This window comes from Bradyrhizobium sp. LM2.9, assembly GCF_054056555.1.
This window is the reverse complement of the sequence record NZ_JBSRYJ010000002.1, coordinates 3,120,019-3,235,361: the sequence shown is the minus strand read 5'-3', so window position 1 is coordinate 3,235,361 and position 115,343 is coordinate 3,120,019. Positions and strand designations below refer to the sequence as shown.

The 115,343-nt window shown below is 65.0% G+C and carries 79 protein-coding genes and 17 pseudogenes (2 of these 96 only partly in view); 62 read left to right on the top strand and 34 right to left on the bottom strand.

The window, feature by feature from the left end; all coding sequences use genetic code 11:
• Positions 1-126, top strand: the 3' end of a protein-coding gene (locus tag ACVWW3_RS17325; protein WP_456649246.1) for a glycosyltransferase family 4 protein. The gene continues 912 nt to the left of window position 1, outside the view; the window shows 126 of its 1,038 coding nt (coding positions 913-1,038); the start codon falls outside the window, past its left edge; its stop codon occupies positions 124-126.
• A gap of 173 nt (positions 127-299) precedes the next feature.
• Here ACVWW3_RS17325 and waaF read toward each other — a convergent pair whose 3' ends face one another.
• On the bottom strand, positions 300-1,370 hold the full coding sequence (gene waaF, locus ACVWW3_RS17320) for a lipopolysaccharide heptosyltransferase II (protein ID WP_456672031.1): 1,071 nt from the start codon (positions 1,368-1,370) through the stop codon (positions 300-302).
• Positions 1,371-1,546: 176 nt separating this feature from the next.
• On the opposite strand from waaF, the pseudogene rfaD reads away from it, so the two are divergent.
• The 6 genes and pseudogenes from rfaD (at position 1,547) to ACVWW3_RS17290 (ending at position 9,507) form a co-directional block, all read left to right on the top strand.
• Positions 1,547-2,528 (top strand): annotated as a pseudogene (gene rfaD, locus ACVWW3_RS17315) (ADP-glyceromanno-heptose 6-epimerase).
• A gap of 11 nt (positions 2,529-2,539) precedes the next feature.
• Positions 2,540-4,024 carry a D-glycero-beta-D-manno-heptose-7-phosphate kinase gene (rfaE1, locus tag ACVWW3_RS17310; protein ID WP_456649248.1) on the top strand — a complete coding sequence of 495 codons (1,485 nt, stop codon included), beginning with the start codon at positions 2,540-2,542 and terminating at the stop codon, positions 4,022-4,024.
• Positions 4,021-5,311: pseudogene (locus ACVWW3_RS17305) on the top strand (O-antigen ligase family protein). Before rfaE1 ends, ACVWW3_RS17305 begins: the two are co-directional and overlap by 4 nt.
• A 115-nt stretch (positions 5,312-5,426) precedes the next feature.
• A complete protein-coding gene (locus ACVWW3_RS17300; protein WP_456649250.1) occupies positions 5,427-7,340 on the top strand; it encodes an SDR family NAD(P)-dependent oxidoreductase in 1,914 nt (637 codons plus the stop codon).
• A 2-nt stretch (positions 7,341-7,342) separates the two neighbouring features.
• Entirely contained in the window at positions 7,343-8,563 is a 1,221-nt protein-coding gene (locus tag ACVWW3_RS17295) for a glycosyltransferase family 4 protein (protein ID WP_456649251.1), read from the top strand.
• Entirely contained in the window at positions 8,560-9,507 is a 948-nt protein-coding gene (locus ACVWW3_RS17290; protein ID WP_456649252.1) for an NAD-dependent epimerase/dehydratase family protein, read from the top strand. The genes ACVWW3_RS17295 and ACVWW3_RS17290 overlap by 4 nt, the downstream gene beginning before the upstream one ends.
• Here the strand turns inward: ACVWW3_RS17290 and ACVWW3_RS17285 are convergent.
• Entirely contained in the window at positions 9,495-10,514 is a 1,020-nt protein-coding gene (locus ACVWW3_RS17285; protein ID WP_456672030.1) for a glycosyl transferase, read from the bottom strand. The two genes, ACVWW3_RS17290 and ACVWW3_RS17285, sit on opposite strands and share 13 nt — an antisense overlap.
• A complete protein-coding gene (locus ACVWW3_RS17280; RefSeq protein WP_456649253.1) occupies positions 10,511-11,470 on the bottom strand; it encodes a lysylphosphatidylglycerol synthase transmembrane domain-containing protein in 960 nt (319 codons plus the stop codon). Before ACVWW3_RS17280 ends, ACVWW3_RS17285 begins: the two co-directional genes overlap by 4 nt.
• Before the next feature lie 193 nt (positions 11,471-11,663).
• On the opposite strand from ACVWW3_RS17280, the gene ACVWW3_RS17275 reads away from it, so the two are divergent.
• The 9 genes and pseudogenes from ACVWW3_RS17275 to ACVWW3_RS17235 all read left to right on the top strand — a co-directional run bounded on the left by ACVWW3_RS17275 (position 11,664) and on the right by ACVWW3_RS17235 (position 23,602).
• Entirely contained in the window at positions 11,664-12,653 is a 990-nt protein-coding gene (locus ACVWW3_RS17275) for an SDR family NAD(P)-dependent oxidoreductase (RefSeq protein WP_456672029.1), read from the top strand.
• Between the two features lie 7 nt (positions 12,654-12,660).
• The gene (locus tag ACVWW3_RS17270) at positions 12,661-14,073 is read left to right on the top strand and encodes a mannose-1-phosphate guanylyltransferase/mannose-6-phosphate isomerase (protein ID WP_456649254.1); all 1,413 of its coding nucleotides are present in this window, start codon (positions 12,661-12,663) and stop codon (positions 14,071-14,073) included.
• A 185-nt stretch (positions 14,074-14,258) separates the two neighbouring features.
• Positions 14,259-15,263, top strand: coding sequence for a Gfo/Idh/MocA family oxidoreductase (locus ACVWW3_RS17265; RefSeq protein ID WP_354106651.1), 1,005 nt, complete (start codon positions 14,259-14,261; stop codon positions 15,261-15,263).
• 45 nt (positions 15,264-15,308) lie between these two features.
• A pseudogene (locus ACVWW3_RS17260) lies at positions 15,309-16,461 on the top strand (DegT/DnrJ/EryC1/StrS family aminotransferase).
• Positions 16,462-16,657: 196 nt separating this feature from the next.
• On the top strand, positions 16,658-18,184 hold the full coding sequence (murJ, locus tag ACVWW3_RS17255) for a murein biosynthesis integral membrane protein MurJ (protein WP_456649256.1): 1,527 nt from the start codon (positions 16,658-16,660) through the stop codon (positions 18,182-18,184).
• Between the two features lie 162 nt (positions 18,185-18,346).
• Positions 18,347-18,763 (top strand): annotated as a pseudogene (locus ACVWW3_RS17250) (SRPBCC family protein).
• A 382-nt stretch (positions 18,764-19,145) separates the two neighbouring features.
• Positions 19,146-21,456 (top strand): annotated as a pseudogene (locus ACVWW3_RS17245) (xanthine dehydrogenase family protein molybdopterin-binding subunit).
• A 91-nt stretch (positions 21,457-21,547) separates the two neighbouring features.
• On the top strand, positions 21,548-21,997 hold the full coding sequence (locus ACVWW3_RS17240; protein ID WP_354106646.1) for a cytochrome c: 450 nt from the start codon (positions 21,548-21,550) through the stop codon (positions 21,995-21,997).
• 309 nt (positions 21,998-22,306) lie between these two features.
• Complete coding sequence (locus ACVWW3_RS17235; RefSeq protein ID WP_247445524.1) at positions 22,307-23,602, top strand: cystathionine gamma-synthase family protein; 1,296 nt, start codon at positions 22,307-22,309, stop codon at positions 23,600-23,602.
• Positions 23,603-23,682: 80 nt separating this feature from the next.
• On the opposite strand, the gene ACVWW3_RS17230 is transcribed toward ACVWW3_RS17235, so the two are convergent.
• Positions 23,683-24,099, bottom strand: a complete 417-nt coding sequence (locus ACVWW3_RS17230) for a CHRD domain-containing protein (protein WP_247445525.1) — start codon at positions 24,097-24,099, stop codon at positions 23,683-23,685.
• 139 nt (positions 24,100-24,238) lie between these two features.
• Here ACVWW3_RS17230 and ACVWW3_RS17225 point away from each other — a divergent pair, with 139 nt between their 5' ends.
• The gene (locus tag ACVWW3_RS17225; RefSeq protein WP_456672028.1) at positions 24,239-25,183 is read left to right on the top strand and encodes a c-type cytochrome; all 945 of its coding nucleotides are present in this window, start codon (positions 24,239-24,241) and stop codon (positions 25,181-25,183) included.
• Here the strand turns inward: ACVWW3_RS17225 and ACVWW3_RS17220 are convergent.
• Complete coding sequence (locus ACVWW3_RS17220; protein ID WP_247352077.1) at positions 25,180-25,425, bottom strand: Lrp/AsnC ligand binding domain-containing protein; 246 nt, start codon at positions 25,423-25,425, stop codon at positions 25,180-25,182. The two genes, ACVWW3_RS17225 and ACVWW3_RS17220, sit on opposite strands and share 4 nt — an antisense overlap.
• Positions 25,426-25,555: 130 nt before the next feature.
• Here ACVWW3_RS17220 and thiD point away from each other — a divergent pair, with 130 nt between their 5' ends.
• The 4 genes from thiD (at position 25,556) to ACVWW3_RS17200 (ending at position 29,477) form a co-directional block, all read left to right on the top strand.
• On the top strand, positions 25,556-26,356 hold the full coding sequence (thiD, locus tag ACVWW3_RS17215) for a bifunctional hydroxymethylpyrimidine kinase/phosphomethylpyrimidine kinase (protein ID WP_456649259.1): 801 nt from the start codon (positions 25,556-25,558) through the stop codon (positions 26,354-26,356).
• 204 nt (positions 26,357-26,560) lie between these two features.
• Entirely contained in the window at positions 26,561-27,373 is an 813-nt protein-coding gene (locus ACVWW3_RS17210) for a UDP-2,3-diacylglucosamine diphosphatase (RefSeq protein WP_456649260.1), read from the top strand.
• Between the two features lie 13 nt (positions 27,374-27,386).
• The gene (locus ACVWW3_RS17205) at positions 27,387-28,430 is read left to right on the top strand and encodes a glycosyltransferase family 4 protein (RefSeq protein WP_354106642.1); all 1,044 of its coding nucleotides are present in this window, start codon (positions 27,387-27,389) and stop codon (positions 28,428-28,430) included.
• A 63-nt stretch (positions 28,431-28,493) separates the two neighbouring features.
• Positions 28,494-29,477 carry a threonine/serine dehydratase gene (locus ACVWW3_RS17200; RefSeq protein WP_247352069.1) on the top strand — a complete coding sequence of 328 codons (984 nt, stop codon included), beginning with the start codon at positions 28,494-28,496 and terminating at the stop codon, positions 29,475-29,477.
• A gap of 157 nt (positions 29,478-29,634) precedes the next feature.
• Here the strand turns inward: ACVWW3_RS17200 and ACVWW3_RS17195 are convergent, their stop codons facing one another.
• On the bottom strand, positions 29,635-31,254 hold the full coding sequence (locus ACVWW3_RS17195; RefSeq protein ID WP_456649261.1) for a caspase family protein: 1,620 nt from the start codon (positions 31,252-31,254) through the stop codon (positions 29,635-29,637).
• Between the two features lie 204 nt (positions 31,255-31,458).
• Here ACVWW3_RS17195 and ACVWW3_RS17190 point away from each other — a divergent pair, with 204 nt between their 5' ends.
• Positions 31,459-31,902, top strand: a complete 444-nt coding sequence (locus ACVWW3_RS17190) for an RbsD/FucU family protein (protein ID WP_456649262.1) — start codon at positions 31,459-31,461, stop codon at positions 31,900-31,902.
• 99 nt (positions 31,903-32,001) lie between these two features.
• Positions 32,002-32,361 (top strand): hypothetical protein, encoded by a 360-nt coding sequence (locus ACVWW3_RS17185; RefSeq protein ID WP_456649814.1) that lies wholly within the window; start codon positions 32,002-32,004, stop codon positions 32,359-32,361.
• A gap of 283 nt (positions 32,362-32,644) precedes the next feature.
• Here the strand turns inward: ACVWW3_RS17185 and ACVWW3_RS17180 are convergent, their stop codons facing one another.
• Entirely contained in the window at positions 32,645-33,970 is a 1,326-nt protein-coding gene (locus tag ACVWW3_RS17180) for a hypothetical protein (protein WP_456649263.1), read from the bottom strand.
• A gap of 75 nt (positions 33,971-34,045) precedes the next feature.
• Between ACVWW3_RS17180 and ACVWW3_RS17175 the strand changes: the two genes are divergently transcribed.
• On the top strand, positions 34,046-35,242 hold the full coding sequence (locus ACVWW3_RS17175) for an MFS transporter (RefSeq protein WP_456649264.1): 1,197 nt from the start codon (positions 34,046-34,048) through the stop codon (positions 35,240-35,242).
• Here ACVWW3_RS17175 and dgcA read toward each other — a convergent pair.
• On the bottom strand, positions 35,212-36,207 hold the full coding sequence (gene dgcA / locus ACVWW3_RS17170) for an N-acetyl-D-Glu racemase DgcA (RefSeq protein WP_456649265.1): 996 nt from the start codon (positions 36,205-36,207) through the stop codon (positions 35,212-35,214). The genes ACVWW3_RS17175 and dgcA overlap by 31 nt on opposite strands.
• Before the next feature lie 145 nt (positions 36,208-36,352).
• Between dgcA and ACVWW3_RS17165 the strand changes: the two genes are divergently transcribed.
• The 3 genes from ACVWW3_RS17165 to ACVWW3_RS17155 are packed head-to-tail and all read left to right on the top strand — an operon-like array spanning position 36,353 to position 39,166.
• Positions 36,353-37,486, top strand: a complete 1,134-nt coding sequence (locus ACVWW3_RS17165) for an MlaE family ABC transporter permease (RefSeq protein WP_456649266.1) — start codon at positions 36,353-36,355, stop codon at positions 37,484-37,486.
• A 2-nt stretch (positions 37,487-37,488) separates the two neighbouring features.
• Complete coding sequence (locus tag ACVWW3_RS17160) at positions 37,489-38,271, top strand: ABC transporter ATP-binding protein (protein WP_456649267.1); 783 nt, start codon at positions 37,489-37,491, stop codon at positions 38,269-38,271.
• Between the two features lie 16 nt (positions 38,272-38,287).
• Positions 38,288-39,166 carry an MlaD family protein gene (locus ACVWW3_RS17155; RefSeq protein WP_354052832.1) on the top strand — a complete coding sequence of 293 codons (879 nt, stop codon included), beginning with the start codon at positions 38,288-38,290 and terminating at the stop codon, positions 39,164-39,166.
• Positions 39,167-39,448: 282 nt separating this feature from the next.
• Here the strand turns inward: ACVWW3_RS17155 and ACVWW3_RS17150 are convergent.
• Positions 39,449-45,158: pseudogene (locus ACVWW3_RS17150) on the bottom strand (apolipoprotein A-IV repeat region-like domain-containing protein).
• Between the two features lie 143 nt (positions 45,159-45,301).
• Positions 45,302-45,556, bottom strand: coding sequence for a hypothetical protein (locus ACVWW3_RS17145; RefSeq protein WP_354106633.1), 255 nt, complete (start codon positions 45,554-45,556; stop codon positions 45,302-45,304).
• Between ACVWW3_RS17145 and ACVWW3_RS17140 the strand changes: the two genes are divergently transcribed.
• Both ACVWW3_RS17140 and ACVWW3_RS17135 read left to right on the top strand, forming a co-directional pair.
• Entirely contained in the window at positions 45,555-45,929 is a 375-nt protein-coding gene (locus ACVWW3_RS17140) for an Hpt domain-containing protein (RefSeq protein WP_247446372.1), read from the top strand. The genes ACVWW3_RS17145 and ACVWW3_RS17140 overlap by 2 nt on opposite strands.
• Positions 45,930-46,093: 164 nt before the next feature.
• Positions 46,094-46,414: a 2Fe-2S iron-sulfur cluster-binding protein gene (locus tag ACVWW3_RS17135; RefSeq protein ID WP_045008721.1), complete on the top strand. Its 321-nt coding sequence runs from the start codon at positions 46,094-46,096 to the stop codon at positions 46,412-46,414.
• A gap of 13 nt (positions 46,415-46,427) precedes the next feature.
• Here the strand turns inward: ACVWW3_RS17135 and ACVWW3_RS17130 are convergent, their stop codons facing one another.
• Positions 46,428-46,895 carry an acyl-CoA thioesterase gene (locus ACVWW3_RS17130; RefSeq protein ID WP_247446373.1) on the bottom strand — a complete coding sequence of 156 codons (468 nt, stop codon included), beginning with the start codon at positions 46,893-46,895 and terminating at the stop codon, positions 46,428-46,430.
• Between the two features lie 182 nt (positions 46,896-47,077).
• Between ACVWW3_RS17130 and ACVWW3_RS17125 the strand changes: the two genes are divergently transcribed.
• Together ACVWW3_RS17125 and ACVWW3_RS17120 are read left to right on the top strand one after the other, a co-directional pair.
• Positions 47,078-48,106 (top strand): NAD(P)/FAD-dependent oxidoreductase, encoded by a 1,029-nt coding sequence (locus ACVWW3_RS17125; RefSeq protein WP_247446374.1) that lies wholly within the window; start codon positions 47,078-47,080, stop codon positions 48,104-48,106.
• A 122-nt stretch (positions 48,107-48,228) separates the two neighbouring features.
• Positions 48,229-48,831, top strand: a complete 603-nt coding sequence (locus ACVWW3_RS17120) for a DUF2147 domain-containing protein (protein ID WP_456649269.1) — start codon at positions 48,229-48,231, stop codon at positions 48,829-48,831.
• A gap of 68 nt (positions 48,832-48,899) precedes the next feature.
• Here ACVWW3_RS17120 and ACVWW3_RS17115 read toward each other — a convergent pair whose 3' ends face one another.
• The 9 genes and pseudogenes from ACVWW3_RS17115 to ACVWW3_RS17075 form a co-directional block, all read right to left on the bottom strand.
• Entirely contained in the window at positions 48,900-50,105 is a 1,206-nt protein-coding gene (locus tag ACVWW3_RS17115; protein ID WP_456649270.1) for a mandelate racemase/muconate lactonizing enzyme family protein, read from the bottom strand.
• A gap of 43 nt (positions 50,106-50,148) precedes the next feature.
• Entirely contained in the window at positions 50,149-51,690 is a 1,542-nt protein-coding gene (gene garD / locus ACVWW3_RS17110; RefSeq protein ID WP_354052841.1) for a galactarate dehydratase, read from the bottom strand.
• 16 nt (positions 51,691-51,706) lie between these two features.
• Positions 51,707-53,155 (bottom strand): aldehyde dehydrogenase family protein, encoded by a 1,449-nt coding sequence (locus ACVWW3_RS17105; RefSeq protein ID WP_247352039.1) that lies wholly within the window; start codon positions 53,153-53,155, stop codon positions 51,707-51,709.
• Between the two features lie 76 nt (positions 53,156-53,231).
• Positions 53,232-54,576 (bottom strand): annotated as a pseudogene (gudD, locus tag ACVWW3_RS17100) (glucarate dehydratase).
• Between the two features lie 29 nt (positions 54,577-54,605).
• A complete protein-coding gene (gene kdgD, locus ACVWW3_RS17095; RefSeq protein WP_247352035.1) occupies positions 54,606-55,550 on the bottom strand; it encodes a 5-dehydro-4-deoxyglucarate dehydratase in 945 nt (314 codons plus the stop codon).
• Between the two features lie 123 nt (positions 55,551-55,673).
• Positions 55,674-56,579, bottom strand: a complete 906-nt coding sequence (locus ACVWW3_RS17090) for a LysR substrate-binding domain-containing protein (protein ID WP_354106630.1) — start codon at positions 56,577-56,579, stop codon at positions 55,674-55,676.
• A gap of 122 nt (positions 56,580-56,701) precedes the next feature.
• Entirely contained in the window at positions 56,702-58,054 is a 1,353-nt protein-coding gene (locus ACVWW3_RS17085) for an MFS transporter (RefSeq protein WP_247352031.1), read from the bottom strand.
• A 319-nt stretch (positions 58,055-58,373) separates the two neighbouring features.
• Positions 58,374-60,326: a hypothetical protein gene (locus tag ACVWW3_RS17080; RefSeq protein WP_456649272.1), complete on the bottom strand. Its 1,953-nt coding sequence runs from the start codon at positions 60,324-60,326 to the stop codon at positions 58,374-58,376.
• A 94-nt stretch (positions 60,327-60,420) separates the two neighbouring features.
• Positions 60,421-61,503 carry a lysylphosphatidylglycerol synthase transmembrane domain-containing protein gene (locus ACVWW3_RS17075; RefSeq protein WP_456649273.1) on the bottom strand — a complete coding sequence of 361 codons (1,083 nt, stop codon included), beginning with the start codon at positions 61,501-61,503 and terminating at the stop codon, positions 60,421-60,423.
• Between the two features lie 437 nt (positions 61,504-61,940).
• Here ACVWW3_RS17075 and ACVWW3_RS17070 point away from each other — a divergent pair, with 437 nt between their 5' ends.
• From ACVWW3_RS17070 to ACVWW3_RS17060, 3 genes and pseudogenes are all read left to right on the top strand, one after another.
• Entirely contained in the window at positions 61,941-62,447 is a 507-nt protein-coding gene (locus ACVWW3_RS17070) for a YciE/YciF ferroxidase family protein (RefSeq protein WP_456649274.1), read from the top strand.
• Positions 62,448-62,590: 143 nt separating this feature from the next.
• Positions 62,591-63,994 (top strand): MFS transporter, encoded by a 1,404-nt coding sequence (locus ACVWW3_RS17065; RefSeq protein ID WP_456649275.1) that lies wholly within the window; start codon positions 62,591-62,593, stop codon positions 63,992-63,994.
• Positions 63,995-64,106: 112 nt separating this feature from the next.
• Positions 64,107-66,507 (top strand): annotated as a pseudogene (locus ACVWW3_RS17060) (bifunctional diguanylate cyclase/phosphodiesterase).
• Between the two features lie 61 nt (positions 66,508-66,568).
• Here ACVWW3_RS17060 and ACVWW3_RS17055 read toward each other — a convergent pair.
• The gene (locus ACVWW3_RS17055) at positions 66,569-67,003 is read right to left on the bottom strand and encodes a hypothetical protein (RefSeq protein ID WP_247352020.1); all 435 of its coding nucleotides are present in this window, start codon (positions 67,001-67,003) and stop codon (positions 66,569-66,571) included.
• Positions 67,004-67,081: 78 nt separating this feature from the next.
• On the opposite strand from ACVWW3_RS17055, the gene ACVWW3_RS17050 reads away from it, so the two are divergent.
• Both ACVWW3_RS17050 and ACVWW3_RS17045 read left to right on the top strand, forming a co-directional pair.
• Complete coding sequence (locus tag ACVWW3_RS17050; protein WP_456649277.1) at positions 67,082-67,669, top strand: hypothetical protein; 588 nt, start codon at positions 67,082-67,084, stop codon at positions 67,667-67,669.
• A gap of 100 nt (positions 67,670-67,769) precedes the next feature.
• Positions 67,770-68,369, top strand: coding sequence for a YdcF family protein (locus tag ACVWW3_RS17045; RefSeq protein WP_456649278.1), 600 nt, complete (start codon positions 67,770-67,772; stop codon positions 68,367-68,369).
• 26 nt (positions 68,370-68,395) lie between these two features.
• Here ACVWW3_RS17045 and ACVWW3_RS17040 read toward each other — a convergent pair whose 3' ends face one another.
• Complete coding sequence (locus ACVWW3_RS17040) at positions 68,396-69,739, bottom strand: aminotransferase-like domain-containing protein (protein ID WP_247352014.1); 1,344 nt, start codon at positions 69,737-69,739, stop codon at positions 68,396-68,398.
• A gap of 184 nt (positions 69,740-69,923) precedes the next feature.
• Between ACVWW3_RS17040 and ACVWW3_RS17035 the strand changes: the two genes are divergently transcribed.
• The gene (locus tag ACVWW3_RS17035) at positions 69,924-70,160 is read left to right on the top strand and encodes a DUF1127 domain-containing protein (RefSeq protein ID WP_247352012.1); all 237 of its coding nucleotides are present in this window, start codon (positions 69,924-69,926) and stop codon (positions 70,158-70,160) included.
• 885 nt (positions 70,161-71,045) lie between these two features.
• On the opposite strand, the gene ACVWW3_RS17030 is transcribed toward ACVWW3_RS17035, so the two are convergent.
• Positions 71,046-71,471, bottom strand: a complete 426-nt coding sequence (locus tag ACVWW3_RS17030) for a universal stress protein (protein ID WP_247352010.1) — start codon at positions 71,469-71,471, stop codon at positions 71,046-71,048.
• A 101-nt stretch (positions 71,472-71,572) separates the two neighbouring features.
• The gene (locus ACVWW3_RS17025) at positions 71,573-72,103 is read right to left on the bottom strand and encodes a SixA phosphatase family protein (RefSeq protein ID WP_456649279.1); all 531 of its coding nucleotides are present in this window, start codon (positions 72,101-72,103) and stop codon (positions 71,573-71,575) included.
• Positions 72,104-72,298: 195 nt separating this feature from the next.
• Between ACVWW3_RS17025 and ACVWW3_RS17020 the strand changes: the two genes are divergently transcribed.
• From ACVWW3_RS17020 to ACVWW3_RS16980, 9 genes and pseudogenes are all read left to right on the top strand, one after another.
• Positions 72,299-73,756, top strand: coding sequence for an NAD(P)/FAD-dependent oxidoreductase (locus ACVWW3_RS17020; protein WP_456649280.1), 1,458 nt, complete (start codon positions 72,299-72,301; stop codon positions 73,754-73,756).
• Between the two features lie 86 nt (positions 73,757-73,842).
• A complete protein-coding gene (gene msrB, locus ACVWW3_RS17015; RefSeq protein ID WP_456649281.1) occupies positions 73,843-74,355 on the top strand; it encodes a peptide-methionine (R)-S-oxide reductase MsrB in 513 nt (170 codons plus the stop codon).
• A 239-nt stretch (positions 74,356-74,594) separates the two neighbouring features.
• Positions 74,595-76,847 (top strand): flagellar hook-basal body complex protein, encoded by a 2,253-nt coding sequence (locus tag ACVWW3_RS17010; RefSeq protein ID WP_247446393.1) that lies wholly within the window; start codon positions 74,595-74,597, stop codon positions 76,845-76,847.
• A gap of 35 nt (positions 76,848-76,882) precedes the next feature.
• Positions 76,883-78,766: a flagellar hook-associated protein FlgK gene (gene flgK, locus ACVWW3_RS17005; protein WP_456649282.1), complete on the top strand. Its 1,884-nt coding sequence runs from the start codon at positions 76,883-76,885 to the stop codon at positions 78,764-78,766.
• A 21-nt stretch (positions 78,767-78,787) separates the two neighbouring features.
• Positions 78,788-80,669, top strand: a pseudogene (locus ACVWW3_RS17000) (flagellar protein).
• A gap of 71 nt (positions 80,670-80,740) precedes the next feature.
• On the top strand, positions 80,741-81,526 hold the full coding sequence (locus tag ACVWW3_RS16995; RefSeq protein ID WP_456649283.1) for a hypothetical protein: 786 nt from the start codon (positions 80,741-80,743) through the stop codon (positions 81,524-81,526).
• Positions 81,527-81,593: 67 nt separating this feature from the next.
• Positions 81,594-82,000 (top strand): annotated as a pseudogene (locus ACVWW3_RS16990) (hypothetical protein); the annotation flags it as partial.
• An 85-nt stretch (positions 82,001-82,085) separates the two neighbouring features.
• Positions 82,086-83,341, top strand: a pseudogene (locus ACVWW3_RS16985) (hypothetical protein).
• Positions 83,338-84,839: pseudogene (locus ACVWW3_RS16980) on the top strand (pyridoxal phosphate-dependent decarboxylase family protein). Before ACVWW3_RS16985 ends, ACVWW3_RS16980 begins: the two co-directional pseudogenes overlap by 4 nt.
• A gap of 105 nt (positions 84,840-84,944) precedes the next feature.
• On the opposite strand, the pseudogene flbT reads toward ACVWW3_RS16980, so the two are convergent.
• Positions 84,945-85,387: pseudogene (flbT, locus tag ACVWW3_RS16975) on the bottom strand (flagellar biosynthesis repressor FlbT).
• Between the two features lie 321 nt (positions 85,388-85,708).
• Between flbT and ACVWW3_RS16970 the strand changes: the two are divergent.
• The 5 genes and pseudogenes from ACVWW3_RS16970 to flaF all read left to right on the top strand — a co-directional run bounded on the left by ACVWW3_RS16970 (position 85,709) and on the right by flaF (position 96,397).
• Positions 85,709-87,988, top strand: coding sequence for a DUF1522 domain-containing protein (locus tag ACVWW3_RS16970; RefSeq protein WP_456649287.1), 2,280 nt, complete (start codon positions 85,709-85,711; stop codon positions 87,986-87,988).
• A gap of 358 nt (positions 87,989-88,346) precedes the next feature.
• Positions 88,347-90,627, top strand: a pseudogene (locus ACVWW3_RS16965) (DUF1522 domain-containing protein).
• 326 nt (positions 90,628-90,953) lie between these two features.
• Positions 90,954-93,233: a DUF1522 domain-containing protein gene (locus ACVWW3_RS16960; protein WP_247446401.1), complete on the top strand. Its 2,280-nt coding sequence runs from the start codon at positions 90,954-90,956 to the stop codon at positions 93,231-93,233.
• A gap of 216 nt (positions 93,234-93,449) precedes the next feature.
• A complete protein-coding gene (locus ACVWW3_RS16955; protein ID WP_354103875.1) occupies positions 93,450-95,741 on the top strand; it encodes a DUF1522 domain-containing protein in 2,292 nt (763 codons plus the stop codon).
• 287 nt (positions 95,742-96,028) lie between these two features.
• Complete coding sequence (gene flaF / locus ACVWW3_RS16950) at positions 96,029-96,397, top strand: flagellar biosynthesis regulator FlaF (RefSeq protein WP_247351981.1); 369 nt, start codon at positions 96,029-96,031, stop codon at positions 96,395-96,397.
• 144 nt (positions 96,398-96,541) lie between these two features.
• Here the strand turns inward: flaF and ACVWW3_RS16945 are convergent, their stop codons facing one another.
• From ACVWW3_RS16945 to ACVWW3_RS16930, 4 genes and pseudogenes are all read right to left on the bottom strand, one after another.
• Positions 96,542-96,901, bottom strand: coding sequence for a hypothetical protein (locus ACVWW3_RS16945; protein WP_247351977.1), 360 nt, complete (start codon positions 96,899-96,901; stop codon positions 96,542-96,544).
• A gap of 159 nt (positions 96,902-97,060) precedes the next feature.
• Positions 97,061-97,558: a hypothetical protein gene (locus ACVWW3_RS16940; RefSeq protein WP_456649289.1), complete on the bottom strand. Its 498-nt coding sequence runs from the start codon at positions 97,556-97,558 to the stop codon at positions 97,061-97,063.
• 11 nt (positions 97,559-97,569) lie between these two features.
• On the bottom strand, positions 97,570-97,935 hold the full coding sequence (gene flgJ, locus ACVWW3_RS16935; protein ID WP_247351973.1) for a flagellar assembly peptidoglycan hydrolase FlgJ: 366 nt from the start codon (positions 97,933-97,935) through the stop codon (positions 97,570-97,572).
• Positions 97,935-99,061 (bottom strand): annotated as a pseudogene (locus ACVWW3_RS16930) (flagellar basal body P-ring protein FlgI). The gene flgJ and the pseudogene ACVWW3_RS16930 overlap by 1 nt, the downstream one beginning before the upstream one ends.
• Before the next feature lie 269 nt (positions 99,062-99,330).
• On the opposite strand from ACVWW3_RS16930, the gene ACVWW3_RS16925 reads away from it, so the two are divergent.
• Complete coding sequence (locus tag ACVWW3_RS16925) at positions 99,331-99,744, top strand: flagellar assembly protein FliX (RefSeq protein WP_247351970.1); 414 nt, start codon at positions 99,331-99,333, stop codon at positions 99,742-99,744.
• Positions 99,745-99,748: 4 nt separating this feature from the next.
• Here ACVWW3_RS16925 and ACVWW3_RS16920 read toward each other — a convergent pair whose 3' ends face one another.
• A complete protein-coding gene (locus ACVWW3_RS16920) occupies positions 99,749-100,117 on the bottom strand; it encodes a winged helix-turn-helix transcriptional regulator (RefSeq protein WP_456649815.1) in 369 nt (122 codons plus the stop codon).
• 149 nt (positions 100,118-100,266) lie between these two features.
• Between ACVWW3_RS16920 and ACVWW3_RS16915 the strand changes: the two genes are divergently transcribed.
• The 5 genes from ACVWW3_RS16915 to ACVWW3_RS16895 all read left to right on the top strand — a co-directional run bounded on the left by ACVWW3_RS16915 (position 100,267) and on the right by ACVWW3_RS16895 (position 104,233).
• Entirely contained in the window at positions 100,267-100,878 is a 612-nt protein-coding gene (locus tag ACVWW3_RS16915; RefSeq protein WP_456649290.1) for an NAD(P)-dependent oxidoreductase, read from the top strand.
• 233 nt (positions 100,879-101,111) lie between these two features.
• Complete coding sequence (gene dksA / locus ACVWW3_RS16910; RefSeq protein ID WP_008554760.1) at positions 101,112-101,477, top strand: RNA polymerase-binding protein DksA; 366 nt, start codon at positions 101,112-101,114, stop codon at positions 101,475-101,477.
• A gap of 512 nt (positions 101,478-101,989) precedes the next feature.
• Positions 101,990-102,769, top strand: coding sequence for a 2-keto-4-pentenoate hydratase (locus tag ACVWW3_RS16905; protein WP_456649291.1), 780 nt, complete (start codon positions 101,990-101,992; stop codon positions 102,767-102,769).
• 947 nt (positions 102,770-103,716) lie between these two features.
• Positions 103,717-103,902, top strand: a complete 186-nt coding sequence (locus tag ACVWW3_RS16900) for a hypothetical protein (RefSeq protein WP_456672411.1) — start codon at positions 103,717-103,719, stop codon at positions 103,900-103,902.
• Positions 103,903-103,906: 4 nt separating this feature from the next.
• Positions 103,907-104,233: a helix-turn-helix domain-containing transcriptional regulator gene (locus ACVWW3_RS16895; RefSeq protein WP_456649292.1), complete on the top strand. Its 327-nt coding sequence runs from the start codon at positions 103,907-103,909 to the stop codon at positions 104,231-104,233.
• Positions 104,234-104,508: 275 nt separating this feature from the next.
• Here ACVWW3_RS16895 and flgH read toward each other — a convergent pair whose 3' ends face one another.
• The 4 genes from flgH to flgF are packed head-to-tail and all read right to left on the bottom strand — an operon-like array spanning position 104,509 to position 107,996.
• Complete coding sequence (flgH, locus tag ACVWW3_RS16890; protein WP_247351962.1) at positions 104,509-105,273, bottom strand: flagellar basal body L-ring protein FlgH; 765 nt, start codon at positions 105,271-105,273, stop codon at positions 104,509-104,511.
• A 3-nt stretch (positions 105,274-105,276) separates the two neighbouring features.
• Positions 105,277-106,419, bottom strand: a complete 1,143-nt coding sequence (gene flgA / locus ACVWW3_RS16885; protein WP_456672027.1) for a flagellar basal body P-ring formation chaperone FlgA — start codon at positions 106,417-106,419, stop codon at positions 105,277-105,279.
• A 10-nt stretch (positions 106,420-106,429) separates the two neighbouring features.
• Positions 106,430-107,218 carry a flagellar basal-body rod protein FlgG gene (gene flgG / locus ACVWW3_RS16880; RefSeq protein ID WP_211397591.1) on the bottom strand — a complete coding sequence of 263 codons (789 nt, stop codon included), beginning with the start codon at positions 107,216-107,218 and terminating at the stop codon, positions 106,430-106,432.
• A 16-nt stretch (positions 107,219-107,234) separates the two neighbouring features.
• A complete protein-coding gene (gene flgF / locus ACVWW3_RS16875; RefSeq protein ID WP_247351958.1) occupies positions 107,235-107,996 on the bottom strand; it encodes a flagellar basal-body rod protein FlgF in 762 nt (253 codons plus the stop codon).
• 380 nt (positions 107,997-108,376) lie between these two features.
• Here flgF and fliL point away from each other — a divergent pair, with 380 nt between their 5' ends.
• The 5 genes and pseudogenes from fliL to ACVWW3_RS16850 form a co-directional block, all read left to right on the top strand.
• On the top strand, positions 108,377-108,868 hold the full coding sequence (gene fliL / locus ACVWW3_RS16870; RefSeq protein WP_247351957.1) for a flagellar basal body-associated protein FliL: 492 nt from the start codon (positions 108,377-108,379) through the stop codon (positions 108,866-108,868).
• Between the two features lie 19 nt (positions 108,869-108,887).
• Positions 108,888-110,092 (top strand): annotated as a pseudogene (gene fliM / locus ACVWW3_RS16865) (flagellar motor switch protein FliM).
• On the top strand, positions 110,089-110,535 hold the full coding sequence (locus tag ACVWW3_RS16860; protein ID WP_456649293.1) for a DUF6468 domain-containing protein: 447 nt from the start codon (positions 110,089-110,091) through the stop codon (positions 110,533-110,535). The pseudogene fliM and the gene ACVWW3_RS16860 overlap by 4 nt, the downstream one beginning before the upstream one ends.
• 9 nt (positions 110,536-110,544) lie before the next feature.
• The gene (locus ACVWW3_RS16855; protein ID WP_247351952.1) at positions 110,545-111,294 is read left to right on the top strand and encodes a MotE family protein; all 750 of its coding nucleotides are present in this window, start codon (positions 110,545-110,547) and stop codon (positions 111,292-111,294) included.
• Between the two features lie 1,119 nt (positions 111,295-112,413).
• Positions 112,414-115,343 (top strand): annotated as a pseudogene (locus ACVWW3_RS16850) (tetratricopeptide repeat protein) (it continues 761 nt past the right edge of the window).

Genomic DNA, 115,343 nt, shown 5'->3' with positions numbered 1-115,343 from the left:
CCGCTGATGCGCGACGTGACCGCCGCAACGGCAATGGGCGAGCGCGGGCGGGCACGGGTGCTCGAACGATTCAGCCTCGATGCGGAAGCGGCGCGGATCGGCGAGGTCTATCGGCCGCTGCTTTGAACTGGCGCTTAGAGGGCCACAACCAAAAACGCGAAAACAACCCCATGCACAGTAGCCGGCGATAGTGAAATCAATGGCTTGGCGGTGCGGCGATGTGTTGCTGATTTTACGAAATGGATTTGACCCGTCGGGCAAAACACTGGCAGGATGTCATCATCGGCAGCCCAATGGCCTCAGCTCTCAGCCCGTCCCCCAGCCTCACCCAGCACCCGCTCCGCAATCCCCACCACCTCGCTCGCCGCGATATCCCGCATGCAGCGGTGGTCGTTCATCTTGCAGATCGTGCTCTGGCAGGGCTGGCACGACAGCACGCTCTTGTCCTGGACCACGGTCGCGGCGAGGCCGTTGAGGGGGGCCCAGAGGTAGGGGCTGGTCGGGCCGAAGATGCCCATGGTCGGCGTGCCCAGGGCGGCGGCGATGTGCATCAGCCCGGAATCGTTGGAGATTGCGACGCCGGCCGCCGCCATGGCCAGCACGCCGTTGCGCAAATCGTTGCCGGTGAGGTCCCGGACCCCCGGGCCGCCGGCCGCGACAATCTCCTGGGCCAGGCCCTTTTCCCCGGGGCCGCCGACCACCCAGACCTCAAAGCCGCGCGCGGCCAGCAAGCGGGCGGCCTCGGGATAGTAGGTCCAGCGCTTTGACACCCCGACCGAGCCGGGGGCCAGCGCTACGGCCGCCCCAGCACTCAGGCCGTTGATCTGCCGCCAGCGGACGATGTCCTCGGCCGGAACCCGCAATTGCGGCACCGGCCATTCAGCAGGCAAGGGCGCGCCGTCGGGCTGGGCCAGCGCGGCGTTCTTGTCGATGAAGCGGGGCAGTTTCTTTTCGCCCCAGCGCCAGCGGTTGAGCAGGCCGAACCGGAATTCGCCGACGAAGCCGACCCTTTCCGGAATTCCGGCCAAAGCGGGCGCGATGGCGGCCTTCCAGGTCCGGGGCAGCACCAGGGCGGTGCCGTAGTTCCGCTCGCGCAGGAGCTTCGCCAGGCCGAGCTGGCGGCCCACGGCGAGTTGGCTGCGCGGCAGGTCCCAGACGACGCCCTCGCGCACGCCGGGCATGTAGTCGACCAGAGGAGCGCACAGGGATGTCGTCAGGAGATCGATCGGCCGGTTCGGCCAGCGCTCCTTCAGGACCCGCACCACGGTGTGATTCCGGACGAAATCGCCGATCCACATGTACGGGACGATCAGGATCGGGCGGGTGTCGCTCCGATCTGTATCTCCGCCAAATTGCGAATCTTTGTTCATTCGTTATATTGGACCGTGGGTTCGCTGATGTGGCGGTTCGGTTAGCCGCTCCTGGCCGGCAGGTAAAGCCGGCAGGAGCGGCAATCCCAAAACCGCTTACACTTTGGCGGATCATGCGCTAGGGCAGGACCGGGCCGCAAAACTTCGGGCAGGCGAAATCTGGCGGGGAAGTTGGAATGTTGCTGGTGACCGGCGGAGCCGGTTTTATCGGATCGAATGTCGTCGCCGCGCTGAACGAGGCCGGCCGTAGCGACGTCGTGGTTTGTGATTTCCTCGGCAACGACGGCAAATGGCGCAATCTCGCCAAGCGGCAGCTTGTGGATATCGTGCCGCCGGCTGAGCTGCCGGACTGGCTGAAGGGCCGCAAGCTCGATGCCGTGATCCATCTCGGGGCGATTTCCGCGACCACCGCGACCGACGGCGACCTCGTATTCGAGACCAACTTCCGCCTGTCGATGCGCCTCCTGGACTGGTGCACGGCGAATGCGGTGCCGTTGATCTACGCCTCCTCGGCGGCGACCTATGGCGACGGCGAGGCAGGATTTGACGACGACAGCTCTGTGCCTGCGCTGAAAAAACTGCGGCCGATGAATCTCTACGGCTGGAGCAAGCACCTGTTCGATCTCGCCGTCGCCGAGCGCGCGGCGAACGGCGAGAAGCTGCCGCCGCAATGGGCCGGCCTGAAATTCTTCAACGTGTTCGGCCCCAACGAATACCACAAGGGCTCGATGATGAGCGTGCTGGCGCGCCGCTTCGACGACGTCAAAGCGGGCCGCGTCGTGCAATTGTTCAAGTCGCATCGCGAGGGCATCGCCGACGGCGATCAGCGCCGCGATTTCATCTATGTCGACGACGTCGTGCGCGTCGTCATGTGGCTGCTGGCGACGCCGTCGGTGGTCCGGCATCTTCAACGTCGGCACCGGCAAGGCACGCAGCTTCAGGGATCTGATGCTCGCGGCCTATTCCGCGCTCGGCGCGAGGCCCAACATCGAATATATCGACATGCCCGAGCAGATCCGCGGCAGCTACCAGTATTTCACCCAGAGCGAGGTCGATCGCCTCCATTGCGCCGGCTATAATAGTGGTTTCACGACGCTCGAGGACGCGGTGAAGGCCTATGTCGGGGATTACCTCGACCGGCCCGATCGCTTCCGCTGAGGCCCATCACCATGCCGACGCCCATTCTCGATTTCGATGCCCTCGCGCAAGCCATCTCAGGCCGCACGGTGCTGTGCATCGGCGACATCATGCTGGACGAGTTCGTCTATGGCGAGGTGTCGCGGATCTCGCCGGAAGCGCCGGCGCCCGTCCTCGCGGCGCAACGCAGCGAGATCCATATCGGCGGTGCCGGCAATGTCGCGCGCAACGTCGCTTCCCTCGGCGCGCGCTGCATCTTCGTCGGCCTCGTCGGCGAGGACGATGCGGGCAGGCAGCTCGCCTCGGCGCTTGCGGAGCAGGGTGCAATCGAAAGCGTGCTGGTGTGCGATCCCTCGCGCCCGACCACGCGAAAGGTCCGCTTCGTCTCCGAGCATTTTTCCACGCACATGCTGCGTGCGGATTGGGAGCAGGCACAGCCTGCCTCCGATACGATCGAGACCAGGCTGATCGAAGCGATCCTGCCGCAGATCGCGCGCGCCGACATCGTGCTGCTCTCCGACTATGCCAAGGGCGTGCTGACCGCCCGCGTGATCCGCCACACCATCGACGCCGCGCGAAAGCTCGGCAAGCCCGTGATCGTCGATCCGAAGAATGTCAATTGGGCGATCTATCGCGGCGCGACGCTCCTCACGCCCAATCGCAAGGAATTTTCGGAGGCGACCAGAAGCCGCGCCGACACTTCACAAAGCATCGTCGATGCAAGCGAGGACGTGATGCGGCTCGCCGATTGCGAGGCGATCCTGGTCACGCAAGGCCAGCACGGCATGACGCTGGTGCCGCGCAACGGCGAGGCCGTTCACGTTCCGGCGGTCGCGGTGAAAGTGCGTGACGTCTCCGGCGCCGGTGACACCGTCGCCGCCGCGCTCGCGGTGTCGCTCGCCACGGGCGCGGACTGGGATACGGCCCTGCGCATGGCCAGTGCCGCCGCCGCCGTCGCCGTCGGCAAGCAGGGCACCGCCACCGTGAGCACGGCCGAGCTGAAGCGAAAGATATTGCCGCATGCCTATCTCGCGGCCGAGGAGAAGATCGTGCTCGAGCCTGGTACGCTCGACACGCAGCTCGCGGAATGGAAGCAGCAAGGCCAGCGCATCGGCTTCACCAATGGCTGCTTCGACATCCTGCATCCCGGTCACGTCAAGGTGCTGACGGCGGCGCGCGCCGCCTGCGACCGCCTGATCGTGGGCCTCAACAGCGACGCATCGGTGCGGCGGCTGAAGGGCGCGGATCGCCCCGTTCAGGACGAGCGGGCGCGTGCGGAAGTGCTGGCGGCGCTCGAAGCCGTCGATCTCGTCGTCATCTTCGAGGAGGATACGCCGATCGACCTCATCACCCGCATCAAGCCGAGCGCGCTGGTGAAGGGCGGCGACTACACCCGCGAGCAGGTGGTTGGCCATGAGGTTGTCGAAGCCGCGGGCGGGACGGTCGTGCTGGTCGACATCCTCCGGGGCTTCAGCACGACGGCGCTGGTTCATCGCGCGCGCGGAGAGGGCAAGTGACGACGCTCGCGGGGGAGACGACCGGCCAGGTGCTGTGGCGGCGTCTGCGCAGTCCGGCGGCCTGGTCCGAGACGGTTGATCTGTTCGCGATCCTGACTGCGGCCTCGCTGCCATGGTCGACGTCGCTTGCGGCGATCTTCAATGTTTTGATGCTGCTCTGCATGGCGCCGTTTCTCGACATCCGCGAGTTCCTGCAATCGCTCAAGCGTCCGATCTGCGCGGCGCCGATTGCGCTGGTCCTGCTCGCACTGGTGGGGACGCTGTGGTCGGACGCGGCCTGGGGTGCGCGCTTCTACGCGGTCAATCCGACCGTCAAGCTGCTGGTGCTGCCGGTCCTGCTCTATCACTTTGCGCGCTCGCCGCGCGGACATCGGGTGTTCGTCGCGTTCCTGGTGTCCTGCGCGCTGCTGTCGGTGATGTCCTGGCTCGTCGCCTTCTACCCCGACCTCGCGCTCAAGTCGGACCGCGTCGAACGCGGCATCTTTGTCAAGAACTACATCGACCAGAGTCAGGAGTTCGCGCTCTGCGCGGTCGCGCTCGCCTATCCGATCGTGCAGTTGCTGCGCCAGAAGCGCTACTGGATCGCCGGGCTGCTCACGACGCTTGCGCTCAGCTTCTTCGTCAACATGGCCTTCGTAGTGGTGTCGCGCACTGCGCTCGTCACTGTTCCGATCATGTTCGGTGTGTTCGCGTTGCTTCATCTGAAATGGCGCAGCATCGCGATCATCTCCGCCGCCCTGCTCGTGGGCGCGGTTCTCGCCTGGCAGGCCTCGCCGCAATTGCGCAAGACCGCCGACAGCTTTGCCAGCGACTACACGCGCTATGTGGAAAACGGCGCGCCGACCTCGGCCGGCTTGCGGCTCGAATTCTGGCGGAAATCCCTTGGCTTCTTCGCGGAGGCGCCGATCAAGGGGCACGGCACGGGCTCGACGCGCGGATTGTTCGAGCGGGCCGCGACGCCGGGCGTCGACCTGTACCAGGCATCATCCGAGGTGATCGGCAACCCGCATAACCAGACGCTGAACGTTGCCGTGCAATGGGGCATCATCGGAATTGTCGTTCTCTACGCCATCTGGATTCTGCATCTGCTGTTGTTTCGCGGCGACGGGCTGGCAAACTGGGTCGGCCTCCTGGTCGTGGTCCAGAACGTCTTCACCTCGCTGTTCAACTCCCATCTGTTCGACTTCCACGAGGGCTGGATGTACGTCATCGGTGTCGGCGTTGCCGGCGGCATGGTGATTCCGGGCCCAGCAGGCCGAGACGAAGGCGGCGGAAGCCGGTTCCTGAACGGCCGCGTGTTGAGCAGCAAGCCTTGACTGGCAAGCCTTGACTGGCATGTCTTGCCGAGATGGGTTATCAGCGCGGTCAGGTTGCACCTAACTGGATTTTCATCGGTCAGCGGATGACGCGTCTTTCGCATCTCACCTTGCGCAATTTCTTCATCGCGCTCCACGACCTGCTGGCGACCACGGCCGCGCTGTTCGCTGCCTTCTATCTGCGCTTCGAGGGCGGCGAAGGTTTCTTCGACCGCCTGCCGCTGCTGATCCAGATCCTGCCCTATTTCCTCGCCTTCAGCGTGGTCGTGTTCTTCGTCTTCAACCTGACCACGACGAAATGGCGCTTCATCTCACTGCCCGACGCGCTGAACATCATCCGCGTCGCGACCGTGCTGACGGTTGCGCTCCTGGTGCTCGACTACATCTTCGTCGCCCCCAATGTCCGCGGCGCCTTCTTTCTCGGCAAGGTGACGATCGTCCTCTATTGGTTCATCGAGATCTCCTTCCTCAGCGCGTTGCGCATGGCCTACCGTTATTTCCGCTATACGCGGGTGCGGCGTCAGGCCCGCATCGGGGATGCCGCGCCGACGCTGCTGATCGGCCGCGCCGCGGATGCCGAGGTGCTGTTGCGCGGAATCGAGAGCGGGGCGATCAAGCGCATCTGGCCGGTCGGCGTGCTGTCGCCGTCGAGTTCCGATCGCGGCCAGTCCATCCGCAACGTCCCGGTTCTGGGCGGCGTCGATGACATCGAGGATGTCGTCGCCGACTTCGCCAAGCGCGGCAAGCCGATCGCGCGCGTGGTGATGACGCCGACGGCATTCGAGCCGGAGGCCCATCCCGAATCGATCCTGATGCGGGCGCGCAAGCTCGGCGTGATCGTGAGCCGCATGCCCTCGCTCGAGAGCGGCGACACGCCGCGGCTCACCGCCGTCGCCGTCGAGGACTTGCTGCTGCGGCCGAGCGAGACGATCGACTATGCGCGGCTCGAGGCCCTGATCGAGGGCAAGGCCGTGATCGTCACCGGCGGGGGCGGCTCGATCGGTTCCGAGATCTGCGAGCGTGTCGTCGCGTTCGGCGCCACGCGCCTCCTGATCGTGGAAAATTCCGAGCCCGCGCTCTACGCGATCACGGAAGCGCTCGCGGCGCGCGGCACAGCTGCTTCGATCGAAGGGCGGATCGCCGATATTCGCGACCGTGAGCGCATCATGCGTCTGATGGCCGACTTCAAGCCGGACATCGTGTTCCACGCCGCCGCGCTCAAGCACGTGCCGATCCTCGAGCGCGACTGGAGCGAGGGCGTCAAGACCAACATCTTCGGCTCGATCAACGTTGCCGATGCCGCGCACAGTGCCGGCGCCGAAGCCATGGTGATGATCTCGACCGACAAGGCGATCGAGCCGGTGTCGATGCTCGGCCTCACCAAGCGCTTCGCCGAGATGTATTGCCAGGCGCTCGACCATGATCTCGCGGCAGGCCACGGCGGCGCGAGCCGGTCGATGCGGCTGATCTCGGTCCGGTTCGGCAATGTGCTGGCGTCGAACGGCTCGGTGGTGCCGAAGTTCAAGGCCCAGATCGATGCCGGCGGCCCCGTGACGGTCACGCATCCCGACATGGTCCGTTACTTCATGACCATTCGCGAGGCCTGCGATCTCGTCATCACGGCGGCAACGCATGCGCTCGGAACACAGCGTTCCGACGTGTCGGTGTACGTGCTCAACATGGGCCAGCCTGTAAAGATCGTAGATCTCGCCGAGCGCATGATCCGCCTCTCTGGCTTGCAGCCGGGCTACGACATCGAAATCGTGTTCACGGGCATGCGGGCCGGCGAACGCCTGCACGAAATCCTGTTTGCCTCCGAGGAGCCGACCCGCGAGATCGGCGTCGCCGGCATCATGGCCGCGCAGCCGAACGAGCCGCCGATGCAGACGCTGCGCAAATGGATTGCAGCGCTGGAGCAGGCGATCGCGCGCGACGATCGCGCCACCATCAGGACCATCCTGAAGGACGCGGTTCCGGAATTCGGGTCGACCGCGGCCTGACCATGCAGCCTCGAGGCAAGATCGTCGTCGCGAGCCAGCATTACCCGCCTGATCCCAGCACGACGGCGGCGATCATGGCCGAGATCGCCTGCCGCATCGCCGGGGATCACGAGGTCGTGGTGCTGTCGGGCTCATCAGGCGCGCTGCCGGCGTCGCTGACCGGGCCCGGCAAGCCGCGCGTCGTCGCCGTCAAGAACCGTATCGCGGGCAAGGCGGCGCTGGTGCGGCGCGGCGCCTCCGAGCTGCTGTTCGCGGCGCGCACGTTCCTGGCGTTGACACGGGAGCTGAGGCGAGGTGACGTCGTGCTCACCGTCACCGCGCCGTTCATGCTGCCTTATGCGGTCGCGGCGGCGGCAAGGCTGAAGGGCGCGCGCTCTGCGCTGATCATGCACGATCTCTTCCCCGACGTGCTGGTGATGGCGGGCCTGCTCAAGCCCGGTTCGATCGTGACCATGACGATGCGCGCCGCCAACAGCCTGATGTTCCGCGCGCTCAATGCCGTCATCACCATCGGCCGCGATGCGGAGCGGCCGCTGCTGAGCTACTCCGGCATGACGCGGAACAAGATCCGCTTCATCCCGAACTGGGCGACGCTCGCGCCCGCACCCCGCCCGGTGACGGCGGACAATCCGTTCCGCAAGGCGCATCGCGCGCGTTTCATTGTCGGCCTGTCGGGAAATCTCGGCTTCACCCACGATCCGGAGATCGTGTTCGAGGCGGCGCGCCTTTTGAAAGACGATTCGAACATCCACTTCCTGCTCTCTGGCTGGGGCATCGGCTTCGAGCGGCTGACGCAGTTGCAGGCCGAAGCGAACTTGCCCAATGTCTCCTTCGTGGCGCGGGTCGAGAATGCCGAGCTCGAGGCATTCCTGGCGGCGGCCAATCTCTGGATCATTCCGTACCGGAAGGATGTTGCGGGGGTGTCGGTGCCGAGCCGGTTCTACAATCTGCTGGCGGTTGGCCGTCCCGTGGTGCTGGTCTCCGAGCCGGAGGCCGAGGCCGCGTTGACGGTGGTGGAGAACGGTCTGGGCTGGGTCGTGACGCCGGGCCGTGCCGATCAACTGGCCGAGGCGATCCGGGCGGCGTCTCGCTCCGACGATGTCACTATTGCGGAGCGCGCGGTGAAGGCGGCAGCGAAGTTCGATCGCGTCACCGCGATGAACGCCTATGCCGCCGTGGTCGACGAATTGCTGCGCAACCCCGAACTGGCGGAGCAACGATGAACGAGCTCAAGCCAGTCGTACTCGTGACGGGGGCGAGCGGTTTCGTCGGCCGTCATGTCGTGCCCGCGCTGGCGCGCGAGGGATGGTCGGTCCGCCGCGCAGTGCGCAGCCCGGAAGGCATGGACGACGAGGTCGTGATCGAGACGATCGGCCCCGAGACCGACTGGCAGGCCGCGCTTCAAGGCATCGACGCGGTGGTCCATCTCGCCGCGCGCGTGCATCACAAGCACGAGGAGCATGCGGTCCAGCTCTACCGCAACGTCAACATTGCCGGCACGCTGCACCTGGCGCGCAGCGCGGCGACGGCTGGCGTGCGTCAGTTCATCTTCGTCAGCACAGTTCTCGTGCACGGCCGCAGCAACGAGGGCCGCGCGCCGTTCAGCGAGGACGATATCCTGACGCCGCGCGGCCTCTACGGCATGTCCAAGGCCGCGGCCGAGGCGGGCTTGAAGACGCTGGCGCGCGACAGCGCCATGAAGATTTCGGTGATCAGGCCGCCGCTGGTCTATGGTGCGGGCGCCAAGGGCAATTTCGCGCTGTTGACTCGTGCCGTGAACCTCGGGCTGCCGCTGCCCTTTGCCGCGATCCACAATCACCGCGCCTTCCTTGCCGTGCAGAACCTGTCGTCGTTCATCCTGCGCCGGCTCTCCCATCCCGATCCCACGAGCAACTACGAGATCTTCCTGGTGGCCGACAAGGAGCAAGTCTCCACGCCCGAATTCATCGAGCGGCTGGCGAAAGCTGCCGGCAAGAACTCGCGGCTGTTCGGCATGCCGCCGGACCTGCTCTCAACGCTGCTGAGCGTGATGGGCCGGCAGGATACGCATGACAGCCTGATCGGCTCGCTCGAGCTCAACCTCGCCAAGGTGACCGCAACCGGCTGGCAGCCGCAGGTCTCTCTCGACGAGGGCTTGCGGCTGGCGCTGTCGGCTCAGGACGCCTGACGGCGGGAGAAGCGCCGCAGCACAAATCCGATCGCGATCGCGCCGGCGAGCAGGGAGAGAAGCGTGATCGCGATCGCGCCGGCACGCGCGGTGACGATGGCAAGCAATGCCAGCACGAGGTTGAGCACGAACACTTCGCGAATCACTTGCGGGACCGTGAAGGCGTTGTCGGTGGCGCGCTGGTAGAAGTGCGAGCGATGCGCCGACCAGAATTGTTCGCGGCGCGCGATGCGGCGAAACAGCGTGATGGTGGCATCCGCGAGGTAATAGGCCGGCAGCAGCAGCGCTGCGGCTGCTTGTCCGTGCCAGGCGAGCTCGAGCAGGCACCATCCGAGCAAAAGGCCGATCGGCAGGCTGCCGACATCGCCCAGGAAGACCTTTGCGAGCGGCTTGTTGAACGGCGCAAAGCCGAGCACGGCGCCGCACAGCGCCGCGGCGATCAGCGCGGCCGGCCACGACAAATCGCTGAGCAGTCCCAGCAGCAGCAGCGCCGCGGTGACGGGCACGACTTCCGCCACCGTCATCAGGTCAAGCCCGTCCATGAAGTTGACGAGGTTCACGAACCACACGCCCGCCAGCAGGATGAGGCCGCGCTCCAGCGCCAGCGGCAGCGCCGGCGCGATGCGCGCCGTCTCGGGCGCGGTGAACACGACGGCGCCGACCGCGGCGGCCTGCAGCACGAGGCGCACGAGCACCGGCAGCGACACGATGTCGTCGGCAAATCCGACCAGGGCGATCAGGATCGTCGCAGCGATCAGCGCGGGTGGAATGGCGACGTTCGCCCAGGCTGCCCAGGCTGATGCGACCAGCAGCGTCGCGGCGATTACCGCGATGCCCGCACCCTGCGGGGTCGGGATACGATGCGAGGACCGCGCGTTGGGGCGCGCCAATGCGTAGCGCTGGAGCAGGGGGCGGCTGGTCCAGGTGATGGCGGCCGACACCAGCGCGGCAATGGCAACGGCAAGCAGCGAGGGTAGGGCGCCGAGCGCGTCAACGGTCGCGTTCACTCCGGCACCCCGAGCGGCGCCGACCCCTGCGCGGCTTTCTCCGCGCTGAGGATCCAGACCAGGCCGCCGACAGCGCCGACGATGAAGTACACGGCGCCGAACAGGAGCGAGACGTTGACGCCCTCGTTCGTGGCAAGTCCCGCGAAGCCGAACGCGAGGCCCATGGTGGCTTCACGCACGCCCCAGCCGGCGATCGAGATCGGCATCATCGTGATCAGCATCACCGGCGGTACGAGCATAAAGACGTCGCTGAAGCCGACCGGCGCCGCGATCGACTGCACGACGCACCAGGCGACCACGACGGCCAGCACATGCACGGCGAGCGACAGGATCACGACCGCCGGTCCGCGCGAGCGGCTGAAGATCACGCGGTTGGCGATCACGGCACAGGCGTGAATGTGATGCGTGGCCCACCAGGTTTTCAGCCAGTGCCATTTCAGCGCGCCGAAGACCAGGAAGCCGAGACCACCCGCGAGCGCCGCGAGGTCGACGAGCAGCAGCGCCGAGCGCCCGTGCGGATCGGCGATGAGGGCGTAGCTCCAGGGCAGGCTCGCGACGATGATGATCGCGAGCGCGATCAAACCGATCGCGCGGTCGACGAAGATCGAGTAGGTCGCAGCGCGCCAGCCGGCGCCCGCGCGCGCGACGAGCCAGAGCCGGACCGCATCGCCGCCGATCGCCGACGGCAGGGTCTGGTTGAAGAACGATCCGATCACGTTGTAGCGCATGGCCCGGCCGAGCTCGAGCGGCGCGCCGCATTCCGCGCTGATCTCGCGCCAGCGCAGCACGCCGACGAAGATTTGCAGGAACGTGATCGCGATTGCCAGGCCGATCCAGAACAGGCTGGTCACGGTGAAACGCGAAAACAGTTCGGACAGATCGACCTTGCGCAGCGCCAAATAGAGCAGCGCTCCGGAAATCAGGATCTTGGCCGTCGACAGCAGGATTCGGCGCATTTCGCCCGCGTGAACAAGGGATTTGAAACCACCCGACGCGAGGCGCCGAATTCGGCCGCTTTGGTATGGTTTTGGCGTCGATCTTGCAATAGCGGTTATTAAGAGTTCTCATGAACAGCCTCATGCAGGGTGGCGGAGCTATTGCGCTCCCCGCTAGAGAGGCCTCACGGGCGAAGGATTTCTCGGGAACAGAATGACGGATCAGGCGATTTTGATTACGGGTGCGGCCGGTTTCATCGGCTTTCACGTCACCCGGCAGCTTCTGAGCGAGGGCCGGCCCGTCGTCGGGCTCGACAATCTCAACGGCTATTACGACCCGGCGTTGAAACAGGCGCGCCTTGCGCTGTTGCGCGGGGATTCCCGTTTCTCCTTCGTCGAGGCCGATCTCGCCGACCGCGAGACCATCGCGGCGCTGTTTGCGCGACACCGATTTGCCAAAGTCGTGCATCTCGCGGCCCAGGCCGGCGTGCGCTATTCGATCGAGCAGCCGCACGCCTACGCCGATTCCAATCTCCAGGGCTTTCTCAACGTGCTGGAGGGCTGCCGGCACAATGGTTGTCGTCATCTCGTCTACGCTTCGTCATCCTCCGTTTATGGCGCCAACACAAAACTGCCATTTGCCGTGCAGGACCGGACCGACCATCCCGTGAGCCTCTACGCCGCGACCAAGAAGGCGAACGAGGTGATGGCGCAGTCCTACAGCCATCTCTATCGGCTGCCGGTCACGGGCCTGCGCTTCTTTACCATCTACGGCCCCTGGGGTCGGCCCGATATGGCCATGTTTCTGTTCGTGAACGCCATCATGGCCGATCGGCCGATCCGGCTCTTTAACCATGGCAAAATGCGTCGCGACTTCACCTATATTGACGACGTCACCCGCGTGGTGTCCAAGCTGATTGATCAGGTGCCCGCGGATGACCCGGCTGCCGCAAATGCGCCGTCTAAGGTCTACAATGTCGGCAACCACCATCCGGAAGAACTGATGCATGTCGTCGGACTTCTGGAGCAGGAGCTGGGTCGGACGGCGGTCAAAGAATTGCTGCCGATGCAGCCGGGAGACGTTTTGGAAACGTTCGCGGATGTCTCGGATCTGATGCGCGACACCGGCTTTGCACCGTCAACGCCGATTGCGCACGGGGTTCGTAATTTTGTCACCTGGTATCGGGACCACTTCAAGGTTTGAAATGACGATGGACAAACGCATTATCCCCCTGATCATGTGCGGCGGTGCCGGCACGCGGCTGTGGCCGGCTTCGCGCGAGGTGCGCCCCAAGCAATTCCTGCCGCTGTTCGGCGCGCGCTCGACCTTCCAGGACACGCTCTCGCGCGTCTCGGAGGCCTCGCTGTTCGATCGTCCGATCGTGATCACCAATGCCTCCTACCGCTTCATGGTGCTGGAGCAGCTCGCCGAGATCGGCATCGAGGCCGACGTGATCCTCGAGCCGATGCGGCGCGATTCGGGCCCCGCGATTGCCGCGGGCGCGGTGTTCGCGCAGAACCGCGCCGGTGAAGCCATCGTGCTTGCGCTCGCCGCCGATCATGTGGTGCAGGACAATGCCGCCTTCGTCGCGGCGTGCCGCGAGGGTCTCATCGCTGCGAGTGCCGGGCGCATCGTCACCTTCGGCGTCAAGCCGGAGCGGCCGGCGACCGAATACGGCTATATCAGCCCGGGCGAGGTGATCTCCGGCACGGTGCACGCAGTCGCACGCTTCGTCGAGAAGCCGGACGCGGTGAAGGCGGCCGACTACGTCAATTCCGGCTATCTCTGGAACAGCGGCAACTTCATGTTCCCGGCCAGCGTGCTGCTCGACGAATACCGCAAGGTCGACGCGGCGAGCGTGGAGGCGATCTCCAATGCCGTCGCCAATGCCGGCCGCGATCTCGGCTTCGTGACGCTGGAGCCCGAGGCGTTCGGCGCGGCCAGGGCGATCTCGATCGACTATGCGGTGATGGAGAAGACCTCGCGCGCAGCGGTGGTGCCGGTGTCCTGCGGCTGGTCCGACGTCGGCTCCTGGCACGCGGTGTGGGAATTGTCCGAGAAGGACGCGCAAGGCAATGCTTCGCACGGCAGCGCCGTGTTCGAAGATTCCCGCAACTGCAACGTCACCACCGATTCCGCGCTGGTCGCGCTCGAAGGCGTCGACGATCTCGTCGTGGTCGCGACTGCGGACGCGGTGCTGGTCTCGCGCCAGAAGGATGCCAACGGCCTGAAGCGGCTCGTGACCAAGCTCAAGGCGGTGGCACCGAAGGTCACCGAGGAGCACCTTAGGGTGCATCGGCCCTGGGGCAGCTACCAGTCGGTCGACAATGGCGAGCGCCATCAGGTCAAGCGCATCGTGGTGAAGCCGGGCGGGCGTCTGTCGCTGCAGAAGCACCATCATCGCGCCGAGCACTGGATCGTGGTCCGCGGCGCCGCCCGCGTCACCGTCAACGAGACCGTCAAGACGGTGCACGAGAACGAGTCGATCTACATCCCGATGGGCGCGGTGCACCGGATGGAGAACCCGGGCAAGATCATGCTGGAGCTGATCGAGGTCCAGACCGGAAGCTATCTCGGCGAAGACGACATCATCCGGATTGAAGACGACTATCAACGGTCGTAGCCAGCAAGCTCCGAATCACGCGACGCGGGCTGAAACATTGGCCTCTTTCAGAGGCTTAAGGCCCAGGGAACGTGTAACTTTTTGAATCAAATCGTGTCCGGATCGTGAGGGCGGCATTCGCCACAAATGTGGCGTCCGTGCTAGAGCTGCGCCGGGGATTTTGCGTTGAATCGGGGTTTGCTCAGATGAGTTCCAACGGATCTGCACCGGCAAAGGCCGGCTTGCGCGTCGGCGTCATTGGCGCCGGCGTGATGGGCAGCAACCACGCGCGCGTGCTGAGCGGCTTGCCCGGCGTCAGCCTCGTCGGCGTCGTCGATCCTTCGCCGGCACATCGCACGCGCGCCATGGAACTTGCCAATTGCACGGGCTTCGAGACGCTCGACCAGCTCTTGGCCGAGGGCATCGATGCCGTCACCATTGCGGCGCCTACCCATCTGCATCACGAGGTCTCGCTCGCCTGTATCGCCAAGAACATCCACGTGCTGGTCGAGAAGCCGATCGCCTCCACGGTCGCGGAAGGCCGCGAGATCGTCACTGCTGCGCAAAAGGCCGGCGTGACGCTGATGGTCGGCCATGTCGAGCGCTTCAACCCGGCGGTCGCCGCCGTCAAGCAGGCGATCGCGGGCGAGGATATCCTCTCCATCGCGATCACGCGGGTCGGCCCGTTCCCGCCGCGCATGTCCAATGTCGGCGTCGTCATCGATCTTGCCGTGCATGACATCGATCTGATCCGCTGGTTCACCGAATCCGACATCGTCGAGGTGCAACCGCAATTGTCGAGCGCGATCGCCGAGCGCGAGGACATCGCGTTGCTGCAGTTCCGCACCGCCAACGGCGTGCTCGCCCACATCAACACCAACTGGCTGACCCCGTTCAAGGCGCGCAGCGTCACGGTCGCGACCCGCGGCAAATACGTGATGGGCGATCTCCTGACGCGTCAGGTCACCGAATGCTTCGGCTTCAAGCCGGACGGCAGCTATTCGATGCGGCATCTGCCGGTCGGCCATGACGAGCCGCTTCGCGCCGAGCTGATCGCGTTCCTCAAGGCCGTACGTAACGGCGAGACGCCGGCGGTCACGGGCGACGAAGGTGTTGCCAGCCTCGAGATCGCGACGCAGTGCCTGGAAACGCCGTCCCGCCCCGCAGCCACGTCGTCCGCCCGCAAGGGTCCGCGCCGCGTCGCCGGCTGATCCTTTTCCATGTCGACCATTCAAGAAGGCGCCAAGAACCAGGCCATGAACCAGCATCTGCGTTCCGAACCCATTCCCTTCATCGACGTCGCCTCGCAGCGCCGCCGGCTCGGCGATTCGCTCGATACAGCCGTGAAGCGCGTTCTCGACCATTGTCAGTTCGTCAACGGCCCTGAAGTCGCCGAGCTCGAGAAGCAGCTTGCGGCCTATTGCGGCGCGAAGCACGTTATCGGCTGCGCGAGCGGCACCGACGCGATCCTGATGGTGATGATGGCGAAGAATGTCGGACCGGGCGACGCCGTGTTCTGTCCGTCGTTCACCTTCATCGCGACGGCTTCGCCAGTGGCGCGGACCGGCGCAACGCCGGTCTATGTCGACGTGGACGAAGCGACCTTCAACATGAGCCCGGAGTCGCTGAAGCGCGGCATCGCGACCGCCCGCAAGCAGAGCCTCAAACCGGTCGCGGTCATTCCGGTCGACCTGTTCGGCCAGCCCGCCGATCACGACGCCATTGCCGAGATCGCCAAGGCGGAAGGCCTGTTCGTGCTCGACGACGCCGCGCAGGGATTTGGTGCGAGCTACAAGGGCAGCAAGCTCGGCACGCTGGCGCTCGCCACCGCGACCAGCTTCTTCCCCGCAAAACCGCTTGGCTGCTTCGGCGACGGCGGCGCGATCTTCACCGATGACGACGAGCTCGCGGCGACGCTGCGCAGCATCCGCGTGCACGGGCAGGGCGTCGATAAATACGACAACGTCCGCCTCGGCCTGACCGGCCGGCTCGACACCATGCAGGCCGCGATCCTGATCGAGAAGCTGAAGATCTTCGACGACGAGATCGCTGCCCGCAACAAGGTCGCCGAACGCTACGCGCGAGGACTCAGCAATGTGGTCACCGTGCCGCGCGTTGCTCCCGGCAATACATCGGTCTGGGCGCAGTACACGATCCGTCTCCCTGAGGGCACCGACCGCGACGGCTTCGCCGCCGCGCTGAAGGCCCAGGGTGTTGCCGACCGCGATCTATTACGGCAAGTCGATGCATCAGCAAACCGCCTACAAGCAGTATCCGGTTGCAGAAGGCGGCCTGCCGGGCTGCGAGAGCCTGTCGCAGGACGTCATCAGCCTGCCGATGCACGCTTATCTGACCGAAGCCGATCAGGAGCGAATCATCGCGGCCGTGCGCGGCGCGCTTTCAACCTGATTTCGCCGTTATTCTTTACCTCTCCCGCTTGCGGGAGAGGTCGGATCGCGCAAGCGATCCGGGTGAGGGTTCTCTCCTCTGGGGGGCTCAATTGCGGAAACACCCTCTCCCCAACCCTCCCGCAAGCGGGGGAGGGAGCGGACCTGCGCCGCAGCTTGCACCTAGACCTAATCTCGCCATGCTCTAAAACATACGCATGCTCGGACGCATCTTCACGGTTGGCGGATATACGCTGCTCTCGCGGCTGACGGGATTTGCCCGCGACATCATGCTCGCGGCGATCCTCGGCGCCGGCCCCGTGGCCGACGCCTTTTTCGTGGCGCTGCGGCTGCCCAATCATTTCCGCGCGATCTTTGCCGAAGGCGCGTTCAACGCCGCCTGGGTGCCGGCCTATGCCCACGTCCATGGCGAGCGCGGGGAGGGGGCGGCAAGATTGTTCGCCGACCGCATCTTCACGCTGCTGCTGGCCTCGCAAGTGGTGCTGCTGATAGTCGCCTGGCTGTTCATGCCGCAGGCCATGAGCATTTTGGCGCCCGGCTTTAGCGAGGATGCCGAGCAGCGCAGGCTCGCGATCGAGCTCACCCGGATCACCTTTCCCTATCTGCTGCTGATCACGCTGGTCACGCTCTATGGCGGCATGCTCAACGTGATGCAGCGCTTCGCCAGCGCTGCGGCGGCCTCGATCTTCCTCAACATCTCGATGATGATGACGCTGGCGCTCGCTGTCTGGTTTCCCAGCGCGGGCCATGCCGCCGCCTGGGGCGTCCTGATCTCGGGCTTCCTGCAATATTTCCTGCTGGCGGGCGATCTCGCGCGCCATGGCGGCCTGCCGCGCTTTGCGCCACTCAAGCTCGACGAAGACGTCCGCGGCTTCTTTAGGGCGCTCGGGCCCGCGACGCTGGGTTCGATGGGCACGCAGGTCGCGCTGTTTGCCGACACCATCATCGCGACCTTCCTGCCCGCGGGCGCGCTGTCGGCGCTCTACTATGCCGACCGCCTCAACCAGCTGCCGATCGGCGTGATCGGCATCGCCATCGGCACGGTGCTGCTGCCGGAGATGTCGCGGCGGATCACCGCCAACGACCATGACGGCGCGATGAAGGCGCAGCGCCGCGCGTTCGATTTCACGCTGCTGTTCTCGGTGCCGTTCGTCGCCGCCTTCCTCACCGTGCCCGACGCGATCATGCGGGCGCTGTTCGCCCGCGGGGCGTTCTCGAAAGCCGATGCCGCCGTCGCCGGCGCCACGCTCGCCGCCTATGCCATCGGTCTGATCCCCTTCGTGCTGATCCGCAGCGCGGTCGCGACCTTCTATGCGCGCAAGGATACGGCGACGCCGGTTCGAGCGTCACTGACCGGCATCGCCGTCAACGTCGCCCTGAAGGTCGCCTTGATGGGATCGCTCGCCCAGATCGGCCTGGCGCTCGCAACAGCCGTCGGTGTCTGGACCAATCTGCTGCTGGTGCTCTTCTTCGCAGTGCGGCGGGGCTTTCTCGTGCTGGACCGTGCCTGGCTGTTGTCGCTGGCCAAATTCCTGCTGACCGGCATCAACCTGGCCGCCGCCTTCTGGCTGATCGCGCGGTTCAGCGGCGCCTATCTTGCCTCGATGCACTTCCAAGACGAACTGACGCTGGTCCTGTTGGCCCTCGGGGGCACAATCGTCTACGCGCTCGCGATCCTGGTTCTGTTCGGCCGCCGCTGGCTGGTCTCGCTGGTGCGCGGCTAGCTTCTTCGAATTTTCAACGCATTGACGGCTCGACCTTGTCGGCACGGACCAGTCTCGATCGTCCTTGGATGGACACATCGCGGAAGTGCGGTGGATGGACCCTGCACACGTGAAGTGATGCCGTCACCTCGATCCGGCAAAATCGAACCAGGAGCACTGTTTATGAGGATCACCGTCGAAACCAACGTAGCAGCCCCCATCGATCAGGTCTGGCGCGCCTATACGACGCCTGCCGACGTCTTGAAGTGGAACGCCGCGTCCGACGACTGGCATACGACCAAGGCTACCGTCGACCTGCGAGAAGGCGGTGCCTTCTCATCTCGCATGGAGGCCAAGGACGGCAGCATGGGCTTTGACTTTGCCGGCACCTACACGAAGATCGTCGAGCACAAGCGGATCGAATACGCGTTCGGCGAGTGAAAAGCCGAAGTCGAGTTTGTGCCCGGCCCGAAGGGCATTCTCGTCCGCGTTGTCTTCGATGGCGAATCGACGCACTCGGTCGAGCAGCAGCAAGGCGGTTGGCAGGCCATCCTCGACAACTTCGCGCGACACGTGGAAGCGAAGCAGAAGAAGTCGTGAAGGCGGGTAGGGGGAAGAGATGAGATTCCCGATAGGCGTCGGCTTTCCTCGCCCAGCACCTGACGGAAACTGAACCGTCGGGGAATGATCGGCTTCGGCTCATTGGCTAACCTGTCAGAGCGGTCGCAAAACGTCCGCTTGACTCCCATTGGCCGATGACTGGCCGGCACGACCAATGTGCTCATCGCGACCTGTGAGGGGTTTTCCGAGCGTGCCGGGGACGTCCGCAGGACCATCGATCTTCACAGGGAAATGAGCGAGCCACGACCTTTCCGTCCCATCCCCTTCTGACCGGCAGACCGTGCCCAGCCAAAGCCATTTGCCTTGCCACTTTTTCCACGGCAATATGCCGGCAAAACAACCATGAGAACGGGAAGAGAAAATGGCGGCTCCCATCAAGTTCGGCGTTGGTCAAAGCGTGCTGCGCAAGGAGGATGATGCACTCATCCGCGGCAAGGGCCGCTACACCGACGATTACGCGCCGCAGGCCGCGTTGCGCTGCCTGATGCTGCGCTCGCCGCATGCGCATGCCAAATACACCATCGATGCGAGCCGCGCCCGCACTCTTCCGGGCGTTGCGCTGATCCTGACCGCCGATGACGTCAAGGATCTCGGCAATCTGCCCTGCCTGTTCAATCTCGAAACCGATCCCTTCACCGGCCCGCCTTACCCGATCCTCGCCAAGGACGAGGTGCGCCATGTCGGCGATTCCATCGCCTTCGTCGTGGCTGAGACCATCGACCAGGCCCGCGACGCGATCGAGGCGATCGAGGTCAAATGGAGCCCGCTGCCGGCGGTGACCGGCGTCGTCAACGCCATCAAGAAGGGCGCGCCGCAGGTCTGGCCGGACAAGGCCGGCAATGTGCTGTTCGACGTCTCGATCGGCGACAAGGCCGCGACCGAAGCAGTGTTTGCCAAGGCGCATGCGGTCGCCGAAATCTCGATTGTCAATCCGCGTGTGGTCGCGAGCTTCATGGAGGCACGCGCTGCCGTGTGCGAATACGACGCCAAGCGCGACCATCTGACGCTGACGGTCGGCAGCCAGGGCAGCCATCGCCTGCGCGACATCCTCTGCCAGAACGTGCTGAACATCCCGACCGACAAGATGCGGGTGATCTGCCCCGACGTCGGCGGCGGTTTTGGCACAAAGCTGTTTCCATACCGGGAATACGCCCTCCTGGCAGTCGCCGCGCGACAGCTGAAGAAAGCGGTGAAATGGGCGGCCGACCGCACCGAGCATTTCATGGGTGATGCGCAAGGCCGCGACAACGTCACCACCGCGAAGATGGCGCTGGCTGAGGACGGCAAGTTCCTCGCGATGGATTGCGACCTGATGGGCGACATGGGCGCGTATCTGTCGACCTTCGGCCCCTACATCCCGCATGGCGGCGCCGGCATGCTGCCGGGCCTCTACGATATCCAGGCGTTCCACTGCCGGGTGCGCACCATCTTCACCAACAGCGTGCCGGTCGACGCCTATCGCGGCGCGGGGCGGCCTGAGGCCGCTTATGTCATCGAGCGCCTCGTGGATGCCTGCGCGCGAAAACTCGACATGACGCCGGACGCCATCCGCCGCAAGAATTTCATTCAGCCGAAGGCGCTGCCGTACAAGACCGCGACCGGCAAGGTCTACGATTCCGGCGACTTCGCCGCGCATCTCAAGCGCGCGATGGAGATCGCCGAGTGGAAGGAGTTTGGAAAGCGCGCAAAGCTCGCCAAGAAGAACGGCCTGATCCGCGGCATCGGGCTTGCGAGCTATGTCGAGGTCTGCGGCACCATGGGCGAGGAGACAGCCAATGTGCGGATGGATCCCAATGGCGACATCACCGTCCTGATCGGCACGCAGTCGAGCGGGCAGGGCCACCAGACCGCCTATGCGCAGATCGTCGCCGAGCAGTTCGGCGTTGCGCCCGAGCGCGTGCACGTCCACCAGGGCGACACCGATATGATCGCCACGGGCCTCGGCACCGGCGGCTCGGCCTCGATTCCCTCAGGCGGTGTCAGCGTCGAGCGTGCGACCCGCGAACTCGGCGCGAAGCTTAAGGAGATCGCGGCGCAGGCGCTGGAGGCCAGCGCCGGCGACCTCGAGATTTCAGAAGGCGTGGTGCGCATCGCCGGCACCGACCGTTCGATCTCGTTCGCCGATCTCGCTAAGCGCCCCGGCGCCGACCCGTCGAAGCTGAACGCGAGTGCAACCTTCGCCAGCGCCGATGGCACCTATCCGAACGGCACGCATGTCGCCGAAGTCGAGATCGATCCGGCCACCGGCATCATCAAAATCGTCAACTACGTGATCGTCGACGATTTCGGCAAGACGCTCAATCCGCTGCTGCTGGCCGGCCAGGTGCATGGCGGCGCCATGCAGGGCATCGGCCAGGCGCTGATGGAGCAGGTGGTCTATGGCGCCAGCGACGGCCAGCTCATCACCGCGACCTTCATGGACTACGCGCTGCCGCGCGCGGCGGACGGGCCTGCGTTCGTGTTCGAGACTGCCAACGTTCCCCTGCACGACCAACCCGCTGGGAGTGAAGGGCGCGGGCGAGGCCGGCGCGATCGGCTCCTGTCCGGCCGTCGTCAACGCCATCGTCGACGGGCTCTGGCGCGAGTACAAGATCGACCACATCGACATGCCCGCGACCGCGGAGCGGGTGTGGATCGCCATCAACGAGCACCATCGCCGTCACAGCCTGTAAACGGCGATCTCCGCGGCGGGAATAAACACCCGCCGCCGGGTTCTATCATGATGGCGCTCCCCCAACCCATACAAGCCGGAGAAACAAGCCGATGAAACGGATGATGATTGTCGTGGGCACGTTGGTGCTAGGTGCGGGCGCCGTGATGGCGCAACAGGAGATTGCCGTCCAGCAGGACAATCTGATGCGCTCGCAGGCCAAGAGCCTCTACACCGTCATCCAGAAGATGACCAAGGGCGACATCCCCTACAACCAGAAGGCCGTCGACGAGGCGATCGCCAATCTCGAGGGCGACGTCGCCAAGATTGCCAAGACGTTCGAGGTCAATCCCAAGCAGGACGTCGTGAACGCGACCTATGGGGCGTCGTCGAAGGTTTGGAAGAACAAAGCCGATTTCGACTCCAAGATCCCACCGGTCCAGAAGGCGATCGCGGACGTCAAGGGCAAGATCACCGACGTGGCGAGCCTGAAGGCCGCCTATACCGCGATCAACGATCGCTGCACCGATTGCCACGAGACCTATCGCGTCAAGCTGAAGTAACAGCACGCACGACACCACAAGCTCAGCGTCATCGCCCGCGAAGGCGGGCGATCCAGTACGCCGCGGCGCTGCTGGGGACGTTTGACGTCTCTGGAATACTGGATTCCCCGCCTTCGCGGGGAATGACAGGGGAGGCGCAGCAAATTCTATTCGCAAGGCCTGACGGATCGCTGTCAGAGCGGCTATCTTCAGCTCGGCCGCCGCGGCGTCGATGCGAGCTGTTGGATGCTGGCGCATCTGGCTCCTGACGACTTTATGACGTCAGGAGTTCCAACGCGGCAGGATCTGAATCAAACAGCGAGACAAGCCATGGTGAAACCGTTCCCGTCGAAGACGCACATCGGCAACCATATGCTGCATCCCGAAACGCTGATGCTGACCTATGGCTATGATCCGCAATTGTCGGAAGGCGCCGTCAAGCCGCCGGTGTTCCTGACCTCCACGTTCGTGTTCAAGACGGCCGAGGATGGGCAGGACTTCTTCGATTTCGTCTCCGGCCGGCGCGAGCCTCCGGAAGGGATGGGTGCGGGCCTGGTCTATTCGCGCTTCAATCATCCCAACAGCGAAATCGTCGAGGACAGGCTCGCGATCTACGAGCGCACCGAGAGCTGTGCGCTGTTCTCATCGGGCATGGCGGCCATCGCAACCACGATCCTGGCTTTCGTCCGCCCTGGCGATGTCATTCTGCACTCCCAGCCGCTCTATGGCGGGACGGAAACCCTGCTGACGAATACGCTTGCGCGTCTGTCGATCGGCGCCGTCGGCTTCGCCGATGGTGTTGACGAAGCTGTGGTCAGCCAGGCCGCGGAAGAGGCCATGGGCAAGGGCCGGGTCTCGATGATCCTGATCGAAACTCCGGCCAACCCGACCAACGGGCTGGTCGACGTCGCGATGATGCGGCGTATCGCCGACGTCATCGGAAAGAAGCAAGGACACGTCCCGATCATCGCCTGCGACAATACGCTGCTCGGACCGGTGTTTCAGCGGCCGATCGAGCACGGCGCGGATATTTCCTTGTACTCGCTCACGAAATATGTCGGCGGTCATTCAGACCTGATCGCGGGCGCCGCGCTCGGCGCGAAGGCGGTCGTGAAAGGCATCAAGGCGCTCCGGGGCGCCATCGGCACCCAGCTCGATCCGCATTCCTGCTGGATGATCAATCGGTCGCTCGAGACGCTGAGCCTGCGGATGGAAAAGGCCGATGCGAATGCGCGCCTCGTGGCCGACTATCTGCGCGACCATCCCAAAGTGGCCAAGGTCCACTATCTCGGTCATCACGAAGCGGCTTCGCCGGCCGGACTTGTGTTCGCGCGGCAATGCTCAGGTGCGGGATCCACGTTCTCGTTCGACATCGTCGGCGGCAAGGCGGCGGCCATGAAATTCCTCAACGCGCTGCAGATCCTCAAGCTGGCGGTGAGCCTTGGTGGAACGGAGTCGCTTGCGAGCCTGCCTGCCACCATGACCCATTCCGGCGTTCCCGCCGATATCCGCCGGAAAATCGGCGTCCTCGATTCCACGATCCGGCTGTCGATCGGCATCGAACACCCCTCGGACCTGATCGCCGACCTCGCGCAGGCGTTGAATGCGGCCGAACCTGACGTGTGACGTATGCGCCAGCGCGGGCTCCGTGAATCGAAAAGGGCGGTTGCGTAAGCAGCCGCCCTTTTGTCGGACAGTGCGAAAGGTTACTTCATCACCTGACCGCGGATCTCTCCGCCCGGATTGGCCGCGGTGTGGATGTTGACGTAGAGCTTGCCGGCCAGGAGATCGGCGGCCTGCGCGTCGGTCAATGTCGCCGAGCCCTCCGCCGGGCTCTTGGCGGCGCCGGGGATCGGGACCGCGACGCCGGCGTTCTTGCCGGCCTCGGCGGGTCCGTGGAAATGGGCGGCGGTGGCGGGGCCGGACAGGCCGGAATAGGTGACCTTCCAGGACAGCTTCTTGCTGGCGGCGTCGTAGTCCAGATCGGCCGTTCCGGTGCCGCTGCTGGTCGTTGCGGGCACCTCGGACTTGGCGTCGAGCGTTGCTTTCAGCTTTTCCGCGCTGGCCGAACCCGCAAAGGCAACGGCGCCGAGCACTGACATGGCGATGACGGTCTTGTTCATGACTCTTCTCCCTGCTGAACCCGTTTGGGCTGCCAAACTTCCAACAGCCGGCATTTCAGTTTATTCCCGTTTCAGGCCGCGGTGGGCTAAATTCTTCGTGGTTGGAGCGACGAAGACATCGGTCATAAGGTTCGCGGCGATGCACGAAGGGACCGTATGTTGCGACGCAACAATCTCCGTGGCGCTGCTCGCCGCACTCGCCGCAGCCGGCGTCTACTGGTGGCTCAGCGCGCCGGTGGTGGCGGCCGCCGGTGGCGCGCCTGCCCACGTGCCTGATCTTGCCAATGGCGAGGTGATGTTCAACGCCGGCGGCTGCGCCTCATGCCATGCCGTCCCCGACCAGCCCGATCGTCTCAGGCTCGGCGGAGGCGTCGCGATCAAGTCGCCGTTCGGAACGTTCTACGCGCCGAACATCTCCTCCGATCCGATCTACGGCATCGGCAAATGGAGCGACGCTGAATTCGTCAACGCGGTGATGCACGGGGTCTCGCCCGACGGACAGCATTATTTTCCGGCCTTTCCCTACACGTCCTATCAGCATGCCAGGCGCGAGGACGTGCTCGATCTCTTCGCCTATCTGAAAACGCTGCCGGCCGTTGCAGGCAAGGTGCGCGACCACGATGTGCGCTTTCCCTTCGACATCCGGCGCAACGTCGGCATCTGGAAACTTTTGTTTATGGACGGCAAGCCTTTCGTCGCCGACAGCGCGAAGTCGCCGCAATGGAATCGTGGCGCCTATCTCGTCAACAGTTTTGGCCATTGCGCGGAATGCCACAGCCCGCGCAATGCGCTTGGCGGCATCATCGCCGGAGAACGCTTCGCCGGCGGGCCCAATCCGGAAGGCGAGGGCTGGGTGCCCAACATCACGCAGAAGGGCCTTGGGGAGTGGAGCGCGAAGGATATTGCTTATCTCCTGAAGACCGGCGAACTCCCCGACGGCGACAGCGTCGGCGGTGCGATGACGCGGGTGATCAAGAACACCTCGCAATTGCCGGACGAGGATCTCGCGGCGATGGCGGACTATCTCAAATCGCTGCCGCCGGTGGACGGTCCGCCGCGACCGAAGCGCAAAGAAGGAAGTTAGGTCGCGCCAAACGCCTTGAAGGTGATGATGGTCAGGGTGTCCTGGATGCCCGGCAGCACCTGCACCTTCTCGTTGACGAAGTGGCCGATATCGGTGTCGTTGTCGACGTAGAACTTCACCAGCAGGTCGTATTGACCGGCCGTGGAATAGATCTCGGAGGCGATCTCGGCTTCGGCAAGCGCATTGGCGACCACATAGGACTGGCCGAGCTTGCATTTGATCTGGACGAAAAAAGGAACCATTGCAGTCACTCCGAAGGCATATCTGACCGGCTAATAGGCCAAAACCGGCCGGATTTGGCAAGCGAACTTGCTGCCTCTGTATATGCGCGCTAGGAGGGGCCATGGTCCCCAGGAAGCGGAAAGTCGGCCCATGATCACCCCCGTGGCGCTCACCATCGCCGGCTCCGATTCGAGCGGCGGTGCCGGCATCCAGGCAGACCTGAAGACCTTTGCCGCGCTCGGTGTCTTCGGCGCTTCCGCCATCACGGCGCTGACGGCGCAGAACACGCGCGGCGTCACCGGCATTCACGCCGTGCCGGCCGAGTTCGTCACCGCGCAGATCGACGCGGTATTCTCCGATCTCGAGGTCGGCGCGGTCAAGATCGGCATGGTGGCGCAGGTCGCAAGCATCGATGCGATCGCGGCCGCACTGTCGCGCTGGAAACCCCAACATATCGTGCTCGATCCCGTGATGGTGGCGACATCGGGTGATCGGCTGCTCGCGTCCGAAGCCATCGACGCCCTGCGCAGCAAACTGATGCCGCTGGCCTCGGTGATCACGCCCAATCTGCCGGAAGCTGCGGCTCTGCTCGACGAGCCGGTCGCGACCAGCGAGGCCGAGATCGAGAGCCAGGGGCGCCGGCTGCTGGCGTTGGGCTGCCGTGCGGTCCTGATCAAGGGCGGGCACGGCGAGGGCGCCGAGAGCACCGACTATTTCGTCGATGCCAAGAATACGATCGCGCTCGCCGCGCCGCGCGTGGCCACAAGCAACACCCATGGTACCGGCTGTTCGCTGTCCTCGGCGGTCGCCGCCGGGCTGGCCAGGGGCGAGGATCTCGAGCGCGCCGTGCGCAACGCCAAGACCTGGATCAGCGCGGCGATCGCGGCCGCCGACCGCTTCAGCGTCGGCCACGGCCACGGGCCGATCCATCATTTCCACAGATTTTACTGAGACCGGCCGCGAGCGCGCGGCCGTTAACCCATCCAGCCAGCAGTTCCGGGTTCTTGCGGAGGTCGCCGCGGCGTGATGTCGCCTGATTGTCGCATGCGACTGATATTCGCGGGGAGGCGAGGCAAGGCGCGATTCGTATCCGAGGGTGCCTCAAAGGTTCAATTGGTCATCCCCCTGTCACGGGACATTGTTACAGGCTGTCGCATGGGAAGTTACGATGTGAGTGACGAGAGCCCTGAGCGGCGCTTTCGCACGTTGTTCATCTCCGACGTTCATCTCGGAGCCCGCGGTTCTCAAGCCGACCTTCTGCTCGACTTCCTGCGCTTCCATGATGCAGACACGATCTACCTCGTCGGCGACATCGTCGACGGCTGGGCGCTGAAATCGAGCTGGCATTGGCCGCAATCGCATAACGACCTGGTCCAGAAGCTTTTGCGCAAGGCGCGCAAGGGCGCCAAGGTCATCTACATCCCGGGCAATCACGACGAGTTCCTGCGCAACTATTACGGCACGCATTTCGGCGGCATCGACGTCATCGAGAACACCGTCCACACCGGCGTGGACGGCAAGCGCTATCTCGTCATCCACGGCGACATCTTCGACCTCGTGGTGCAGAACGCACGCTGGCTCGCCCATCTCGGCGACAAGGCCTACGATTTCGCGATCCAGATGAATCGCTTCGTCAACTTCTTCCGGCGCATGTTCAAAGTGCCCTATTGGTCGCTGTCGCAATGGGCCAAGCAGAAGGTCAAGAACGCCGTCAACTATATCGGCGCGTTCGAGCAGGCGCTCGCGACCGAGGCGCGGCGCCACGACGCCGCCGGCGTGATCTGCGGCCACATCCACTACGCCGTGATCCGCGACGAGGGCGGCATCCGCTACATGAATTGCGGCGACTGGGTCGAGAGCTGCACGGCGCTGGTCGAGCACGACGACGGCCGTTTCGAGATCATCACCTGGGCGGACCAGGCCGAGAAGCCGGCACAGATCCCGCAGATCGCAGCCAAAGCTGCATAACAAGGGCAGCCTGATGCGCATCCTGGTCGCGACCGACGCCTGGCACCCGCAAGTCAACGGTGTGGTTCGGACGCTGACCAAACTGGCTGACGCCGCCAAAAGCCTCGACGTCGAATTCGCATTCCTGACGCCGCAATCGTTCCGCACCTTTGCGATGCCGAGCTATCGTGACGTGCGGCTGGCCATGCCGCGCCCGGCGCGGATCGCGAAGCTGATCGAAGAGGCGCACCCGGACAGCATCCACATCGCGACGGAAGGTCCGATCGGCCTGATGGTCCGCCGCTATTGCCGCCAGCGCAAGCTGCCCTTCACGACCAGCTTCCACACCCGCTTTCCCGAATATGTCCGCGCCCGCGTGCCGGTGCCGGGCTCGCTGATCTGGCGGGCTCTGCGCCGATTCCACAGCCCCAGCCGCGCCGTGATGGCGGCGACGCCTGCGCTCGCCCGCGAGCTGACCGAGCGCGGCTTCGACAATGTGGTGCTGTGGCCCCGCGGCGTCGACACCCATTTGTTCCATCCTCGCGCGATCGATCTCTGTTTGCCGGCACCGGTGTTCCTCTCGGTCGGCCGGGTCGCGGTGGAGAAGAACCTCGAGGCATTCCTTGACCTCGATTTGCCCGGCACCAAGGTGATCGTCGGCGACGGTCCGGGGCGTATCGCGCTGGAGGAGGCCTATCCGGACGCGATCTTCCTCGGCGAAAAACACGGCGAGGAATTGGCGGACATTTACGCGGCCGCCGACGTCTTCGTGTTTCCGAGCAAGACCGACACTTTTGGCCTTGTCCTCTTGGAAGCGCTCGCAAGCGGCCTGCCGGTTGCGGCATTCCCGGTGAAGGGGCCCCGCGACGTGATCGGCGACGCGCCGGTTGGCGTGCTCGATCACGATCTGCGCAGCGCCTGCTTCGCCGCGCTCGACATCTCCCGGCAGGACTGTGTCGAATTCGCCGCCAACTACACCTGGGAAGCCTCGGCCTGGGATTTTATCGACAGCATTTTGGCGGTCGGCGCGGTGCTGCCGGGCCGGAACGGGGCGGAGCCGGCGCGCTTCGTCGCCTGAGCGGAAGAAATCCTCGCGTGGAGGTGTCTTGCCCGCGGCTCGATAGCCGCGATATGGTCGGCCATGACCGAACAGCTCCTCCCGATCGGCCCTGCCGATATCGATGCCGCAGCACGCGTGATCGCGCCCTTCGCGGTCCGCACCCCGCTGCTGTCCTTTCCCGTGCTCAACGAGCGCGTCGGCGCAAAGGTGTTCCTGAAGCCGGAGATGCTCCAGCGCACCGGCTCGTTCAAGTTCCGCGGTGCCTTCAACAAGGTCGCCTCGATCCCACAGGACAAGCGCGCCGGTGGCGTGGTCGCGTTCTCCTCCGGCAACCATGCCCAGGGTGTGGCGGCGGCGGCAAAAATCCTCGACATGCAGGCGACCATCGTGATGCCCGCGGATGCGCCGCTGTCGAAGCGCGAGCGCACCAAATCCTATGGCGCCGAGGTCGTGCTGTACGACCGCGATCGCGACGACCGCGAGGCGATCTCGCGCGGCATCGCCGAGAAGCGCGGCGCGACACTGGTCCGGCCCTATGACGATCCCTTCGTGATCGCCGGCCAGGGCACTGCCGGCCGCGAGATTGCGGAAGACATGGCAGCGCTCGGTCTCGCCCCTGACATCGTGGTCGCGCCGGCCTCCGGCGGCGGCCTAATCGCGGGCGTCGCGACGGCAGTAAAGGCGCGCTATCCGTTAGCCCAAATCGTCGTCGCCGAGCCCGAGTCATTCGACGATCACGGCCTTTCGCTGACCGCAGGTCATCGCGAGCCGCACGGGCCGGCAGGCCGCACCATCTGCGATGCGCTGATGGCCCTGATCCCCGGCGAGATGACGTTTGCGATCAATAGCAAGCTGCTCGCGCGCGGCGTGACCGCGTCGGACAAGGAAGTCGGCGCGGCCGTCGCATTCGCCTATCGCGAGCTGAAGCTCGTGGTCGAGCCGGGCGGAGCGGTAGGATTGGCCGCGCTGCTTGCGGGGCGTCTTGATGTTGCCGGCAAGAACGTCGTCATCGTGCTCTCCGGCGGCAATGTCGATGCCGATCTGTTCGCGGAGCTGGTGGCCTGATTTTCTAATCGTCTCACATGAAGAAGGGGCAGAGCGTTGCCGCTCTGCCCCTTTCTGTATTTTCGTTGGTGCATTCGAACTTGCCGCTTGCTCGGTGCAACCTCTCCCGCTTGCGGCCCGCAAGCGGGGGAGGGAGCGCACCTTCTTCTCCGCGCGATCAGTGCACGAAGCTCCGGCGATTGTTGCCACCACCGTTGTTGCCCTGGCTCTGGTTCATCGACTGGCGAAAATTGTTGCTGCCGCCATTGCCGATCCGGTTGGTCGTGTTGAACTGCGGGTGGGAGTTGTTCTGGATCTGCACCTTGTTCACCGGGTTGTTGTTGATCTTCGCGCCGTTGTTGATGCGGATCGGATTGTTCTGGGTTTGAACTGTGACCGGCTTCGCACCGACGTTCGTGCCGCCCTTGCCGACATTCACCGGCATGCTCACGATCTTGCCAGGAGCGCCGTTGGCAGTGCCGCCATTGCCGAGCTTGCCGATGCCGTTGTTGTCGCCCGGCTTCTGCACGATCGGCAGATTGCCGTTGATCTGCGACCCACCATTGCCCTGCAGCGGCATGTATTTGGGCTGGCCGAGATTGCCGATCTTGAAGGTCGGGTTGATGTTCTGCGGCGCCAGGAACCTGGTCGCCTGCATCAAGGGGATCTGCTTCGGCTGCATCTGGAGCTTCAGCGCGACCTGCGCATAGGGCGTGTTGCCGTAGCTGTCGTAGAAGTGCTTGTAGCCGAGCGGCGAGTTCGCGAGCACCGCCTTGTGCCAGGCCTGCGTGAGCAGCAGGTTGTTGAGCAGCCAGCGGACGTGATCGCACAGCGGGTCGTGCGGATACATCGTGATGAACTCCTGATAGTACTCCGGACGGGCTTCGGACACGACGTAGTCATAGGCCTGGCGCGTCGAGCGGCTCGGCAGGTTGGAGGCCATCTGCACGACCGGCGCATTCACCGGCGCGCGGTTGGCGGCAACAGCGGTGTCGCCGAAGAAGGTGAAGTCGGACGTCAGCGACGAGCTCTCCCAGGGGATCTGTGCGCCGCTGGTGGTCTGGTTCACTTCGAGGCGCACGCGCTTGAACAGCTGCTCGATCGGGACGTTGGGCTCGCGCGCGACGTTCAGGAAAGCTTGCGTGTAGGGGCTGTGGCCGCCCGAGCCGTCCTGCGCTTCGGCGCCCGGCGCGGTCGAGTAGCCGACGATCGAGCCGTTCGGGGCATCGACGATTGCCAAGCCGCGGCCGGCGTCGTTGACGTTGGGGAAGGGGTTGTTGCGGCACGCGTCGAGGATGACGATGCGCATGCGGCTCGGGATCGTCTCCAGCGTCGACATCACGTCGACCAGACGCACCGAATTGTTGACCAGCTCGGTCTGACTCGAGACCTTGGCATCGACGGGAACGAGGTAATTCTCGCCGGCGAGCTGCACGCCGTGACCGGCATAGTAGACCATCGCCACCGTGTTCGGGCCGCGCGCGGACACTTTTGCCGAAAAGTCCTGCACCACACGGAGCATGTCGTTCTGGGTCAGGTCGGTCGCGGCGACCACCTCGAAGCCGGCGGAGTTCAGGAACTTCGCCATCGACTCCGCGTCGTTGTCGGGATTGGCGAGCTGCGGCGCGTTCTGGTAGTTCGAATTGCCGATCACCAGCGCCACCCGCTGCTCAGGGCCTTGCAGCGCGGTGGGAGCTGGCTCGACCGGGGCGACTTGCGCGGAAACAGGGCCGCAGGCGAAGCCGAACAGGCTTCCCAGCAGGCCCGCAGTCATCAGGAAAGGCTTTAGGCGGAACATGGCGTGCTCCTCTGGCACTGATCTCGATACGAGATTGGTTGCGAGGAAGCTTGGCCGCGTTCGAGCCTTTGGTCCGTGATCGCGATCACCGTGGTGGCCTACGTGATCTGGATCACGCTTGGAACCTGCTAGGGTGAGCGGCCGATGTCCGGCCGGGCCGGGGCTCGCCCGCGAATGACATGCTTTTCAAGGAAATGCCGTCACATGTTGAAATCGCTTGATCCGATCCTCACGCCCGACCTGCTCTGGCTGCTCGCGGCCATGGGCCACGGCGACGACCTCGTCTTCGTCGATGCCAATCACCCGGCAACCCGCATCGCGCAGAGCACGAATTCGCAGCGCTTGATCCAGTTGCCGGGCATGACCATGGAGACCGCGATCCGCGCCATCATGTCGGTCTACCCGCTCGACGATTTCGATCCCGATCCGGTGCGCGTGATGATGCCGGTCGACGATCCGCACCGCGTCCCCGACGTGCAGCGCGCGGTGCTGGCCGAGATCGAACGGGCCGCCGGCCGCCCCGTGACGCCCGGAAAACTCGCGCGGCCGGATTTTTACCGGGCAGCGGCAGCGAGCTTTGGCGTCGTGCAGGTCGGCGACAGCAGGGGTTACGGATGCTTCCTGATCAGGAAGGGTGTGGTCAGCTAGGGGAATGCTCCGACCATCCCGATTGGTGCGCGATCGTGCAAATAGCTTGGCACTCGAATTTGAATGGCGTTCCCGGACTCGACTGTCTATCGTCAATCCATGTCGCGCCTTATGTGTCTGTCTGTTGCCGTCGTCCTGTCGCTGTTGCCGGCTGTCGCGCCGGCTGCGTCAATTCAAAAGCGTCCCAAGCAAGCCTGGCATGGCTACGGCTTCCTGCCGGGCTATCGCCAGCCGCTCAGCAACAGCGTTCCGCTCTACAAGCAGAAGGAAGCTATGCGGCGGATGTCGCGCAGCGACCGGCGCCATTGGTACATCGATCCAGTCCCCCAATATTACGGCTGGGACGGCGAGTGGCGCTATTTCGGCCGGCCCGGCTTCGGCGGCGGCCGCTACAATGGCGGCAGTTTTGGGCCGTGCTGGACGCGGACACCGATCGGCGCCGTGTGGAATTGCGGGTGATCGCTGATCATCCGTCATTCCTAGCGTAGCGAAGCAGTCCAGAGTCTTTCCGCGGTGACAATCTGGATTGCTTCGCCGGCTCCTCAATGCCGGTCCCAACTCGCAATGACGTTGAGGAGAGAGTGTTCTCCTCACTCCGCTCTCGTGCCCCGGACGCAGCGCAGCGTCTCTTCGACGGTGCGCTGCAGAGCCGGGGCCCACGTTGCGACGGAAGCTGTGGCTCCTGGGTCCCGGATCTGCGCTTCGCTTGTCCGGGACACGAGACGGAGCATGCCGCGTCCTCTTACGAGAAGAACGCGATCTTCTCGGCCTGGGTCATGCGGCGGATCGGCGCCATGGGATCGTTTGCGGCGGCGCGGGGCTTTTGCAGGATGCCGCTGGCGAGGATGGTGGCGCCGAGTGAGGCTTCCGGGACCGGCGAGGGCATCGGCAGCGTCGTGCTCGGCGCTGCGCCGAATGTCGCGGCAGCTGCCATCGCCGACGCCGGCTGCTCCATCACTTCGGCGGCGGCTTCCGCAATGGCGTTGGTGAGGCGCGCAAGCGATTCCATCGCGATCGGCGCTTCCTCTACGGGCTCCTCCACGACCGGCGCGGCGGCGGGCTCAAGTGCGATCGGCTCCGACATCTCGGCTGCAATGGGCGCTGCGGCCTCCGCAACCATCGGCTCCGGAATGGCCGCTTCCATCTCGACCGGCTCGATGATCTCGTCGAACTCCGGATCTGGCGCGGCCATCTCCAGTGCGATGGCCTCGAGTATGGCGTCGTCCTCGGCTTCCGCGGCGGCGTCGAGCGAAAATTCGTCCGTCACCTCGGCGAAGGCGGCGGGCTCAGCGGCCGGCTCTTCAAAACTGGCGGCTTCAGGCGCGGTCTGGCTCTCGGCGACGATCTCCGGCTCCAGGGCGGCGTCCATCGCCTGCTCGGCAACGGAGAAGGTCTCAGCGACGCCGGCCGCTTCGACGGCTGCTTCGCTGGCCATCGCCGCGGGCGCGGCCTCCACAGGCGGAGCTTCCGTCACGGACGACGGCGCGTCCTGCACCGGGGCCGGCGAGGGGCGCGCAGCCTGCGGCGTTGCGTCGCCTTCGGTCTGGTCGATCCGGTCCTTGAGCAGATCGAATGCGGCCTTGAGGTCGGCACGGGGGTCGATGGTCGAAACTTGCGCGCAGGCCGCCTCGATGGAGGCGAGCTGCGAATCAATCAGGTCGCAGATTCGCCCATCGGCGCCGATCTCGCGCCAGCGCCAGGAGATCTCCTTGATGATGCGGAGGCCGCGCGGGATCGGCGCGAGGCTCGCCTCGAACGCCGCGGGATCGAAGGCCGCGATTGCGATCGTCTCGGCTTCGCGGATCGCGTGCCGGATTGCGACCAGCGCCTCGGGCAGGCGGTCCTCGACCACGGGTTGGCGCTGTGTCGCAAGGGTTTCTTCGATTTTCGCGACCGCGTCGAGCACCATGCGGGTGTCCGCATTGCGGTTGCGCTTGGCGTATTCACCGAGGAACCAGCGGCCGCGCGCGGTCTCCATGAAGGCTTCGCGGATCGCGTCGTAATCCTGCTCGTTCGGCTCGGCCGCGCGGGCAGACATAGGCGAGAGGGCGAATGCTTCGTTGGCCATGTCAATCTCGTCGCGCAAATCACGGCGCGTTACAGTAACGATCATCACGATATCGACCGAATCGCAATTGGTTTGATGGCACCCGAATCACAAATCCCCATCGCGGTATCTCAGAAGCGGCGATTCGCCGTGAGCCTCGCCGTGTTCTACTCGGCCGTGTTCGCGGTGTCGGGTACGCATCTGCCGTTCTTTCCGGTCTGGCTGAAGGCGATCGGCATCGACGCGGCCTGGATCGGCCTTATCAACGCGCTGCCGGCGATCACCCGCTTCACCACGCTGCCGCAAATCACGGCCCTTGCCGAAAAGCGACATGCCATTCGCGCCGGCATCATGGTCTCCGTGCTGGCGACGGCGATCGGATTTACAGCCGTCGGCCTGCAGGGGCAGCCGCTGGCGCTGTTCCTGATCTATGCGCTGACCTGCATGATGTGGACGCCGACGACCCCGTTGACCGATGCCTATGCGCTACGTGGCGTCGCCCGCTACGGGTTCGATTACGGGCCGGTGCGGCTGTGGGGCTCGGCAGCCTTCGCCGCCGGCTCGCTCGCCTGCGGCTATCTCGTAGACCACATCGCGGCGCGCGATCTGATCTGGGTCATCGTCGCTTGGGCCGTTGTTGCGGTCGCCGCCAGCCTTTTGCTGCAGCCGCTCGACGATGTCAGGCGAAGGACGACAACGGCGCGCGCCGGCAAGGCGCTGCTGCACGATGCCGGCTTCTGGGCCATCATCGTTTCGGCCGCGCTGATCCAGGGCAGTCACGTCGCGTACTATACGTTCTCGGCCATCAACTGGCAGGCCCATGGCCTCGGCGGGCTGACGATCGCGGGCCTCTGGACGCTGGGCGTGATCGCCGAGATCATCGTGTTCGCGCTGTCGCCGCGCTTCTCGCTGCACCCGTCCTCGCTCATGGCGATCGGGGGCGCGAGCGCGGTGGTGCGCTGGGTCGTCACCGCGCACGATCCGCCGCTTGCGCTGCTCGCGGTCGTACAGCTCGGCCACGGCCTGACCTTTGGGATGACCATCCTCGGCACCATGAATCTCCTGGTGCAGCGCGTGCCGTCGCATCAGATCGCGCGGGGGCAGGGCTACTACGCCGCGTGCAACGGGCTGCTGGGTGCGACCACCTCGATCGCGTCAGGCGCGATCTACGCCCGCATCGGCGACGGCCTGTATTACGTCATGGCTGCGATGGCCGGCGCCGGTGCACTTCTGATCTGGTCGGCGCGGCACCGACTGAGAGCTCATCCCCAGAGCGAAGAATCCGGCGGATAAACCAGGCTGTCGTCGTACCGAAGGCCATGATCGCGGTCGCGTGCCAGCAGCAGCGGGCCGTCGAGATCGACGAAGCGGGCCTGCGGCGTCACCAGCATTGCCGGCGCCATCGACAGCGAGGTTGCGACCATGCAGCCGATCATGATCTCGAAGCCGAGCGCCTGCGCGGCATCGGCCATCGCCAGCGCCTCGGTGAGGCCGCCGGTCTTGTCGAGCTTGATGTTCACGGCGTCGTAGCGCTCACGCAAGGGTGCGAGCGAGTGGCGGTCATGCACGCTCTCGTCGGCGCAGACCGCGAGCGGCCGTTTGATCCGCGCCAGCGCGTCGTCCTTGCCGGCCGGTAGCGGCTGCTCGACCAGGGTGACGCCGGCGGCCTCGCAGGCCGCGAGATTGTGCTCCAGATTGGCCTCGGTCCAGGCCTCGTTGGCGTCCACGATCAACTCGGATTCGGGGGCGGCCTTGCGCACCGCCGCGATCCGTTCCCCGTCGCCGTCACCGCCGAGCTTGATCTTGAGCAGCGGCCGGTGCGCCGCTTTGGCGGTCGCCGCCGCCATGGCCTCGGGGGTGCCCAGCGAGATCGTGTAGGCCGTGGTGCGCTCGCCCGGCACCGGGCGGTCGAGCAGGCTCCAGGCCCGCAGGCCCGCCGCCTTGGCTTCCAGATCGATCAGGGCGCAATCCAGGGCATTGCGGGCCGCACCGGGCGGCATGGCGGCTTGCAGGGTCCGCCGGGTGAGTCCGCTCGCCACGGCCTCCTGCATGGCCTGGATGGCGGCTAGGGTTACCTCGGGCGTTTCGCCGTAGCGGGGATAGGGCACGCATTCGCCGCGGCCGATCAGGCCGTCCCGGCTCACCTCGGCCACGACGGTTACGGCCTCGGTCTTGGCGCCCCGGCTGATCGTAAAAGTGCCGGCGATGGGAAAGCGCTCGATTCGCGCGGCGAGGGCCGGAACTTTGCTGGAAGTCATTTTGAACTCTGGCGAAATCTGAACCTGCTAGTTACCTCTAGCAACTAAGGTTAACCGGTCCCGGGGACACCTTCTCTGGGTAAGGGCGCGTGCGCAACCATCTGATTTCATCCGTTTCCAGCGCCCCGGCACGGGAGCGGACATCTTGAGCGGCGATCCGAAGCTGGAACGGATTGCGAAAGGCAGCGCGCTGGCACTCTGCGCCACCGGAACCTGGACCGCGAGCTTCGCGCCGGTCCTGGAGCGGATGGTGGCTGACGCCGAGAAGCTCGCGGGCGGTTCGCAAAGCATCTTCATCGACGTTTCCGAGGTGGCCAAGCTGGACACGTTCGGCGCCTGGCTGATCGAACGGCTGCGCCGCAGCCTGACCCAAGGCGCGGTCGAGGCGCAGATCGCGGGGCTGTCCGCCAATTATTCGAGCCTCGTGGACGAGGTGCGGCGGGTCAGGGCGACGCCCGTGATCGACACCAGTGCCGTCACCATCACCGGCATGCTGGAGCAGATCGGCCGGGCCGTGGCTGGCGTTGGCGGCACTGTGGCAGGCCTGATCGACATGCTCGGCGCGGTGCTCGCGGCGGGCGCGCGCACCCTGATTCACCCGCGCTCGTTCCGCCTGACCTCGACCGTGCATCATCTCGAGCAGGTCTGCTGGCGCGCAGTGCCGATCGTGGTGCTGATCACCTTCCTGATCGGCTGCATCATCGCCCAGCAGGGCATCTTCCATTTCCGCAGGTTCGGTGCCGACATCTTCGTCGTCGACATGCTCGGCGTGCTGGTGCTGCGCGAGATCGGCGTGCTCCTGGTCGCGATCATGGTCGCGGGCCGCTCGGGCAGCGCCTACACCGCCGAGCTCGGCTCGATGAAGATGCGCGAGGAGATCGACGCATTGCGCACCATGGGGTTCGACCCGATCGAGGTGCTGGTGCTGCCGCGCATGCTGGCGCTGGTGCTGGCGCTGCCGATTCTGGCCTTCCTCGGTGCCATGGCCGCGCTCTATGGCGGCGGTCTCGTCGCCTGGCTCTATGGCGGCGTCGATCCCGAAGCGTTTTTGCTGCGCCTGCGCGACGCCATCTCGATCGACCATTTCATCGTCGGCATCGTGAAAGCACCGGTGATGGCCGCCGTGATCGGCATCGTCGCCTGTGTCGAAGGGCTCGCCGTGCAGGGCAGCGCGGAATCGCTCGGACAGCACACCACGGCGTCCGTGGTGAAGGGCATCTTCTTCGTCATCGTCATGGACGGCGTGTTCGCCATCTTCTTCGCCTCGATCGGGATGTGACGATGGCGCAGGAAGTTCGAAACGGAATTCAAAACCCGATCATCCGCGTCCGCGACATCACCGTGCAGTTCGGCGCGACGCGCGTGCTCGACGGCCTCGACCTCGACGTCAAGCGCGGCGAGATTCTTGGCTTCGTCGGCCCCTCGGGGGCCGGCAAATCGGTGCTGACGCGCACCATCATCGGCCTCGTGCCGAAGGTCGCAGGCAGCATCGAGGTGTTCGGCGTCGATCTGGATGCCTCCAATATGTCGCAGCGTCGCAACGTGGAGCGGCGCTGGGGCGTGCTGTTCCAGCAGGGCGCGCTGTTCTCCTCGCTGACGGTGCGGCAGAACATCCAGTTTCCGATGCGCGAATATCTGCGGGTCTCGCAGCGGCTGATGGACGAGATCACCATCGCCAAGCTCACCATGGTGGGTCTCAAGCCCGAAGTCGCCGATCGCTTTCCCTCCGAATTGTCGGGCGGCATGATCAAGCGCGTGGCGCTTGCGCGCGCGCTGTCGCTCGATCCGGATCTGGTGTTTCTGGACGAGCCGACCTCAGGCCTGGACCCGATCGGCGCCGGCGACTTCGACGAACTGGTGAGGACCCTCCAGCGCACTTTGGGGCTGACTGTTTTCATGGTAACCCACGATCTCGATAGCCTTTACACAGCATGTGACCGCATCGCCGTTTTAGGGAACGGTAAGATCATTGCGGCAGGGTCGATCGCCGACATGCAGGCCTCGCAGCATCCCTGGCTGAGGCAATATTTCCATGGCAAGCGCGCTCGCGCGGTGATGGGCTGAGGTGCCGGAGTAGCTGATGGAAACGCGTGCAAATTACGTGCTGATCGGATCGTTCACGCTGGCGGTGATCGCCGCTGCGATCGGCTTCGTGTTGTGGTTTCAGTCGTTGCACACCACCAAGCAGCGCAGCCCCCTGCGCGTCGTTTTCGAGGGCCCGGCGGCGGGCCTGCGCAACGGCGGCAGCGTCAATTTCAACGGTATCCGAGTGGGCGAGGTGGTCTCGGTGAAGCTCGACAACCCGCGGCGGGTTGTCGCACTCGCCATGGTCGAGAACAACGCCCCGATCCGCAAGGACACCCTGGTCGGCCTCGAATTCCAGGGCCTGACCGGAGTCGCCGCGATCTCGCTCAAGGGCGGCGAGGAGGCGGCACCTCCGCCACCGCTCGACGAGGACGGTATCCCGTCGCTGACGGCGGATCCCAACAAGCTCCAGGACGTCACCGAGGCGATCCGCGGCACGCTCCAGAACATCAACAAGATCGTCGCCGACAATCAGGAATCGGTGAAGAATTCGCTGAAGAATCTCGAGACCTTCACCAACTCGCTCGCCCGCAACTCCGAGAAGATCGATGGCGTGATGGCCAAGGTCGACGGCGTCATGCTCAAGGCCGACAGCCTCATGCTCGGCCTCAACACGCTCGCCGGCGGCAAGGACGGCGGTGAGCTATTCCTGGCGGTGAAGTCGATCCGCGAACTGGCCGACGATTTCGACAAGCGCTCCGGCGCGCTGATGACCGACGGCCGCCGTACCCTGGGCGACATCAGCCGCGCCGTGAACAATTTCGACCGCAACCCGACCCGCGTGCTGTTCGGCGCCAGCAACAGCGCGCCGGCCGCCGCTCCGCCGCCGCCAGAGCCGCTAAAGCCCGCGACGCCGGAGCGCAGGCGGCAGTAGGGCTTGGCCTGGTCGTAGCGCTCGGTCTCGTGTCCCGGACGCGCTGCAGCGTGTAACGCTGCTGCGCAGAGCCCGGGCCCAGAAGGCAACACGGTACAATGCCGCGATATGGGCCCCGGCTCTGCAGCGCACCGCCGAGGGCGCTGCGCTGCGTCCGGGGCACGAGAGCGAATGATGCGTTCGCTTTTCCCATCCCCACCATTGCACCGGCGTAACTTCAAACAAAACGGAGCCCGCGAGGGCTCCGTTTTTCATTCGCTGTTCGCTATCGCTGCGGGCCGCTTACCCCAGCCGTCCCGCGCTGTGCGCGAGCAGGGTGTAGACCAGACCCGTCTCCGAGGTCAGGTGGTTGCGCAGCTCCTGCGGGCCGCGGCCGTCGCGGGCGACTTCATCGAGCAGGCGTTCGAACTCGGCGACGTAGCGGTCGACCGTGCCCTTGAAGTTGCGATCGGAGCGGTACTTGCGGGCGACCTCGTCAAAAGCCTTCTGGCCGGCGGGCGTGTAGAGGCGCTTGGTGAAGGCCTTGTTCTCGCCGCGCTGGTAGCGGTCCCACATCTCGGCAGCGAGGTTGCGGTCCATCAGCCGGCCGATGTCGAGCGACAGCGATTCCAGCGGATTGCCGCCACCTTGCGGCGCCTGTGGCTGCGGAGCCGGTGCGGCGGTTTGGCGGCCGCGCTGAGCTTCACGTCCGGTCGGCGCACCCTGGTTCGCGTCCGTGCGGCTCAAGAGGTCCGACAGCCAGCCGTCGCGGCCCTGGTCGCTGCCCGCGGGCGCGACCGGCGGAGCTTCGGTGCGGCGCGAGGCCGGCATGCCGAGGTCCGGCGGCGGCAGCGTGGAGGCGCTGCCGGTGTCGCGCATGCGGGTCTCTGTGCTGCGGCCGCCCGCGGTCGCCAGCATCGGCTCTTCCTGGCGCTGCACGCTGGCGCGGCCCGTCGTGGAGACGTCGAGGCCGCGGCCATGCTGGGCCACGATGCGGTTGAGCTCGGCGAGGGCCTCGATCTGGTCGACGATCACCTTGCGCATCTGCGCAGTGCTCTCGGCGGCCTCCTGCGGCATCTCGAGCACGCCGCGGCGCAGCTCGTTGCGGGTAGCTTCGAGCTCGTTGTGCATCTCGAACGCCATCTGCTTCATGCTGGAGACGAGGTTGGTGAACTTCTCGGTCGATTGCTTGAACATCGTATCCGCCTCGTCGGTGGTCTGGCGGTAGATGTCGTGCATGGCCTCGACTGTCTGCCGGTGCTCCTCTTCGGAGGCCGACCGTACCGCCTCGAACTGGCGGGTGATCGCGGCGGAACCGGCGCCGGCCGTCTCGGCCACGACACGGGCGATGTCGCGAGCGCGCTCTTCGGCGGCCGCCAGCGATTCATCGAGCAGGCCGGTGAAGCGCGACAGACGCTGGTCGAGATCGGCCGTGCGCAGGTCGATCGTGGTGACGAGCGATTCCAGCGCCAGCTTGCGTTCGGCGAGCGAGGCGGTGGTGTTCTTGTTGCTCTGCTCCACGACCTGCGCGGCCTCGACGAGTGCCTTGCCGTGCGCGTCGAACTGGGTCGACAGCTCGCCGAGATCCTGGAGCGCCCGCGTGGTCTTGCTGTTGAAGACGTTGAGCTGGTCTTCCAGGTTCTGCGTCGCAGCGCCGTTGCGCGAGGTGACGTCGTTCATCGCCGAGACGAAGTCGGCGACGCGCGTCACCAGCGCCCGCTCGAGCGAGTTGAGGTTGTCGTGCGCACCGGTCAGCACCTCCTGGAGCAGGATATTGCCTTCGCGCAGTCGCTCGAACAGGGCGACCGTGTCGGTGCGCAGGATCTTGCTGGTCTCCTGCATCTCGGTGACGGCCGCGATCGAGACCTGGCGCGACTGGTCGATCGCCGCGCGCGAGGCCTGCTCGAGGTCCTTGAGCGACTTGTTGACGGCACCTGTCGCCATCTCGCTCGCCGAGTTGATGGTCCGTGCCACTTCGGAGCCGTTGCCCATCATCGTCTGCGAGAACGCGTGGCCGCGCGTCTCGATCGACTTCAGCGCGTCGGACGTGACACGATCGATGTCGAGCGTGAGCTGGCTGGTCTTCGAGCCGATCGCGTCCACGAGCGAGCCGCGCTTGGCATCGATCATGTTGGCAAGACGGTCGGACTGCTGCTGCACGTAGGTGACGATCTCGTCGGTCTTGCCGGTCATGGCCTGGCCGAAGCTGCTGCTGGCGGCGAGCACCGAGCGCTCGACGTCCGCCGAGCTCGACTTGACCCGCGAACTTGCCTCGTTGGAGGCGTTGATCAGCGCGTTCTGGGCGTTGAGCGCGCTGGTCTGGATGTCGTTGGTCGCGTTCGCGGTGGCCGTGCTCAGCGTGCGCTCGATCTCGGTCGAGATCGTGCGGATCTGGCTTGCGGCGTCCGCCGACGTCGTGGTCAGCGAGGTCTGCGCCTCGCGTGCGCTGTTGAGGATGGTCGAGGCAGTGTCGGCGCCGACCGAGGTCAGCGTGCGCTCGATATCCGTGGTCAGCGACTTGATCTGGCTCGCTGCGTCCGTCGAGGCGGAGATCAGCGTGCCCTGGGCCTCGCGTACGCCGCTGGTGAGCGCCTCGATGGTGGCGCCGCCGGCGGTCGCCAGCGCGCGCTGCATCTCGGCCGCCAGCGAACGGACCTGGCCGGTCTGCTCCGCGGAGACCGCCAGCAGGGTGCTCTGGGCGTCGCGGGCGCTGGTCGTGATCGTCTCGGCGGTCGACTGGCCGACCTGCGAGAGCGACCGATGCACTTCGGCCGCCAGCGACTTGACCTGGCTCGCCGCATCCGAGGACGCGTTGACGAGCGTGCTCTGGGCTTCGCGGGCGCCGGTCATGATGGTCTCGGCCGTCGCGGTGCCGGCCATCGAGAGCGAGCGCTGCACGTCCGAGGACAGCGCCTTGATCTGGTTGGCGGTCTCGCTCGAGGCCGCGATCAGCGTGCTCTGCGCATCGCGGGCGCCGGCGGTGATCGATTCCGCCGTGGAGGAGCCGGCCATCGACAGCGAGCGCTGCACGTCGGCGGTGAGGGTCTTGACGTGGTTGGCCGCGTCCGAGGACGCCGTGACCAGCGTGGTCTGCACCTCGCGGGCACCTGCCAGGATCGAGGCGGCGGTTGCCGAGCCCGCCGACGACAGCGTGCGTTCGACGTCGGCCGCGAGCCCCTTGATCTGGTTGGAGGCCTCGCCGGATGCGGCGACCAGCGTCGACTGTGCTTCGCGGGCGCTGCTCAGGATCGAGTTCGCGGCACCGGTACCGACCGCGGTCAGCGCGCGCTCGACCTCGGCGGAGGTCATCTTGAGCTGGGCGTTGACGTCGGAGGAAACCGTCATCAGCGACTGCTGCGCGGTGCGCGCACCGGTCTGGATGGTCTCGCTGGTGTTGACCACGAGGTTGGTGAGCGAGCGCTCGGCGTCCTCGACATGCGAGCGGATCGCGGTCGAGATCATCTCGGCGCGGGACATCATGTCCTCGCTGGCCTGGCGTCCGCTGCTCTCGATGCGGCCGGCGACTGCCTCGACGCGCGAGCCGAGCAGGTCCTCGAACTGCGCCACGCGCATGTCGATGTCGCTGGCGACCGATCCGACCTTGGTCTCGATGGCCTGGTGGATGTCCTGGAAGCGCGCCGTGACCGTGTCGGTCAGATGCATGCTGCGGCCGTCGATGAGTTCGCCGACGCTGGTGATGCGGCGGTCGACCGCCTCGATCGCCTGCGCGGTGCCGTCCGTGAGCGTCGAGGTCAGGAGGGTGAGGCGGGTGTCGATCGACTGCACGGCCTGCGAGGCGCCGTTCGTCACCGCGGTGGTCAGGTAGGTGAGGCGGGTGTCGATGGATTCGAGCGCCTGCGAGGCGCCGCCGGTGAGGGTGGTCGTCAGATGCGTCAGCCGCGTATCGATCGTCTGGATGGTCTGCGATGCGCCATCGGTCAGCGAGGTCGCGAGGTAGTTGAGGCGGGTGTCGATCGTCTCGATCGCCTGCGATGCGCCATCGGTCAGCGACGTCGTGAGGTGGGTGAGGCGGGAGTCGATCGACTGGATCGCCTGCGCGGCACCGTCGGTCAGCGACGAGGAAAGCGTGTTGAGCCGTCCGTCGATGGTCTCGGTGACCGACATTCGCACGGGTATCGAACGACTGTTCGAGCGCGGCGACGCGGCCGACGAGCTGTTCGTCGAAGGTCTTGATGTGACCGTCGATTGCAGAGTCGAGGCCGGATATCTTGCCGTTCAGCGAGGCATCGAAGTTGGTGACACGTTCGCCGATCGTGGTCTCGAACTGCACCAGGCGCTGGTCGAGGACAGCCGTGATCGCGCCGCCGTTGGAGGTGAAGCGGGTGTCGAAATTGTCGATATAGCTCTTCAGGCTCTCGTGGATGTCCTGGGTGCGCTGGCCCATGCGATCGACGATCTCGCCGCCGAACGTCTTCACGGTGCGGTCGAATTCGGAGATGTGGCGGGTGATCAATGCGCCCAGCGTGCCGGAGTCGCGGGCGAATTTCTCGACCAGCTCGCTGCCCTGGTTCCTCACCAGTTCGTCGAAGGCGCTCATCTGGAGCGACAGCGAGTCGTGCGCGGTCTCGGTCTGGCTGACGACCTTGGCGACCAGCGTGTTGACGGTGGCGTCGAGCGCTTCGCTCGCCTTGTCGCCGGAGGTCATGATGTGGCCGGCGAGGCGGTTGCCGGCGTCGTCGATCTTGGCGGAGAGGTCGTTGGAGCGCAGCTCGAGCTCGAGCAGCAGCGAGTCCGACGAATTCTTCAGGCTGTCGTGCACCTGCTCGGTGCGCTCGGAGATGCCGTCGACGATCGCGGCGGAGCGCTGCTCGAACTCGCCGGTGATGCGGTCGATGCGCTCGTTCAGCATCTCGTGGACGCGGTCGGCGAGGTCGACGAACTCGTCGTGGACGTGGCCGGTCTTGAAATTGAGGCTGGTGGTCAGCCGCTCGCTGGCGTCGAGCACCGCGCGCGTGGTCTCGTTGCTGGCCTCTTCGAGGCGGTCGAGCAGGTCTCCGCCGCGCTCGCCGAGCGCGAGGATCATGTTGTCGCCGGCGTTGCTGAGTGCACCGGTGATGTGGGCGCCGCGCTCTTCGAGCGCGCCGGTGATGGACTTGGCGACCTCGTCGACGCGCGAGGCGATCGCGTCCGAGATCAGCGCGATGTCATGGCGCAGATCGATCTGCACGCCGGAGATGGCGCTGCGGACCTGCTCGGCCTGGCCGACCAGATTGTCGCGCTGATGCGCGATGTCCTGGAGCAGGGCGCGGATGCGCACTTCGTTGTCGGAATAGGCGCGTTCGAGCGCCGCGACCTCGTTGGCGACCAGCGTCTCGAGTTCGCCGGCGCGCGCGATCGCGCGCTCGATGCCGTCGCCCATCGCCGCAACCTCGCGGCGGATGGCCTGGCCGACGGTCACCATGGAATCCGAAGCCGAGCCTTCCGGCTCGGAGAAGCGGATCGCAACCTGCGCCATCGCCTGCGCGACCGAGCTCATTTGCTGACCGCGCCAGACGAGGCTCGCGAGGAAGAAGAACAGCATGATCGGCGCGAAGAACATAGTGACGAGGCCGGCAATGGCCAACACGCCGCCGCTCTGCCCCATCGCCGCCTGGATCGAAGGCAGGAAGCCGACCGTCAGCGCGGCGCAGGCCGCGAGCCAGATGACGGTGAAGATTGTCGCGCCGGTGTAGATGTTGCGGGTCGGGCGTCCCGTCTGCAACGTCTGCAAGAGCTGGCCGATGGTCGCACGGTCGTCATTGGCGGCGCGGCGCGAGGAGCGCGGCTCCTCGATCTGGTCGAACATCGCGCGTTCGTTCGCGGCAGGACGCGGGTCGAAGCTCGGTTCGTCGAACATCGGGGGGGTCGGTGGCGCGGCCGGAGGCGACGTTTCGTTACGCATCGAGGCGTTGCGGCTGGTGTCCGCAGCCGTGTCGCTGATGTTCAGGGCTTCCTGGATCGCAGAAAGCGCATCTTCTGTCGGGTCTTTGACCTTTTTCGGAGTGTTTGCCATGTTCAGTCCGAGCCCTCGTTACTTGTACGCGTCCCTCCGCGAGCTCTGCGCGCTACGCAAGCCCACAGTCCGGATCATGCCGCTTGCGCGGATTTCCGAGCCGTCCCCACCCGGACGGCTTGTCCGCCAATTTCCAAAACATCCTATTGGCAGAGCGTCGCGAATGAAATGGCTGCGATTAAGACATTCTTAATCATCGTTAACAGGATCGCGCCGTAACGCCTTAGCAATACATGAAATTCTCCACCGGACTCGCCGGATTGCGGCAACTTTTCGTCAATAAACAGGCGGATTTGCGCAAAACAGCCGGAACACTTCGTTAACCATTTCCATGCTTCGGTGGAGGGAACCTGACCGCCGAACCGGCGGACATCGCGCGATGCCGGGGCCTGCGCCATGATGCCTGAACTGCAACGGATGGACTGGATGCCCTCGCCCCCGCTTGCACCCATCGACAACCTGCTCGACCTCGATCACCTCTCCCGCATGACGCTCGGCGACGTTGAGCTGGAACAGGAAGTGCTGGCGATGTTTGCCGAGCAGGCGGTCCGCCTGATTGCGGCTATGGCAGCGCTGCCGAGTGATGCCGGCGCACTCGCCCACAAGCTCAAGGGCTCGGCGCGCGGGATCGGCGCTTTTGCGGTGGCGGATGCCGCAGCCAGCCTCGAGACCGCGATCCGGACCGGCCAGGGCCGGCCCCACGCCTTCGCCGCGCTGAAAGAGGCGGTGACCGAGGCTCGCGCCGCCATCGAGACGATCCTGAAGCCTTAGGACGACAGGGCCGACCCGTGCCCTAGTCTTTTGTTTTGACGGGTTTTCTTGCCGCGAAGCGGGATTAACGTCTTATCAAAACGCTATGGCGCCGGGCTGACCGACCCGTTATAGGACAGCCCGGACCCTCCTTCATTCCCAAGATCGCGGCAGTACGAGCACACATGGCCAAAATTCACTTTGTCGATCACAAGGGCGAAACCCGTACGGTGGACGTCGAGAACGGCGCGACCGTGATGGAAGCCGCCATCCGCAACAGCATTCCCGGCATCGAGGCTGAATGCGGTGGCGCCTGCGCCTGCGCCACCTGCCATGTCTATGTCGACGAAGCCTGGCGCGAGAAGGTCGGCAGCCCGACACCGATGGAAGAGGACATGCTCGACTTCGGCTTCGACGTGCGCCCGAACTCGCGCCTGTCCTGCCAGATCAAGGTCTCCGACGAACTCGACGGCCTCGTCGTGGCGACGCCGGAACGCCAGGCCTAACTCTCCGTAGTTATCATGTGCTCGGCGGCGCGACCTCAATGCCGCGCTTGTGCCAGGGCCTGAGCTTCTCGAGCACTTCTGAGGTCAGCGGTGCCGGCCGTCGCGTCGTCTCGTCGAGCATGACGCCGACTGACGTCGCAGACGCAATACATTTCCCGTTCGAAAACACGACCTGCTCGAAGGTCACCGATGTCCGCCCGAGCTTCACCACGCCGAGGCCGAGCTCGATCGTATTCGGCCAGTGCAACTCGGCGCGAAAATGCATGTCGAGCCGCACCATGATCCAGGCAAGTCCCGGCGGCGTCAGGCCGTATTCCGGAAGCTTCATCAGCGTGACACGGCCGGTCTCGAAATAGGTGGCGTAGACCGCGTTGTTGACGTGCTGGTTTGGATCGAGATCACCGAAGCGGACATTGTCGCTGAGGCGAAAAGGGTAGTCCTCCAGGTGCGGCGTCGTATCGAGGCGGCGTGGTGCGTTCACCGATTGATCTCCGTCATATCGTTGCTCGTTACAGCCCAGTTATCCTGACCCGGCAAGTGGGCGCGGCTGCGGGGCGCACCCGCTTTTATGCCTTCCCTGATCCATCCCCGTTGGCTAGACAGGCAGGGTCACCTCTGCCCGCCGGGCGCCGTGCCACCGATAACGACCGATAAAGAGACGACATGAGCGATGTGATCAAAACCGATGTGCTGATTATTGGCGCCGGCCCCTGCGGTCTGTTCGCCGCCTTCGAGCTTGGCCTTCTCGACATGAAGGCGCATTTCGTCGACATCCTCGACAAGGTCGGCGGCCAGTGCGCCGAGCTCTATCCGGAAAAACCGATCTACGACATTCCCGGCATTCCGCAGGTTTCGGGCCAGGGTCTCACCGAGGCGCTGATGGAGCAGATCAAGCCGTTCCATCCGACCTTCCATCTTGGCGAGATGATCGAGACCGTGGAGAAGATCGGCGATCCCCTGTTTCGCTGCACCACCGACGCCGGCAAGGTGTTCGAATGCAAGGTGCTGGTGATCGCTGCCGGCGGAGGCTCGTTCCAGCCCAAGCGTCCGCCGGTGCCGGGGATCGAAGCCTATGAAGGAAGCTCGGTGCACTACGCCGTGCGCAAGATGGAGACGTTCCGCGACAAGAACGTGCTGATCGTCGGCGGCGGCGATTCCGCGCTCGACTGGACGCTCAATCTGCATCCGATTGCCAACCGCATCACGCTGCTGCACCGTCGCGACGATTTTCGCGCCGCCCCCCACAGCGTCGAGCAGATGCGCGCGCTGGTCGCTGGCGGCAAGATGGATCTGCGGCTCGGCCAGGTCACCGCGCTGTCAGGCAACGAGGGCAAGCTGACCGGTGCCACGATCAAGGGCAACGACAACAATGTGACCGATATTGCCTGCGACACCATGCTGCCGTTCTTCGGGCTGACCATGAAACTCGGTCCGGTCGCGAACTGGGGCATCTCGCTGGAGAACAATCTGGTGCCGGTCGAGACGTCCGCGTTCGAGACAAATGTGCGCGGCATCTTCGCGATCGGCGACATCAACACCTATCCCGGCAAGCTCAAGCTGATCCTGTGCGGTTTCCACGAGGGCGCGCTGATGTCGCAAAAAGCCCATCGCTATGTCTATCCGGAGAAGCGGCTCGTGTTCCAGTACACGACTTCGTCCTCCAGCCTGCAAAAGAAGCTCGGTGTCAACTGACGGCGGCGAGCGGGGAGGCGGTGCCCATGTTTCTGGTGCTGGAACCGTTCGCGAAATCGCCGTAGTCTGCGGCCATTGGAGTGACGGCTCAGCAGGGCGATTGGCTTAGCAAGGTGATGATAATGCGGAATCTCTTTTCCAGCTTTCGGCTGTTCTCGCTCCTCGCGCTCGCGATGTCGCTCGGTGCGGTGAGCCCGGCTGCGGCGCAAGTCCAGCAGCCAACCGCCGCGGGTCTTTGGCAGAAGGTCGAAGACGGCAAGACGGTGGGATGGTTTCTCTTCATCGACCACAGCGGTGTGTTCGAAGGCGTGATCGCAAAAACCTTTCCGCGGCCCGGCGACGATCCGAACGAGATCTGCGCGAAATGCACGGACGATCGCAAGAACGCGCCGGTGCTCGGGCTCTCCTTCATCCGCGACATGAAGCGCGACGGCTTGAAGTACGACGGCGGCAACGTGGTCAATCCGCGCGACGGCAACGTCTGGAAGGCCAAGATGACGGTCAGCCCTGATGGCCAGACGCTGACGATGCGCGGCTTCCTCGGCATCTCCCTGTTCGGCAAGGACGAGACCTGGACGCGTCTGCCCGACGCCAACATTGCCCAGGTCGACCCCACCATCGTCGCGAAGTATCTTCCGGCGCAAGCGACCGCCGCGACCAAGCCCGTGCCGGCGCCCGCGGCGAAGAAGGGCGGCGCGATGATGGCGCCCGCGCCCAAGCAGTAGGACGTTCCCGCTTAGCTCCGCTGTCATTCCCCGCGGGAGTCGTCGTGCGGTGACGCGTCGGTCGTGCCCTACGCGCTGAAAATGGACTCTCGCACCACTACGTCCGCGCGGCGGCGCACGTCCGGATTGAGCGCAAGCCCGAGGCCGGGCGCACGCGGCGCAGACACGATGCCGTTGTTCACCGTCGGAAGAGCGGTGACGAGATCGCGATACCAGGTCGAGAGCGTCGCGCGCACGACCTCCTGGAAGATCGCGGTCGGCGCATGCAGCGCCAGATGCAGCCCCGCCATCAGCGCGACCGGGCCGGTACAATCGTGCGGGGCGAGCGGCTTGTTGTAGGCTTCGGCCAGGGCGGCGATTTTGCGCGCCTCGGTCAATCCGCCACACCAGGCGATGTCGAGCATCACCACGTCGATGGCGTCGGCTGCAAGCAGATTGCGGAAGCTCGCCGCGCCCGCCAGCGTTTCGCTGCCGCAGATCGGCGTTTTCACGCGCCGTCTGAGGTCGGCAAGGCCCTGCACATCGTCCATCTTGCCGAGGGGATCCTCGACCCAGAACACGCCGTAATCTTCGAGCGCGCGGCAGATGCGCTCGGCGGTCTGCGCGCCCCACAGGCTGTGCAGCTCGCACATGATCTCGATGCGTTCGCCGACGGCGGCGCGGATCTTCCGGAACGGTTCGAGACCGGTTTTGAGGTCGATCAGGGAAATCGAATGGCCGCCATTGGCGGCAAAGGGGTCGAATGGCCAGATCTTCATGGCGCCATAGCCTTCGCTCAAAAGGCTTTCGGCGAGCGCTCCGGCGTCGCGCATGAAGGCGATCTGATCGTCATAGGGGCCGAGCGCGGTGTCGTCCGCACCGATCTCGCGGCGCCTGGCGCTCTTTGTATTGTAGGCGTAGCCGGCGCAAGTGTTGTAGGCGCGGATTTCGAGTCGGCTCGCGCCGCCGAGCGCCTCGTGCACGGGAATGCCGTGGCGCTGGCCCTTGAGGTCCCACAGCGCGATGTCGATGGCGCTGGCGGCGCGCACCTCGGCGCTGACACTGTGGAAGCCGAGATACGGCGTCAGCAACTGACGCGATACGGCTTCGATGCGGCGGGAATCCTGGCCGAGCACCAGCGGTGCTGCGAGCTCATGGACGGCAGCCTCAACGGCCTGCGCCCCTCGAAAGCTCTCGCCGAGGCCGGTGAGCCCTTCGTCCGTTTCGATTTCGACCCAGATCAGGTTGGGCCGTTCCTCGATGCGGATGGTGCGCAAGGTCGTGATGCGGGACATTGAGACGTCCTCTTGATTTTCGGTCAGTGTCTACGCGCGGCGCTCACGTCACCGGCGCCGGATTGAACAGCGTGAGATCGTTGTGGATGCCCCAGCGATCCGACCAGGGTTGCGTGCGGCCGCTGGCGACGTCGAGGATCAAGCGGAACAGGTCCCAGCCGGTTTCCTCGATGGTCTTCTCGCCGGTGGCGATGCCGCCGGCATCGAAATCGATCAGGTCCTTCCAGCGGCGCGCAAGCTCGCTGCGGGTCGCGACCTTGATCACGGGCGCAGCCGCAAGGCCGTAAGGCGTGCCGCGGCCGGTGGTGAACACTTGCAGCGTCATGCCGGAGGCGAGCTGGAGCGTGCCGCAGATGAAGTCGGACGCAGGCGTTGCCGCGAACAGCATGCCCTTCTGCGTCGCCTTCTCGCCGGGCGAGAGCACGCCGGTGATGGCGCTCGATCCGGACTTGACGATCGAGCCCAATGACTTCTCGACGATGTTGGCAAGCCCGCCCTTCTTGTTGCCGGGCGTTGTGTTGGCGCTGCGATCGGCGCCGCCGCGGGCCAGATAGGAATCGTACCAGGCCATCTCGCGCACCAGCGCGCGGCCTACGTCCTCGTTGATGGCGCGTCGGGTGAGCAGCTGGATCGCATCGCGCACTTCGGTGACTTCGGAGAACATCACGGTGGCGCCGGCACGCACCAGCAGGTCCGCGGCGAAGCCGACGGCCGGGTTCGCGGTGACGCCGGAGAAGGCGTCGCTACCGCCGCATTGCAGGCCGATGACGAGATCGGCGGCCGGGCAGGTCTCGCGGGTGCGCTTGTTGAGGATTTTCAGGCGGGCTTCGGCCTGGGTCATGATCGCGTCGACGATCGCGCCAAACCCGTCGAAGGCTTCGTCCTGCATGCGCACGATGGCGTTGCTGACGCCTTCGGGCACCAGGCGCTCGGGCGCGAGCTTTTCGCAGCCGAGGCTGATGACCAGGATCTCGCCACCGAAGTTCGGGTTCTGCGCGATGTTTTGCAGCGTGCGGATCGGAATCACGGCGTCGGGCGCGTTGATGGCGACGCCGCAGCCATAGGCATGCGTCAGCGGCACGACGTCATCGACGTTCGGGTACTTCGGCAGCAGCTCGGCGCGGATGCGCTTGACCGCATATTCCATCGTACCCTTGACGCATTGCACGGAGGAGGAGATGCCGAGAATGTTCTTGGTGCCGACCGAGCCGTCGGAATTGCGGAAGCCCTCGAAGGTAAAACCTTCGAGCGGCGGCAGCGGCGCGGGCACGGCGGTCGAGATTTCGAGCTTGTCGAGGGCAGGGGCCTCCGGCATGCGGATGCGCGCCTCGTCCACCCATTCGCCGGCCAGGATCGGCGAGAGCGCGTGGCCGATCACCTCGCCGTAGCGGATGATCGGCTGATCCTGTGCAATGTCGACCAGGGCCGTCTTGTGTCCTTGCGGCACGAAGGCGCGCAGCGTCAGCCCGCAGGCAAAGCGGGAGCCGGCGGGAAGCCCGAAATCATTGACCACGATCGCGACATTGTCGCGCTCGTGGAGCTTGATGTAGCGCGGCTGCTCTTTCGCTGCGACGTCCTGGTCCATTTGATATTCCCCGTGGTTAGCCGGGATACGTATAGGCGGTCTTCACCGTCGTGTAGAACTCGCGGGCGTACGAGCCCTGCTCGCGGGCACCGTAGCTCGAACCCTTCCGGCCGCCGAACGGCACGTGATAGTCGACGCCGGCGGTCGGCAGATTGACCATCACCATGCCGGACTCGCTGTTGCGCTTGTAGTGCGAGGCGTATTTCAGGCTGGAGGTGCAGATGCCGGAAGCGAGGCCGAACTCGGTGTCGTTGGAGATCGCCAGCGCCTCCTCGTAGTTCTTGGCGCGAATGACGGTAGCCACCGGCCCGAAGATCTCTTCGCGCGCGATGCGCATGTTGTTGTTGGCTTCGGTGAACAGCGCCGGCTGGAGGTAGTGGCCGGGCGTCTCGCGCTTGAGCAGCTCGCCGCCCCAGGCGAGCTTGGCGCCTTCGTCCTGGCCGATCTTGATGTAGCGCAGGTCCTGGTCGAGCTGGCTCTGGTCGACAACGGGGCCGATATGCACGCCGGCCTTGAGCGCGTCGTCCACCGACAGGCCCTTCAGGCGCTCGGCCATTGCGGCGACGAAGCGGTCATGGATGCCTTCGGTGACGATCAGGCGAGACGAAGCAGTGCAGCGCTGGCCGGTCGAGAAATAGGCGCCGTTGACGGCGACCTCGACGGCGGTCTTGAGATCGGCGTCGTCGAGCACGACCAGCGGGTTCTTGCCGCCCATCTCGAGCTGGAACTTCTTCATCGGGTTCGAGAGCACGCAGGCCTGCGCGATCTTGCGCCCCGTCTGCACCGAGCCGGTGAAGGAGATCGCCGCGACATCCGGGTGCTCAAGCAGGGTCTGCCCGACCACCGAGCCGGAGCCGATCACGAGGTTGAACACGCCGGCAGGAATGCCGGAACGGGTGATGATCTCGGACAGCGCATGCGCCGAGCCCGGCACCAGCTCGGCCGGCTTGAACACGACGGTGTTGCCGTAGCAGAGCGCCGGCGCGATCTTCCAGGCGGGGATCGCGATCGGGAAATTCCAGGGCGTGATCATGCCGACGACTCCGACCGGCTCACGGGTGAGCTCGACGTCGATGCCGGGACGCACCGAGGCGCCCTTCTCGCCGATCAGGCGCAGCGCTTCGCCGGCGAAGAACGCAAAAATCTGGCCGGCGCGCGCGACCTCGCCGATGCCCTCGGGCAGGGTCTTGCCTTCCTCGCGGGCGAGCAGGCGGCCGAGCTCTTCCTTGCGGGCGATGATCTCGAGAGAGATCTTGTTCAGCGCGTCATAGCGCACCTGCGGCGTCGACTGCGCCCAGGCGGGGAAGGCGGCCTTGGCGGCGGCGACGGCCTTCTCGGTCTGCGCCTTGTCGGCCTTGGCGTATTCGCCGACGACGTCGTTGGTGTTGGAGGGGTTGATGTTCCTGGTGACGGCGGAGCCATCGACCCATTCGCCGCCGATGAAGTTCTTCAGGATCGCAGTCATGTTGTCCTCCTTATTTGAGAAGCATGATCCTTATCGGAAAACCGGTGTCCACTTTTCCGGGATCATGCCTGAATTCTTAACGCACGAGGCAGGGACGCTTGTCGTCGAAGGTCCAGCCGGGGATCAGGTCCTGCATGGCAATAGCGTCATCGCGGGCGCCGAGTCCATGCTGCTTGTAGAGGTCATGCGCTGCGTCGATGGCGGCCCTGTCGATTTCGATACCCAGGCCCGGCCTGTCAGGCACGGCGATCTTGCCGCCGTTGATCTGGAGCGGCTCCTTGGTCAGCGCCTGGCCGTCCTGCCAGATCCAGTGGGTGTCGATCGCAGTGACCTTGCCGGGGGCGGCGGCGCCGACATGGGTGAACATGGCGAGCGAGATGTCGAAATGGTTGTTGGAGTGCGAGCCCCAGGTCAGGCCGTTGTCGCGGCAGGTCTGGGCTACGCGCACCGAGCCTTGCATGGTCCAGAAATGGGGATCGGCCAGCGGAATGTCCACCGCGCCCAGCCGCAACGCATGAGAGAGCTGCCGCCAGTCGGTGGCGATCATGTTGGTCGCGGTCGGCAGGCCAGTTGCACGGCGGAACTCGGCCATGATCTCACGGCCGGAGAAGCGCGCTTTCCGCGCCGCAGGGGTCCTCGGCATAGGCGAGGATGCCGTGCATGTCCTTGCAGAGGCTGACAGCCTCGTCGAGCGACCATGCGCCGTTCGGATCGAGCGTCACGCGCGCGTTCGGAAAGCGCCTGGCGATCGCGGTGACGGCTTCGATCTCCTGCTCGCCGCGCAGCACGCCGCCCTTCAGCTTGAAATCGGCGAAGCCGTAATGGTCGTGGGTGGCTTCCGCGAGCCGCACCACGGTTTCCGGCGTCATCGCCTGCTGATGGCGGAGGTTGAACCATTCGGCCTTGCCCGTCTCGCCCTTGACGTAGGCGAGTTTGCTCTTGCCGATGTCGCCGACGAAGAAGAGATAGCCGAGCGTCTCGACGCTGTTGCGCTGCTGGCCCTCGCCGAGCAGGGCTGCGACCGGCAGGTCGAGATGCTGCCCGAGCAAATCGAGCAGCGCGGACTCCACGGCCGTGACGGCGTGGATCATGACCCGGAGATCAAAAGTCTGCTTGCCGCGGCCGCCGGAATCGCGATCGGCGAAGGCCGTCCTGATATCGGCGAGGATGTTGTTCATCGCGCCGACGGTCTTGCCGATCACGAGATCACGGGCGTCCTGCAGCGTCTGCCAGATCTTCTGCCCGCCCGGCACCTCGCCGAGGCCGGTGTGACCGGCATTGTCGGTGAGGATGACGATGTTGCGGGTGAAGAACGGCGCGTGCGCGCCGCTCAGATTGAGGAGCATGCTGTCACGGCCCGCGACCGGGATCACTTGCATCGCCGTGACGACCGGTGCACCCGAGATTTCAGTCTGGGCCATCGCACGCTCCTCCCTGTTGTGTTCTATCGTTATTCTGCCGCCTGTTGTGACGATCGAATGGCGGGCAGGTTCTTCACCAGCGCGGCCACTTCTGCGATCTCCTGCTCGGAGAGGTCGGTGAGCGGCGGGCGGACCGGACCGGAATCGCGGCCGATCACCTTCATGCCGGCCTTGATGATCGAGACCGCATAGCCCTTCTTGCGGTTGCGGATCGCGATCAGCGGCAGGATGAAATCCTTCAGCCCGGCGTGGATCGTCGCATGGTCGCGCTTGCGCACGGCGGCGTAGAAGTTGGTGGCGAATTCCGGAACGAAGTTGAACACGGCGGAGGAGTAGGTCGTCACGCCCATGTCGAGATAGGGCAGCGCGAACGTCTCCGCGGTCGGCAGGCCCCCGATATAGGTGAGGCGATCGCCGAGCTTGGTGTAGACGCGGGTCATCAGCTCGATGTCGCCGATGCCGTCCTTGTAGCCGACGAGGTTCGGGCAGCGCTCGGCAAGGCGAGCGAGCGTATCGGGCTGAAGGATCGCGTTGTCGCGGTTGTAGACGATGACGCCGATCTTCACGGAGGCGCAGATCGCTTCGACATGGGCAGCGAGGCCGTCCTGCTCGGCATGGGTGAGATAGGGCGGCAGCAGTAGCAGGCCGTCGGCGCCGGCCTTCTCGGCGCCGATCGCGATCTCGCGCGCGGTGGCGGTGCCGTAGCCGGTGCCGGCGAGCACGGGCACGCGGCCCTTGGTCTCGTCCACGGCGATCTTGACGATATGCGGAACCTCTGCCGCCGTCAGCGAGAAGAACTCGCCGGTGCCGCCGGCGGCGAACAGGCCGGCAACGTCATAGCCGCACAGCCAGTCCATGTTGGCGCGGTAGGTCGTCTCGTCGAAGGAGTAATCCGCCTTGAACGGTGTGACGGGGAAAGACAGGAGGCCGGATCCGATCTTCTGGGCCATTTCCTGCGGGGTCATCTTGCTCATGGGCGCTGCTCCCTTGTCTCATGTTGTGGAGGACGCAAGCCTGCGCGTCCATGCGCCGTGGTTTAGGAGACCGTTCGATGCGCGTCCAAGCCAAAGCCTATATCGACCAATGCGAAATCAGCATCAATCTTCCCTCGCCTCCGCCGAGGACAATTCGCTCGCGATTTTGACGAGCGCCGAGAGCAGCGGATTCTCGTCGTTGCGCCGCCAGACCATGAACAGCTCGACGGGAACGCGCGTGCGCAGCTTCAGCGGCCGCAGGCGGACGTCCGCGATCTTCAGGCTCGCCGCCGCTGCCGGCACGATCGCAAGGCCGAGGCCGGCGCGCACCATGGCGAGGATCGAGTGGATCTGGCTCAGGTGCTGCACGTAGCGCGGCAAAATGTCGGCGCGGGTGAACATCGCCACCAGCACGTCGTGAAAATAGCGGCTCTCATAGGGCGAATACATCACGAAGGGCTGGTTGTCGAAATCCTTGATGGTGATGCTCTCGGCATTCGCCAGCGGATGTTTTTTCGGGATCGCGGCGAGCAGGGGCTCGGCGACGACGCGGCGGCTGGCGATCTCGGGACGCGCGATCGGAGGCCTGAGCAGGCCGGCATCGATCTGGCCCGAGGACAGCGCCTCGAACTGGTCGCCGGACACCATCTCCTTCAGTGAGAAGTCCACCTCGGGCAGCTTGGCGCGGCAGGCCGCGACGAGCTCGGGCAGGAAGCCGTAGGCGGCGGCCGCGGTGAAGCCGATCTTCAGCGAGCCGGTCTTGCCGAGCGCGATGCGACGGGCGACTTGCGAGGCGCTTTCCGCAAGCTTCAGGATGCGCCGCGCTTCCGGCAGGAAGCTGCGCCCGGCAGGCGTCAGCCGCACCGAGCGGCTGGTGCGCTCCAGCAGCGGCGCGTCGATGATGTGCTCGAGCACCTGGATCTGCCGGGACAGCGGCGGCTGGGTCATGTTCAGCCGCGCCGCGGCGCGGCCGAAATGCAATTCTTCCGCCACCGTGACGAAACAGCGGAGCTGGTTAAGGTCAAACATCGATACATGCCTTAGATGGATAAGGCGTTTCCCCGGAACTTCTAGCATCGATTACCCCCAAAACAAAGACGGCGGCTGTGAAGCCGCCGTTAAGTTGCCTGGTCAAGCTCCCATGGGAGCCCTCAGGAGGAACGTTTGAGCACCACGCGCTCGATCTTGCCCACGATCACGAGATAGGCGAATGCGGCCACCAGCGCATTGGCGCCGACGAATATCAGCGCGCCGTTGAACGAGCCGGTCGCGGCCAGGATGTAGCCGATCACGATCGGGGTGCTGATCGAGGAGAGATTGCCGAAGGTGTTGAACAGGCCGCCCGAGACGCCGCCGGCTTCCTTGGGCGAGGTATCGGAGACGACAGCCCAGCCGAGCGCGCCGATGCCCTTGCCGAAGAAGGCGAGCGCCATGAAGCCGACCACCAGCGCCTGCCCGTCGACATAGTTGCAGGCGATGATCGACATCGAGAGCAGCATGCCGCCGACGATCGGGATCTTGCGCGCCATGGTCAGCGAACCCGTCTTGCGCAGGATGGCGTCGGAGATGACGCCGCCGAGCACGCCGCCGATGAAGCCGCACAGCGCCGGCAGCGTCGCGACGAAGCCGGCCTGCAGGATCGACAGGCCGCGCTCCTTGACGAGATAGACCGGGAACCAGGTCAGGAAGAAATAAGTCAGCGTGTTGATGCAGTACTGGCCGAGATAAACGCCGAGCATCATGCGGTTGGAGAGCAGCTGGCGGATGTGATCCCAGCCGGGGCCGGAAGCCGCCGCGCGCTCATGCTTCAGATCGTCTTTGGGCGCGTCGAGGTCAACCAATGCGCCGCCTTCTTTGATGTAGTCGAACTCGGCCTCGTTGATGCCGGGATGCTCCTTCGGACCATAGATGGTCTTGATCCAGACCAGACCCATCACGACGCCGAGCGCGCCCATCACGAAGAACACGTAGCGCCAGCCGTAGTCATGCGCGATCCAGCCCATCAGCGGCGCGAAGATCACGGTCGCGAAATACTGTCCGGAATTGAAGAAGGCCGACGCGGTCCCGCGCTCGTTGCTCGGAAACCAGGCCGCGACGATGCGGGCATTGGCGGGGAATGAGGGCGCTTCGGCGATGCCGACCAGGAAGCGCAGGCCGAACAGCACGGTGATTGCGGTGCCGGCGCTCAAGAAGCCGACCCAGCCCTGCAGGGTCGTGAACAGCGACCAAACGATGATGCTGAAGGCATAGACGAGGCGCGAGCCATAGCGGTCGAGCAGCCAGCCGCCCGGCACCTGCGCGAGCACATAGGACCAGCCGAAGGCCGAGAAGATGTAGCCCATGGCGACGGGATCGAGATGCAGTTCCTTGGAGAGCGCGGGACCCGCGATCGACAGCGTGGCGCGATCGGCATAATTGACGGTCGTGACCAGGAACAACATGGTCACGATGAACAGCCTGACGCGAGACCTCCTCACGTCCGCTGTGGACATCACTGCGCTCATTACGCGCCTCCTTAGAACTCGAAACGTTTCCTCACGACGACTCCTAGAGGCGCGCGCGGCAAAGTGTCCAAGCTCAAGGCAGCATCGATCGATGCCGTTTTTGGATTGATGGAACGGCAGGTGAGCGGGAACGATGTGTGGTGATGGCGAACCCGATTGCGCCACGCGTGCCGTTGTCATTCCCCGCGAAGGCGGGGAATCCTGGACGCCGCGACGTCTCGATTCAATCACGTCTGTCACGGAGTACTCGATCGCCCGCCCCAGTGCGCAAGGGCGCACAAGGCGGGCGATGGCAGTGTGCGTGTAGAGGTTGCGTGAACTATTGCTGCGCGCCCGGCAGCAGCGGTGCGAGCAGCCCGCGTGTCACGCCCGGCGGCGCGGCATCCAGACCAAGCACTGCGGCCGCGGCCGGCAGTGCGGCATCCGCCATCGCGGCGTGGCCTTCGGCGCTTGGGTGCACGGCGCCGCCATAGATGGCGGAGAGCACGCCCCAGGTCGCGTCGTGGATGTCGGTCGGCTGGCTCGCCGCCGGCAAGCCTTGCGGATAGGTCATCGCGGCGAAGTAACTGTCATTGGCGTCGCGGATCCAGCGCGCGCGCGGCAAATAGGCGCGGAATTCGGAGGCGCCGCGGCCGCACAGCATCGGCTGGCTCGCCGCGCTCACGATATCAGGATTGAAGCTCTGGCCGTTCTCGGCAAAGCAGGTGCGGTCGAATTCGGGATCGTTGCCCGAATGCGCGCAGAAGCCGTGATCAGCGAAAGCCGCCTGATGCGAATCCACGAAGGTCATGCGGTCGGCCTCGGGATCGCGGCACAGCGCGCCCCGGGTGCAGGTGGCGAGCCCCTTTAGCGCCGGCAAGAATTCGGTGTCGACGAAAGTCGAGACGCGGGCGAGGCGCTGCGGATCGGCGTTGAAGGCGGGATGGATGTCGAACCCGGCGCGGCCGCCGCGGCAGGGCACGCCGCCGTCTGCGAGCGCTGGGTTGGCGTAGGAGACGTAGATCACGTGCGAGAGGTCGCCGCCGACCAGCGGCTTCAGCGCCTCGCGCAGCTTGACGAAATTCTGCGGCAGCTCGCGCGCCAGCGCATCGCGGGAATCATCGACGCTCGCCATCACGCCGGAGCGGCGGAATAGCGCGCGCTCAGTTGCGGTCTCGACGATCACGTCGGCGACGAGGCCGGAGAAATAGACGTCGTTGGCGCCGACCGAGAGCAGCACGAGGTCGAGCGTGCGCTCGGGCTGGCGCTTCTTTGCGGCGGTCAGCGCCTCGCGCAGCTCGGCGACTTGCGCGTTCACGCTGGTGTTGCAGACGCCGGTCTTGCCGGGCGGGCATTCGCGGGCGCGCTGCGAGCCGAGCAGCCCGTCGCCGATGCTGGCGCCGGTGCAGGCGAGCGGCAGAAAGGTCACCGCGACGTGGGTGTAGCGTACCGCGAGCGCCAGCGCGGTGCGGGCCTGGTAGCTGTAGAGTGAGCGATGGCAGGGCGAGTTGAACCAGAGCGCGCTGTAACGCTGCCAATTGGCGAGCGTATCCGGCGCCTCGCAGGCGCGGCCGCCTTTATATCCGGCCCGGCTCGGCCGGTAATACTGCGCGCCGGCGGTGCCGAGATAAGAGCGGAAGCAAAAACCTTCGTCCGACAGCGCCAGCGGCCGGTCCGGATTGCCTTCCCCCGAGGCGATGCTATCCCCGAGGCCAGCGACGAAGATGTCGCGGACCTGGATCTCGGTCTGGACGCGTTGGGTCGGATCGGAGCCGGAGGAGACGTCGACGGTCGCGACTGTCTGCTTGCCGTAGCGGACCCGCAGATTGACCGGCTCGGCGCAGTCGAAGGTGGATTGTTGCGGCCCTTCGCCGTCGTCGAACGACCAGGCGCAGGTGGCGCCGACCGGCACTGCACCGGTGAGGCGCACGGTGACGGGGTGGTCAACCGGGGTGATATAGTCTTCCTTTGTATTGTCGCGGGTGCAGGGCTGGTTGACCCGGCCCTGGAGGTCGATGCAGAGCCGGTTGACCATGTTGCGGGCCCAGCCGCGGCCCTCGCTCTGGAGTTCGAGCGACTGCTCGGCGGCGAGGATGCTGCGGTTACGCGCACTCTCGACATGGAGCTGGAAGTCGCGCTCCTCGCGGAACAACCGGAAGCGGTTGCGCACCTCCCAGCTGATCTGCATGGCGCCCGCATCTTGCGCGGCCACCCGCTCCAGCGGCAAGGCGGTGAGGAGCCCGGCGAGCAGCAGGGCGCCGGCGAGGAAACGGCGAAGGGATACAGGGATCATGGCCCGCGTCTTCAACGGCAAAGTTGAGGCGGAAATAAGAGAGGAACAGCTCCCCCGCCTGCAACATTGGTCTGACGGCTTTGCTGGCCGCCGTCTAGCGTTTGCTGGCCTGCCGAAGCGACCGCTCGCGCTCCATCGCTGCCACCTGCTGTGGCAGGTTGGACTGCGCGCAGGCCTCCGCCAGCCGTCGGCGCTCCTGCCAGGGCTCCACCACATTCATCCAGAGCTCGCGTGCGCCCATGATGGAGATGGCAAGACCGAACGGAATGACGAAATAGAGGATGCGGAAGACGAGGAGCGTGGCCAAAAGCTGCTCGCGGCCGAATTCGGGCAGCGCCACCAGCATGGCGGCGTCGAACACGCCGAGCGAGCCGGGAGCATGGCTGGCGAAGCCGAGCAGTGTCGCCAGGATGAACACCACCGAGAGCGACAGGAAGTCGATCTGCGGATTGGCCGGCACCAGAAGGTACATCGCCAGCGCGCAGAAACCGAGATCGACGACGCCGATCAGGATCTGCACCAGCGTCAGCGGCGCCGACGGCAGCACCACCTTCCAGCCCTTCTGGCCGAGCTCGCGGCGCTTCTCGCCCATGCAGAGCCAGACCAGATAGGCGCCGATCGAGGCGAGGCCGCCGATTGCGATCAGCCGATTGATCGACGACGGCAGCTGATCCATGTAGGAGGCGGCAGCCGGGTGGATGGCCATGCCGATCGAGAGCACGAAGATGTTACCGAGCCAGAAGGTCAGGCCGGACAGGAAGCAGATTTTCGCGACGTCGATCGCATTCAGCCCGTAATCCGAATAGATCCGGAAGCGGATCGCCCCGCCGGTAAAAACCGTGGCGCCGATATTGTGACCGATCGAATAGGACGTGAAGCTGGAGAGCGCTGCGATGCGATAGGGCACGTGCTTCTTGCCGATCGTTCGCAGTGCAAAAAAGTCGTAGAAGGTCAGCGTACAGAACGCGAAGCACACGCAGATCGCCGCCAGTCCGATATTGCCGCGGGGAATCTCGGTCAGCGCGGTCAGGATGACCCCGGTATCGATGCCCTTGAGGGTCCGCACCAGCGTGGTGATGGCGAAAGCGATGATGAAGACGCTCGCCGCAATGCCGAGGCGTCGCCAGCCGATCCATCTCGTGAAGCCGCGTTTCAGCGCGGGCAGCAATCCGTGCATTCATCCTCCCGGCAGGGGCAAGACCGACCAGGCCAGACATTGGCCGGTCGGGTACGATCCAAGGCCAAAGGTCGGCGTTGATCGCTAGGCATGATGTAGCTCATTTAGGCATGATGTAGCTCATTTAAGGCAAAAACAGTGACTTGTGCAGCCCTTGACAACGATAGGTTCTGCGCTGGACACGCTACTTTTGTCATACGCGGTTCACATCGGAGGCACGTTAAGCATATGAGTCGTGGGCCCGATCGCGTCCCTATCTGACATGGTTTCAGATCCTGCACGGCCGGCATTGTTCCAGCGCAAGGGATGCGAGCTTTTTTGGAACGTCAATGCCGTGCGCCGGTTAGCGCCCCATCAGCAATTGAACATGGCGGAATAGGCGGCTTTTCGCGCAAGCCGATGCCTCCGTGTTCCAAAAAACCGAGAGGATCGGACCGATGGGACTGTTCACAAAAGACATCAAAACCATGAACGACCTGTTCGTGCACCAGCTCCAGGACATCTATTACGCCGAGCAGCAGCTCACCAAGGCGCTGCCGAAAATGGCAGATAAGGCGACGGATCCGCAGCTGAAGCAGGGCTTTTTGACGCACCTCGAAGAAACCAACCAGCACGTCAAGCGCCTCGAGGAAGTGTTCAAGATGCACGGTGCGGAGGTAAAGGCGGTCGACTGCCCCGCGATCGACGGCATCATCGAGGAAGCCGACGAGACCGCAGGCGAAGTCGCCGACAAGGCGGTGCTCGACGCCGCGCTGATCAACGCGGCACAGGCCGCGGAGCATTACGAGATCGTCCGCTACGGCAGCCTGATCGCCTGGGCCAAGCAGCTCGGCCGCACGGACTGCGCCAGCGTGCTCGCCAAGACGCTGGAAGAAGAGAAGGCGACCGACAAGAAGCTGACCACGCTCGCCGAAAGCAAGGTGAACTTGCGCGCGGCCAGCTAGGACCAGGCGTAGCTAAGGATAGAGCGTCGCGCGGTCATCCGCGCGACGCTCGCATGTTACGCATCCATCATTCGATCGTTGTCGAAACATGACGGCGGGCTGGAAGCATATGTTCCGCATGGGGCTGCAACCGAGGTGGCAGCATGCGAGTAAGCACCATCAGATACGAAGCCTTCGGGGCCGGCGCGTCGCATGCCGGCTCGCATCTTGCGACTTCCCTCACCCTTGCCGCGATGAGCCTTGGTTATGGCGTGGTGCAGCTCGACGTCACCATCGTCAACACCGCGCTCGATGCGATGGGCAAGACGCTCGGCGGCGGCGTCGCCGAGCTGCAATGGGTGGTCAGCGCCTACACCATCGCGTTTGCTGCCTTCATCCTGACCGCCGGCGCGCTCGGTGACCGGATCGGCGCCAAGCGCGTCTTCATGGCGGGCTTCGCCATCTTCACCGCAGCCTCGCTCGCCTGCGCGCTGTCGCCCAATGCGACCGTGCTGATCGCAGCGCGGCTGGTCCAGGGGCTGGCGGCAGCGATCCTGGTGCCGAATTCTCTGGCGCTGCTCAGCCATGCCTATCCGGACGACCGGCAGCGCGGCCGCGCCGTTGCGGTCTGGGCCGCCGGTGCGAGCCTCGCGCTCACGGCCGGTCCCTTCGTCGGCGGCGCGCTGATCACACTGGTCGGCTGGCGCGCGATCTTCCTGGTCAATCTGCCGATCGGGCTGACCGGCCTGTGGCTGAGCTGGCGCTATGCGGCCGAAACCACGCGGTCGCGCTCGCGCGAGATCGATCTGCCCGGCCAGCTTGCCGCGATCGGTGCGCTGGGGGCGCTCGCCGGCGCGATCATCGAAGGCGGCGCGCTTGGCTGGGAACATCCAGCCGTGATCGCAGCCTTTGTCGCAGCCGCAATTCTCGCCGTGCTCTTCATCTGGCGCGAGAGCCGCGCAGCGCAGCCGATGCTGCCGCTGTCGCTGTTCGGCCATCGGCTGTTCGCGCTGACCTCGCTCGTCGGCCTGCTCGTCAACGTCGCGATCTACGGCCTGATCTTCGTGCTCAGCCTGTATTTCCAGAGGATCAACGGGCTGTCGGCGTGGTGGACCGGTCTCGCCTTCGTGCCGATGATGGGGGCGGTGCTGCCGGTCAATCTGCTGGCGCCGCGCCTCGCCGAGCGTATCGGCTCATGCCCGACCATCGTCGTCGGCGCCTGCGTCTCGGCGCTTGGTTGCCTCGGCCTGCTCCGGATCGAAGCCGGCACGAGCTATTGGGCGATCTTTGCGCAGATGATCGCGATCAGCGGCGGACTTGGGCTGCTGGTGCCGCCGCTGACCTCGACCTTGCTGGGCAGCGTCGAGAAGGCGCGCTCCGGCATCGCCGCGGGAGTCCTGAACGCGACGCGGCAGACCGGCAGCGTCCTCGGCGTCGCCCTGTTCGGCTCGCTGGTGGCCTCGGAGGGGGCGTTCATGACGGGCCTGCATCTGTCGCTGGTCGTGTCCGCGGCCGTGCTGCTGCTCGCCGCCGCCGTGATCGGCTTCGGCGCGCCTCCGCGCGGATGATCAATCCGAGTGAACGAACACATCTTCCGTTCACCATTTCCGAAACAGGCACGTAGCCGGTTACCGACTGTCCATCTCTGTCGGTTCAAGTGCGGGTCGATAGGGGCCCGCAATGTATCAAGTTCTCTACTGTCTCGCCGAGGAGCACGACTGGCGGCTGGTCGCGCTTGGCGGCGCGGTGTGCCTGCTCGCAAGCGCGGCGGCGATCAGTCTGTTTCACAGGGCGCGCGCGACGCACGGCCCCGGGCGTCTGGTCTGGATCGCCCTGGATGCCGCCGTCAGCGGATGCGGCATCTGGGCGACGCATTTCATCGCGATGCTCGCCTACGGGCCGGGCGGCGCCGGCGCCTACAACATCCCGGTGACCATCCTTTCGCTGATCTTCGCGATCGCCGTGACGTTCGTGGGGCTGAGCATCGCGGTATCGTCCTCGCGCGCCCCGTGGATCGTGCTCGGCGGTGCCATCGTCGGCGCCGGGGTCGCGACGATGCATTACACCGGCATGGCGGCGCTGGAGATGCCGGCACGCGTCGACTGGATCGGAAGCACGGTTACCGTCTCGGTGCTGTTCGGAGTTGTCTTTGCAGCGCTCGCGCTGTTCGTCGCCGCGCGGCGCGACGACCTCTTCCATGCGCTGAGCGCGACCACCCTGCTGACGGTCGCCATCGTCGCGCATCATTTCACCGCAATGGGCGCGGCTGTGCTGACGCCGGATCCGACGCTCGCGATCAGCGGGTTATCGATCCCGCCGGCCTCGTTGTCCTTCCTCACCGCGGGTGCCGCGGTCGCGATCATCGCGATTGCGCTCGTAGCCGCGTTGCTCGACCGCCGCGCCAAGGGCGAACTGGGCCGGCAGCAGATCGTGCTGGACACGGCGCTCGAGAACATGTCGCAGGGACTGTGTATGTTCGACGCGGACGGCAAGATCATCCTGTTCAACGAGCGCTATGCCGCCATGCTCGGCCGCACCGACATCCTGCTCACGGGCCGCCTGCTGGTCGACGTGCTGCGGGAGGAGCAGGCCAAGGGTCAGTGGCAGGGCGATGCGGGCGAGTTCTTCGCGCGCCTTGTCGCCGACGCGCGCGAGAGCCGCACCACGACCGACGTCGCGACCAGGTTCGGCCGGTCCATCCGGGTCGTCAACCAGCCGATGCAGGGCGGCGGCTGGGTCGCGACCTTCGAGGACATCACCGAATGGCTGGAGGCCCAGGCCAAGATATCGCACATGGCCCGTCATGACGCGCTGACCAGTCTGCCGAACCGCGTGCTGTTCCCACGAGCAGCTCGTGCAGGGACTGCGCCGGACCCGATCGGGCGACCAGCTTGCGGTGCTTTGTCTCGATCTCGATCACTTCAAGGACATCAACGACTCGCTCGGCCATCCCATCGGCGATGCGTTGCTCAAGGAGGTCGGCCGCAGGCTGAAGGCCACCGTCGGCGAGAGCGACACCGTCGCGCGACTCGGTGGCGACGAGTTCGCCGTGGTCCAGATCGGACGTTCCGAGGAAACTGCGGCACGATCCCTTGCCGGCCGCCTCGTCGAGGTGATTTCGGCGCCTTACGAGATCGACGATCATCAGATCGTCATCGGCGTCTCGATCGGCATCTCGCTGTCGCCGCAGGACGGCAGCAATCCCGACGAGCTGTTGAAGAATGCCGACCTCGCATTGTATCGCGCCAAGGCGGACGGCCGCGGCACATATCGGTTCTTCGAGACCGGCATGGATGCGCGCGCGCAGGCGCGGCGCCTGCTGGAGATGGACCTGCGCGCCGCGGTGCAACGCGACGAGTTCGAGGCGTATTATCAGCCGATCCGCGACGTCGCCAGCGGTCGCGTCGTCGCCTTCGAGGCGCTGCTGCGCTGGAACCATCCGCAGCGCGGCCTGATCGCGCCCCTCAACTTCATTCCGCTGGCCGAGGAGACCGGACTGATCATCCAGCTCGGCGAGTTCGTGCTGCGCTCGGCTTGCGCCGACGCGGCCACCTGGCCCGACGATGTCGACGTCGCCGTCAACCTGTCACCGGTGCAGTTCAAGAATCCGAACCTGATCGCGTCCGTCACCGCGGCGCTGGCCGGTTCGGGACTCGATGCGCGCCGGCTCGAGCTCGAGATCACCGAATCCGTTCTGCTCCAGAACAGCGAGGCGACGCTGACCACGCTGCATGAGCTCCGCGCCATGGGCGTGCGCATCTCGCTCGACGATTTCGGCACCGGCTATTCGTCGCTGAGCTATCTGCGCAGCTTCCCCTTCGACAAGATCAAGATCGACCGCTCCTTCGTGTCGGAGCTCGCGACCCGCGAGGATTCCATGGCGATCATCCGCGCCGTGACCGGGCTGGGGCGGAGCCTCGGCATCGTCACCACCGCGGAAGGCGTCGAGAACGACGCCCAGCTCGAGCTGCTCCGGCGCGAAGGCTGCACCCAGGCGCAGGGCTATCTGTTCAGCAAGCCGCGGCCCGCCTGCGATGTCGCGATCATGCTGAACCGGCCGCAGCTGCGCGCGTCGGCGTGATAGTCTGTTGTTTGAGCATGATCCCGTCGGAAGGCCGCTGCGCACTTTTCCGGATCATGCTCTAGCCGCGGTGCAGCGCGAAACGCGCGCCGCAGAACGCCATCACGGCACCGAGGCACAGCGCAGCAAGCCCGGCCAGCACGCCCGAGACCGTCGGGATCGCGCTCGGCGCCGCGGCCACCTGGCCCGCACCCGCCAGCAGCAGCACGCCGACCGCGATCAGGAATTGCCGCATCCGTTGCGGGATCTGGCCGGAGACGGCGCTCTGCATCAATGTCGCCGTGAAATAGCCGCCGGAGAAGCCGACGGAGGCGATCAGCCACCAGGCGATCGCCGCGCCCGCCGGTATGAACTCATGCGTGTCGGAGTGCCAGAGGCCGCCGAGGTCGAGCCCGTAGCGCGCGCCCAGCATGTGCACGGCGAGCGCCAGCAGCACGCCGGAGATCACGGCGGCGCCGAGAATCAGGCGGCGCGGAAAAAAAATCGTCTCAGCCATGTCTCGCTTGTAGGATGGGGCAGGGCGATCGCGCAAGCGGATCGCAGACGGGACCACGCTGATTGGATTGATGTGAACATGCAGGATTCGGGAGCCGAGGCGGCTGCGGGCGCGAGCTATGCCTACAAAGCGTCGCTGATCGGTTCGGCGCATCGCTTCGAGCTGACGGACGAGGGGCTGTCCTGGCACATCGGCGGCCGTTCGGGCCTGTGGCGTTACGACGAGATCAGTGCAATCCGGCTGTCGTTCCGCCCCGTGTCGATGCAGCAGCACCGCTTTCGCGCCGATGTCAGCCACACCGGCGGCGGCCGCATCGCGATCCTGTCGACGAGTTGGCAGACCGCGGCCCTGATGGCGCCGCAGGACAACGGTTTCCGCACGTTCATCGTCGAACTGCACGCGCGAATGGCGAAGGCCGGCAGCCGCGCCGAATTGACCGCAGGCCTCGGCCGCAGGACCTATGCCGAGGTGCTGGCGTTTCTGGCGGTACTGACCGTGGCGATGACGGGGCTCCTGATCCGCGCACTCATGATCGGCGAATTCGCCGGCGCGCTATTCATCATCGGCTTTGCCGCGCTGTTCGCCTGGCAGGTCGGCGGCTTCGTGCGGCGCAACCAGCCGCAGAGCTACAGCTTCGATCATGTGCCCAAGGCCTTGCTGCCCTAGACAAGGCCTTGCTGCCCTGAATGGCTTTGCTGCCCTTGGTGCAATCGGCCGCAATCAAACGTGACTTCGCGCGCCTGCGCGGGTGTCGCATCGTGCGGCCATGTCAGCCATGGATCGCAGCACGCGTAGGCCTTCGGCGGATGAGATCGCCGAGATCAGCCGCGCGCATCTGATCGATACGCCGCTCCGGCCGGCCGACCTCTTGTTCATGTTCGGAACCCGAGAGGATGTCGCGCTACGCGCCGACACCGCCGCGAGACTGTGGCGCGAGGGCCTGTTCCGCTGGTCGATTGTCAGCGGGGGCGTGACGCCAGGCTCGGAGCAATCCGAGTGCACCATCATCAGGGCGGCGATGGCCGCGGCGGGCATTCCGACGGACCGTATCCTCGAGGAGCATCGTGCGATGAACACCGGCGAGAACGTGATCCTCTCGCTGCCGATCATCGAGGCTGCGCTGGGGTTGGACAATATCCGGAGCGTGATTTGCCTCGGCAATACGTGGACCGCGCGGCGTTATCCGATGACGCTGCACCGGCATTGGCCGGAGGTCGAGAAGATGTTGCTCACCGTCGACAGCTTTGCGACGCCGCGCGCGCTCTGGCACACCGACACGGAATTGCGCCGCCGCATGCTGCACGAATGGGACAAGATCGAGCCGTACAAGGCGAAAGGCTTCATCGCGGAATGGCCGGAAGCCTGAGCAGGCTCGAGGTCCTTGCGCTTTAGTTACTCGGTCGAGTCAAAATCCTCTTCCTTGGTGCCGAGCAGCGACACGATCGTGCGCAGGCCGGAATCGAGCTGTTCGAACGAGGGCGGGGCAAGCGCGAGCCGGACCGCATTCGGTGCATGGCCATGGGCTATCGCGAATGTCGAGGACGGCGTCAGCGCGATGCCGCGCCGGGCTGCTGCGGCGACGAAGGTCTGCGAGCGCCAGTGTGCCGGCAGCGTCAGCCAGAGATGATAGGAACGGGGATCGGCGGCGAGCTGATAGCCGGCCAGCAGCCTTGCCGCGGTCTGCTGGCGGCGCGCGGCGTCGATGCGTTTCAGCCGCGTCAGCTCGGCGACGGTGCCGTCGGCCATCAGGCGGTGCCCCGCCGCCAGCGCATGGCCGGAGGCGATCCAGCCGCCGGTCCGCACTGCGCTCATCACGCTTTCGCGCAAGTGCGGCGGCGCGACCAGGATGCCGAGCGCAAGGCCCGGCGCGACCTTCTTGGACAGGCTGTCGAGCACGATGCAGCGGTCGGGTCCGAGTGCCGCAAGCGGCGTGTCGTCGGCCAGGAAGCCGTAGACGGCGTCTTCGATGATGGTGAGGTCGAGCTTTTCGGCGACGCGCATGATGTCGGCGCGCCGTGCCGCGTTCATGGTGACGCCGAGCGGATTCTGGATGATGGGCTGGAGATACAGTGCCGACAGGTGGGCCTCGCGATGCGCCTTCTGGATGGCGTCGGGACGCGCGCCGAATTCGTCCATCGGAATCGGGACCAGCGTCACGCCGAGCCGCGCCGCGATGCTCTTGACGTAAGGATAGGTCAGCGCCTCGACGCCGCAGCGGCCGCCGGTGGGGACGAGGGCTGCGAGCGCAGCCGCGAGCGATTGCTTGCCGTTGGCGGTGAAGACGATCTGCTCGGCCTGCGGCGCAAAATCCTTGCGCGCGAGATAGGCGGCGGCTGCATTGCGCGCACTTTTGGTGCCGGTACTGGTGGAGACGCGCAATGCGGATTCGAGCGCGTCGACGCGCTCCAGCCCCGCAAGGCTCTTCGCGATCATCGCCCATTGCTGCGGCAGCAGCGGGTAATTGACCTCGAAGTCGATCCGCGCCTCGCGCGGCTCGCTCAACGTCTCGACTTCGCGCCTGACGTCGCCGGAGATGAAGGTGCCGCGTCCGACCTCGCCGACGGCAAGCCCGCGGCGCAAAAGCTCCGTATAAACCCGGCTCGCGGTCGAGACCGCAATGCCACGGTCATAGGCAAAATTGCGCTGCGGCGGCAGCCGGTCGCCGGGCCTTAACGTGCCGTTAGAGATATCGAGAGCAATGGCATCGGCAAGCTTCACGTATTCGAACTTGGACATTATTGCACCGAGAGCAATGTTTCACTTGCTCCGAGTAGTGTACTGGAGCATTTAAGTTCCATCAAGGTCCGCGATTGAGCCGAGGAAAGCGAGAGCAATCCGATGGCAAATCAGGTGCAGGCGCTCAAGCGCGTGCGCCAACGGCATCCGCTTCGCCGCGTGGACCATAGGCCGGAGAAGGACAATGACCACGATCTCGCAGACTGCCGGGCGGAGTTTACGCTCATCCTCGACGGGCGGATTCTTCCGCACCCTTGCCAACGGCGCCTATGCGCTGTTCGAGCGCCTGGAGCACCGCTCCGCCGTCAAGACACTGAACGAGCTCGACGACCGCGCCCTGCGCGACATCGGGATCACGCGCAGCCAGATCGAGGACGCGGTCTACGGTCAGGTCAAAGCCGAACTGACGCGGTATTTGTAAGACGCTCTCTCGTGTCCCGGACGCGACGCAGCGCGCAAGCGTTGCGGCGCAGAGCCGGGACCCAAAGGCCAACTGCACTCGCTGACGCATGGGTCCCGGCTCTGCAGCGCACCGCTGAAGTAGCGCTGCGCTGCGTCCGGGGCACGGGACCGTTGCTCATCGATAGACACAGCTGTTCATCCTCGCGGCTTGTTTCGCCCGAGCTTTGCTTCGTCGCCTTGCCCTCTCGAGAAAGAGGGCGCAGGGAAGACCGGGTGCCGGCTGGCACCCGCGGTCCACTGTGCGAAGTTGTCGTAAGAAAATTGCACAGCGGCATACAGGTGAAGCCAAACAACCGGCCTTCCCTGCGCAGCGGTTTTACGGCTTATGCCGTGCTCTCCTCGGGGAGCGGTGCACTATTGCCCCCGTCGCCTTGCGGATGGCTGATGTGCGGACCCGGTTGGGCCGCCACATCACCGCAAGACTTGGCGCACAGACCCCGGGCGCCAGGACCACACGATTTTGCCGTACGCCGATCACACCGGTCGTGTGCGCGAGGCCTTTGCTCACGGTTGCCCGCCCTGCGAAGCCGTTCGCGCCGATGTTATCGGCGTCCGCCGCCGTCCGGCCCGCGTTCGTGACGATCGCGATACGCCCCTCTTCCTTGGGCCGGGTTGCGGAGAGGTATACGTCGTTTCCGAATTTCGGTAAAGTGGAATATTATCGACGATGGTGTTGACCCACCGCTGGCGTGTTTTGCCCGTCAGGCAACGCAAGATCTCGTAGCCGGGGTGATAGGCGCACAATGCTTCAACATCGTCATTGCGAGCGCAGCGAAGCAATCCAGACTGTCGCCGCGGAAAGATTCTGGATTGCTTCGCTGCGCTCGCAATGACGGAGCAACGCTCAGTGCCTGACCACCAGCACCGAGCATTTCGCGTAACGCACGACGTGCCCGGCGTTTGAGCCGAGGAAATAGGTGCGCATCGCTGGCCGGTGCGAGGTCATCACGATCAGCTCGGCTTTCATGTGCACGGCTTCCTCCAGGATCTCGTGGTAGATGCCGCCCTGCCGCACCACGCTGGAGATGCGGGAAGCCTCGATGCCGGATTCGCGCGCGACGATGGCGAGGGCTTCTTCCGAGGCCTGGCGCTGCTGTTCGTCGAAATCGGCCGGCACGTATTCGGCCAGCATCACCGGCGTCATCGGCAGCACGTTGAGCAGGCGTACCACGCCGCTCCAGGTCTGCGACAGCGTTGCCGCGGTCGCGATCGCCGGCTTGGCCAGATCGGTGTCGGCGAGGTCGATGGGCACGAGGATGGACTTGAACATCTACGCCTCCAATCTTCCGGTCAGGAAGTTCTTTTGACCAGGCTGGATCAAACGGTCGAGACGGCGCCCGCGCGTCTCATTCCGATCGAAGCAGCCTTAAGCTAACGAAGCAGCTTTGGGCTGACGAACTGCACCAGTTTGCCGCGGCGGTAGGCCACATCGCCCCAATCCTTGACGTCAAAATCGAAGATAGCAAGCCCTGCGGTGGGCAGGTTGTCGGCGATCGCCTTGGCGCCGGCCGGATCGCCGCCACCCATCAGCATCAAGGCGACCTCATGCATGCCCGGATTGTGCCCGACCAGCAGCAACTGCTTAGGGTCGGCCGGGACGGTTGCAGTGCGAATGGTCTCCAGGATCTGCGCGGGATCGGCGCCGTAGAGTTCCGACAGGATTTCGACCTGCGGCGCCGCGACGCGGTCCTTCATCGCCTCCCAGACGATGTCCCAGGTCTGCCGGGCCCGGACGGCATGCGACACCAGCACGGCCTCGGGGAACGGCGGATGGGCGGCGATCCAGTCGCCGAGCTGCGCGGAATCCCGTTGGCCGCGGTCGTCGAGACGGCGATCCCGGTCACGGCCGCTCGGCGCGTCGATCTCGGTCTTGGCGTGACGCAGCAGCAGTAAACGGCGCATGGCATTCTCGAATCGTTACGCGACCAGGATAATCTACAGGCGCTGGTCGAGGACAAGGTGACAAGCGGCCGCTCAGTCCTTTAAAGCGCAATGAGATTGGGACAAATGATCATCGCGCTTCAAATTATTGTCTTGAGCATGATCTTTTCGGAAAACCGCTGCACACTTTTCCGGATCATGCTCTAAGAAAACAACATGAACGAGACTTTCACAAGCGTGTCCCAGGAAGAAGCCGGCTTTCGCGACCGCGCGCGGCTGTCGTTCGAGCTCGATGCGGACATCTGCGTCATCGGGGCCGGGCTTGCCGGGCTCTCCATCGCGCTGGAGGCGGCCCGGCTCGGGGCCAGCGTCGCGGTGCTCGAGGGCCGCCATATCGGCTGGAACGCCTCGGGCAACCAGCTCGGCACCGTGATGCCGGGATTCGCGCTGCCGCTCACCGAGCTGATCGAGCGCATCGGCTTCGAGGACGCGCGGGAATTGTGGACGTTGTCGAAGGAGGGCGCCGAGTTCGTTCGGGCCAACGCCACGGAAGCGAACATGCCGGGGATCGGCCCGAGCGACGGCGTGCTGGAGGTTTCCAACGTCGATGCCGGCGACCGGCTGATCAGCCGGTTGCAGATGCTCGCCGAGGATTTCGACACCGAGGTCGAGGGCTGGCAGGCCGACCGCGTCCGCAAGGTGCTCAAGACCGATCGCTATTTCCACGGCGTGTATTATCCCCGGGCGTTCCAGGTCGACGGCCGCAAATATGTGCACGGCCTCGCGGCGCTGGCGCGGCGGGCCGGAGCGCGCATCTTCGAGGACACGCCGGTCGTCAGCATCGATCATTCCGGCATTCGCAAGCGCATCGTCACGCCCTCGGCGCGGCTGCGCGCCACCCACATCGTGCTCGCCGGCAACATCCATCTCGGTGCGCCGCTGCGGCGCCTGTCGGAAACGCTGCTGCCGGTCTGGCGCTATGCCGGAATCACCGCGCCGCTCGGCGAGCGCGTGCACGAGATCATCGCCTTCAAGGGATCGGTGATGGATTCCGATGGCGTCGACCATTTCCGGATCGTCGATGGCGACCGCCTGATGTGGGAGAGCCCGGAGACCACCTGGGCGGCGCGACCGCAACGCTTTGCGGGCGCCGTCAGGCGGCGGGTCCGGTCCATCTTCCCCCAGCTCGGCAATGTCGAAATCACCGAAACATTCGGCGGCGCCACTGGCCAGACCGTGCACGGCATGCCGCAGATCGGCCAGTTGCGCAAAGGCCTGTGGGTGGCGAGCGGGTTCGGCCGCCAGGGCATGAACACCTCGGCCATGGCCGGGCAGATGATCGCGCGCAGCATTCTGTTGGGCGACGAGCGCTGGCGGCTGTTCTCGCCGTTCGAGCTGGTCTGGGCGGGCGGCGCGACCGGCCGCGCCGCGGGCCAGATGGTCGGGATCTGGAGCAGGGCGAGCTCCGCTGCCGCAGGGTCGCTCGCCCGCTACCGTGAACGGGCGCGGGTCAAGGACCGGGAACGCGAGGCGCGCCTCGCCGAAGCCAACCGGGCCGCCGGCACCGGTCCGCGCCGCCCGCCGCCGGGCGTCAGGCCGCGGCTGGCCCAGCCGCCGAAACCCGCGGCCGAGGCGTTGGAACCGGCCTCGCAAGACCAGGGCGTCTCGCAATAAGTTGAGAAGAATTCCGCCCGGAAGTGTAACGTCGGCCGTTAGAGCCCGTATCTCAGAGCGTGGACTTCCTGCGTACGGAGAATGAGATGTTTGACCGCCGCATCCTGTTAACGACTGTCGCCGGCCTGTTCGGCCTTGCGGCCTTCCGCTGGCTCAGAGCATCGCCCGCGGAAGCCGGTGAGAAGGCCGCGCAAAAATTCGAGATCGAGAAGACGGACGCCGAGTGGCGTGCCCAGCTCACGCCGCAGCAATATGAGATCCTGCGCAAGGAGGGCACCGAGCGGCCGGGCTCCAGCCCGTTGCTCAAGGAGCATCGCAAGGGCGTCTTCGCCTGCGCCGGCTGCGACCTGGCGCTGTTTGTGTCCGACACCAAATTCGAGAGCGGCACCGGCTGGCCGAGCTTCTACCAGCCGATCGAGGGCAATGTCGGCAAGACCGAGGACCGCACTTTCGGCATGCTCCGCACCGAAGTGCATTGCCGCCGTTGCGGCGGCCATCTCGGCCACGTCTTCGACGACGGTCCGAAGCCGACCGGATTGCGCTACTGCATCGACGGTTTCGGGATGGTGTTCCACCCCGCTGCTGCATCGGCGACGTGAAGGCTCTTCGATTGACGCGTTTTCTTCACGCGAACCGGGTGCCACTTCGCTCGAAAACGCTATGAGATCCCGGCAATTGTTGCCGGCCCGGCAATTGTGCCCCGGTCATTCGATCGGGGCATTCCTATTTAAGTCATTGATTTCCTGAGAAAACCCGCATTGGCATAGCCCTTGCGACAGTCTCCTCCGACTGCGGCCATGGTCGACCGGCCGCCGAGATCGGATCTGGAGACAAAGTTATGGGTATCTTCGATGCAATGAACACCTCGGTGGGTGGCCTGCAGGCGCAGTCCTACGCGCTGCAGAACATTTCCGGCAACATAGCGAACTCATCCACCACCGGTTACAAGGGCATCGGGACCAGCTTCGTCGATCTCATTCCGGACTCCTCGGTGCCGAGCAAGCAGGTCGCCGGCGGCGTGACGGCCAACGCCAAGGCCACCATCACCACGCAGGGCACGATCTCGGGCTCCACCGTCGCCACCAACATGGCGATCACCGGCGACGGCTTTTTCTCGATCCAGAAGGCGACCGGCATCGTCGACAACGTGCCGGTGTTCAGCGGCGTCACCTATTACACGAGGCGCGGCGACTTCCAGCTCAATGCCAATGGCAATCTGGTCAATGGCGCCGGCTACTATCTGATGGGCGTCACGGTCGACCCGAAGACCGGCAACCCACAGGGCAACGTGGCGACGGTCCTGAAGTTCCAGAACAACTTCATCCCGGCGCAGGCGACCACCTCGATCCAGTACGCGGCGAACCTGCCGACCCAGCCGAACACGGTGGCGAGCACGACGGCGTCGACCGGCACGCTGCTGGCGGCTGGCGGACTCAATCCGTCGGACTTCTCAGCCAACCCGCTGCCCGTGGGCACACCGCCCGCCCCCTATGCCAACGCGACGGCTGCCGGTGCGGCCGCCACGGGTAACATCCGCTCCGCTTACTCGTCGACCACGGGGACGGGCACGGTTGCGCTCCAGAACAACTCGTCCGCGGTGGCCTCGACCACCACCTCCCTTGATAATGCCGTGGGCACGCATCTCGCCTCCAGCATCCTCACAGCGCTCGGCGGCCAGACGCTGACCATCAACGGCAACACGGTTACCTTCAACGGCGGCACCACCGTTGCGACGGTCGGCAGCAACACCACCATCGGTCTCGGCGCGGGCACGACGGCCACGGTGGCCGACATCCTGCAAGCGATCCAGACCGCCGGCGGTGCCGGCGTCACGGCGTCGCTGAGCGCCACCGGCAATATCCAGATATCGAGCGGCATCGGAACCGACGTGGCGGTCAACAGCGGCACGGCAGCCACCGCGCTCGGCATCAGCAGCGTGACGCGTGGCGGCAACGTGCTGTCATCGCCCGCGATCTCGGGCTCCACGGTGCTGAGCGGCGCGGCGTCGGCCGGCGGCGCCCAGGTGCTCTCGTCGGGCTTTGCGGCCGGCGACACCATCACGGTCGACGGTCAGACGCTGACCTTCATGACGTCGGGCGCATCGGGCGCGAACCAGATCAACATCACCGACAACATCACGACCTTGCTCGGCAAGATCGACGCTCTCTCCGGTGCGTCGGGGTCTGCGGTCAGCACCGGCGGCGTGATCACGCTGAACACCGGCACCGTCTCCAACCTGTCGGTAGCCAGCTCCAACAGTGCGGCCTTCGCCGCGCTCGGCTTCACCTCGACCATCACCAAGAACCGCGATGGCGGCGGCACCGCCGGCACGGGCGGCGTGGTCGGCAACGACATCGCGACCTTCACCAAGGAATCGATCAGTGGTGGCGCGGTGACCGCCTACAACGCCGCCGGCACGCCGGTGAACCTGCAATTGCGCTGGGCCAAGTCCGACAGCGCCTCGCTGGGTGCGGGCCATGCCGACACCTGGAACATGTTCTACCAGACCGACCCGAATGCGACCGGCACGACGGTCGGCTGGGTCAACACCGGCCAGGCCTTCACCTTTGCCTCCGACGGCTCGCTGACCTCGCCGAGCGGCTCGGGCATCACCATCAACAACGTCAGCGTCAGCGGGCAGTCGCTCGGCTCCGTCTCCTTCAACATCTCCTCGGGCGGGCTGACGCAATATGCCAGCACCAGCGGCGCGGTGACCATCAACACCATCACCCAGAACGGCTACGCCGCGGGTCAGCTCCGCTCCGTCGCCGTCAACAACAACGGCCTCGTGGTCGGAACCTTCTCCAACGGCCAGAACCTCGCCCTTGCACAGGTAGCGTTGTCGCACTTCAACGGCACCAATTACCTCAAGGCCCTCGACGGCGGCGCTTACGCTGCGACCGAACAGTCGGGGCCGGCGATCGACGGCGCTTCGGGCACCATCAGCGGCTCGTCGCTGGAAGGCTCGAACACCGACATCGCCGACGAATTCACCAAGCTGATCGTGACCCAGCAGGCCTATTCGGCCAACACCAAGGTGATCACGACGGCGAATTCGATGGTGCAGGACCTCTTGAACGTGTTGCGCTGATCTGCGCGTGACGTAACCAAAGGCGGCAAGTCAACATGGGTTTGAGTTCAGCCCTCGCCAGTGCGATGAGCGGTCTGCGTGCCAACCAGGCCGCGCTCTCGATCGTTTCCTCGAACGTCGCCAACTCGCAGACGCCGGGTTACGTCGTCCAGAAGCCGAACCAGATCGAGGTCACCACCGGCGACTTCGGCTCGACGGCGATGACGACCGGCGTCAGCCGCGAGCTCGACACCTATGTGCAGAACCAGCTGCGCACCGAGACCGGCGGCAGCGGCTACGCCGACCAGATGGCCAACATCCTGAAGCAGCTTCAGAATGTCTATGGCACGCCCGGCAACAGCGGCACGCTCGAAACCGCGCTGAACAATTTCACCACGGCATTGCAGGCGCTGTCGACCAGCGCGGGCTCGTCGTCGGCGCAAACGGTCGCTCTCGGTGCGGCGCAGACGCTGGCGCAGCAGCTCAACCTCACCACCAAGGGCATCCAGTCGCTGCGCTCCAACGTCGAGCAGGATCTCGGCACCTCGGCGCTAGCCGCCAACGCGTCGATGCAGCAGATCGCCGACATCAACACCAGGCTCCAGGGCCTGCCGGCAACCGACCCCTCGGCTGCGACGCTGATGGACCAGCGCGACCAGGCCATCAACAATCTGTCGAAATATGTCGACGTCCGCGTCACCACCGACGGTTCGAACCAGGCCAACATTTACACCACCACCGGCATCCAGCTGGTCGGCGCCGGACTCGCCTCGCAATTCACCTTTGCGTCTGCCGGCGCGCTGTCGGCGACCTCGCTCTACAACATCGATCCGGCCAAGTCCGGTGTGGGGGCGTTCAACATCAAGCTCCCGAACGGCGCACAGGTCGACGTCGTCGCCAACAACGTGGTTTCTTCGGGCCAGATCGCGGCCGATCTCAAGCTGCGCGACCAGACGCTGGTGCAGGCGCAGAACCAGATCGACCAGCTCGCCGCGACGATGTCGAGTGCGCTGTCGGACAAGACCACGGCCGGCAGCACGGTGTCCGGTCCGCCGGCCGGGTTCGATCTCGACCTCGCCGGCGCAGCGCCGGGCAACAGCGTCAACATCACCTACACGGACACGAGCACCAACACGCAGCGCCAGATCACGCTGGTCAACGTGACCGATCCGGCGGCGCTGCCGCTCCAGAACGCGACCAACGCCAATCCGATGCAGATCGGAGTGAACTTCTCCGGCGGCATGGGCGCGATCGCCTCGGCGCTCAACACCGCGCTTTCCGGCTCGCATCTGTCGTTCGCCGCCGCGCCGTCGCCGGCGACGGCCACCACACTGCGGGTGACCGACGACAACACCGGCCTCGCCAAGGTCAATTCGTCCTCGATCACCAAGACGATCTCGTCGCTGACCTCGGGCAATCCGCAATTGCCGCTGTTCACCGACGGCGGGCAGGCGCTCTACACCGGCGCGATCACCGCATCGGGTTCGCAGATGACCGGACTTGCCGGGCGCATCGCCGTGAACACGCAGCTGACGACCGACCCGACCAGGCTGTCGGTCTACAACACCTCGCCGGTGACGCCCGCGGGCGACACCACGCGCTCCGACTTTCTCTATTCGCAACTCACCTCGGCGGTGTTCTCCTATTCGCCGCAGAGCGGTCTCGGCTCGGCGAGCCAGCCCTTCACCGGCAGTGTTTCGAACTATCTCCAGCAGTTCCTGAGCGTTCAGGGCAATGCCGCGACCCAGGCGACCCAGCTCCAGCAGGGCCAGAGCGTCGTGGTCTCGACGCTGCAGGCCAAGTTCAACTCGACCTCCAGCGTCAATCTGGACTCGGAGATGTCGAACCTGATCCAGCTCCAGAATGCCTACGCCGCCAACGCCCACGTCATGTCGGTGGTGCAGAGTATGATGAACACGTTGCTCCAGGCTCAAGTGTAACTAGTAACAGGGCTCTGAAATATGTCGATCAGCAGCATCAACTACTCCTCGTCGGTTCTCGGCTCGCAGATCCGCAACATCAACACGCAGCTCACCGATCTGTCGACGCAGCTCTCGACCGGCAAGCTGTCGCAGAACTACTCCGGGATGGGGACCAACGAGGGCTTCGCGATCGCCTCGCGCGCGCAGCTGTCCAATATCGCCGCCTATACCGACACGATCACCAACGTCAATGTCAGCATCAACCTCGCCAACACCGCGCTGCAGTCGCTGACCACGATCCGCAACACGGTGCAGACGGGCTCGGCCAACACCGCGCAGGATCTCAACGTCAACGGTCAGACGGTCGCGCAGAACACCGCCGCCGCCCAGTTCGGCTCGATGGTCGGCGTGCTCAACACGCAGGCGGGCAACCGCTATCTGTTCTCCGGAACCGCCGTCAACACGCAGCCGGTCGCGGATGCCGGCGACATCATCAACGGCACCACGACGCAGGCGGGCTTCAAGACCGTCCTGGCGGAGCGCCAGGCCGCCGATCTCGGCACCGGCACGGGGCGGCTGGTGCAGACGTCCTTGCCGTCGGGCGCGGTGCAGGTGTCCGAGGACGTTGCCGGATCGCCATTCGGGCTCAAGATCGCGGCGGTCTCCTCGACGTTGACGGGCGCGACGGTCACCGGCCCGAGCGGCTCGCCGGTGTCATTCTCGGTGAATCTCAACGGCACCAATCCGAACAATGGCGACAAGCTCAGCGTGAAGTTCACGCTGCCCGACGGCTCGACCGAGCAGATCGACCTGACTGCGTCTACCGCCACGCCAACGCCAGTCGGCAGCTTTGCAATCGATGCAAGCGTTCCGGTCAACCCGGCCAACACCCAGACCAGTCTCAACACCGCGCTGAACACCGCGATCACGAAGCTCGCCAACACTGCGCTGGTGGCGGCATCCGCGGTGACTGCCGGCGACAACTTCTTCAACACCGCGAGCTCGGCGATCGGCACCGCCCGTCAACAACCAGGCGGCGCCGCCGGCGCCCGTGACCGGCGCGACGGCGTTGTCCGGCGCGAGCCCCTCGGACTCGATCTCGCCGGGCTTCGTCGCCGGCGACACCATCACCGTCAACGGCACCACGCTCTCCTTCGTCAGTTCGGGGGCGACCGGCAACCAGCTCAACGTCGGCGACAGCATCCAGACGCTGATGAGCAAGATCGACCAGATCACGGGGACCTCGAAGCCATCGACGGTCCATGGCGGCTCGATCACGATCAACACCGACGATGCGGCGAACCTGAGCATCACGACCTCGAATACGGGAGCGCTCGGTTCGCTTGGTTTTGCTTCCACGCCCGTGACCGCCACGCAACCGCCGCTGCGCATCGGCTCGTCGCCCGCAAGCTCGGCGACGACGCTGGTCAACGGCTCGGCCACCACCGTGAAATGGTACCAGGGCAATGACGGCCCCGGCTCGCCGCGCTCCACCGCGATGGCGCGGGTCGACGATTCCGTCACGGTGCAGTACGGCGCGCAGGCCAACGAGGACGCGATCCGCAAGGAATTGCAGGCGGTCGCCGTGTTCGGGACGTTCTCGACCTCGCCGGCCGGACAATATTCGGGCGGGCAGGTCGCCGCGCTCAGCCTGCGGGTGACGCAGGCGCTGACCAAGCAACCCGGCCAGCAGCGCATCGAGGACATCCAGACCGACCTCGCGATGTCCCAGAACACGATGAAGGACGCAAGCTCGCGCCAGACCCAGGCCAAGGCGCAGCTCCAGACCATCATCGACCAGGCGGAATCGGCTTCGCCGGACCAGGTCGCGAGCGAGATCCTGTCGCTCCAGAACGCGCTCCAGGCGTCCTACCAGGTCACCTCGAACCTCTCGCAGCTCTCGCTCGTCAAGTTCCTGTAAGGGGGCGTTAAGGCGTCGTTAACCATGCCTCTTTACCTCTTGGTGAGGATTGGAGCGAGGCGGAGCTGCCGATGTCGGACAAGATGAAGCTGGTGGTGGCCACGCCATGTTTTGGCGGGCAGGTGACGAGCATCTATGCGAGCTCGATCTTCGCGCTCCAGCGCGCCGTCCACGGCATGGCCAATATCGAGCTCAAGGTGCTGCTGCGGGACGGCGACGCGCTGATCACGCGGGCGCGGGCCAATCTGGCCGCGATGTTCCTCGACGATCCCGAGGCGACGCATTTCCTGTTCATCGACGCCGACATCGGCTTCAAGCCGGAGCAGGTGTTCCGGCTGATGGAGTGCGGCGCGGATGTCGTGGCCGGCTGCTATCCGATCAAGCGGGTCAACTGGGACAAGGCGAAGCGCGCGATCGAAGCCGGCCGCACCGACGTGCCGGCCGCATCGCTCGATTACGTGCTCGAGATCGAGGATCCAGACCGCATCGTGGTGGTCAACGGCTTCACGCGCGTGCGCTACGCCGGCACCGGCTTCCTGATGATCCGGCGCCACGTGCTGGAGGCGATGTGCCGCCATCCGGACTACGCCAGCCTGCAATTCTTCCGCGAGCATTCGCACGACACGCTGGTGGCGAGCCAGAACCGGTTTGCCCTGTTCGAATGCATGATCGATCCGGCGACCGGCACCTATCTCTCCGAGGACTTCGCCTTCTGCAAGCGCTGGACCGACATCGGCGGCGAGATCTGGGCCGACATCCAGAGCTCGCTCGATCATGTCGGGCCGTCGGTGTTCCACGGCGACATCACCTCGCAATTCGCACCGGCGCCTGCGGCCGCCGCTGCCGATGCGGCGTGAGTCTTTCGGGATGAGCGCCGGCGCATCCCGTCTGTCAGCTACCGAGCCCGAGAGCGGCTCGACGATCTCGCAGACGGCAGGCGGAATTGCCGTGCGCAAGGACGGCGCGGTGACGGGGCTCGCCGGCGATAGCATGGCGGTGCCGCTGATTGACATGGCGGCCGGCATTGCGATGCGCCCGGACGCCGGTGCAGCGGTGCTGCGCGCGGTCGAAACCAGCCTCGCGCAAGGTCGGCGCGTTTTGTTGCAGATCATGGATTCGTCAAAACTCGGTTGGCGTGCCCCAAGCGAGGCGTGTCTTGATGAGATCGCGTGGCGCTGGCCGCGCAAGGTTCAAATTGTCGTCGACGCCCGTCAGGCGCGGCTCGGTCGCCGGCGGCTGCGCTCGACCGCGGTTACATGGTGCTGACCACCGGCTCGAAATTCTTTGGCGGCCCCGCTTTCAGCGGCGCGCTGCTGGTGCTGAAAGGCCTGCAGGCGCAACGCAATGTGCAACACGTTCTCGATCGCATCGCCCATGTCCTGGTGAAGATCGAGAAGTCCGCGTTCGAGGTGTGAGATGCAACATCCAGTTTCCGCGCCGATCGGCGTGACCGCGCCGAACCATGCCGACCGCATCGGCTTTGCGCAATTGACGCGCCGGGCATTCGAGGGCGGCGACCTGCATCCGTTGCGCGACCGGCTCCTGACGCGGATCGATGAGGGGACGGCGGAGGCGGGCGAAGGCCTGGATCTGTCGCTGATTGCCCAGCTTCTCGGCGAGAAGGAGGCCGGGCTCGTGATCCAGACCGAGGTGCTCTCCTTCCACCAATTGTTTCGTACGCCTTGCGCTGTTCCAAAACCCCGCCTGCGCGTGCTCGCACTCGCCGCCGATATCGACATGGGCGGCAACACGCCGATCGACTTCCTGCTTGAAGACTCCGACATTGAGCTGTTGACGCTCTACGTGGTCAAGGGCATCGGCCTGCCGGAAAATCTGCCCGAGCACGACGTCGCCATCGTGATTGCATCCGATTCCGAAGAATGCCGGGAGGCGCTCGCGCTGATCGAGAAGGCGGCGCCGCGCTGGCCGCGGCCGCTGCTCAATCGCCCCGATCTCATCGGCAATCTCGATCGCGACAAGCTGTATCGGTTGCTGGCGGGCGTGCCCGGCCTCGACATTCCCGCGACCATCCACGCGACGCGCGCGCAATTGTCGGATCTCTCGACAGGGAACATCGCCTGCGAAGACATCGCGGGGGCGAACCGCACTTTCCGATGATCGCGCGGCCGCGCGGCTCGCATGCCGGCGTCGGGCTTGCCAAGCTCGATGACGCGGCGGCGCTCGCGGCCTATCTTGCCGAGCGGCAAGAGAACGACTTCTTCCTTGCGCGTTTCGTCGACTATGCGAGTCCCGATGGGCTCTACCGCAAATATCGCCTCGCCATGGTCGACGGCAAACCCTATGCCTGCCACATGGCGATCGCCGATCGCTGGGACATCTGGTATCTCAACGCCTTCATGGCGTTCAGCGAAGAGAAGCGGGCCGAAGAAGCCGTCTTCATGCTCGACTTCGACCATGCTTTCGCCGCGCGCCACAAAGTCGCGCTCGACGAGATGAGCAGGCGCGTCGGCCTCGATTACTTCATCGTCGATTGCGCCGAGAACCAGAACCGCGAGCTGCTGGTCTTCGAAGCCGACAATACTGCCGTCGTGCACAACATGGATCCGCCGGCCGTGTTTCCGTACAAGCCGCCGCAGATGCGCAAGATCTTTGCGGCATTCACGACGATGCTGTCGCGGCATGCAAGAGCGGGCGAGGAGAGTGCAGCATGAACGAGATCATCCGCAACACGCAAAGCTCCGTCACGCACACTTCGCTCGATCCGCAGGACTGGGGCGAGTTTCGTGCGCTCGCCCATCGCATGCTTGACGAGACGATCGACGGCATTGTCAACGTTCGCGCACGTCCGGTGTGGCAGCCGATCCCCGACGGCGTCCGTGCGGCATTCAAGGCCGACGTGCCGCGCGAGGCAAGCGATCTCGCCGACGTCTATCGCGAATTCGCCGAGCACGTCGCGCCCTACGCGACGGGGAATGTCCATCCGGGTTTCATGGGCTGGGTGCATGGCGGCGGCACCGCGGTCGGCATGGTCGCGGAAATGCTCGCGGCAGGCCTCAACGCCAATCTCGGTGGCCGCGACCACATGCCGATCGAGGTCGAACGCCAGATCGTCGGCTGGATGCGCCGCCTGTTCGCCTTTCCCGACAGCGCGAGCGGCATCTTCGTGACGGGCACGTCGATGGCCAATCTGATGGCGGTGCTGGTGGCACGTACGAGCGCGCTCGGCACGCTGGCGCGGCAGTACGGCATCGGCAACGATGGCGCACTTCTGACCGCCTACACGTCGCAGGCCGCGCATGGTTGCGTGGCGAGGGCGATGGACGTCGCCGGGCTCGGCACCGATGCGCTGCGCAAGATCGGCGTCGATGCCGATCATCGTATCGACGTCGCCGCGCTGCGTGCGCAGATCGCGATTGATCGCGATGTCGGCTTCAAGCCGTTCCTGGTCGTCGCATCCGCCGGTACGGTCGACATCGGCGCGGTCGACGATCTCAAGGCGATCGCGGAGCTGTGCCGCGAGGAGGGAATCTGGTTTCACGTCGACGGCGCCTTCGGAGCGCTGGCGATCCTGTCGCCCGAGCTTGCGCCGCTGATCGGCGGCATCGAGCTTGCGGATTCTATCGCGCTCGACTTCCACACAAATGGGGACAGGTGCCTTATGACGCCGGCTTTCTGCTGGTGCGCGACGGCGAGCAGCATCGGCAGGCCTTTGCGCAGCCCGCGGCCTATCTGCGCCGCGAGGCGAGGGGGCTTGCGGCGGGCGCGATCTGGCCCTGTGATCTCGGTCCCGATCTATCGCGTGGCTTCCGTGCGCTGAAGACGTGGTTCACGCTGAAGACGTTCGGCACCGATCGGCTTGGCGCGGTGATCGCGCGAAGCTGTGCCCTGGCGAAATATCTGGAGACGCGCGTTCTCGCCGAGCCGCGGCTGGAATTGCTGGCACCGGTCAATCTCAACATCGTCTGCTTCCGCTACCGCGCCCCCGATGAGGTCAATCGGGAGATCGTCGCCGACATCCAGGAGTCCGGTATCGCGGCGCCCTCAAGCACGACGCTGGGCTGCAAGTTTGCGATCCGCGCCGCGATCGTCAATCACCGAACCGACGAGACGGATATCGACACGCTGGTCGCAGCGGTGCTGGAATTCGGCGGACGGCGGAGCCGCGATACTGTGATCGAGGTCGAAGCGCCGCCGCTCGCGGCGCAGTAGTATCGATGCAGGCCTGAAACGACAACGGCCCCGGAGGCGATCCGGGGCCGTTGTCGTTTGCGCGGTCTGGTCGTTTGAGCGGCGCTGCCGCGCGAACGGGCTATATCAGGCGGCGGTGCTGACGTCGTCCTGGTCCGCTTCAGCCTTGGGATGCGTGGCCTCGAACTGTCCCCGCAGCTTTTCTTCGTAGGCGATCAACTTGCGGGCGTCCTTCAGTGCGCGATAGAGATCGCCGTTGAGGATGTTGTTGTTGATGCCTTCGATGATCGGCCAGGAGCTCGGCACCGCGGTGACGATGTCGCGCACCAGGTTGAAATAAGTGCCGTGCTGGGTCTGCGGATCCGGCGAGATGTACATGAGCTGGACCGCCAGATAGACGAGCTTGGCGGGCGTGTCGGCGGTCTCCGGCGTGAGGATGTCGCGCTCGCGCTCAGGATCGGCACGTTGTCGCCGTCGATCAGAAGGCGGGCGCGCTGGTCGGTGTTGGTTATCACGCAGTTACCGACGATGATGCGTTCGTGCGGTCTGAGCTCGACCTTGAGGGCCATGCCTGTTCTCCATCAACGCTTTCGTAACCGAGCGTGTGTTGCGGCGGGTCAGGGCGCAATACTCCATCAAGACTAGTTAACGAGTTGTAAATCCCGGCCCACGCCGCCGAAAAGCTCAATTACATCAACGTCGAATTCGCCCGGCGGCGCAGCGTCGCCCGTGTGCAGATCGGGCGAATCGCGCGCCGACTCAGCAAAAGCGCCGATTCCATTTCATGTTTCGTTAGAGGACTCCGCCCCACGGTCCGCCGGTCGCTGGGTCCATCTCGATCCAAGCAGACGAGTAACAGTAGCGTCGTTTACCAGAAAGGTAACAGAGTCATGTCAGGTATCGTCCTCTCCTCGTCGGTTCGCCAGAACCTGCTCTCCCTCCAGTCCACCGCTGATCTTCTCGCCACCACGCAGAACCGTCTGTCGACCGGCAAGAGCGTCAACTCGGCCCTGGACAATCCCACCAACTTCTTCACCGCGCAGTCGCTCGACAACCGCGCCAGCGACATCAACAATCTGCTCGACGGCATCGCCAACGGTGTGCAGGTGCTGCAGGCTGCCAACACCGGCATCACCTCGCTGCAGAAGCTGATCGACTCTGCGAAGTCGATCGCCAACCAGGCGCTGCAGACCACGGTCGGCTACTCCACCAAGTCCAACGTCTCCGCCTCGATCTCGGGTGCGACGGCGGCCGACCTGCGCGGCACCACGTCCTTCGCCAGCGCGACCGCGAGCAGCAACGTCGTGTATAACGGCACGGCCGGCGGCACCACGGCGGCAGGCGGCACCACGACGCTCGGCGCCACCCTCGGCACCTTCACGGGTACCGCGGGAACGGCCGGCGACGGCACCACGGCCCTGACCGGCGCCATCACCCTGATCGCCACTTCGGGCACGACCGCAACCGGCCTGGTCGGCAACGCCCAGCCCGCCGACGGCGACACGCTGACCGTGAACGGCAAGACCATCACCTTCCGCTCGGGCTCTGCTCCGGCGTCGACTGCGGTGGCCTCCGGTTCTGGCGTCAGCGGTAACCTCGTCACCGACGGCAGCGGCAACTCCACCGTCTATCTCGGCACCGCGGGCACCCCGACTGCGACCGTCAACGATCTCTTGACCGCGGTCGATCTCGCCAGCGGCGTGAAGACGGCGTCCATCACCGCGGGTGCCGCGACGCTCGCCACCAGCGTCAACCAGACCGCTTCGAGCGTCGGCGGCGGCGCCGTCACGCTGAAGAGCTCGACGGGCGCGGATCTGAGCGTCACCGGCAAGGCCGACCTGCTCAAGGCTCTCGGCCTGAGCTCGGCAGTGGGCGGCGGCAACGCCACCGTGAGCGTCAACCGGACCACGAGCGCTGGCTCGCTGGGTGCGACGATCGCTGACGGTTCGACGCTGAACGTCGACGGTCACGTCATCACCTTCAAGAACGCGCCGACCCCGGGTACGACCGGTGCTCCGAGCGTTCCGAGCGGGTATGGTGCGAGCGGTGCGGTCGTCACCGACGGCAGCGGCAACTCGACCGTCTATCTGCAGTCCGGCACGGTTAACGACGTGCTGAAGGCGATCGACCTTGCCACCGGCGTGCAGACCGCGACGATCAACGCCAGCGGCGTTGCTGCGCTTACGACTGCAACCGGCCAGACCAACTCGTCGATCAACGCATCTGGTCAGCTCAAGATCTCGACCGGCGTCAATGCCGACCTCTCGATCACGGGCACCGGCAATGCGCTGAACGGGCTCGGCTTTGCCGGCAACACCGGCACCGCGAGCGCCTTCACCGCGGCGCGGACCTCGGGCGTCGGCGGCATCAGCGGCAAGTCTTTGACCTTCTCCGCCTTCAACGGCGGCACGGCGGTCAATGTCACCTTCGGCGACGGCACCAACGGCACCGTCAAGACGCTCGATCAGCTCAACACGAAGCTTCAGGCCAACAACCTGACCGCGACGATCGACGCCAACGGCCTGCTGACGGTCTCGACCACCAACGACTACGCGTCCTCGACCATCGGCTCAAGCTCCGCAGGTGGTTCGATCGGCGGCACGCTCACTTCGGCGCTGACCTTCTCGACGGCTTCCAGCCCCATCCAGGACACGGTTGCCCAGACGTCGCGTTCGAACCTGGTGTCTCAGTACAACAACATCCTGAACCAGATCGACACGACCTCGCAGGACTCCTCGTTCAACGGCGTCAATTTGTTGAACGGCGACCAGCTCAAGCTGGTGTTCGACGAGACCGGCAAGTCGAACCTCAGCATCACCGGCGTGACCTACAACTCCAAGGGTCTCGGCCTCGCTGCGTTGACCAGCGGTGTCGACTTCATCGACAACTCCGCGACCAACAAGGTGCTGTCGAACCTGAACGCCGCGTCGAGCACACTGCGCTCGGAAGCGTCGAGCCTCGGTTCGAACCTCTCGGTGGTGCAGGTTCGTCAGGACTTCAACAAGAGCCTGATCAACGTGCTGCAGACCGGTTCGTCCAACCTGACCCTGGCCGACACCAACACCGAAGCCGCCAACAGCCAGGCGCTGTCGACCCGCCAGTCGATCGCGGTCTCCGCGCTGTCGCTGGCCAACCAGTCGCAGCAGAGCGTGCTCCAGCTGCTCCGCTAACAAGCGGAAGACATCGCAAGCAAGATCCGGCGGCGGGGCTTCGGCTCCGCCGCTTTCTTTTTGCGACGGCATCAGAGTGCCGCTCGGCGAAGCGGAGACGATGCATTCGGATGCAGCCGATCGCTCACTCTGAGTTATGGTTGACAAGTCGCAAACGCCGGGTCGCTGCATGAAAAAGCGTCATCCTATCATGGCGATATGGGAGAGCCCGATCCGGCTCCGATCGCGCATATGGTGAATCCGCGCAGGGATTGGAGCGACACGCTTCATGCTTTGTTAGCCGTCTATGTTCACCGTCCCGGCATCGATTAATCCTAATCGAAGTTTGTTGCGTTGCGTACCAGAAGGGTAACACTCAATGTCCGGTATCGTTCTCTCCTCGTCAGTTCGTCAGAACCTGCTCTCCCTCCAGTCCACCGCTGATCTTCTCGCCACCACGCAGAGCCGTCTGTCGACCGGCAAGAGCGTTAACTCGGCCCTGGACAATCCCACCAACTTTTTCACCGCGCAGTCGCTCGACAATCGCGCCAGCGACATCAACAATCTGCTCGACGGCATCGCCAACGGCGTGCAGGTGCTGCAGGCTGCCAACACCGGCATCACCTCGCTGCAGAAGCTGATCGACTCGGCGAAGTCGATCGCCAACCAGGCGCTGCAGACCACCGTCGGCTACTCCACCAAGTCCAACGTCTCCACCTCGATCTCGGGTGCGACGGCGGCCGACCTGCGCGGCACCACGTCCTTCGCCAGCGCGACCGCGAGCAGCAACGTCGTGTATAACGGCACGGCCGGCGGCACCACGGCGGCAGGCGGCACCACGACGCTCGGCGCCACCCTCGGCACCTTCACGGGTACCGCGGGAACGGCCGGCGACGGCACCACGGCCCTGACCGGCGCCATCACCCTGATCGCCACTTCGGGCACGACCGCAACCGGTCTGGTCGGCAACGCCCAGCCCGCCGACGGCGACACGCTGACCGTGAACGGCAAGACCATCACCTTCCGCTCGGGCTCTGCTCCGGCGTCGACTGCGGTGGCCTCCGGTTCTGGCGTCAGCGGCAACCTCGTCACCGACGGCAGCGGCAACTCCACCGTCTATCTCGGCACCGCGGGCACCCCGACTGCGACCGTTAACGATCTCTTGACCGCGGTCGATCTCGCCAGCGGCGTGAAGACGGCGTCCATCACCGCGGGGGCCGCGACGCTCGCCACCAGCGTCAACCAGACCGCTTCGAGCGTCGGCGGCGGCGCCGTCACGCTGAAGAGCTCGACGGGCGCGGATCTGAGCGTCACCGGCAAGGCCGACCTGCTCAAGGCTCTCGGCCTGAGCTCGGCAGTGGGCGGCGGCAACGCCACCGTGAGCGTCAACCGGACCACGAGCGCTGGCTCGCTGGGTGCGACGATCGCTGACGGTTCGACGCTGAACGTCGACGGTCACGTCATCACCTTCAAGAACGCGCCGACCCCGGGTACGACCGGTGCTCCGAGCGTTCCGAGCGGGTATGGTGCGAGCGGTGCGGTCGTCACCGACGGCAGCGGCAACTCGACCGTCTATCTGCAGTCCGGCACGGTTAATGACGTGCTGAAGGCCATCGACCTTGCCACCGGCGTGCAGACCGCGACGATCAACGCCAGCGGCGTTGCTGCGCTTACGACCGCGACCGGCCAGACCAACTCGTCGATCAACGCATCTGGTCAGCTCAAGATCTCGACCGGCGTCAATGCCGACCTCTCGATCACAGGCACCGGCAACGCGCTGAACGGGCTCGGCTTTGCCGGCAACACCGGCACTGCGAGCGCCTTCACCGCGGCACGGACCTCGGGCGTCGGCGGCCTCACGGGCAAGACCCTGACCTTCTCCGCCTTCAACGGCGGCACGGCGGTCAATGCCACCTTCGGCGACGGCACCAACGGCACCGTCAAGACGCTCGACCAGCTCAACTCGAAGCTTCAGGCCAACAACCTGACCGCGACGATCGACGCCAACGGCCTGCTGACGGTCTCGACCACCAACGACTACGCGTCCTCGACCATCGGCTCAAGCTCCGCAGGTGGTTCGATCGGCGGCACGCTCACTTCGGCGCTGACCTTCTCGACGGCTTCCAGCCCCGTCCAGGATACAGTTGCCCAGACGTCGCGTGCGAATCTCGTCAACCAGTACAACAACATCCTTCAGCAGATCGACTCGACTTCGCAGGACTCCTCGTTCAACGGCGTCAACCTGCTGAACGGCGACCAGCTCAAGCTGGTGTTCGACGAGACCGGCAAGTCGAACCCTCAGCATCACCGGCGTGACCTACAACTCCAAGGGTCTCGGCCTCGCTGCGTTGACCGGCGGTGTCGACTTCATCGACAACGCCGCCACCAACAAGGTGCTGACCAACCTGAACACGGCCTCGAGCACGCTACGCTCCGAAGCGTCGAGCCTCGGTTCGAACCTGACGATCGTGCAGGTGCGTCAGGACTTCAACAAGAACCTGATCAACGTGCTGCAGACCGGTTCGTCCAACCTGACCCTGGCCGACACCAACGTCGAAGCCGCCAACAGCCAGGCGCTGTCGACCCGCCAGTCGATCGCGGTCTCCGCGCTGTCGCTGGCCAACCAGTCGCAGCAGAGCGTGCTCCAGCTGCTCCGCTAACAAGCGGACGACATCTAAAAACGATTAGGGCGGCGGGGCTTCGGCCCCGCCGTTTTTTTCGTGCGTCAGCCGACATTCGCAACCACGCAACGCTCTGAAAAAGTAACCAGCGGTTATGGTTAATGGAGGGTAAGCGCGCGGATAAACGCCAATGATTTCAGCCTGATTGCCGGCCGCGACCACGCCTTCCGCGCACTTATGGTGAACCCGCGCTTAATGCGGGCGCGTGTCGTTTCACCCTTTGTTAGCCATGTCGCGGCACGCTGTCCCCGTCACTCGATCCGAAGCGATCGAACGAAGACGCGTAAACCAGAAGGGTAAGTGTTATGTCCGGTATTGTTCTCTCTGCGTCGGTTCGTCAGAACCTGCTGTCTCTCCAGTCCACCGCCGACCTCCTCGCCACCACACAGAACCGTCTGTCGACCGGCAAGAGCGTCAATTCGGCCCTGGACAATCCCACCAACTTCTTCACAGCCCAGTCGCTCGACAACCGCGCCAGCGACATCAACAATCTGCTCGACGGCATCGCCAACGGCGTGCAGGTGCTGCAGGCCGCCAACACCGGCCTGACCTCGCTGCAGAAGCTGATCGACAGCGCGAAGTCGATCGCCAACCAGGCGCTGCAGACCACGGTCGGCTACTCCACCAAGTCCAACGTCTCCACCTCGATCGCGGGTGCGACGGCGGCCGACCTGCGCGGCACCACGTCCTTCGCCAGCGCGACTGCAAGCAGCAACGTGCTCTATAACGGCACGGCCGGCGGCACCACGGCGGCAAGCGGCACCACGACGCTCGGCGCCACCATCGGCTCCTTTGCAAGCACTGGCGCAACGGCCGGCGACGGCACCACGGCCCTGACCGGCACTATCACCCTGATCGCCACTTCGGGCACAACCGCAACCGGTCTGGTCGGCAACGCCCAGCCCGCCGACGGCGACACACTGACCGTGAACGGCAAGACCATCACCTTCCGCTCGGGTTCTGCTCCGGCCTCGACTGCGGTTACGTCCGGTTCGGGCGTCAGCGGCAATCTCGTCACCGACGGCAGCGGCAACACCACCGTCTATCTCGGCACCGCGGGCGCCCCGGCTGCGAACGTCAACGATCTCTTGACCGCGATCGATCTCGCCAGCGGCGTGAAGACGGTTTCGATCACTGCGGGTGCCGCGACGATCGCCACCAGCGTCGGCCAGACCGCCTCGAGCGCTGCTGGCGGCGCCGTCACGCTGAAGAGCTCGACGGGTGCGGATCTGAGCGTCACCGGCAAGGCCGACCTGCTCAAGGCTCTCGCCCTGACGACGTCTTCAGGTGCAGGCAATGCAAGCGTGTCCGTCAACCGGACCACGAGCGCGGGCTCGCTGGGTGCGACCCTTACGGACGGTTCGTCGCTGAACGTCGATGGTCACACCATCACCTTCAAGAACGCGCCGACCCCGGGTACGACCGGTGCTCCGAGCGTTCCGAGCGGGTATGGTGCGAACGGTGCGATCGTCACCGACGGTAACGGCAACTCGACCGTCTATCTGCAGTCCGGCACGGTTGCCGACGTGCTGAAGGCGATCGACCTTGCCACCGGCGTGCAGACCGCGACGATCAACGCCAGCGGCGTTGCTGCGCTTACGACCGCGACCGGCCAATCGAACTCGACGATCAATACGTCCGGTCAGCTCAAGCTCTCGACCGGCATCAACGCCGATCTGTCGATCACGGGCTCAGGCAATGCGCTGAATGTGTTCGGGCTCGCCGGCAACACCGGCAGCGCGTCGGCGTTCACTGCGGCGCGCACCTCCGGTGTCGGCGGCATTGCCGGCAAGACCTTGACCTTCTCCGCCTTCAACGGCGGCACGGCGGTCAACGTCACCTTCGGCGACGGCACCAACGGCACCGTCAAGACGCTCGATCAGCTCAACACGCAGCTTCTGGCCAACAACCTGGCTGCCACGATCGACGCCAACGGCCGGCTGACCATCACGGCGTCCAACGACTACGCGTCCTCGACGATCGGTTCGACCGTCGCAGGCGGTGGGATCGGCGGCACGCTCACTTCGGCGCTGACATTCTCGACGGCTTCCAGCCCCGTCCAGGATGCCGTCGCGCAGACGGCCCGTGCGAATCTGGTGTCTCAGTACAACAACATCCTGAACCAGATCGACACGACCTCGCAGGACTCCTCGTTCAACGGCGTCAACCTGCTGAACGGCGACCAGCTCAAGCTGGTGTTCGACGAGACCGGCAAGTCGAGCCTCAACATCACCGGCGTGACCTACAACTCCAAGGGTCTCGGCCTTGCGGCGCTGACCGTCGGTGTCGACTTCATCGACAATGCCGCGTCCAACCGCGTGCTGACCAATTTGAACGCCGCGTCGAGCACGCTGCGCTCGGAAGCCTCAGCGCTCGGTTCGAACCTCTCGGTGGTGCAGGTGCGTCAGGACTTCAACAAGAACCTGATCAACGTGCTGCAGACCGGCTCGTCCAACCTGACCCTGGCCGACACCAACGTCGAAGCGGCCAACAGCCAGGCGCTCTCGACCCGCCAGTCGATCGCGGTCTCCGCGCTGTCGCTGGCCAACACCTCGCAGCAGAGCGTGCTTCAGTTGCTCCGCTAAGCGGCTGAAACTACTAAATAAATCGAGCGACGGGGGCCAGTTGCCCCGCCGCTCTTTTTTGCGTCCGGAGGCGGGCAGGGGCGTTCACCCGCTATTAACCCTATCCCTTAAACCGGCGTTAACCATACTTTAAAGGACACCCTCTAAGACTGGACAAAAGCCCGCTTTCCAGACCGCGCGGCCGATTCGTACCCGGTTCAAGAGGAAGACTCGCCAATGTCCAACATCGTTCTCTCGGCGTCCGTTCGCCAGAACCTGTTGTCGCTGCAGTCGACGGCCGACTTGCTGGCCACGACGCAGGAGCGGCTGTCGACCGGTAAGAAGGTCAACACGGCGCTCGACAATCCCACCAACTTCTTCACAGCGCAGGGGTTGGACAACCGGGCGAGCGACATCAGCAACCTGCTGGATGGCATCAACAACGGTGTGCAGGTGCTCCAGGCGGCCAATACCGGCATCACATCGCTGCAGAAGCTGATCGACAGCGCCAAGTCGATCGCCAACCAGGCGCTCCAGACCACGGTCGGCTATTCCACCAAGTCGAACGTCTCCACCACGATTCCCGGTGCGACGCCCGCCGACCTGCGCGGCACGACCTCCTATGCAAGCGCGACCGCCAACAGCAACGTGCTCTATACCGGCGCACCCGGTGGCGTGACCCCGGTCACGGGGACCGCCGCACTTGGCGCCTCGCTGGGCTCGACCGCCGGCGCCTTTACCGGAACAGCAGCGCTCGCCGCCGACGGCACCACCGCACTGTCCGGTACCGCCACGTTGCTCGGCACCACGGCATCCGCCACCTTCAGCACGGCGCCCGCTGACGGCGACACCATCACGGTCAACGGCAAGAGCATCACTTTCCGCACCGGCGTCGCTCCGAACACGCAGCCGACCGGCTGGGGCCTCAACCCCAGCGGACACATCGCCACCGACGGCAACGGCAATTCGATCGTCTATGAGGGAACGGCGGCTGCACCGGGGGCGACAGTCAACGACGTCCTCAGCGCGATCGACCTCGCCAGTGGCGTCAAGACCGCGACCATCAGCGCCGGCGCTGCGACCATCGTTGTCAGCGGCTCGGCCGGTCCGATCGGCACGCTCCAGGTGGCATCGTCCATCTCGGGAGGCGGCGCGGTTACGCTGAAGAGCTCGACCGGCGCCGACGTAAGCTTGACCGGAAAGGCCGATTTCCTCAAGGCGCTCGGTCTGACCACAGCGACCGGCGCAGGCAATGCCAACGTGACCGCAAATCGGTCGACGACGGCCGGCTCGCTGGGCAGTCTTGTTCAAGACGGTTCGACCCTGAACATCGACGGCCACACCATCACCTTCAAGAACGCCCAAACGCCCCAGTCGGCGTTGAGCGTCACCTCCGGCGGCGTCAACGGCAACGTCGTCACCGACGGCAACGGCAATTCGACCGTCTACATCCAGAGCGCGACACTCACCGATTTGCTCAACTCGATCGACCTTGCCACCGGCGTCAAGACCGCCAGCATCTTCAACGGCACGGCGACCCTGTCGACCACCGCGGGCCAGATCCCGTCGTCGGTCAACAGCAGCGGTCAGCTTGCGCTCTCGACCGGCATCAACGCCGACCTGTCGATCACCGGCACCGGCAACGCGCTCAACGCCTTCGGTCTCAGCGGCAACACGGGAACGGCCACCGCTTTCGCCGCGGCCCGCAACTCCGGTGTTGGTGGCGTCAGCGGCAAGACGCTGACCTTCACCTCCTTCAACGGCGGCACCCCGGTGAGCGTCACCTTCGGCGACGGCACCAACGGCACCGTCAAAACGCTCGACCAGCTCAATGTGCAGCTTCAGGCCAACCACCTGACGGCGACGATCGACGCCAACGGCGTGCTGACGGTCACCACCGTCAACGAGTACGCGTCCTCGACCCTCGGCTCGACTGCCGCGGGCGGCACGGTCGGCGGTACGCTCACCGGCGTGCTGGCCTTCACCACCGCGCAGCCCCCGATTCAGGATCCCGTCGCGCAGACGGCGCGCTCCGGCCTGGTCAGTCAGTTCAACAACATCCTGGCGCAGATCGACACGACCTCACAGGACTCGTCCTTCAACGGCGTCAACCTGCTCAACGGCGACACGCTGAAGCTGGTCTTCAACGAGAACGGCAGCTCGACGCTCGGCATCAACGGCGTGGTGTTCAACGCGGCCGGCCTTGGTCTCAGCAATCTGGTTCCCGGCACGGACTTCATCGACAACGGTGCCACCAACAAGGTGCTGGCCAGCCTGAATGCGGCCTCGAGCACGCTGCGCTCCGAAGGTTCGTCGCTCGGTTCGAACCTGTCGATCGTTCAGGTGCGTCAGGATTTCTCCAAGAACCTGATCAACGTTCTCCAGACCGGCTCGTCCAACCTGACGCTCGCCGACACCAACGAGGAAGCGGCGAACAGCCAGGCGCTGTCGACCCGCCAGTCGATCGCGGTGTCCGCGCTGTCGCTGGCCAACCAGTCGCAACAGAGCGTGCTGCAGCTGCTCCGCTAATTCGCAGCGCAAGATCGCTACTCAATTTCGCGGCGGGGCCAAGGCTCCGCCGTTCATTTTACGCAGATCGCTAAGACAGGATTAGCTGAGATTGATGCGCATCGTGCGAGGCTTATTTACAGCGTGCACGTGCACATCTAGCTTCGCGATGAAGGACTTCGGGACCCGTAATACTCCGGAGTGCTTCCAAGCACACATGTAAGCAAATCTTAAGCGGTGCTGCCTAGGGTTGGGAAAGAAATCCTTAAGCGCGTTCAACGGGCTAGGTAACCTCCAAGGTGTGATTGATGTCGAATTCCGCTGCCTCGGCCTACGCGCGTGTTGCAACGACCACAGCATCCCCTCGCGACGTCGAGGCGCAGACCCTGCTCAAGGCTGCCAACAAGCTTCAGGATGCGATCAACAACGCCGAGCCGTTCAGCGAGCAGACCACGCAAGCCCTGATGTTCAATCGCAAGCTCTGGACGATTTTCCTGAGCGAGGCCATGCGCGAGAACAATCCGCAGCCGCTCGACGTCCGGCAGAAGATCGCCAACATCAGTGTGTTCGTGCTGAGCCAGACCGCCGCGCTGCAGATGAGCCCGCAGTTCGATCACTTCCGTCCGCTGATCGAGATCAACCGCAATATCGCCGCCGGTCTGTCCGGCCGTCCGTGATCAAGGACGGCTCGTTCCGCTTCGGCAACACCAAGTTGACGCTGACGGATGCCGGCAAGGCGCAGATCAAGGAACGTCGTCACCGATCCTGCGACCGGGTCGAGCTATCTCGACACTGCCGTTGCGACGCTCGACGCCTGATCGTCAGGCGCTGAGGTCGGTGCTGGCCGGACGCGAGGGCTCGGATTTCAAATCCTGCGCATGGAAATAGGCCCGCCGGCGAAGCATTGCTTCGTCGGGGAACTGGTTGACCACGGCGTCGGTCCTGTCGTTGACGACCTGGAAGACGAAGGACGCCGCCGCCTGGTCGAACACGACCTGGCGTGAGACGTTTTCGTTGCTCCGCAAATCATTGCGTGCAGGCGCGCTCGCATCGCCAGCGGCCACTGTCTGGCTCACTGGCAGCTCGGTTTGCACGGCTTCGTGTGCCGCCGCGTTCGACGTCGTTACGATCTGCACGGCGGCCGGTATCCCCACCGGCCTGATGCTGAAATCTGTACTCATGGCAGCCTCCTGGTTGCCTCACGTGAGTCAAATCCCAACCCCTCTCAATGCGCAACCATGGAACACCAGGATTGAAGACCCGGTAAGGAAACGTGCCTAACCGCGCGACCACGTTGCCGCGCGGTTTTTCGTAAAATTGTCGCTTGTTCTTGCGCGCGCTCAGAGTGAGCGGCTGACCGCCAGCGGGGTGATGTGGCGCGGGCCCGGAGCGGCGCGCCGCCCCGCGGCCGTGTAGGTGTTCGGCACGTTGCGCTTCTGGATCTCGGCATTGACGCCGCGCACGACGCTTTCCGAGACCGCGTGTGCGGTTGCGAGCACGGTGAGGTTGACCTGGAGCATCGCGCGGAATGCATCGTGGTGCCGATGCAGCGTCGAGAGCAGTTCGGGTTCGGATTTCGCGAGCTGGGCCTGGTTGGCCTTCAACTGGCTGACGGCGCCGACATAGTTTCGCGACAGCTCTTGCTTCTTGCTCTCGAGGGTCATCGCCTCGCGGACCTGGCCGGCGCGCACGAGCTCGGTCTCGCGCTCGATCAGTCCGAGCAGGGCGCTCATCGCATCCATCAACTGCCCGGCGACCTTGCGCGCCTCGGCGCTGCCGGGTGCGGTGTTCGGGCGCTGCGCTTGCACCGGCTGACGCGAGGCGTTGAAGTGGTTCATCTCGTTTGACCTTATGCCGTGCGGATGGTTTTCGCCTGCTGCATGATGAGGGTGCGATAGACTTCGGTGGCGACGCCGACGCCGCCGGCGTTGGCGAAGTTCTTGGAATATTGCTCGGTCAACATCGAGCGCCACACGCCGGTGCCCGGCGTGTCGCCGAACGGACCTTCGCCCTTCAGACTCGAGGTCATCTGCGAGAACATGCTGTTGAGGAACATCGCCTCGAAGTCGGTGGCGGTCTTCTGCGCCTTGGCCTGCTGCTTCTGCGGGACCTTCTGCAGGGCCGCGGCGAGGTCGAAATCCGGCCGGCCGTTGCGGCTCTCCACCGAGAAGGCAGAGCTGGCGACGCGTGCGGTGTTGACCATGCCGGTCTGCATCACATCACCTCGATGTCGGCTTCGATCGCACCGGCGGCCTTGATCGCCTGCAGGATGCTGATGAGATCGCGCGGGCCGATGCCGAGGCCGTTGAGGCCGTCGACGAGCTGCTGAAGCGAGACGCCGTCCTTGACGACGGCGAACTTCTTGCCGTCCTCGGTGACGCTGACACTGCTGCGCGGCGCGACCACGGTCCGTCCCCGCGACAGCGGGTTGGGCTGGCTCACCTGCGGGCTCTCGGAGATCGTGACGGTGAGGTTGCCTTGTGCGACTGCAACGGTGGCGACGCGGACGTCGCGGCCCATCACGATGATGCCGCTGCGTTCGTCGCGATGATGATCTTGGCGGCGAGATCCGGCTCGACCTGGAGCTGCTCGATCTCGGTGAGAAAGGCGACGACGTTGCCCTTGAACTCCGGCGGGATCGCAAGCTGCACCGTCGACGGGTCGATCGGCTCGGCGGTTTTGACGCCGAGATAGTCGTTGATCGCGGCGGCGATCCGCTTGGCCGTGGTGAAGTCGGCGTTGCGCAGCGCAAGGCGGACGTTGGGCAGGCGATTGAGCGCGAACTCGATCTCGCGCTCGATGATGGCGCCGTTGGCGATGCGTCCGACGGTCGGCACGCCACGCACGATTTTCGCCGCTTCGCCCTCGGCCTGGAAGCCGGAGATCGCGAGCGAGCCCTGTGCGACCGAGTAGACGTTGCCGTCGGCGCCGAGGAGGGGGGTGACGAGCAGGGTGCCGCCCTGGAGATTCTTGGCGTCGCCGAGCGCAGAGACGGTGACGTCCATGCGCGTGCCCTGGGTGGCGAAGGCCGGCAGATTGCCTGTCACCATGACGGCGGCGACGTTGCCGGTGCGGATGGTGGCGCCGCGGATGTTGACGCCCATGCGCTCGAGCATCGCTTGCAGCGACTGCTTGGTGAAGGGGATGTTGTTGAGGGTGTCGCCGGTGCCGTTGAGGCCGACGACGAGGCCGTAGCCGATGAGCTGGTTCTGCCGCACGCCTTCGATGTTGGCGAGATCCTTGATGCGCGATGTCGCGCTTGCAGACGTGACCGAGAGCGCCAGCGCTGACAGCGCGGCGCAGGCCACCCCAACAATCCTCACCCAACGAACGCTTGGCATCCTCTGCTCCCCGAGGCTCCTCAAATCGACGGATCCTCACGACACTCCCATGACGAGCTGGTCCGACGCTGTCCTTGCGAGCGCTGTGCCAACTCGGAGCATCGGGGTAGGTGGCTGAACAGGTTGAGTAAATCTGTTTCGAGCGGTCTCAGCCGGTGTTGTCCCTGAGGAGCGAAACTGCCGCCTGTCGGCAGATTTTGCCGGGCTGTTTACGGGCCGTTAACCATAAAACGGCGAATGTGGCGCATCGATCACCCGGATTGCTTCCGATGCGCATCTACGGACCGAACGGCACCACGCTTGGAACGCCGGCCAGCCAGGCCAGGCGGACGAGCTCCGGCACCTTCGTGCTGCCCGACACCTCGTCGGCGCAGGAGACGCGGGGCGCTGCCGCACCGAAGGCCGCCGCCAACATCGACGGGCTGCTCGCACTGCAAGGCATCGAAGAGAACCCCGTCGAGCGTCGCAAGCGCTCGGTCACGCGCGGCAAGACCGCGCTCGACGTGCTCGACGATCTGAAGATGGGGCTCCTCTCCGGCAAACTCGATGCCTCGACCGTGATGCGGCTGCGTGACGCTGCGGCGAACCTGAAATCGTCTTCCGGCGATCCTGGTCTGGACTCGGTGCTGTCCGAGATCGAGCTGCGCGTCGAGGTCGAGCTCGCCAAGGCCGGGCAGGCGTAGCGTCTTACGCCGCTTCATCCTTCTGCGCGTCGTAGCGGCGCTGGGCGGCGAGCACGTCTTTCAGATTCTGCTCGGCCCAATCTCGGAGCGGATCGACCGCAGCTGCGAGCGTTACGCCGAGCTGCGTGATCGAGTATTCCACGGTCACCGGCACGGTTGCGATGGCGTGACGCTTGATCAATCCGTCGCGCTCGAGCGACTTGAGAACTTGGCTCAGCATCTTCTGCGAAATGCCTTCAATCGTGCGGCGCAACTGATTGAAGCGCATCGGCTCCTCGCGCAGCAATAGCAGGATCAGCACCGCCCATTTGTCGCCGACGCGGTCGAGGATCTGTCGCGTGGGGCAGTTCGCTGCATAGACGTCCGGCTTCATCGTCGGGTCCTCACGATCCATTCCGCTCATTTGCCGGCCGCCGCCGGTTACTCCTGTGTAAGCAGGTAAGCACAAGGTGCTCTCTTAACACCAGCATTCTTTATGATATCTAGTTACCGATAGTTACCACAGAAGCAAAGGAGCCTTTCATGAAAATCGCAGTTGCCGGCGCCTCGGGCCGGGCCGGGTCGGAGATCACCAAGGAACTGTCGCGCCGCGGCCACGCGGTCACGGCCATCGCCCGCAACCCCGAGAAGATCGCGGTCCTGCCGAACGTCACGCCCACCAAGGGGGACGTCCTCGACCGGTCCGGTCTTGCCAAGCTGTGGGTTGGGCACGACGTCGCCGTGAGTTCCGTGCACTTTCTGGCCAGCGACGCGCTCAAGCTGATCGGAGCGGCAAAGGATTCCAAGGTCGGTCGTTACCTCGTGGTCGGCGGGGCCGGCAGCCTTGAGGTCGCTCCGGGCGTCAAACTGGTTACAACTCCCGGTTTTCCGGCTCAGTACAAGGCTGAGGCTGAGGCGGGTTCGGCTTTTCTCGACCTGCTGCGGCAGGAAAAGGAGCTGAACTGGACCTTCATCTCGCCATCGGCCCTGTTCATCGAGGGGGAGCGCACCGGCAAGTTCCGGCTTGGGACCGATCAGCTTCTCGCAGATGCGAACGGGAAGAGCTGGATCACCTTCGCTGACTACGCCATCGCGCTCGCCGACGAGATCGAACGGCCGGCCCATGTGAAACAGCGTTTCACGGTCGGCTACTAGGCCTTCGGCCGCCCCCGGAGCCCTCCAGGATAAACCTTCCTGTAGGATAAACCTTCCTGTGCAAGGGCTTGGGAGCGCCAATCGGGCGATCAGGGAAACATTGTCTGTCACATGAGGCCGCTATATAACGCCCCGCTCAGCGGACTCCGTTCCGTTTGCGAGTCGTTGCTTAGACAGATAGGCCGCCCTTGGAAAAGTTGAAAAACTACCGACCGACCGAAAAAGAGCCTTTCATGAACGACAGGCAGAAGGAGTACTTCCGTTTGAAGCTCCTCGCCTGGAAGGATGAGATCCTCAAAGAGTCCAAGCTCACCCTGCAAGCCCTGCAGGAGGAGAACGTGAACCACCCCGATCTCGCCGATCGGGCGTCGTCCGAAACCGACCGTGCCATCGAACTCCGTGCCCGCGACCGCCAGCGCAAGTTGATCGCCAAGATCGATGCCGCGCTCCAGCGTATCGAGGACAACACCTACGGCTATTGCGAGGACACGGGGGAGCCGATCTCGTTGAAGCGGCTCGAGGCCCGGCCGATCGCGACGCTCTCGGTGGAAGCGCAGGAGCGCCACGAGAAACGCGAGAAGGTCTATCGCGACGAATAGAGCCTGAGCCGCAGAGATGCGGCTCTTTGTTTTTGGATGCAAAGCGCCGTTTCGCGCCGTGATTAGCATTTTGCCTGTCGCTTGCAACCCCGCGGCGCGCGAGCGCAATCGCGAAAAGTGAATCGTAATCAATGGGCTGGACTTAACTCCTCCGAGCTCACGTGAGTTCGGATGAGCAACAGCCTTCACTTCAGGTGCGGGAGGTTTTGCGAGTCGCGTCAACGACATCGACTGGAACGCTGAGACACCGATCCAGCAGCTTCACGCGTCGCTGCAATCAGGCCTGTTGCGCCCCTAAAAGGCGCGCTTCCCCATAAAGCCTGGACCAGTTCAATATTTCCTTAAACGCTGGCAGCAGGCCATGAGGCTTCCCCATGATGTGGCCGATCTGCGTCCGCAGCTCGTCCAGCTCGGGCTGGCAATGACGTGCTGCCCTGCGGCCCCGCGCTTGTCACACCCCGGCGGGGATGCTGAAGTGCCGCCCTCAATGCGTAGCGTAGGAGGCGGCGCCGATGGACAATATTCTCAAGGCCGCAAAGGCGATCGCGCTGGCGCGCCGCAACCATGCGCCGCTCGCGGCGCTCGAAGTTCCCCCGGCCGATGAAGCCGAGGGCTATCAGGTCCAGCGCGCGCTGCACGATCTGCTGCTGCCGCATGTCGGCCCGCTCGTCGGCTACAAGATCGGCTGCACCAGCCAGGTGATGCAGGATTATATCGGCATTCCGCACCCTTGCGGTGGCGGCGTGTTCAAGAAGGGCGTGCACGACAGCGGCGTGCAGCTCGCGGCTGCCGACTACGTCCGGGTCGGCGTCGAATGCGAAATCGCCGTGCGGCTCAAGCGCAATCTTGCCGCCGGCGAGGCGCCGTTCACGGCCGAATGGGTCGGCGAGGCCGTCGAGGCCTATCATCCCGCGATCGAGATCGTAGACGACCGCTATGTGAAGTGGGAGACGATGGGCGCGCCGACCTTGATCGCCGACGATTTCTTCGCCGCCGGCTGCGTGCTGGGTGAGAGGGTGCCGCGCTCGTCCGTGCCGGACCTGAAGGCCGTCAAGGGCCGCGCCATCGTCAACGGTGAGGAGGTCAGCCACGGCACCGGCGCCGACGTGCTCGGCCATCCCCACAACGCACTCGCCTGGCTCGCCAACCATCTCGCCGCCGAGGGCAAGGGCTTGCACGCGGGACAGCTCGTGCTGACGGGGAGCCTGGTGAAGACGCTGTGGCTGAAGGCCGGCGACAAGGTGCGGATGGAGCTGGATGGGCTGGGGACGGTCGAGGCGGAGTTTACGTGACGTCTCCGCCGTCATTGCGAGGAACCCGTCGCGACGAGGCAATCCAGAATCTTTCCGCGGCGGCAGTCTGGATTGCTTTCGCTGCGCTCGCAATGACGGAGGTTGGGGCACGATTTCGTTCTTTCAATTTACATCGCAATTGCGGACGCACCACCACATCCTCGCGGCATCTTCCGCCCGAGTTTTGCAATCGTCTCGCCCTCCTGAAGATCAAGAAGGTGCAGGGAAGGCCGGGCGCCGGCTGGCACCCGCAATCCCGTGTGCGGATCAAACGCGCACGGGTGGATCACAGGTGACGCCGGGACATCCCGGCCTTCCCTGCGCGAATGGTTTTAACGGTGTCCTTCGTGCTCTCCCCGGGGAGCGATGCACTATTGCCCCCGTCGCCATGCAGATGGATGATGCGCGTGCCCGGTCGGACAGCACACATCACTACAAGACTTGACGCACAGACCCCGGGCGTCAGGACCACACGACTTCTCCGTCCGCGCGCATCCCCGCTCGCATCATCGACGGCTGGCGTGCGCTCATCATCGAAGCCGAACCGGGACGCCGTCAGCGTCGTGTCGTCACGCGAGAGGTTCTGCTCACGGAAGACCATCGAAGGATTCCCGCCCTGCAAAGCTCTTCGCGCCCGACGCCGTCGCGTCCACTGCATTCCATCCCTCGTTTCGTGACGGTCGCGAGACGCCCTCTTGTGGGAAGGAACAAAGAGGGAACATAATGAAGCGATCGGAGCGCGTCAACAATAAATTTCTAAAATCCGAAAATTCTGAAATAGAAAATTGGTAACGAATATGGTACCAAAAATCGAGATCGCGGAATACAGCATCGACGGTCGTATCCCGTTTCGGGATTGGTATGACCGGCTCGATGCGCAGGCCGCCGCAGCTGTCGCCGTTGCAATTGGATGACTTGCCGATGGAAATACCTCGAACGTCAAGTCGATCGGTGAGGGCGCGGCCGAACTGAAGATCAACCGCGGCCCCGGCTACCGGGTCTATTTCGGGTGGGACGGCAGCGTGCTGGTGATCCTCCTGGGTGGCGGCATCAAGCAGAGGCAACAGAGCGATATCAGCGTCGCGCTTCGTCGATGGCGTGACTACAAGGTGCGAAAGCGCAATGAGGGATGACCCGATGCCGTTGACCCACAGTTTTCAAGAGACCATTCGCGCGCGGGCAGAGCGCGATCCAACTTTCCGCGAGGCGCTGTTTCAGGAGGCGATGCAGACCCTGTTGCAGGGGGACACCGATTACGGTCGCACCGCGCTGCGGACTTACGTCAATGCCACTATCGGTTTCGAACGATTGAGCGAGGTGCTTGATCGTCCGCAGAAGAGTCTGATGCGGATGTTCGGGCCGGGCGGAAACCCAACAATGGGCAACTTGGTGGCGGTGATCCGCGCGCTTCAGGAGGAGACGGGCGTGCATCTGGAGATACGCGCAGTCATGGATGTGGCGTGATGTGCACGCTCTCGCCTCCATCGTTGCGAGGAGCCCTTCGCGACGAAAGCAATCCAGAATCTTTCCGCGGACGCTCCGAATTGCTTCGCCGCGCCCACAATGACGGAGTTTGGGGCAGCGGTGTCGCTACAATTTCTCGCCTCTGACTTGCTTCTTGCAGCCGACGCCGTCGCCAAAATAGATGCGGCCCTCGCCAGGGGAGCTAGCGAGGGCCGCGTCGTACATCGTCGTTCGCGCCTAGGTTCGCGAACACGATGTGGGAGCTCGGGAGAAGACTAGAAGGGCAGCAGCACGTCCATGACTTGTTGGCCGTAGCGTGGTTGCTGCACGTCCATGATCTGGCCGCGGCCGCCGTATGCGATGCGGGCCTGCGCGATCTTGCTGGAATCGATGGTGTTGTCGCTCTGGATGTCTTCGGGGCGGACGATGCCGGCGACGATGAGCTCGCGAATCTCGTAGTTGACGCGGATCTCCTGCTTGCCTTCGACCACGAGGTTGCCGTTCGGCAGCACCTGGGTGACGACCGCTGCGACGTTGGTCTGCAATGCTTCCTGGCGGTTGACCGAGCCCTTGCCATCGGCGGAGGATGTCGAGTCGGTGGTGAGAAGCCGACCCGGCAGGATCTTGAGTGGCTGCGTGACCGTCTGGCTGCCGATAAAATCGGTAATTCCCGAGTCTTCCTTGGAGGTGCGGCTGCGCTGGGTCTCGTTGGAGAGGTTGGCCTTGTCGGTGATGTTCACGGTGACGGTCAGGAGGTCGCCGACGTGGGTCGCGCGCTGGTCTTTGAAGAAGGCTCGGCTGCCGTTGCGCCACAGCGAGTTCGGATTGTAGGAGGCGACTTCCGGCTTCGGCATCGGCATCTGCACCGGCTTGTAGCCGGGCTGCGTCGTCGGGTTTTCGATCGCCGCGAGCTTCGGCTGCTCGCCGATCTGCGACAGGCGGTCGATCGAGGAGCAGCCGCTCGCCAGCGCGCAAGTCGCCAGCAGCAGGGCAGTAATCGCGATGCGACGAGGACGGGAAGCCGAACTGAAACTGGACATGACTTACTCTGAATTGGCTGGAGCTTGCGAGACGCGAACTGGCGGGATCTGGGCTTGTGCGATCTGGGCCGGGGACGCCGGGGTCTGGATCAGGCTCTGGGCGAGAGCTGCGGCCGTGGGGGCGGGGGCGGGCGTTTCGTCACGCTTGAGCGATGAGGTCTGCTCGACCGCGGCCGGCATCGGCGCGGCCTGGCTGGCGCCCTGGACGGTCACCTGGCCGCGGGCCGTGACCACGCCTGTGAGCGTGCGCTTGGTCTGCAGGTTGAGCACGCTGATGATGTCGCCCTCGGCGCCGCTCTCGATCGCCTTGCCGCGCGTGGTGAGATAGATCCCGGGGACCTGGTAGATGACCGTGACGTTCTGGTCGCGCTGCACGAATTCCGGCTTGACGATATCGGCGACGCGGATCGGCATCCCCGCCCGCATCGGTCGGCGGAGCTGCATGCCGAGCGTCCGATCGCGCGAGGCGGCCTCACCGGTGACCTCGGCCTTCGGCCGGCGTTCCACGGCGACGTCGGAGGACTTCAGGAGATCGGCGCGGTCGATGTCGCGCGTCAGCACGGCCACTTCCACCGTTTCGATCGCATTGCCGGTAAAGCGCAGCTTGGTCGGCGCCGGATTGTTGTCGTTGTTGATCTCGAAGGCGATGTCGAAGCGGCCGCTGCGGGCGTCATAGCGGGTTGCGACCGGCTGCAGCGCGCCGGTGTTAGAGGCATCCAGCCGCATGTCGGCGACACCGCGGTCGAACGTCACGGTGATGTTGGCGGCATCGCCAAGTCCGAAGCGGCGCTCGAGCGCCGAGGCGACCGCGGTTTCGAGGTCCTTGTTCACCAGCGTGCGGGCGAGACGGGTAACCTGGACCTCCTTGATGTCGCCGGTCATCACGCCGATCACCTGCTTTGCACGGAGCACGCTCAGGACGTGGGCGACCGGCAGCGCGCCGGTGGTGCCGAGATCGGGCGAGCGGTAGACCGGGATCAGCGCGGCGGATCCGGCATTGTCGATGAGATCGCCGACCCGCACCACGTCCGAGGTCACGGAGATGCTCGCGCGCAGCGTCGGCGTTGCGATGAAATCGTCGGCGGCCCGTGCAGGCAGCGCCAGCACGAGGAGAGCGGAGATCGTGGCGAGGGTGGTGCGGATCATGGTCATCACCTCAGCGGAACAGCGCCGTGGTCGATTGCATCATCTGGTCGGCGGCGCTGATCACCTTGGCGTTCATCTCGTAGGCGCGCTGGGCGGCGATCAGGTCGCTCATTTCCGAGACGACGTCGACATTGGCCTGCTCGAGGCTGCTCTGGGTGATGTTGCCGAAACCCTCGGCCGTCGCCGTGCCGTCCTGCGGCGGGCCGGAGGAGGGCGTCTCGGTGAACTGATTGTTGCCGACCGGCTGGAGGCCCGCCTTGTTGATGAATCGGGTCAGGCCGATCTGGCCCTGGACCGCCGACGTCGACGAACCCGGCAGCGTCACCGAGACTTGGCCCTGCACGTTGATGGTGAGACCCGAGGCGTTGTTCGGGATCGTGATCGTCGGCTGGACCGGGTTGCCCTGCGCGGTGACGATGCGCCCCTGATTGTCCATCTGGAAGGTGCCGTCGCGGGTGTACTGGTAGCTGCCGTCGGGCATCAGGATCTTGAAGAAACCTTCGCCCGTGATGGCCATGTCGAGGTCGTTGCCGGTCTGCGACAGCGTGCCCTGGGTCATGCTGCGCGGCGTACCGACGGTCTTGACGCCGCCGCCGATGTCGACGCCGACCGGCAGGATGGTGCCCTGGTCGGACGACTGGGCGCCGACGCGGCGGACGTGTTCGTAGATCAGGTCCTGGAACGCCGCGGTCTGCTTCTTGAAGCCGGTGGTGCGCAAGTTCGCGATGTTGTTGGAGATCACCTGAACGTTGAGTTCCTGTGCCGCCATTCCGGTCGCTGCGGTGTGAAGCGCCTGCATGTCAGTTCTCCCTCAATCAAGCCGGAACGTCGGCGAGTTTCTCGATCGCCGATTTGTGCATGTCACTCTGCTGCTGGAGCAGGTTGGCGATGGCGGTGTAGCTGCGCATGACTTCGACCATGCGGCTCATCTCACCGACCGAGTTCACATTCGACTTCTCGACGTAGCCCTGCTGCACGGTCGACTTGGTGTCGGCCTGCGCGGTCGCGGAGCCGGCGCTGTAAAGGTTGGCGCCGAGCTTGGTCAGCTTGGCCGGGTCGTCGAACGCGGCCATGCGGATCTTGCCGCGGATCGAGTCGTTCTTGGCCGTGCCCTCAAGCACGGTGACGGTGCCGTCGGGGGCGACGTTGATGTCGTGGTCGGTCGGCTGGAAGGTGATCGGGCCGCCGGTGCCGAGCACGAGGTTGCCGTCGGAGGTGACGAGCTGGCCGGTGCTGTTGAGCGAGAATTTGCCGTCGCGGGTGTAGCGCTCGGCGCCATTGGCCTGCACCGCGAAATAGGCGTCGCCGCTGATCGCCATGTCGAGCGGATTCTTGGTCGGCTCCATCGGCCCCTGGCTGACGTCGCGGAAGGTGCCGCGGTCCTGCACATAGGAGACCCGGCGGTCGGAGCCGGCGAAATTGTCCTCACGCGCGTTCGAGTTGAGGTACTCCTCGAACAACGAATGGTCGGCCTTGAAGCCGTTGGTATTGGCGTTGGCGACGTTGTTGGCGACGACATCCATCTGCCGTTCCAACGTCATCTGCCGTGACAAGCCGATCAGAAGCGCGTTCTGCATCGGAAATCTCCCCTGAGTGAGATCCGCCAGCTCGCTCTCCCAAGCGCCTTGGCCGATCCCGTGAACGAGACCTCGGGTTCTCCCAAACCTTAGGTCTCGGCCCTTTCGTAGCGAAAGTCGTGCCAACCGGGAAAATTACGTAAATTCAATCGTTTATCTATTTTCTGAGGGCGCGGGGAGGCGGCAGAAAGGAACTGTTAGCCATGTTTGCCCGGCAGATTTTTCCTAGTGGGAGCCCAATCGAAAGGTTCCGTTAACCATTATTACCGTAGCGTTTGCACATAAGAGGAGCGCACTGCGCTGGGGCATTTGTATCGCGTCACTGTCTGCCAGGAGCTTCGCTCTTTCGATCCTTTGAGAAATGAACGAGCGCGGCGACCATGGCAGAGAATGAAGCGGAAGGCGGCTCAGGCGCGGAAGCCGCTCCACCGAAGAACAAGCTCAAGATCATCGTCATGGCCGTGGGCCTGCTCGCGGTCCTCGGCGGCGGTGCCGCGACCTGGTTCTTCTTTTTCCGTCACGGCGACGACGAGCATCACGCCGAGGCGGCGCCCCCGCCGAAGCCGCCGGCTTTCGTCGACGTTCCCGACATCATGGTCAACCTCGCCGGTGCGCCGGGCGAGCGCGTGCAATATCTGAAGCTCAAGATCGTGCTGGAGCTGAAGGAAGAGAAGCAGATCGAGGCGATCAAGCCGACGATGCCGCGCATCACCGACATCTTCCAGACCTATGTGCGCGAGTTGCGCTCCTCCGACCTCAATGGCTCCGCCGGCGTCTTCCGTCTCAAGGAAGAGCTGACCAAGCGCGTCAACGCGGCGGTAGCCCCGGTCCAGGTCAGCGCGGTGCTGTTCAAGGAAGTCGTGATCCAGTGAGCATGACGGTCTAGGGATCATGGCAGGCACCGACCAACCGGACCAGGATGCAATTGCCGCCCAATGGGAGGCCTCGCTTGATTCCGAGGATCCCGCCGAGGCCGCGAAGGCTGCTGCCGAAAACGAACTATCCGAGACCATGGCCCTGCAATGGGCGGCCATGGTCGAGGACGGCAGCCGCGATCTCGGCGCCGGCAAGAATTCCGGCGAGCGGGTGCTGTCGCAGGAGGAGATCGACAACCTCCTCGGCTTCACAGCCGGCGACGTCACACTCGACGACCATTCCGGCATTCGCGCCATCATCGATTCGGCGATGGTCTCCTACGAGCGTTTGCCGATGCTCGAAATCGTCTTCGACCGCCTGGTGCGGTTGCTGACGACATCCTTGCGCAATTTCACCTCCGACAACGTCGAAGTCTCGCTCGACCGCATCACCTCGGTGCGCTTCGGCGACTACATGAACTCGATCCCGCTGCCCGCCGTCCTCACCGTCTTCAAGGCCGAGGAGTGGGACAATTTCGGCATGGCGGTGGTCGATTCCAGCCTGATCTACTCGATGATCGACGTGCTGCTCGGCGGCCGCCGCGGCTCGAGCCAGCTCCGCATCGAGGGCCGGCCCTACACCACGATCGAGACAGAGTTGGTCAAGCGGCTGGTCGAGGTGGTCATGGCCGATGCCGAACAGGCGTTCCGGCCGCTGTCGCCGGTGACCTTCACGATCGACCGGCTCGAGACCAATCCGCGTTTCGCCGCGATCAGCCGGCCTGCCAACGCCGCGATCCTGGTGCGCCTGCGCATCGACATGGAAGATCGCGGCGGCAACATCGAGCTCTTGCTGCCTTACGCGACCATCGAGCCGATCCGGGGCGTCCTGCTCCAGATGTTCATGTGGGCGAAAAGTTCGGCCGCGACCAGGTTTGGGAAGGCCATTTCGCAACCGAGATCGTCCAGGCCGAGATCTCCGTCGACGCCGTGCTCTACGAAGCCGACATTCCGCTCAAGCAGCTGATGCGGCTGAAGGTCGGCGACACGCTGCCGCTGGACATGCGCGCGGATGCCAATGTCACTGTTCGCTGCGGCGACGTCACGATCACCGAAGGACGCATGGGCCGGGTCGGCGATCGCGTCGCGATTCGGGTGACGAAACCCCTGCGCAAGCCAAGTACGACACTTGCGATGTTCGAAAAGGTCGACGAGCAGAACAAGATGATGGAGGCCCCATGAACCACTCCCTGGGAATGGCGATCGAGACGCTGGTGGCTATCCTGCTGATGCTGACCATCTTCTACTGCGTGATGCTCAACAAGCGGCTGACGCGGCTGAAGGCGGACGAGCATTCGCTGAAGGCGGTCATCGGCGAACTGATCACCGCAACCGAGATCGCCGAGCGCGCGATCGGCGGGCTGAAGCTCGCCGTGCGCGACGTCAACGAGAACCTCGGCAGCCAGCTTGTGGCGGCGACGCAGATGTCCGAACAGCTCTACAAGCAGCTCGGTGAAGCCGACAACGTGGTACGGCGCCTGTCCAAGATCGCGATCGCCGCGCGTCCCATGACGAACCCGGAAATGGTCGCCGCGCCCGCAGCCAAGCCTTCGTCGGCGAAGGCGGTGGCGGCTGCGGCCGAAGCCTTCTCCGAGCGCCGACGGTCCAACGGTCTTGCCGCATAAAGTCAGGGTATGAAGTCCTTTCGCAACATCCGCGTCATCCCCATCGTGCTGGTTGCCGTCGCTGGCCTCGCCACGCTGAAGGTCGCGGGCCTCGTGCTCAATGGCGGCTATGTCTTCGACTACAAGCCGAACCAGGTCAAAAAATCCTGGGCGCAGGAGAATCTGAACTTTCCGAGCAGCCGCGAGGACCCCGACATTACGGGCTCGACCCACGGCGCGCCGAAGCCGGCCGCCCCCGAGACCAAGCCCGAAGGCACCGTGGTCAAGGTGGAGGAAGCCCAGCCGCAGATCTCGGCCTCGGAGCGCGCTATCCTGGAACGCTTGCAGTCGCGCCGCCAGGAGATCGAGGCCCGCCAGCGCGAGATCGACATCCGCGAGAGCCTGTTGAAATCTGCCGAGAAGCGCATCGAAAACAAGGTCGAGGAGATGAAGGCGGTGGAAACCCGCATCTCCGCGACCCAGGCCGAGCAGAAGGCCGCCGAAGCCCAGCGCATGAAGGGCCTCGTGACCATGTATGAGGGCATGAAGCCCAAGGACGCCGCGCGCGTGTTCGACCGCCTGGAGATGGGCGTGCTGATCGAGATCGCCTCGCAGATCGCGCCGCGAAAGATGTCGGACATCATGGGACTGATGTCGCCAGAGGCCGCCGAGCGGCTGACGGTCGAGATGGCCCGCCGGGCCAACGGCGGCGGCGATCAGTCCGCCTCGGCCGGCGATCTGCCCAAGATCGACGGCAAGCCGACGCAAAAGCCGAATTGAGGGCTCAAGAGGCGCGGCACACCGCTGCAACCTGCGCGTCCTCGCGCGGCCGTTCGGCCAGCGCGCGGCTAGACGCCCTGCGTGTCTAGCTTGCGTGCCGCTGTTGAACCCTGCGACCGGCCGAGCTCAACGGTTTCTCGACGGGAAGGAGGGTCTCGCAGTGCTGCTTGATCAGCGCAGCCTTCGTCATTCGAGTCACGAGATGCAAGGTGCTGTGGCAGCAGGAGCACTCGTATACCTTGAGGGCATAGCCCCGCGCGATTGGAAAGACGGCTACGACCGTTCTTGTCCGGCTGCATACAATGCAGTTGGCTTCTCCGCTCATTGATTGCCCCCCAAAAGTCGACCAATCGAATTCGCATCGCCGTGATCACATTGATTCAGAGTCGTTGATGGACCGCAACACCTTTGGGGTTGTGCGCGCATAATCGGCAACCAAGCACGCAGATCAAACACGCCTGGGAGTGGGGTGATCGCCGCGAGTTGACTTTCTTGCCGCACGGAGCGATGCGACTCGCGTTGCGGATGCAGCCGAAGCAAGCGGCATCTTCTGAGGCTGCGATGAGTTGACGCGTACAAATGTGAAGTGGAGTACAGTGGCGCTGAAGCGTTCGTCCTAGGCTTCCGCCATTCGCAATCAGCAGCGCGGGAGGAAGCTATGAATTACTCGTCCGTAGCAGAACGCGCAATCGAAGCCGTCAATCGGCTGCTCATCGCAGCAATGACGTTCGCATGGACGTCCGCGCTAGACCATCAGCATGCATGGCCGCCGCAAGAGGAAGAAGGCGACTCTGATGACGCTTGTCTCGAGCGGGAGCACTCCTCGGCGCCGGATTGCGCGGGAAAGCAACACTGAAGGCGTGATTGGCGTCGCCGGTCGACGCCCAATCGCGGGCCTCGAGATGCGGGCGACGGCCGGGTGTTAACATCTCCCTAACCACTTGCTCTCCAAATTCGCAAGGCGAACGCTTCAGCCCGCATGCAGGGCGTCGCGACACGCTGCGCCGGATCAGTCGTCATTACAGCATTAACAAGTCCTTAATTGGCAAAACCTACAGTCGACGGCACGGGCCGGCGCCAGTGCCGGCATGGACCGTCGAATCGGAAGAAATACTGCCAATGGCGCGAGAGGCTGCCGCTGGATTTGTGTCGCGAGCCCGCGCTTTGGCGCGGGGGCTGTCGCGTCACGTCCGCGTGGCGCCGCTGCTGGCTGCAAGCCTCCTGATCGGCTTCAACGCATCGTCGCGGGCGGCCGATGTCGTCAGGGGCGAGGCGACTTTCTCGGCCGCGGGCGGCTTTGCCCGTCTCGTGATCAAGCTCGGCGAGGACGTCTCCTCCGAGGTGACGACGGCCGGTTCCATTCTCGTTATCCGCTTCGACCGGGTGGTCGATGTTCCCGTCGATCGCGTCCCGGAAGGCGCGCCCGACTACGTCAACTCCGCCCGCCGCGATCCCGACGGCGGCGCCATCCGCCTGTCGCTGGCGCGGCGCGTCACCGTCAACACCATGAATGCCGGCGAACGCACCTTCATCGACCTCTTGCCGGAGGGTTGGAAGGGGCCGCCGCCGAGCCTGCCCATGGACGTGGTCAAGGAACTCGCCGAGCGCGCGCGCGTCGCCGAACGGGCCCTGCGCGCCCAGCGCGCCGCGGCCGAGAGCAAGAAGCGTCCGCAGATCCGCGTGCGCGCCTCGGTGCAGCCGACCTTCGTCCGCTTCGTGTTCGAGATGCCCGACGGCGTGGGCGTGTCCTCCGTGCTCAACGAGCAGAAGCTGACGCTCGCCTTCAACGCCAACCTCAATTTCGATCTGGCGGACGCGGTCGTCGCAGCGCCGCCGAACGTCGCCTCGATCAAGCAGAAGGCCGACATCGACCAGACCAGTGTCGAGATCGCGCTGATCGGCGATTCCGACGTGCATTCATTCCGCGACGACAAGAACTACGTCGTCGACATTTCCTTCCAGCCGGACAAGGGCAAGATCGCCGCGACGGCCGAGGCCGCGATCGCGCAGGCCAGGCCTGCCGCCCACGGACCTGCGCCTGCGCCTGAAAAGCCGGCGGCCGAGAAGCCGAAGGACGCCCATCGCGAGATCGCACCGCCGACGTCCGAGGCGATCGCGCGCGAAGCCAAGATCGATGTCAAGCCCGAGGTGAAGCCGGAAGCGCCGCCCGCCATGCCGCCCGTTGAAGCACCGAAATCGGCGCCGGCTCCCGCGGCCGAAGCGGCGGACGCTGCGCCTGCCAAGCCCGTCATGGCCGAAGCGCCCAAAGAGGTCGTGAAGGAAGCCGCCAAGGAGACTGCGAAGGATCCGGTCAAGGAAGCCGTCAAGGCTGCGCCGGCGGAGGCGTCTGCCGTGCCGCAGCCCACTGTTGCCAGCGTCGATGCCCGCCGCGACAGCGACGGCCTGCGCGTGACTTTCCCGCTTCAGGTCGCAACGCCTGCGGCGGCGTTCCGCCGTGGCGACACTGTCTGGCTGGTGTTCGATACGCCGAAGCCGATCGACGTCGAGGCGATCCGCACCAAGGGCGGTGCGATGATCGGCGAGGTCGGCCGCATCCCGCTCGACAAGGGACAGGCGGTGCGTATTCGTCTCACCCGGCCGCTGGTCTATTCGCTGACGAGCGAGGAGGTCGGCAAGGAGACCAACTGGCTCTTGACCCTCGCCGACAAGATCCAGGCGACGCCGCTGCCGCTGATGATGTCGCGCAACATTACCGACCCCGCGCTCGCCAACATCGCGATCCCCTTCGCCAATCCGGGCCTTCTACACAAGCTCACCGATCCCGACGCCGGCGACACGCTCTATGTCGTCACCGCGCAACGTCCGGTGCGCGGCTTCATCAAGCGGCAGGACCTGGTCGATCTCGCGTTGCTGGAATCCGCGCACGGCATCGCGATCCGGCCGAATTCCGACGAGGTCGCCGTCGAGGTCGGGGCGGACAAGGTCATTCTCGGCAAGAAGGGCGGGCTGACGCTGTCGCCGGTCGACATCTCGGCCGAGCGCGCCCCGACCGCAGTGCGGCCGATCTTCAACCCCGAAGGCTGGCGCAAGGGCCAGTCGGAAAACTTCATAGCGCGCCAGAACGACCTGATCACGGCGATCTCCATCGTCGAACCGGCGCTGCGTTCGCTGCCGCGGCTCGACCTCGCGCAATTCTACATGTCGCGCGCGATGTATCACGAGGCCAAGGCCGTCACCGAATTGATGCTGGCTGATCCTCTCAACAAGGAGGAGAGCGGTGCGCTGATCATGCATGCGGTCGCAAGCATCCTGATCGGCAGGCCGGCGCAGGGCCTCAAGGACCTCGCCAACCCCGTCATCGGCAACAGCCACGATTCCCAGCTCTGGAAGGCGCTCGCCTATGCGCGTCAGGGCAAATGGGCCGATGCGCGGGAGAAATTCAAGAACGTCGAATTCGCCATCGCCTCGCTGCCGCTCGACATCCAGCGCATCGTGACGATGGAGGGCGATGCGCGCTTCGCTCGAGGTGAAGGACTATGCCGGCGCCTCCAAGCGCCGCAGCGAGCTCGAGGTGGTCGGCGTCCCGCCCGAGGCCGCTCCCGGCTTCGCCGTGCTGCGCGGCCGGCTCGCCGAGGCGCTCGGCCATGACAAGGACGCGCTCGACGACTACAAGTTCGCAGTCGGCTCGACCGACCGGCCGGCCGCGGCCGAGGCCAAGCAGCTCGAGGTCGCGCTGCGACAGAAGCGCGACGAGATCAGCAAGGAGGACGCGCTGCGCGAGCTCGAGACGCTCTCGATGACCTGGCGCGGCGACTCCATCGAGGTCAAGACGCTTCAGATGCTGTCGCAGATCTATTCGGAGAACGGGCGCTACCGGGACGCGCTCACCGCGGCGCGTACCGCGACGAAGCTGCAGCCGAACGCGGAAGCCTCGCGCCAGGCGCAGGACCTCGCCTCCGACCTGTTCACGCAGATCTTCCTGGGGCCCAAGGGCGACGAGCTGCCGCCGGTCGAAGCGCTCGGGATGTTCTACGAGTTCCGCGAGCTGACGCCGATCGGCCGCCGCGGCGACGAACTGATCCGACGCC

Excerpts from the sequence above, each read along its gene's own strand:
- waaF (WP_456672031.1), bottom strand. The coding sequence starts at position 1,370 with ATGAACAAAGATTCGCAATTTGGCGGAGATACAGATCGGAGCGACACC.
- rfaE1 (WP_456649248.1), top strand. The coding sequence starts at position 2,540 with ATGCCGACGCCCATTCTCGATTTCGATGCCCTCGCGCAAGCCATCTCA.
- ACVWW3_RS17300 (WP_456649250.1), top strand. The coding sequence starts at position 5,427 with ATGACGCGTCTTTCGCATCTCACCTTGCGCAATTTCTTCATCGCGCTC.
- ACVWW3_RS17295 (WP_456649251.1), top strand. The coding sequence starts at position 7,343 with ATGCAGCCTCGAGGCAAGATCGTCGTCGCGAGCCAGCATTACCCGCCT.
- ACVWW3_RS17290 (WP_456649252.1), top strand. The coding sequence starts at position 8,560 with ATGAACGAGCTCAAGCCAGTCGTACTCGTGACGGGGGCGAGCGGTTTC.
- ACVWW3_RS17280 (WP_456649253.1), bottom strand. The coding sequence starts at position 11,470 with ATGCGCCGAATCCTGCTGTCGACGGCCAAGATCCTGATTTCCGGAGCG.
- ACVWW3_RS17275 (WP_456672029.1), top strand. The coding sequence starts at position 11,664 with ATGACGGATCAGGCGATTTTGATTACGGGTGCGGCCGGTTTCATCGGC.
- ACVWW3_RS17270 (WP_456649254.1), top strand. The coding sequence starts at position 12,661 with ATGGACAAACGCATTATCCCCCTGATCATGTGCGGCGGTGCCGGCACG.
- ACVWW3_RS17265 (WP_354106651.1), top strand. The coding sequence starts at position 14,259 with ATGAGTTCCAACGGATCTGCACCGGCAAAGGCCGGCTTGCGCGTCGGC.
- murJ (WP_456649256.1), top strand. The coding sequence starts at position 16,658 with ATGCTCGGACGCATCTTCACGGTTGGCGGATATACGCTGCTCTCGCGG.
- ACVWW3_RS17240 (WP_354106646.1), top strand. The coding sequence starts at position 21,548 with ATGAAACGGATGATGATTGTCGTGGGCACGTTGGTGCTAGGTGCGGGC.
- ACVWW3_RS17235 (WP_247445524.1), top strand. The coding sequence starts at position 22,307 with ATGGTGAAACCGTTCCCGTCGAAGACGCACATCGGCAACCATATGCTG.
- ACVWW3_RS17230 (WP_247445525.1), bottom strand. The coding sequence starts at position 24,099 with ATGAACAAGACCGTCATCGCCATGTCAGTGCTCGGCGCCGTTGCCTTT.
- ACVWW3_RS17225 (WP_456672028.1), top strand. The coding sequence starts at position 24,239 with ATGCACGAAGGGACCGTATGTTGCGACGCAACAATCTCCGTGGCGCTG.
- ACVWW3_RS17220 (WP_247352077.1), bottom strand. The coding sequence starts at position 25,425 with ATGGTTCCTTTTTTCGTCCAGATCAAATGCAAGCTCGGCCAGTCCTAT.
- thiD (WP_456649259.1), top strand. The coding sequence starts at position 25,556 with ATGATCACCCCCGTGGCGCTCACCATCGCCGGCTCCGATTCGAGCGGC.
- ACVWW3_RS17210 (WP_456649260.1), top strand. The coding sequence starts at position 26,561 with ATGGGAAGTTACGATGTGAGTGACGAGAGCCCTGAGCGGCGCTTTCGC.
- ACVWW3_RS17205 (WP_354106642.1), top strand. The coding sequence starts at position 27,387 with ATGCGCATCCTGGTCGCGACCGACGCCTGGCACCCGCAAGTCAACGGT.
- ACVWW3_RS17200 (WP_247352069.1), top strand. The coding sequence starts at position 28,494 with ATGACCGAACAGCTCCTCCCGATCGGCCCTGCCGATATCGATGCCGCA.
- ACVWW3_RS17195 (WP_456649261.1), bottom strand. The coding sequence starts at position 31,254 with ATGTTCCGCCTAAAGCCTTTCCTGATGACTGCGGGCCTGCTGGGAAGC.
- ACVWW3_RS17190 (WP_456649262.1), top strand. The coding sequence starts at position 31,459 with ATGTTGAAATCGCTTGATCCGATCCTCACGCCCGACCTGCTCTGGCTG.
- ACVWW3_RS17185 (WP_456649814.1), top strand. The coding sequence starts at position 32,002 with ATGTCGCGCCTTATGTGTCTGTCTGTTGCCGTCGTCCTGTCGCTGTTG.
- ACVWW3_RS17180 (WP_456649263.1), bottom strand. The coding sequence starts at position 33,970 with ATGGCCAACGAAGCATTCGCCCTCTCGCCTATGTCTGCCCGCGCGGCC.
- ACVWW3_RS17175 (WP_456649264.1), top strand. The coding sequence starts at position 34,046 with ATGGCACCCGAATCACAAATCCCCATCGCGGTATCTCAGAAGCGGCGA.
- dgcA (WP_456649265.1), bottom strand. The coding sequence starts at position 36,207 with ATGACTTCCAGCAAAGTTCCGGCCCTCGCCGCGCGAATCGAGCGCTTT.
- ACVWW3_RS17160 (WP_456649267.1), top strand. The coding sequence starts at position 37,489 with ATGGCGCAGGAAGTTCGAAACGGAATTCAAAACCCGATCATCCGCGTC.
- ACVWW3_RS17155 (WP_354052832.1), top strand. The coding sequence starts at position 38,288 with ATGGAAACGCGTGCAAATTACGTGCTGATCGGATCGTTCACGCTGGCG.
- ACVWW3_RS17140 (WP_247446372.1), top strand. The coding sequence starts at position 45,555 with ATGATGCCTGAACTGCAACGGATGGACTGGATGCCCTCGCCCCCGCTT.
- ACVWW3_RS17145 (WP_354106633.1), bottom strand. The coding sequence starts at position 45,556 with ATGGCGCAGGCCCCGGCATCGCGCGATGTCCGCCGGTTCGGCGGTCAG.
- ACVWW3_RS17135 (WP_045008721.1), top strand. The coding sequence starts at position 46,094 with ATGGCCAAAATTCACTTTGTCGATCACAAGGGCGAAACCCGTACGGTG.
- ACVWW3_RS17125 (WP_247446374.1), top strand. The coding sequence starts at position 47,078 with ATGAGCGATGTGATCAAAACCGATGTGCTGATTATTGGCGCCGGCCCC.
- ACVWW3_RS17120 (WP_456649269.1), top strand. The coding sequence starts at position 48,229 with ATGCGGAATCTCTTTTCCAGCTTTCGGCTGTTCTCGCTCCTCGCGCTC.
- ACVWW3_RS17115 (WP_456649270.1), bottom strand. The coding sequence starts at position 50,105 with ATGTCCCGCATCACGACCTTGCGCACCATCCGCATCGAGGAACGGCCC.
- garD (WP_354052841.1), bottom strand. The coding sequence starts at position 51,690 with ATGGACCAGGACGTCGCAGCGAAAGAGCAGCCGCGCTACATCAAGCTC.
- ACVWW3_RS17105 (WP_247352039.1), bottom strand. The coding sequence starts at position 53,155 with ATGACTGCGATCCTGAAGAACTTCATCGGCGGCGAATGGGTCGATGGC.
- kdgD (WP_247352035.1), bottom strand. The coding sequence starts at position 55,550 with ATGAGCAAGATGACCCCGCAGGAAATGGCCCAGAAGATCGGATCCGGC.
- ACVWW3_RS17090 (WP_354106630.1), bottom strand. The coding sequence starts at position 56,579 with ATGTTTGACCTTAACCAGCTCCGCTGTTTCGTCACGGTGGCGGAAGAA.
- ACVWW3_RS17085 (WP_247352031.1), bottom strand. The coding sequence starts at position 58,054 with ATGAGCGCAGTGATGTCCACAGCGGACGTGAGGAGGTCTCGCGTCAGG.
- ACVWW3_RS17080 (WP_456649272.1), bottom strand. The coding sequence starts at position 60,326 with ATGATCCCTGTATCCCTTCGCCGTTTCCTCGCCGGCGCCCTGCTGCTC.
- ACVWW3_RS17075 (WP_456649273.1), bottom strand. The coding sequence starts at position 61,503 with ATGCACGGATTGCTGCCCGCGCTGAAACGCGGCTTCACGAGATGGATC.
- ACVWW3_RS17070 (WP_456649274.1), top strand. The coding sequence starts at position 61,941 with ATGGGACTGTTCACAAAAGACATCAAAACCATGAACGACCTGTTCGTG.
- ACVWW3_RS17065 (WP_456649275.1), top strand. The coding sequence starts at position 62,591 with ATGCGAGTAAGCACCATCAGATACGAAGCCTTCGGGGCCGGCGCGTCG.
- ACVWW3_RS17055 (WP_247352020.1), bottom strand. The coding sequence starts at position 67,003 with ATGGCTGAGACGATTTTTTTTCCGCGCCGCCTGATTCTCGGCGCCGCC.
- ACVWW3_RS17050 (WP_456649277.1), top strand. The coding sequence starts at position 67,082 with ATGCAGGATTCGGGAGCCGAGGCGGCTGCGGGCGCGAGCTATGCCTAC.
- ACVWW3_RS17045 (WP_456649278.1), top strand. The coding sequence starts at position 67,770 with ATGTCAGCCATGGATCGCAGCACGCGTAGGCCTTCGGCGGATGAGATC.
- ACVWW3_RS17040 (WP_247352014.1), bottom strand. The coding sequence starts at position 69,739 with ATGTCCAAGTTCGAATACGTGAAGCTTGCCGATGCCATTGCTCTCGAT.
- ACVWW3_RS17035 (WP_247352012.1), top strand. The coding sequence starts at position 69,924 with ATGACCACGATCTCGCAGACTGCCGGGCGGAGTTTACGCTCATCCTCG.
- ACVWW3_RS17030 (WP_247352010.1), bottom strand. The coding sequence starts at position 71,471 with ATGTTCAAGTCCATCCTCGTGCCCATCGACCTCGCCGACACCGATCTG.
- ACVWW3_RS17025 (WP_456649279.1), bottom strand. The coding sequence starts at position 72,103 with ATGCGCCGTTTACTGCTGCTGCGTCACGCCAAGACCGAGATCGACGCG.
- ACVWW3_RS17020 (WP_456649280.1), top strand. The coding sequence starts at position 72,299 with ATGAACGAGACTTTCACAAGCGTGTCCCAGGAAGAAGCCGGCTTTCGC.
- msrB (WP_456649281.1), top strand. The coding sequence starts at position 73,843 with ATGTTTGACCGCCGCATCCTGTTAACGACTGTCGCCGGCCTGTTCGGC.
- ACVWW3_RS17010 (WP_247446393.1), top strand. The coding sequence starts at position 74,595 with ATGGGTATCTTCGATGCAATGAACACCTCGGTGGGTGGCCTGCAGGCG.
- flgK (WP_456649282.1), top strand. The coding sequence starts at position 76,883 with ATGGGTTTGAGTTCAGCCCTCGCCAGTGCGATGAGCGGTCTGCGTGCC.
- ACVWW3_RS16995 (WP_456649283.1), top strand. The coding sequence starts at position 80,741 with ATGTCGGACAAGATGAAGCTGGTGGTGGCCACGCCATGTTTTGGCGGG.
- ACVWW3_RS16970 (WP_456649287.1), top strand. The coding sequence starts at position 85,709 with ATGTCAGGTATCGTCCTCTCCTCGTCGGTTCGCCAGAACCTGCTCTCC.
- ACVWW3_RS16960 (WP_247446401.1), top strand. The coding sequence starts at position 90,954 with ATGTCCGGTATTGTTCTCTCTGCGTCGGTTCGTCAGAACCTGCTGTCT.
- ACVWW3_RS16955 (WP_354103875.1), top strand. The coding sequence starts at position 93,450 with ATGTCCAACATCGTTCTCTCGGCGTCCGTTCGCCAGAACCTGTTGTCG.
- flaF (WP_247351981.1), top strand. The coding sequence starts at position 96,029 with ATGTCGAATTCCGCTGCCTCGGCCTACGCGCGTGTTGCAACGACCACA.
- ACVWW3_RS16945 (WP_247351977.1), bottom strand. The coding sequence starts at position 96,901 with ATGAGTACAGATTTCAGCATCAGGCCGGTGGGGATACCGGCCGCCGTG.
- ACVWW3_RS16940 (WP_456649289.1), bottom strand. The coding sequence starts at position 97,558 with ATGAACCACTTCAACGCCTCGCGTCAGCCGGTGCAAGCGCAGCGCCCG.
- flgJ (WP_247351973.1), bottom strand. The coding sequence starts at position 97,935 with ATGCAGACCGGCATGGTCAACACCGCACGCGTCGCCAGCTCTGCCTTC.
- ACVWW3_RS16925 (WP_247351970.1), top strand. The coding sequence starts at position 99,331 with ATGCGCATCTACGGACCGAACGGCACCACGCTTGGAACGCCGGCCAGC.
- ACVWW3_RS16920 (WP_456649815.1), bottom strand. The coding sequence starts at position 100,117 with ATGAAGCCGGACGTCTATGCAGCGAACTGCCCCACGCGACAGATCCTC.
- ACVWW3_RS16915 (WP_456649290.1), top strand. The coding sequence starts at position 100,267 with ATGAAAATCGCAGTTGCCGGCGCCTCGGGCCGGGCCGGGTCGGAGATC.
- dksA (WP_008554760.1), top strand. The coding sequence starts at position 101,112 with ATGAACGACAGGCAGAAGGAGTACTTCCGTTTGAAGCTCCTCGCCTGG.
- ACVWW3_RS16905 (WP_456649291.1), top strand. The coding sequence starts at position 101,990 with ATGGACAATATTCTCAAGGCCGCAAAGGCGATCGCGCTGGCGCGCCGC.
- ACVWW3_RS16895 (WP_456649292.1), top strand. The coding sequence starts at position 103,907 with ATGCCGTTGACCCACAGTTTTCAAGAGACCATTCGCGCGCGGGCAGAG.
- flgH (WP_247351962.1), bottom strand. The coding sequence starts at position 105,273 with ATGTCCAGTTTCAGTTCGGCTTCCCGTCCTCGTCGCATCGCGATTACT.
- flgA (WP_456672027.1), bottom strand. The coding sequence starts at position 106,419 with ATGATCCGCACCACCCTCGCCACGATCTCCGCTCTCCTCGTGCTGGCG.
- flgG (WP_211397591.1), bottom strand. The coding sequence starts at position 107,218 with ATGCAGGCGCTTCACACCGCAGCGACCGGAATGGCGGCACAGGAACTC.
- flgF (WP_247351958.1), bottom strand. The coding sequence starts at position 107,996 with ATGCAGAACGCGCTTCTGATCGGCTTGTCACGGCAGATGACGTTGGAA.
- fliL (WP_247351957.1), top strand. The coding sequence starts at position 108,377 with ATGGCAGAGAATGAAGCGGAAGGCGGCTCAGGCGCGGAAGCCGCTCCA.
- ACVWW3_RS16860 (WP_456649293.1), top strand. The coding sequence starts at position 110,089 with ATGAACCACTCCCTGGGAATGGCGATCGAGACGCTGGTGGCTATCCTG.
- ACVWW3_RS16855 (WP_247351952.1), top strand. The coding sequence starts at position 110,545 with ATGAAGTCCTTTCGCAACATCCGCGTCATCCCCATCGTGCTGGTTGCC.